This window comes from Bradyrhizobium sp. 172 (assembly GCF_023101065.1).
Lineage (GTDB): Bacteria > Pseudomonadota > Alphaproteobacteria > Rhizobiales > Xanthobacteraceae > Bradyrhizobium > Bradyrhizobium canariense_D.
On sequence record NZ_CP064701.1, the window covers coordinates 1022421 to 1133739 of the forward strand.

At 64.2% G+C, this 111319-nt stretch carries 106 protein-coding genes and 1 pseudogene (2 of these 107 only partly in view); 59 read left to right on the plus strand and 48 right to left on the minus strand.

Going from position 1 to position 111319, the window contains the following annotated elements; genetic code table 11:
- Positions 1-436: the 5' portion of an SDR family NAD(P)-dependent oxidoreductase gene (locus tag IVB07_RS04795; protein ID WP_018453373.1), read on the minus strand. The gene continues 410 nt to the left of window position 1, outside the view; 436 of the gene's 846 nt are visible here — the first part of the coding sequence; its start codon is at positions 434-436; the stop codon falls past the left edge of the window.
- Between the two features lie 194 nt (positions 437-630).
- On the opposite strand from IVB07_RS04795, the gene IVB07_RS04800 reads away from it, so the two are divergent.
- The 4 genes from IVB07_RS04800 (at position 631) to IVB07_RS04815 (ending at position 5862) form a co-directional block, all read left to right on the plus strand.
- Positions 631-2127 carry an aldehyde dehydrogenase family protein gene (locus IVB07_RS04800; protein ID WP_247299325.1) on the plus strand — a complete coding sequence of 499 codons (1497 nt, stop codon included), beginning with the start codon at positions 631-633 and terminating at the stop codon, positions 2125-2127.
- A gap of 119 nt (positions 2128-2246) precedes the next feature.
- On the plus strand, positions 2247-3374 hold the full coding sequence (locus IVB07_RS04805; protein ID WP_026232520.1) for an alkene reductase: 1128 nt from the start codon (positions 2247-2249) through the stop codon (positions 3372-3374).
- 217 nt (positions 3375-3591) lie between these two features.
- The gene (locus IVB07_RS04810; protein ID WP_018453376.1) at positions 3592-4095 is read left to right on the plus strand and encodes a GFA family protein; all 504 of its coding nucleotides are present in this window, start codon (positions 3592-3594) and stop codon (positions 4093-4095) included.
- Positions 4096-4200: 105 nt separating this feature from the next.
- Entirely contained in the window at positions 4201-5862 is a 1662-nt protein-coding gene (locus tag IVB07_RS04815) for a thiamine pyrophosphate-binding protein (RefSeq protein WP_018453377.1), read from the plus strand.
- A 160-nt stretch (positions 5863-6022) separates the two neighbouring features.
- On the opposite strand, the gene IVB07_RS04820 is transcribed toward IVB07_RS04815, so the two are convergent.
- On the minus strand, positions 6023-7402 hold the full coding sequence (locus tag IVB07_RS04820; protein ID WP_018453378.1) for an LLM class flavin-dependent oxidoreductase: 1380 nt from the start codon (positions 7400-7402) through the stop codon (positions 6023-6025).
- 241 nt (positions 7403-7643) lie between these two features.
- Here IVB07_RS04820 and IVB07_RS04825 point away from each other — a divergent pair, with 241 nt between their 5' ends.
- From IVB07_RS04825 to IVB07_RS04850, 6 genes are all read left to right on the plus strand, one after another.
- Complete coding sequence (locus tag IVB07_RS04825) at positions 7644-9053, plus strand: M20 family metallopeptidase (protein WP_018453379.1); 1410 nt, start codon at positions 7644-7646, stop codon at positions 9051-9053.
- Positions 9054-9152: 99 nt separating this feature from the next.
- Positions 9153-10064: an amino acid ABC transporter substrate-binding protein gene (locus tag IVB07_RS04830; protein ID WP_026232521.1), complete on the plus strand. Its 912-nt coding sequence runs from the start codon at positions 9153-9155 to the stop codon at positions 10062-10064.
- Between the two features lie 115 nt (positions 10065-10179).
- Positions 10180-10911 carry an amino acid ABC transporter permease gene (locus IVB07_RS04835; protein WP_026232522.1) on the plus strand — a complete coding sequence of 244 codons (732 nt, stop codon included), beginning with the start codon at positions 10180-10182 and terminating at the stop codon, positions 10909-10911.
- 4 nt (positions 10912-10915) lie between these two features.
- On the plus strand, positions 10916-11608 hold the full coding sequence (locus IVB07_RS04840) for an ABC transporter permease subunit (RefSeq protein WP_018453382.1): 693 nt from the start codon (positions 10916-10918) through the stop codon (positions 11606-11608).
- Between the two features lie 8 nt (positions 11609-11616).
- Positions 11617-12348, plus strand: coding sequence for an amino acid ABC transporter ATP-binding protein (locus IVB07_RS04845; protein WP_018453383.1), 732 nt, complete (start codon positions 11617-11619; stop codon positions 12346-12348).
- Between the two features lie 122 nt (positions 12349-12470).
- Entirely contained in the window at positions 12471-13331 is an 861-nt protein-coding gene (locus IVB07_RS04850) for a D-amino-acid transaminase (RefSeq protein ID WP_018453384.1), read from the plus strand.
- 158 nt (positions 13332-13489) lie between these two features.
- On the opposite strand, the gene IVB07_RS04855 is transcribed toward IVB07_RS04850, so the two are convergent.
- From IVB07_RS04855 to IVB07_RS04865, 3 genes are all read right to left on the minus strand, one after another.
- Positions 13490-13951: a carboxymuconolactone decarboxylase family protein gene (locus tag IVB07_RS04855; RefSeq protein ID WP_026232523.1), complete on the minus strand. Its 462-nt coding sequence runs from the start codon at positions 13949-13951 to the stop codon at positions 13490-13492.
- 29 nt (positions 13952-13980) lie between these two features.
- Positions 13981-15594 carry an MDR family MFS transporter gene (locus IVB07_RS04860; RefSeq protein ID WP_018453386.1) on the minus strand — a complete coding sequence of 538 codons (1614 nt, stop codon included), beginning with the start codon at positions 15592-15594 and terminating at the stop codon, positions 13981-13983.
- Between the two features lie 117 nt (positions 15595-15711).
- A complete protein-coding gene (locus IVB07_RS04865) occupies positions 15712-16893 on the minus strand; it encodes an HlyD family secretion protein (protein WP_247299327.1) in 1182 nt (393 codons plus the stop codon).
- 275 nt (positions 16894-17168) lie between these two features.
- Here IVB07_RS04865 and IVB07_RS04870 point away from each other — a divergent pair, with 275 nt between their 5' ends.
- Positions 17169-18080, plus strand: a complete 912-nt coding sequence (locus IVB07_RS04870; protein ID WP_018453388.1) for a LysR family transcriptional regulator — start codon at positions 17169-17171, stop codon at positions 18078-18080.
- Here IVB07_RS04870 and iaaH read toward each other — a convergent pair.
- Positions 18075-19499, minus strand: coding sequence for an indoleacetamide hydrolase (iaaH, locus tag IVB07_RS04875; protein ID WP_018453389.1), 1425 nt, complete (start codon positions 19497-19499; stop codon positions 18075-18077). The two genes, IVB07_RS04870 and iaaH, sit on opposite strands and share 6 nt — an antisense overlap.
- A 75-nt stretch (positions 19500-19574) precedes the next feature.
- Complete coding sequence (locus tag IVB07_RS04880; protein ID WP_018453390.1) at positions 19575-23024, minus strand: indolepyruvate ferredoxin oxidoreductase family protein; 3450 nt, start codon at positions 23022-23024, stop codon at positions 19575-19577.
- 153 nt (positions 23025-23177) lie between these two features.
- On the opposite strand from IVB07_RS04880, the gene IVB07_RS04885 reads away from it, so the two are divergent.
- Positions 23178-23633 carry an Lrp/AsnC family transcriptional regulator gene (locus tag IVB07_RS04885; RefSeq protein ID WP_018453391.1) on the plus strand — a complete coding sequence of 152 codons (456 nt, stop codon included), beginning with the start codon at positions 23178-23180 and terminating at the stop codon, positions 23631-23633.
- A gap of 103 nt (positions 23634-23736) precedes the next feature.
- Here IVB07_RS04885 and IVB07_RS04890 read toward each other — a convergent pair whose 3' ends face one another.
- The 4 genes from IVB07_RS04890 to IVB07_RS04905 form a co-directional block, all read right to left on the minus strand.
- Positions 23737-24522 (minus strand): fumarylacetoacetate hydrolase family protein, encoded by a 786-nt coding sequence (locus IVB07_RS04890; protein ID WP_018453392.1) that lies wholly within the window; start codon positions 24520-24522, stop codon positions 23737-23739.
- 15 nt (positions 24523-24537) lie between these two features.
- Positions 24538-25905 (minus strand): LLM class flavin-dependent oxidoreductase, encoded by a 1368-nt coding sequence (locus IVB07_RS04895; protein ID WP_247767501.1) that lies wholly within the window; start codon positions 25903-25905, stop codon positions 24538-24540.
- A gap of 36 nt (positions 25906-25941) precedes the next feature.
- The gene (locus tag IVB07_RS04900) at positions 25942-26994 is read right to left on the minus strand and encodes an Ldh family oxidoreductase (protein WP_018453394.1); all 1053 of its coding nucleotides are present in this window, start codon (positions 26992-26994) and stop codon (positions 25942-25944) included.
- A 72-nt stretch (positions 26995-27066) separates the two neighbouring features.
- On the minus strand, positions 27067-27243 hold the full coding sequence (locus IVB07_RS04905) for a hypothetical protein (protein ID WP_157642888.1): 177 nt from the start codon (positions 27241-27243) through the stop codon (positions 27067-27069).
- Between the two features lie 46 nt (positions 27244-27289).
- Between IVB07_RS04905 and IVB07_RS04910 the strand changes: the two genes are divergently transcribed.
- Positions 27290-31405 (plus strand): GAF domain-containing protein, encoded by a 4116-nt coding sequence (locus tag IVB07_RS04910; RefSeq protein WP_018453395.1) that lies wholly within the window; start codon positions 27290-27292, stop codon positions 31403-31405.
- Here IVB07_RS04910 and IVB07_RS04915 read toward each other — a convergent pair.
- From IVB07_RS04915 to IVB07_RS04930, 4 genes are all read right to left on the minus strand, one after another.
- Positions 31379-31720, minus strand: a complete 342-nt coding sequence (locus IVB07_RS04915) for a hypothetical protein (RefSeq protein ID WP_018453396.1) — start codon at positions 31718-31720, stop codon at positions 31379-31381. The two genes, IVB07_RS04910 and IVB07_RS04915, sit on opposite strands and share 27 nt — an antisense overlap.
- A gap of 283 nt (positions 31721-32003) precedes the next feature.
- Positions 32004-32813: a WecB/TagA/CpsF family glycosyltransferase gene (locus IVB07_RS04920; protein WP_018453397.1), complete on the minus strand. Its 810-nt coding sequence runs from the start codon at positions 32811-32813 to the stop codon at positions 32004-32006.
- A complete protein-coding gene (locus IVB07_RS04925; RefSeq protein ID WP_247360941.1) occupies positions 32806-35175 on the minus strand; it encodes a Wzz/FepE/Etk N-terminal domain-containing protein in 2370 nt (789 codons plus the stop codon). The genes IVB07_RS04920 and IVB07_RS04925 overlap by 8 nt, the downstream gene beginning before the upstream one ends.
- 291 nt (positions 35176-35466) lie before the next feature.
- The gene (locus IVB07_RS04930) at positions 35467-36267 is read right to left on the minus strand and encodes a methyltransferase (protein ID WP_018453399.1); all 801 of its coding nucleotides are present in this window, start codon (positions 36265-36267) and stop codon (positions 35467-35469) included.
- A 394-nt stretch (positions 36268-36661) separates the two neighbouring features.
- Here IVB07_RS04930 and IVB07_RS04935 point away from each other — a divergent pair, with 394 nt between their 5' ends.
- A complete protein-coding gene (locus tag IVB07_RS04935) occupies positions 36662-37690 on the plus strand; it encodes a glycosyltransferase (protein ID WP_018453400.1) in 1029 nt (342 codons plus the stop codon).
- A 15-nt stretch (positions 37691-37705) separates the two neighbouring features.
- On the opposite strand, the gene IVB07_RS04940 is transcribed toward IVB07_RS04935, so the two are convergent.
- Entirely contained in the window at positions 37706-38692 is a 987-nt protein-coding gene (locus tag IVB07_RS04940; protein ID WP_018453401.1) for a glycosyltransferase, read from the minus strand.
- Positions 38693-38938: 246 nt separating this feature from the next.
- Between IVB07_RS04940 and IVB07_RS04945 the strand changes: the two genes are divergently transcribed.
- The 4 genes from IVB07_RS04945 to IVB07_RS04960 all read left to right on the plus strand — a co-directional run bounded on the left by IVB07_RS04945 (position 38939) and on the right by IVB07_RS04960 (position 43619).
- The gene (locus IVB07_RS04945) at positions 38939-40006 is read left to right on the plus strand and encodes a glycosyltransferase (protein WP_018453402.1); all 1068 of its coding nucleotides are present in this window, start codon (positions 38939-38941) and stop codon (positions 40004-40006) included.
- Positions 40007-40047: 41 nt separating this feature from the next.
- Complete coding sequence (locus tag IVB07_RS04950; protein WP_018453403.1) at positions 40048-41448, plus strand: O-antigen ligase; 1401 nt, start codon at positions 40048-40050, stop codon at positions 41446-41448.
- Between the two features lie 65 nt (positions 41449-41513).
- Entirely contained in the window at positions 41514-42659 is a 1146-nt protein-coding gene (locus IVB07_RS04955) for a GNAT family N-acetyltransferase (protein WP_247299339.1), read from the plus strand.
- Between the two features lie 75 nt (positions 42660-42734).
- Positions 42735-43619 (plus strand): class I SAM-dependent methyltransferase, encoded by an 885-nt coding sequence (locus IVB07_RS04960; RefSeq protein WP_085350128.1) that lies wholly within the window; start codon positions 42735-42737, stop codon positions 43617-43619.
- Positions 43620-43622: 3 nt separating this feature from the next.
- Here the strand turns inward: IVB07_RS04960 and IVB07_RS04965 are convergent, their stop codons facing one another.
- The 4 genes from IVB07_RS04965 to IVB07_RS04980 form a co-directional block, all read right to left on the minus strand.
- Positions 43623-43850, minus strand: coding sequence for a hypothetical protein (locus IVB07_RS04965; RefSeq protein ID WP_157642889.1), 228 nt, complete (start codon positions 43848-43850; stop codon positions 43623-43625).
- Between the two features lie 31 nt (positions 43851-43881).
- Positions 43882-44481, minus strand: a complete 600-nt coding sequence (gene wrbA, locus IVB07_RS04970; RefSeq protein ID WP_247360946.1) for an NAD(P)H:quinone oxidoreductase — start codon at positions 44479-44481, stop codon at positions 43882-43884.
- A gap of 135 nt (positions 44482-44616) precedes the next feature.
- Complete coding sequence (locus tag IVB07_RS04975; RefSeq protein ID WP_018453407.1) at positions 44617-45315, minus strand: pirin family protein; 699 nt, start codon at positions 45313-45315, stop codon at positions 44617-44619.
- 36 nt (positions 45316-45351) lie between these two features.
- Positions 45352-46104 carry an SDR family oxidoreductase gene (locus tag IVB07_RS04980; RefSeq protein ID WP_018453408.1) on the minus strand — a complete coding sequence of 251 codons (753 nt, stop codon included), beginning with the start codon at positions 46102-46104 and terminating at the stop codon, positions 45352-45354.
- 117 nt (positions 46105-46221) lie between these two features.
- Between IVB07_RS04980 and IVB07_RS04985 the strand changes: the two genes are divergently transcribed.
- Positions 46222-47157, plus strand: coding sequence for a LysR family transcriptional regulator (locus IVB07_RS04985; protein ID WP_085350126.1), 936 nt, complete (start codon positions 46222-46224; stop codon positions 47155-47157).
- A gap of 129 nt (positions 47158-47286) precedes the next feature.
- Here the strand turns inward: IVB07_RS04985 and IVB07_RS04990 are convergent, their stop codons facing one another.
- A complete protein-coding gene (locus IVB07_RS04990) occupies positions 47287-47544 on the minus strand; it encodes a hypothetical protein (protein WP_026232525.1) in 258 nt (85 codons plus the stop codon).
- A gap of 162 nt (positions 47545-47706) precedes the next feature.
- On the opposite strand from IVB07_RS04990, the gene IVB07_RS04995 reads away from it, so the two are divergent.
- The 3 genes from IVB07_RS04995 to IVB07_RS05005 all read left to right on the plus strand — a co-directional run bounded on the left by IVB07_RS04995 (position 47707) and on the right by IVB07_RS05005 (position 50573).
- Positions 47707-48927, plus strand: a complete 1221-nt coding sequence (locus tag IVB07_RS04995) for an IS701 family transposase (RefSeq protein WP_247285483.1) — start codon at positions 47707-47709, stop codon at positions 48925-48927.
- Positions 48928-49137: 210 nt separating this feature from the next.
- Positions 49138-50121, plus strand: a complete 984-nt coding sequence (locus IVB07_RS05000) for a tripartite tricarboxylate transporter substrate binding protein (protein ID WP_018453411.1) — start codon at positions 49138-49140, stop codon at positions 50119-50121.
- Positions 50122-50216: 95 nt separating this feature from the next.
- Positions 50217-50573 (plus strand): hypothetical protein, encoded by a 357-nt coding sequence (locus IVB07_RS05005; protein WP_018453412.1) that lies wholly within the window; start codon positions 50217-50219, stop codon positions 50571-50573.
- A gap of 66 nt (positions 50574-50639) precedes the next feature.
- On the opposite strand, the gene IVB07_RS05010 is transcribed toward IVB07_RS05005, so the two are convergent.
- The 4 genes from IVB07_RS05010 to IVB07_RS05025 all read right to left on the minus strand — a co-directional run bounded on the left by IVB07_RS05010 (position 50640) and on the right by IVB07_RS05025 (position 53876).
- Positions 50640-51479 (minus strand): adenylate/guanylate cyclase domain-containing protein, encoded by an 840-nt coding sequence (locus IVB07_RS05010; protein ID WP_018453413.1) that lies wholly within the window; start codon positions 51477-51479, stop codon positions 50640-50642.
- A 55-nt stretch (positions 51480-51534) separates the two neighbouring features.
- Positions 51535-52002: a YbaK/EbsC family protein gene (locus IVB07_RS05015; RefSeq protein ID WP_018453414.1), complete on the minus strand. Its 468-nt coding sequence runs from the start codon at positions 52000-52002 to the stop codon at positions 51535-51537.
- Between the two features lie 21 nt (positions 52003-52023).
- On the minus strand, positions 52024-52773 hold the full coding sequence (locus IVB07_RS05020; RefSeq protein WP_018453415.1) for a haloacid dehalogenase type II: 750 nt from the start codon (positions 52771-52773) through the stop codon (positions 52024-52026).
- Positions 52774-52865: 92 nt separating this feature from the next.
- A complete protein-coding gene (locus tag IVB07_RS05025) occupies positions 52866-53876 on the minus strand; it encodes an NAD(P)-dependent alcohol dehydrogenase (RefSeq protein WP_026232526.1) in 1011 nt (336 codons plus the stop codon).
- Between the two features lie 84 nt (positions 53877-53960).
- Here IVB07_RS05025 and IVB07_RS05030 point away from each other — a divergent pair, with 84 nt between their 5' ends.
- Positions 53961-54308 (plus strand): MerR family transcriptional regulator, encoded by a 348-nt coding sequence (locus IVB07_RS05030; protein ID WP_018453417.1) that lies wholly within the window; start codon positions 53961-53963, stop codon positions 54306-54308.
- A 112-nt stretch (positions 54309-54420) separates the two neighbouring features.
- On the opposite strand, the gene IVB07_RS05035 is transcribed toward IVB07_RS05030, so the two are convergent.
- Complete coding sequence (locus IVB07_RS05035; protein ID WP_247299343.1) at positions 54421-55305, minus strand: amidohydrolase family protein; 885 nt, start codon at positions 55303-55305, stop codon at positions 54421-54423.
- A gap of 322 nt (positions 55306-55627) precedes the next feature.
- Between IVB07_RS05035 and ykgO the strand changes: the two genes are divergently transcribed.
- The 3 genes from ykgO (at position 55628) to IVB07_RS05050 (ending at position 56894) form a co-directional block, all read left to right on the plus strand.
- Positions 55628-55753, plus strand: a complete 126-nt coding sequence (gene ykgO, locus IVB07_RS05040) for a type B 50S ribosomal protein L36 (RefSeq protein ID WP_006611362.1) — start codon at positions 55628-55630, stop codon at positions 55751-55753.
- Positions 55754-55870: 117 nt separating this feature from the next.
- Positions 55871-56509, plus strand: coding sequence for a tetratricopeptide repeat protein (locus IVB07_RS05045; protein ID WP_026232527.1), 639 nt, complete (start codon positions 55871-55873; stop codon positions 56507-56509).
- Positions 56510-56633: 124 nt separating this feature from the next.
- A complete protein-coding gene (locus IVB07_RS05050; protein WP_018453420.1) occupies positions 56634-56894 on the plus strand; it encodes a hypothetical protein in 261 nt (86 codons plus the stop codon).
- 12 nt (positions 56895-56906) lie between these two features.
- Here IVB07_RS05050 and IVB07_RS05055 read toward each other — a convergent pair whose 3' ends face one another.
- Entirely contained in the window at positions 56907-57089 is a 183-nt protein-coding gene (locus IVB07_RS05055; protein ID WP_007596968.1) for a hypothetical protein, read from the minus strand.
- 325 nt (positions 57090-57414) lie between these two features.
- On the opposite strand from IVB07_RS05055, the gene IVB07_RS05060 reads away from it, so the two are divergent.
- A complete protein-coding gene (locus IVB07_RS05060) occupies positions 57415-58371 on the plus strand; it encodes an alpha/beta hydrolase (RefSeq protein ID WP_018453421.1) in 957 nt (318 codons plus the stop codon).
- Between the two features lie 108 nt (positions 58372-58479).
- Here the strand turns inward: IVB07_RS05060 and cycA are convergent, their stop codons facing one another.
- Positions 58480-58875: a cytochrome c-550 CycA gene (gene cycA, locus IVB07_RS05065; RefSeq protein ID WP_018453422.1), complete on the minus strand. Its 396-nt coding sequence runs from the start codon at positions 58873-58875 to the stop codon at positions 58480-58482.
- A 273-nt stretch (positions 58876-59148) separates the two neighbouring features.
- Between cycA and IVB07_RS05070 the strand changes: the two genes are divergently transcribed.
- Positions 59149-60642 (plus strand): FAD-linked oxidase C-terminal domain-containing protein, encoded by a 1494-nt coding sequence (locus IVB07_RS05070; RefSeq protein WP_018453423.1) that lies wholly within the window; start codon positions 59149-59151, stop codon positions 60640-60642.
- A 53-nt stretch (positions 60643-60695) separates the two neighbouring features.
- Here IVB07_RS05070 and IVB07_RS05075 read toward each other — a convergent pair whose 3' ends face one another.
- Positions 60696-61031: an antibiotic biosynthesis monooxygenase family protein gene (locus IVB07_RS05075; protein WP_026232528.1), complete on the minus strand. Its 336-nt coding sequence runs from the start codon at positions 61029-61031 to the stop codon at positions 60696-60698.
- A gap of 214 nt (positions 61032-61245) precedes the next feature.
- Between IVB07_RS05075 and IVB07_RS05080 the strand changes: the two genes are divergently transcribed.
- From IVB07_RS05080 to IVB07_RS05095, 4 genes are all read left to right on the plus strand, one after another.
- Complete coding sequence (locus tag IVB07_RS05080; protein WP_018453425.1) at positions 61246-62484, plus strand: FAD-binding protein; 1239 nt, start codon at positions 61246-61248, stop codon at positions 62482-62484.
- Positions 62481-63803 (plus strand): glycolate oxidase subunit GlcF, encoded by a 1323-nt coding sequence (gene glcF, locus IVB07_RS05085; RefSeq protein ID WP_018453426.1) that lies wholly within the window; start codon positions 62481-62483, stop codon positions 63801-63803. The genes IVB07_RS05080 and glcF overlap by 4 nt, the downstream gene beginning before the upstream one ends.
- A gap of 99 nt (positions 63804-63902) precedes the next feature.
- Positions 63903-64256 carry a histone gene (locus IVB07_RS05090; RefSeq protein ID WP_083926345.1) on the plus strand — a complete coding sequence of 118 codons (354 nt, stop codon included), beginning with the start codon at positions 63903-63905 and terminating at the stop codon, positions 64254-64256.
- A gap of 415 nt (positions 64257-64671) precedes the next feature.
- Positions 64672-65676, plus strand: a complete 1005-nt coding sequence (locus IVB07_RS05095) for a TorF family putative porin (RefSeq protein ID WP_026232529.1) — start codon at positions 64672-64674, stop codon at positions 65674-65676.
- A 243-nt stretch (positions 65677-65919) separates the two neighbouring features.
- Here the strand turns inward: IVB07_RS05095 and IVB07_RS05100 are convergent, their stop codons facing one another.
- The gene (locus IVB07_RS05100; protein ID WP_018453429.1) at positions 65920-67683 is read right to left on the minus strand and encodes an ABC transporter ATP-binding protein/permease; all 1764 of its coding nucleotides are present in this window, start codon (positions 67681-67683) and stop codon (positions 65920-65922) included.
- Positions 67684-67995: 312 nt separating this feature from the next.
- On the opposite strand from IVB07_RS05100, the gene IVB07_RS05105 reads away from it, so the two are divergent.
- Together IVB07_RS05105 and IVB07_RS05110 are read left to right on the plus strand one after the other, a co-directional pair.
- Complete coding sequence (locus IVB07_RS05105; protein ID WP_026232530.1) at positions 67996-69660, plus strand: L-lactate permease; 1665 nt, start codon at positions 67996-67998, stop codon at positions 69658-69660.
- A gap of 138 nt (positions 69661-69798) precedes the next feature.
- Positions 69799-70197 (plus strand): META domain-containing protein, encoded by a 399-nt coding sequence (locus tag IVB07_RS05110; protein ID WP_018453431.1) that lies wholly within the window; start codon positions 69799-69801, stop codon positions 70195-70197.
- A gap of 196 nt (positions 70198-70393) precedes the next feature.
- On the opposite strand, the gene IVB07_RS05115 is transcribed toward IVB07_RS05110, so the two are convergent.
- The 3 genes from IVB07_RS05115 to IVB07_RS05125 all read right to left on the minus strand — a co-directional run bounded on the left by IVB07_RS05115 (position 70394) and on the right by IVB07_RS05125 (position 73876).
- Positions 70394-71605 carry a hypothetical protein gene (locus IVB07_RS05115; protein ID WP_247299347.1) on the minus strand — a complete coding sequence of 404 codons (1212 nt, stop codon included), beginning with the start codon at positions 71603-71605 and terminating at the stop codon, positions 70394-70396.
- Positions 71606-71805: 200 nt separating this feature from the next.
- Entirely contained in the window at positions 71806-73437 is a 1632-nt protein-coding gene (gene groL, locus IVB07_RS05120; RefSeq protein ID WP_018453433.1) for a chaperonin GroEL, read from the minus strand.
- Positions 73438-73579: 142 nt separating this feature from the next.
- Positions 73580-73876, minus strand: a complete 297-nt coding sequence (locus tag IVB07_RS05125; protein WP_007596954.1) for a co-chaperone GroES — start codon at positions 73874-73876, stop codon at positions 73580-73582.
- A 313-nt stretch (positions 73877-74189) separates the two neighbouring features.
- On the opposite strand from IVB07_RS05125, the gene IVB07_RS05130 reads away from it, so the two are divergent.
- On the plus strand, positions 74190-74711 hold the full coding sequence (locus tag IVB07_RS05130) for a hypothetical protein (RefSeq protein WP_018453434.1): 522 nt from the start codon (positions 74190-74192) through the stop codon (positions 74709-74711).
- Positions 74712-74960: 249 nt separating this feature from the next.
- Here the strand turns inward: IVB07_RS05130 and IVB07_RS05135 are convergent, their stop codons facing one another.
- A complete protein-coding gene (locus IVB07_RS05135; RefSeq protein WP_018453435.1) occupies positions 74961-75740 on the minus strand; it encodes a protein phosphatase CheZ in 780 nt (259 codons plus the stop codon).
- A gap of 314 nt (positions 75741-76054) precedes the next feature.
- Between IVB07_RS05135 and IVB07_RS05140 the strand changes: the two genes are divergently transcribed.
- Entirely contained in the window at positions 76055-76855 is an 801-nt protein-coding gene (locus tag IVB07_RS05140) for a L,D-transpeptidase (protein WP_018453436.1), read from the plus strand.
- A gap of 73 nt (positions 76856-76928) precedes the next feature.
- On the opposite strand, the gene IVB07_RS05145 is transcribed toward IVB07_RS05140, so the two are convergent.
- From IVB07_RS05145 to IVB07_RS05165, 5 genes are all read right to left on the minus strand, one after another.
- Complete coding sequence (locus IVB07_RS05145; protein WP_018453437.1) at positions 76929-77741, minus strand: DUF2076 domain-containing protein; 813 nt, start codon at positions 77739-77741, stop codon at positions 76929-76931.
- Positions 77742-77877: 136 nt separating this feature from the next.
- Positions 77878-78723, minus strand: coding sequence for a ChbG/HpnK family deacetylase (locus IVB07_RS05150; protein WP_018453438.1), 846 nt, complete (start codon positions 78721-78723; stop codon positions 77878-77880).
- The gene (locus tag IVB07_RS05155; protein WP_018453439.1) at positions 78720-79781 is read right to left on the minus strand and encodes a glycosyltransferase family 2 protein; all 1062 of its coding nucleotides are present in this window, start codon (positions 79779-79781) and stop codon (positions 78720-78722) included. Before IVB07_RS05155 ends, IVB07_RS05150 begins: the two co-directional genes overlap by 4 nt.
- Positions 79782-79881: 100 nt before the next feature.
- Entirely contained in the window at positions 79882-80859 is a 978-nt protein-coding gene (hisG, locus tag IVB07_RS05160) for an ATP phosphoribosyltransferase (protein ID WP_018453440.1), read from the minus strand.
- A 3-nt stretch (positions 80860-80862) separates the two neighbouring features.
- Complete coding sequence (locus IVB07_RS05165) at positions 80863-82011, minus strand: ATP phosphoribosyltransferase regulatory subunit (RefSeq protein ID WP_247767502.1); 1149 nt, start codon at positions 82009-82011, stop codon at positions 80863-80865.
- Between the two features lie 734 nt (positions 82012-82745).
- On the opposite strand from IVB07_RS05165, the gene IVB07_RS05170 reads away from it, so the two are divergent.
- Complete coding sequence (locus tag IVB07_RS05170; protein WP_240543985.1) at positions 82746-83690, plus strand: helix-turn-helix domain-containing protein; 945 nt, start codon at positions 82746-82748, stop codon at positions 83688-83690.
- 9 nt (positions 83691-83699) lie between these two features.
- Here the strand turns inward: IVB07_RS05170 and IVB07_RS05175 are convergent, their stop codons facing one another.
- The gene (locus tag IVB07_RS05175; RefSeq protein WP_018453443.1) at positions 83700-84452 is read right to left on the minus strand and encodes a 16S rRNA (uracil(1498)-N(3))-methyltransferase; all 753 of its coding nucleotides are present in this window, start codon (positions 84450-84452) and stop codon (positions 83700-83702) included.
- A 209-nt stretch (positions 84453-84661) separates the two neighbouring features.
- Here IVB07_RS05175 and IVB07_RS05180 point away from each other — a divergent pair, with 209 nt between their 5' ends.
- Complete coding sequence (locus IVB07_RS05180) at positions 84662-85321, plus strand: hypothetical protein (protein ID WP_085350104.1); 660 nt, start codon at positions 84662-84664, stop codon at positions 85319-85321.
- Complete coding sequence (ubiA, locus tag IVB07_RS05185) at positions 85318-86250, plus strand: 4-hydroxybenzoate octaprenyltransferase (RefSeq protein ID WP_247360954.1); 933 nt, start codon at positions 85318-85320, stop codon at positions 86248-86250. Before IVB07_RS05180 ends, ubiA begins: the two co-directional genes overlap by 4 nt.
- Here the strand turns inward: ubiA and IVB07_RS05190 are convergent.
- Positions 86247-86765 carry a DUF6101 family protein gene (locus tag IVB07_RS05190; protein ID WP_018453446.1) on the minus strand — a complete coding sequence of 173 codons (519 nt, stop codon included), beginning with the start codon at positions 86763-86765 and terminating at the stop codon, positions 86247-86249. The two genes, ubiA and IVB07_RS05190, sit on opposite strands and share 4 nt — an antisense overlap.
- A gap of 264 nt (positions 86766-87029) precedes the next feature.
- Between IVB07_RS05190 and IVB07_RS05195 the strand changes: the two genes are divergently transcribed.
- From IVB07_RS05195 to IVB07_RS05225, 7 genes are all read left to right on the plus strand, one after another.
- Positions 87030-88433: a TldD/PmbA family protein gene (locus IVB07_RS05195; RefSeq protein WP_018453447.1), complete on the plus strand. Its 1404-nt coding sequence runs from the start codon at positions 87030-87032 to the stop codon at positions 88431-88433.
- Entirely contained in the window at positions 88420-89238 is an 819-nt protein-coding gene (locus IVB07_RS05200; RefSeq protein ID WP_247360957.1) for a 3'(2'),5'-bisphosphate nucleotidase CysQ, read from the plus strand. Before IVB07_RS05195 ends, IVB07_RS05200 begins: the two co-directional genes overlap by 14 nt.
- A gap of 60 nt (positions 89239-89298) precedes the next feature.
- Positions 89299-89541: a DUF4170 domain-containing protein gene (locus IVB07_RS05205; RefSeq protein WP_007596929.1), complete on the plus strand. Its 243-nt coding sequence runs from the start codon at positions 89299-89301 to the stop codon at positions 89539-89541.
- Positions 89538-90251: a lysophospholipid acyltransferase family protein gene (locus IVB07_RS05210; RefSeq protein WP_018453449.1), complete on the plus strand. Its 714-nt coding sequence runs from the start codon at positions 89538-89540 to the stop codon at positions 90249-90251. The genes IVB07_RS05205 and IVB07_RS05210 overlap by 4 nt, the downstream gene beginning before the upstream one ends.
- Positions 90214-91560 (plus strand): 3-deoxy-D-manno-octulosonic acid transferase, encoded by a 1347-nt coding sequence (locus IVB07_RS05215; RefSeq protein ID WP_018453450.1) that lies wholly within the window; start codon positions 90214-90216, stop codon positions 91558-91560. The genes IVB07_RS05210 and IVB07_RS05215 overlap by 38 nt, the downstream gene beginning before the upstream one ends.
- Positions 91553-92569 (plus strand): tetraacyldisaccharide 4'-kinase, encoded by a 1017-nt coding sequence (gene lpxK / locus IVB07_RS05220; RefSeq protein WP_018453451.1) that lies wholly within the window; start codon positions 91553-91555, stop codon positions 92567-92569. Before IVB07_RS05215 ends, lpxK begins: the two co-directional genes overlap by 8 nt.
- A 140-nt stretch (positions 92570-92709) precedes the next feature.
- Positions 92710-93150 (plus strand): GYD domain-containing protein, encoded by a 441-nt coding sequence (locus tag IVB07_RS05225; protein ID WP_247360959.1) that lies wholly within the window; start codon positions 92710-92712, stop codon positions 93148-93150.
- Positions 93151-93477: 327 nt separating this feature from the next.
- Here the strand turns inward: IVB07_RS05225 and IVB07_RS05230 are convergent, their stop codons facing one another.
- Positions 93478-93672, minus strand: a complete 195-nt coding sequence (locus tag IVB07_RS05230) for a hypothetical protein (RefSeq protein WP_083926320.1) — start codon at positions 93670-93672, stop codon at positions 93478-93480.
- Positions 93673-94164: 492 nt separating this feature from the next.
- Between IVB07_RS05230 and IVB07_RS05235 the strand changes: the two genes are divergently transcribed.
- Complete coding sequence (locus IVB07_RS05235; RefSeq protein ID WP_018453454.1) at positions 94165-94470, plus strand: hypothetical protein; 306 nt, start codon at positions 94165-94167, stop codon at positions 94468-94470.
- 16 nt (positions 94471-94486) lie between these two features.
- Here the strand turns inward: IVB07_RS05235 and IVB07_RS05240 are convergent, their stop codons facing one another.
- Positions 94487-94714 carry a DUF2093 domain-containing protein gene (locus IVB07_RS05240; protein WP_007596922.1) on the minus strand — a complete coding sequence of 76 codons (228 nt, stop codon included), beginning with the start codon at positions 94712-94714 and terminating at the stop codon, positions 94487-94489.
- 175 nt (positions 94715-94889) lie between these two features.
- Here IVB07_RS05240 and IVB07_RS05245 point away from each other — a divergent pair, with 175 nt between their 5' ends.
- Together IVB07_RS05245 and IVB07_RS05250 are read left to right on the plus strand one after the other, a co-directional pair.
- The gene (locus tag IVB07_RS05245; RefSeq protein WP_247360961.1) at positions 94890-95714 is read left to right on the plus strand and encodes a dienelactone hydrolase family protein; all 825 of its coding nucleotides are present in this window, start codon (positions 94890-94892) and stop codon (positions 95712-95714) included.
- Positions 95715-95973: 259 nt separating this feature from the next.
- Positions 95974-96144 (plus strand): hypothetical protein, encoded by a 171-nt coding sequence (locus IVB07_RS05250; protein ID WP_198293346.1) that lies wholly within the window; start codon positions 95974-95976, stop codon positions 96142-96144.
- A gap of 264 nt (positions 96145-96408) precedes the next feature.
- Here the strand turns inward: IVB07_RS05250 and xseA are convergent, their stop codons facing one another.
- Positions 96409-98031 carry an exodeoxyribonuclease VII large subunit gene (gene xseA, locus IVB07_RS05255; RefSeq protein ID WP_026232534.1) on the minus strand — a complete coding sequence of 541 codons (1623 nt, stop codon included), beginning with the start codon at positions 98029-98031 and terminating at the stop codon, positions 96409-96411.
- Positions 98032-98168: 137 nt separating this feature from the next.
- Here xseA and IVB07_RS05260 point away from each other — a divergent pair, with 137 nt between their 5' ends.
- The 6 genes from IVB07_RS05260 (at position 98169) to IVB07_RS05285 (ending at position 103313) form a co-directional block, all read left to right on the plus strand.
- Entirely contained in the window at positions 98169-99179 is a 1011-nt protein-coding gene (locus IVB07_RS05260; protein WP_026232535.1) for an alpha/beta fold hydrolase, read from the plus strand.
- Positions 99176-99730, plus strand: a complete 555-nt coding sequence (locus IVB07_RS05265) for a hypothetical protein (protein WP_247299349.1) — start codon at positions 99176-99178, stop codon at positions 99728-99730. The genes IVB07_RS05260 and IVB07_RS05265 overlap by 4 nt, the downstream gene beginning before the upstream one ends.
- Entirely contained in the window at positions 99730-100029 is a 300-nt protein-coding gene (locus IVB07_RS05270) for a transcriptional regulator (protein ID WP_018453460.1), read from the plus strand. Before IVB07_RS05265 ends, IVB07_RS05270 begins: the two co-directional genes overlap by 1 nt.
- 314 nt (positions 100030-100343) lie before the next feature.
- Complete coding sequence (locus tag IVB07_RS05275; RefSeq protein ID WP_018453462.1) at positions 100344-100523, plus strand: hypothetical protein; 180 nt, start codon at positions 100344-100346, stop codon at positions 100521-100523.
- 251 nt (positions 100524-100774) lie between these two features.
- Positions 100775-102955, plus strand: coding sequence for a PAS domain S-box protein (locus tag IVB07_RS05280; protein ID WP_247360962.1), 2181 nt, complete (start codon positions 100775-100777; stop codon positions 102953-102955).
- On the plus strand, positions 102948-103313 hold the full coding sequence (locus tag IVB07_RS05285; protein WP_018453464.1) for a response regulator: 366 nt from the start codon (positions 102948-102950) through the stop codon (positions 103311-103313). Before IVB07_RS05280 ends, IVB07_RS05285 begins: the two co-directional genes overlap by 8 nt.
- A gap of 168 nt (positions 103314-103481) precedes the next feature.
- Here IVB07_RS05285 and IVB07_RS05290 read toward each other — a convergent pair.
- Positions 103482-104017: pseudogene (locus tag IVB07_RS05290) on the minus strand (transposase).
- Positions 104018-104083: 66 nt separating this feature from the next.
- Entirely contained in the window at positions 104084-104713 is a 630-nt protein-coding gene (locus IVB07_RS05295) for a hypothetical protein (protein WP_018453465.1), read from the minus strand.
- A 152-nt stretch (positions 104714-104865) separates the two neighbouring features.
- On the opposite strand from IVB07_RS05295, the gene purD reads away from it, so the two are divergent.
- Both purD and IVB07_RS05305 read left to right on the plus strand, forming a co-directional pair.
- The gene (gene purD, locus IVB07_RS05300; RefSeq protein WP_018453466.1) at positions 104866-106149 is read left to right on the plus strand and encodes a phosphoribosylamine--glycine ligase; all 1284 of its coding nucleotides are present in this window, start codon (positions 104866-104868) and stop codon (positions 106147-106149) included.
- Between the two features lie 171 nt (positions 106150-106320).
- Complete coding sequence (locus IVB07_RS05305) at positions 106321-107226, plus strand: alpha/beta hydrolase (RefSeq protein WP_026232536.1); 906 nt, start codon at positions 106321-106323, stop codon at positions 107224-107226.
- On the opposite strand, the gene IVB07_RS05310 is transcribed toward IVB07_RS05305, so the two are convergent.
- Positions 107223-107681, minus strand: a complete 459-nt coding sequence (locus IVB07_RS05310) for a nucleoside deaminase (RefSeq protein ID WP_039798664.1) — start codon at positions 107679-107681, stop codon at positions 107223-107225. The genes IVB07_RS05305 and IVB07_RS05310 overlap by 4 nt on opposite strands.
- 120 nt (positions 107682-107801) lie before the next feature.
- Between IVB07_RS05310 and IVB07_RS05315 the strand changes: the two genes are divergently transcribed.
- Complete coding sequence (locus IVB07_RS05315; RefSeq protein ID WP_247767503.1) at positions 107802-109895, plus strand: pseudouridine synthase; 2094 nt, start codon at positions 107802-107804, stop codon at positions 109893-109895.
- 2 nt (positions 109896-109897) lie between these two features.
- Entirely contained in the window at positions 109898-110452 is a 555-nt protein-coding gene (rsmD, locus tag IVB07_RS05320) for a 16S rRNA (guanine(966)-N(2))-methyltransferase RsmD (RefSeq protein ID WP_018453470.1), read from the plus strand.
- Positions 110453-110461: 9 nt separating this feature from the next.
- On the opposite strand, the gene mutL is transcribed toward rsmD, so the two are convergent.
- Positions 110462-111319: the end of a DNA mismatch repair endonuclease MutL gene (mutL, locus tag IVB07_RS05325; protein ID WP_018453471.1), read on the minus strand. Its footprint extends 954 nt past the window's final position; only the last 858 of its 1812 coding nucleotides appear in the window; the start codon falls outside the window, past its right edge; its stop codon occupies positions 110462-110464.

The following is a 111319-nucleotide window of genomic DNA, read 5'->3' on the forward strand; positions in this document are numbered from 1 at the left end:
CGGTGTTGATGATGAGCCCCGCGCTGCCGCGCGCGATCATGTTGGGCGCGAAGGTGCGCGAGCCGTTGATGATGCCCCACATGTTGACGCCGATGATGCGCTGCCAGTTGTTGGGTTCGCCGAACAGCGTGCTGCCGGGCTGGATGCCCGCATTGTTCATGAGGATGTCGGTGCCGCCGAAGCGCTCGTGGACGGCGCGCTCCAGTTCCATCACGCTCTCGGCCTTGCTGACGTCAATCGCGAAGGTCATCACATGTGCGGCGGACGTGAGGGATGAGAGTCTTGTCGCGGCGTCCGCCAGCCGCGCCTGATCCACATCGGCGATACACACCTTCACGCCGTTTCGCGCGAAGGCTGCGGCGGCGGCGAATCCGATGCCGGACGCGCCACCGGTGATCACGGCAACATTGTCTTTGATGATCGCGGGATGTGGCATGGATCGGTCTCCGGGGAGGGGCTCGGTCGTGCTATAACATGGCACTCGCGCGACCCCGCACAAGTCGGCATGGGAGGTGTTCGTTCCGCGCCGACTCTACGCCTCTACTTTACGCCTGTCCGGCATCGCAGTATTCTATCGATCAACGATCCCACCCAGATCGAACCAATCAATCATTGACAGGGAGTTCAGCCATGGCTGTGTCGCAGGCTATTCCGATCACGCGCCATCCATTCGCCAACGGATCCTACAAGCAGATGCTGATCGACGGGAAGTGGGTCGATGCTGCCTCAGGCAAGCGCTTCGAGACCCACAACCCCGCGACCGGCGAACTGCTCGCAACAGTGGCCGAGGGCGACAAGGAAGATATCGATCGCGCAGTTGCTGCCGCTCGCCGCGCCTTCGAAGGGCCCTGGAGCAAGGTCAAGCCGTTCGAGCGGCAGAATCTGCTCCTGAAGCTTGCCGACCTCGTCGAGAAGAATTTCGACGAATTGTCGCAGCTCGACACGCTCGACATGGGCGCGCCGCTCAGCCGTACCCGTGCCTATCGCCTGCGCGCCGTCGGCATGCTGCGCTATTATGCCGGCCAGACCACCGCGATCCATGGCGAGACCATCGAGAACTCGCTGCCCGGCGAAATCTTCTCCTACACGCTGAAGGAGCCGATCGGCGTCGTCGGCGCCATCATTCCCTGGAATGGTCCGCTGACTGCGACGATCTGGAAGATCGGTCCGGCGATCGCGACCGGCTGCACCGTCGTGCTCAAACCGGCCGAAGAAGCGCCGCTGACCTCGCTGCGCATCGCCGAGCTGGCGATGGAAGCGGGCGTTCCGCCCGGCGTCATCAACGTCGTGCCTGGCTATGGCGAGACTGCGGGCGCGGCGCTTGCCGCACACCACGACGTCGACAAGGTTGCCTTCACCGGCTCGCATGTCACGGGCCAGTCGATCATCCGCGCCTCGGCCGGCAACCTCAAGCGCGTCTCGCTCGAGCTCGGCGGCAAGTCGCCGGACATCGTGTTCGCGGATGCCGATCTCGATGCGGCCGTGCCGGGCGCTGCGATGGCGGTGTTCGCCAATTCGGGACAGATCTGCAGCGCCGGCACCCGGCTTTTCGTCGAGCAGTCGATCTATGAGGAGTTCGTCGGCCGCGTGGCCGAGTTCGGCAAGAAACTGCAGGTCGGCAACGGCCTCGATCCCAACACCCAGATCGGACCGCTGGTGTCCGAGCAACAGCTCGAGCGCGTCACCAGCTATCTCGACATCGGCCAAAAGGAAGGCGCGCGGGCGCTTGCCGGCGGTGGCCGCGTCACCGAAGGCGCGCTTGCAAAAGGCTTCTTCGTCTCGCCGACAGTGTTCGCGGGCGTCCAGGACAATATGCGCATCGCGCAGGAGGAGATCTTTGGTCCCGTCATTTCGGCGATCGCGTTCAAGGACATGGACGAGCTGGTCAAGCGCGCCAACGCCACCACGTTCGGTCTCGGCTCGGGCCTGTGGACGCGGGACGTCAGCAAGGCGCATGCGGTCGCGAAGAGGCTCCGTGCCGGTTCGGTGTGGGTGAACTGCTACCAGGCGATGGACCCGGCCGTGCCCTTCGGCGGCTACAAGATGAGCGGCTACGGCCGCGAATCCGGCAAGCAGCACGTCGAGGAATATCTCAACGTGAAGGCGGTGTGGATCAAGACGGCGTAACACTGGTCTTTCCCGCGTTCCGCGGGAGGGAATATCTGCTTTTGCAGGGGCGGCGCCTTCTCTCGGTAGCCGCCCCTCGCTATATGATGCGCATCCTTCCTTCGCCATTCGAGGCCAGCATGAAATTCGAGGCGTTGTTTCAACCGTTGCAGGTCGGTCCGTACACGCTCGCGCATCGCGTCGCGATGGCGCCGTTGACGCGCATGAGGGCCGAGCGCGAGAGCTTTTCGCCGCGGCCGCTCAACGCCGAATATTACGGCCAGCGCGCCACCCAAGGCGGCCTGCTCATCGCCGAGGCCTCGCCCGTGCTCTCGCACGGCCGCGGTAATCCAGCGACGCCCGGCATCTATTCGGAGACGCAGATCGCGGGCTGGCGCAAGGTGGTCGACGCCGTGCACGCCAAGGGCGGCATCATCTTTCTCCAGCTCTGGCACGTCGGCCGCGTCTCGCATTCCTCCTTCCACGGCGGGGAGCTGCCGGTCTCGGCCTCCGCGATCCCGATCAAGGCCGAAGGCATGAAGGCGATGACTGCCGACGGCAAGATCTCCAACTATGAGACGCCGCGCGCGCTGGACACGGATGAAGTCAAGGGCATCGTCGAGGCCTTCAGGCAGGGTGCGAAGAACGCGCTGGCCGCCGGCTTCGACGGGGTCGAGATCCACGGCGCCAACGGCTATCTGCTCGAGCAATTCCTGCAATCACGCAGCAACCAGCGCACCGATCAATATGGCGGTTCGATCGAGAACCGCGCGCGGCTTCTGCTCGAAGTGACCGAGGCCGCGATCGACGTCTGGGGCGCGGGCCGCGTCGGCGTGCGGCTGTCGCCCCACGGCATCGCCAATGATTCCGGCGAGCCCGATCCGATGCCGCTCTACACGCACGTGGTCAACGCGCTCGACAAGCTCGGTCTTGCCTATCTGCATTTCATCGAACCGCGCTCCAGCGGCTCGGGGCGCGCCGAAGTCAACTGGCAGAACGTGCCGTCGGCGATGCTGCTGTTCCGCCCGCTCTACAGCGGCGTGCTGATGACCGCCGGCGGATTTACCGGCGAGACCGCGAACGCCGCCATTGCGGAGGGGCATGCTGACATCATCGCCTTCGGCCGCATCTTCATCTCCAACCCCGATCTGCCGCTCCGCCTGCAGCACGATTACCCTCTCACGCCGTATAACCGTGCGACGTTTTACGGTGGCGAGGAGAAGGGTTATACGGATTATCCCGCGTACGACGAACTGACGCCGGTCTGACACTGCTGTAGCCCGGATGAGCAAAGCGATATCCGGGGTTCACTCAAGCTCTGGTCTTCCCGGATGTCGCTTCGCTCATCCGGGCTACAGAGTTATTGTGTTGCCCCGACTGACACCACGAACTCCGTCATTGCGAGCGCAGCGAAGCAATCCAGACTGCCTCGGCGGCAAGACTCTGAATTGCTTCGCTGCGCTCGCAATGACGAGAGGAGAGACAATGGCCAAAGCCGCAGCCGCCGCAGGTATAGCCACCGGCCAGTGCCTCTGCGGCAGGGTTACCTTCGAGATCGACGTTCCCGCACGCTGGGCCTGGCACGATCACTCCGCCGCCAGCCGTCGCGCCCACGGCGCCGCCTATGCAACCTATGTCGGAAGCTGGAAGAAGCGGTTTCGCATCACCGCAGGTAAGACGGCGCTGACGCGCTACGAGGACAAGGCAACGAAGACCGCGCGCAGCTTCTGCGCGCATTGCGGCACGCCGATCGCATATGAGCGCCCGCGCGGGCCGCATATGGTCAACATCCCCCGTGCGCTGTTTAGGGAACGCACCGGCCGCCAGCCGCTCTATCACATCGCGATCGAAGAGCTGCAGGAATGGACCTATACCGGCGAGCCGCTGGTGCCGCTGAAAGGCTTTCCCGGTGTGGTCTGGCAGCGCTCGAAAAAAAAGAAGCGGGCGAGCGGCGAGGATCCGTTCGAGTTGGGGCGCGAGGAGATGTAGCGCTGTCCCACGCAACGCAGCCATGACCGCGCTTCCTTGCGCGCCTCCCGCGATTTCGGCCATCATGCTTTTTGCCTTGCGGCAACGTCCGCCTCTGGAGGAAACATGAAGAACAAGATCACCGGCCGCTCCGCCTTTCTCGCGTTGCTCAAGGACGAGGGCATCACGCATCTGTTCGGCAATCCCGGCACCACCGAGCTGCCGATCATGCATGCGCTGAAGGATCACCCTGACCTCGCCTATGTGATGGCGATGCAGGAGAGCCTGGTGGTGGCGATCGCGGATGGCTATAGCCGCGCCTCCGGAAAGCTGGTCGCCTGCAACGTCCATGTCGCGCCCGGCCTCGGCAACGCGATGGGCTCGCTCTACAACGCCCAGTTCACGGGCACGCCGATGATCCTGACCGCGGGCCAGCAGGAGCAGGGCCACGGACTGATGGAGCCGGTGCTGTATGGGCCGCTGGTGCGCATGGCCGAGCCGCTGGTGAAATGGGCGGTCGAGGTGACGCGGCTCGAGGATCTGCCGCGCATCGTGCGCCGCGCCGCAAAAGTCGCAACCACCCCGCCGACCGGGCCGGTGTTCATTTCATTGCCCGGCGATATCCTCAACAGCGAGGCAGGGATCGATCTCGGTCGCTCCACCCGCATTGACGCTCGCACAAGACCATCGGATGAGGCACTGAAGGCGTTCGCCGCCCGACTGCTCAGGGCCGAGCGTCCCGTGATCGTCACCATGGACGAAGTGGTCAAGAGCGATGCGCTGATGGAGGCCGCCGAACTCGCAGAACTACTCGGCGCGGCTGCCTACCAATCCTCGACGCCCTATGGCTCGCACTTCCTCTCGGAGAGCCCGAGCTTCGTCGGCACGCTGGCACGTGTCCAGAAAGTCGCGCGCGACACGCTTGCGCCCTTCGACCTCTTGATCGCGCTCGGCGGCGATCCCTTGCGGATGTCGGTCTACAGCGAGGTCGACGCGCTGCCGGAGGGCCTTGGCATCGTGCAGATCGGCCTCGGCGATTGGGAGATCGCCAAGAACTACGGGGCTGAGATCGCGCTGAAGGCGGATTTGAAGGAAACGCTGCGCGCGCTGATCCCGGTGTTGAAGGAGATGGGCGGCGCTGCCCTGGCGAGCCGCGCGAAGCAACGGCTGACCGAACTCGCGCCGAGGAACTGGACCGCGCGGCGCACCGCGCTGGTCGAGCAGATCGGCAAGGCCGCGGACCGCAGCCCCATCGATCCGGACTGGCTGGTGCTGCAAATGGTCGAGGCCATGCCCGCTAATGCCATCCTCGTGGACGAAGGCCTCACCTCGAGCCGCCAGATCACGGCCTTGCGTGCGCACCGCGATCGCTTCGGCTATCACGGCCTTGCCTCCGGCGGCATCGGCTGGGGCCTGCCGGCCTCCGTCGGCGCCAGCATCGCCAATCCCGATCGCCCGGTGGTCTGCTTCTCCGGCGACGGCAGCGCGATGTATTCGATCCAGTCGCTGTGGACAGCGGCGCATCACAAGCTGCCGCTCAATGTGGTCATTGCCAACAATGGCGGCTACCGCATCATCAAGCAGCGCCTGCTCGCCTTCCACGGCGACGACAATTACGTCGGCATGGATTTTGTCGATCCGCCGGTGGATTTCGCGGGCGTGGCTAAGGCGCTGGGATGTGAGGCAATCAAAGTCAGCGATCCCCGAGAGTTGAAGGCGACGCTGGCGTCGGCGTTTGGCCGGCCGGGGACGAAACTGATCGAGGTGATGGTGGACGGGAAGCTGTAGGGCAGCGTCACCTGCGGCATTGGTGCCGCCACATTATCAGTCGTGATCACCCGCGAAGGCGGCTGATCCAGTATTCCAGAGCCGGCGGTGATTGAGTCGAGACGCTGCGGCGTACTGGATGTCCCGGTCAAGCCGGGGCATGACAGCGTACCTAGCGGCGCTACCCCTTTCTCCCCACTCTGAACCCTGCCGCCGGATGCGGCGCACCTAGCCGCGCCCGCCCCTCGCCGAACAGCTTCTCGCGTAGCGTGCCCTGCGCGTACTCCGCCTTGTACCGCCCGCGTCGCGTCAGCTCCGGCACCAGCATGTCGGCGATGTCCTCGAAATCGCCGGGTGAGATCGCGAAGGCGACGTTGAGGCCGTCGACATCGGTCGCCTCGAACCACGCCTCGATCTTGTCCGCGACCATTTCCGGCGTGCCGACCACGACGGGACCTGCGCCGCCGACGCCGACATGCTCGATGACGTCGCGCACGGTCCAGACGCGATCGGGATCGGCGCGGGTGACGTTATCGAGTGCGCTGCGGCCGGCATCGTTCTGAACATGGCGCACCTGCTGATCGAGCTCGTAGCCGGAGAAGTCGATTCCGGTCCATCCCGACATCAGCGCCAGCGCGCCTTCCGGGCTGATGTGGCGGCGATAGTCGGCATATTTTTCGTTCGCTTCGGCTTCCGTCCGCCCGAGGATGATCGTCATCATCGAGAACATCAGGATTTCCGCCGGATTGCGGCCGAACGCGGCGGCCTCCTGACGGATCGCCGATACGCGCGGCGCGATCACCTTGGCTGACGGCCCCGACATGAACACGCATTCGGCGTGCCGTGCCGCGAACTGCCGTCCGCGCGGCGAGGTGCCGGCCTGATACAGCACGGGCGTCCGCTGCGGCGACGGTTCGCTCAGGTGGATGGTGTTGTTGATGCGGTAGTTCGCGCCCTCGTGGTTGACGCGATGGACCTTTGTGGGATCGGTGAAGATGCCGCGCGTGCGGTCGCGCAGCACGGCGTCGTCCTCCCAACTCCCTTCCCAGAGCTTGTAGACGACCTCCATATATTCGTCCGCGATCTCGTAGCGGTCGTCGTGCCCGATCTGCTTGTCCTTGCCGGCGCCGCGCGCGGCGCTGTCGAGATAGCCGGTGACGACGTTCCAGCCGATACGCCCCTCGGTGAGATGATCGAGCGTCGACATCCGCCGCGCGAACGGATAGGGCGGCTCGAAGGAGAGATTGCTGGTGACGCCGAAGCCGAGATTCTGCGTCACGGCGGCCATTGCCGACAGCAGCAGCAGCGGATCGTTCGAGGGCGACTGGGCTGCGTTGCGCAAGGCTGCGTCAGGACTGTTGCCGTAGACGTCATAGACGCCGAGCACGTCGGCCAGGAACAGTCCGTCGAAACGGCCGCGCTCCAGCGTTCTGGCAAGATCGATCCAATAGGGCAGGCGGTTATATTCGGCAGTGCGGTCGCGCGGATGGGTCCACAAGCCCGGTGATTGGTGCGCGACGCAATTCATCGCAAATGCATTGAGCCTGATCTGCTTGGCCATGATGGTCCCCCGGCGCCCTGTACCGGGCGCTCTTCGAATGATAGAGCTGCGCCCGAACTTGGCGAAGTTCTTGCATATAGCGCGACGTTGGCAAGGCCAAAATCAGCGGCGCTGCCGCGCTTGGCAAGCCAATCTCAAGAGAGCAAGAACGAAATCCCAAGACTATCGAAGTCCCCGCCACTTTCGGAGGCCTGCCCGTATCGGGTATGCTCCTTCGCCTCGCAACCTAAAAAAGAAAATAATGACCAGAGCCGATGCCATCGCCCGCGCCCGTGACGATTTTGAATCGGGCGCGTTCCTCGCCGAACTCGACCGCCGCGTCGCCTACCAGACCGAGAGCCAGAATCCGAACCGGAGCGTCGAGCTGCGCGCCTATCTGGAACAGGAGATGGTGCCCGCTTTTGCCGCGCTCGATTTCGAAAGCCGGATGATCGAATCTCCCAGCGGCAAGGCGCCGTTCCTGTTCGCCGAACGCCGCGAAAGTGAGACGGCGCCGACCGTGCTGATCTACGGCCATGGCGACGTCGTTGACGGGATGGAAGGCGAGTGGCGCGACGGCCGCGATCCCTGGCGCACCACGGTTTCGGGCACGCGTCTCTACGGTCGCGGCACCGCCGACAACAAGGGCCAGCACAGCATCAACATGGCGGCACTCCGCGCGGTGCGCGAGGCCCGCGGCGGCAAGCTCGGCTTCAACGCCAAGTTCATCCTCGAGATGGGCGAGGAGATCGGCTCGCCGGATCTCGGCAAGGTCTGCGATCTCAATCGCGATGCGCTCAAGGCCGATCTGTTCGTGGCCTCCGACGGGCCGCGCCTGTCCGCCGACCGTCCGACCCTATTCCTCGGCTGCCGTGGCGGCATCCGCATTCATCTCGATGTGAACCTTCGCGACGGCGGCCATCACTCCGGCAATTGGGGCGGTGTGCTCGCCAACCCAGCGACCATTCTGGTCAACGCGATCTCGACGCTGGTCGACGGCCACGGCCGCCTTCAGCTGGACGCGCTGAAGCCGCCGCGCCTCACCAACCAGATCCGCAGCTATCTTGCGGACGTGCAGGTGGTGCCGACCGAGGACGAGCCGGCGTTGGCCGAGAACTGGGGCGAGGAGGGTCTTTCGGCGGCCGAGCGGCTCTATGCCTGGAACACGCTCGAAGTGCTGGCGATGTCGTCGGGAAACATCGAGAAGCCGGCCAACGCCATTCCCGGCCACGCCAATGCCGTGCTGCAACTGCGCTTCGTGGTCGGCACCAAGGTCGACGGCCTGATCGAAGCCGTCCGTGCGCATCTGGTCGAAAGGGGTTTTCCGATGGTCGAAGTGCGGGCCGCACAGAGCTTCGCGGCATCGCGCACCGATTTCGACAGCCCCTGGATCGCATGGGCGGCGAATTCGGTGAAGGAGACCACCGGCAAAGTGCCGGCGGTGCTGCCGAATTTCGGCGGCTCGCTGCCCAATGACGTGTTTTCCGAGATATTGGGCCTGCCGACGATCTGGGTGCCGCACTCCTATCCCGGCTGCTCCCAGCATGCGCCCAATGAGCACATCCTGCTGCCATTGACCGAAGAGGCCTTGACGGTGATGGCCGGCCTGTTCTGGGATCTCGGGGAATTGCCAAGCCCGCTAACAAGCCCGCTAACGCGCCCGCCGGCCTGAGCCGTTAACCGGAGCCGCGATCCAGCCAAAAGTCACATTCTATTCCAACCCAATTTGTGCTTGCATCCCGCCGGCATCATCCTGAAAGGGGACCAAAACGTGAAACATTTCCGTAGCATCGGCCTCGCGCTCGCCGCGACCTTCGCCGTCGGCCAGGCCGGGGCCGAGGAGCTGACCGGCACGCTCAAGAACATCAAGGACACCGGCGCCATTACGCTCGGCTTCCGCGACTCCTCGATCCCGTTCTCTTATCTCGACGACAACCAGAAGCCCATCGGCTACGCGATGGACATCTGCTACAAGATCGTCGACGCCGTGAAGAAGGAGCTCAAGCTCGACAAGCTCGAGGTCAAGCTCAATCCGGTGACCTCGGCGACCCGGATCCCGCTGATGGCGAACGGCACCATCGATCTCGAATGCGGCTCGACCACCAACAATGCCGAGCGCCAGAAGCAGGTTGCCTTCACCAACACCCATTATTTGACCGCCAGCCGCTACGTCTTCAAGAAGTCGAGTGGCCTGAAGGCGATTGACGACCTCAAGGGAAAATCGGTGGTTTCCACTGCCGGCACCACCAACATCAAACAGCTCACCGAGGCCAATGTTGCAAAAAGCCTCGGCGCAAACATCATTCCGGCCAAGGACCACGCCGAGGCCTTCCTGATGGTCGAGACCGACCGTGCGGTCGCCTTCGTGATGGATGATATCCTGCTCGCGAGCCTCGTTGCCGGCTCGAAGTCGCCCGATGACTACGTCATCTCCAAGGACGCGTTCTCCAAGCCTGAGCCCTACGGCATCATGCTGCGCAAGGACGACGCGGCCTTCAAGAAGGTCGTCGACGCGGCGACCGCTGCGCTCTACACCTCCGGCGAGGGCCAGAAGATCTACGACAAGTGGTTCACGCAGAAGATCCCGCCGAAGGGCCTCAATCTCAACACGCCGATCTCGGCCGAGCTGAAGAACGAGTTTGCCAAGCCGACGGACTCGCCAAACCCGGACGATTATAAGTAAGCTATAACCTCGATCTTTCGATCGGGATCGTGTCCGGCCATCTTGACTCCAGGATGGCCGGACATTTGCATAGGCGCCAGGACATCGATGACTGGCGCGTTCGCGCGGGGGACACGTGAACTACAACTGGAACTGGGGAATCTTTTTCCAGCCGAACCCGATGGGGACCGGCACCTATCTCGACATGCTGTTGTCGGGCCTGGTGCTGACCCTCAAGACGGGTGCGCTCGCCTGGATCATCGCGCTGATCACCGGATCGATCGTCGGCGTGATGCGCACACTGCCGTCGAAGGGAGCGTACTGGTTCGGCTTTGCCTATGTTGAATTCTTCCGCAATATGCCGCTGCTGGTGCAGCTCTTCCTGTGGTTTTTCGTGCTGCCGGAAGTGTTGCCAAGGTCCGCGGGATTGTGGCTGAAACAACTGCCGAACGCGCCGTTCTGGACGGCCGCGATTGGCATCGGGTTCTTCATGTCGGCGCGCGTCGCCGTGCAGTTGCAGGCCGGCATCGGATCGCTGCCGCGCGGGCAGAAGATGGCGGCGACCGCACTCGGCCTGACGACCCTGCAGGCTTATCGCTACATCCTGCTGCCGATGGCTTTTCGCATCATCCTGCCGCCGCTGACGTCCGAGTTCCTCAACACCATCAAGAACACGGCTGTGGCCATCACCATTGGTTTGCTCGAACTGACCGGCCAGGCGCGCTCGATGCAGGAATTCTCGTTCCAGGTGTTCGAGGCCTTCACCGCTGCGACCATCCTCTATCTCCTCGTCAACGCCGTCGTCGTGACCGCGATGCGCTTCCTCGAGCGCTGGGTCGCGATCCCCGGCTACATCACGGGGAAGTAGCGCCATGTTCAGCAATTTTGATTTCGGGGTCATCATCCGCACGCTGCCCTATCTATTCTATGAGGGCATGACGTTCACGCTGATGCTGACCGGGCTTGCTGCACTCGGCGGCCTCGTCTTCGGCACGGCGATCGCGCTGATGCGGCTGTCCGGCTACAAGGTGCTGGGCCGCATCGCGGGCGTCTATGTCGACTTCATGCGCTCGCTGCCGCTGGTGCTGGTGATCTTCTGGTTCTACTTCCTGGTGCCCTATATCGGGCAATGGGTAACTGGCGCGTCGCGTCCGATCAGTGTCGGCGCGTTCGCGTCCTCGCTCATCACCTTCATCATGTTCGAGGCCGCGTACTTCTCCGAGATCATGCGTGCCGGCATCCAGTCGATCTCGCGCGGCCAGCCGGCCGCAGCCAACGCGCTCGGCCTGACCTACGCCCAGACCATGCGCTACGTCGTTCTGCCGCAGGCCTTCCGCAACATGCTGCCGGTCCTGATCACGCAGACCATCGTGCTGTTCCAGGACACCTCACTGGTCTATGTGCTGTCGATCACCGATTTCCTCGGTGCGGCTAGCAAGGTCGCGCAGCGCGACGGCCGTCTGGTCGAAATGTATCTATTCGCAGCGATCGTCTACTTCACCATCTCCTGTATCGCGTCCTTCGGCGTTCGCCGCCTGCAGGCGCGCATCGCCATCATTCGATAGAGTTTGCCATGATCGAGATCAGCCACGTCGACAAATGGTACAGCCCGGCCTTCCAGGTGCTGACCGACTGCACCACCAGCGTCGCCAAGGGCGAGGTGGTCGTGGTCTGCGGTCCGTCGGGATCAGGCAAGTCGACGCTGATAAAATGCGTCAACGCGCTGGAGCCATTCCAGAAAGGCGACATCAGCGTCGATGGCACTAAGGTCAACGACCCCAGGACCAATCTGCCCAAGCTGCGCGCGCGTGTCGGCATGGTTTTTCAGCACTTCGAGCTGTTTCCGCATCTGAAGATCATTGATAATCTCTGCCTCGCGCAGCAGAAGGTGCTCGACCGGTCGCGCGACAAGGCGGTGGCGAAAGGCATGCAGCTGCTGGAGCGGGTCGGCCTGAAGGAACAGGCGCAAAAATTTCCCGCGAACCTGTCCGGCGGCCAGCAGCAGCGCGTGGCGATCGCCCGCGCGCTCGCGATGGATCCCATCGTCATGCTGTTCGACGAGCCGACCTCGGCGCTCGACCCCGAAATGGTGAGCGAGGTGCTCGACGTCATGGTAGACCTCGCCCATGAGGGCATGACCATGATGGTCGTGACGCACGAGATGGGCTTTGCCCGCAAGGTCGCCAACCGCGTGATCTTCATGGACCGCGGCGAGATCGTCGAGGACGCCCCGAAGGACGATTTCTTCGGCAAGCCCCGCAGCGACCGCGCGCAGAAGTTCTTGTCGAAGATTCTGTCGCATTGATCCCACTGTCATTCCGCGACGTGCCTCCTGGCGCCGGTCGGGAATGACGGGTTGAGGGTTTCGTGGCACCGACAAATCCCTTATACCAGCGGGTAATCCCTATTCCCGCCAGGAGACCTGCCTTGGATCCGATCGCCTATGTCAACGGCTCATTCGTCCCGCTTTCGGACGCCAAAATTTCGGTCCTCGATCGCGGCTTCCTGTTCGCCGACGGCATCTATGAGGTCTCGGCCGTGCTCGACGGCAAGTTGGTCGACAATGCCTCGCATCTGGCGCGGCTGGAGCGCTCGGTCGGCGAGATCAAGCTGAGGCTCCCGGAGACGGTCGAGCGCATCACCGAGATCCAGCAGGAGCTGATTGCACGCAACAAGGTCGAGAACGGCCTCGTCTATCTCCAGGTCACCCGCGGCGCCGACAAGGGCCGCGACTTCGCCTTCCCCAAGGGCGACGTCAAGTCGAGCCTGGTGATGTTCACGTCGGAGAAGGACATCATCAACGCCGCCTCGGCCAAGACCGGCATCAATGTGATCACCGTGCCCGACATCCGCTGGGAGCGGCGTGACATCAAGAGCGTAGCATTGCTGGCGCAAGTGCTGGCAAAGCAGGCCGCGGCCGAAGCCGGTGCGGGCGAAGCCTGGATGCTGGAAGACGGTTACGTCACCGAAGGCGGTTCGTCTTCAGCGTTCATCCTGACCCAGGACGACGTCATCGTGACCCGCAAGAACTCCAACGCGATCCTGCCGGGCTGCACCCGCAAGGCGGTGGTGGCGCTGGCGGAAGAGCGTCAGCTCCGCGTCGAAGAGCGTTCCTTCACGGTCGCCGAGGCGCTCGCCGCCAAGGAAGCCTTCGCCACCTCGGCGTCGCTGTTCGTCCAGCCGGTGGTTGCGATCGACGGCAAGAAGGTCGGCGACGGCAAGCCCGGCCCGATCGCCATGCGGCTGCGCGAGATCTACGTGGAGTTCGCGAAGGCGACGGCGGTTTAAGCTACCTACCGCCGTCATCGCCCGGCTTGACCGGGCGATCCAGTACTCCGTGACGGGAGTGCTGGACTCGAGAAGCCGCGGCGTACTGGATGCCCCGGTTAAGCCGGGGCATGACAGGCGAATGTATTGAGGCAGTTTGGCCTCCACACATCAGCACCTCACGCCACCGATGCCTTCACCTTCACCGGATGAACCGCACGGAACGCGATCGCGATTCGGTTCCAGGCATTGATGGCGCCGATCAGCATGGTCAGGTTCACCGTCTCCGCGTCGGAGAATTGCGGGCGGACCTGCTCGTAGACGTCATCAGGCGCGTGCGTCTCGGAGATCAGCGTCACTGATTCCGTCCAGGCCAGCGCCGCGCGCTCGCGGTCGGTGTAGAGCGGTGATTCGCGCCAGGCGTTGAGCAGATAGATGCGCTGCTCGGTCTCGCCGCGCTTGCGGGCGTCCTCGGTGTGCATGTTGATGCAGAAGGCGCAGCCGTTGATCTGTGACGCCCGGATCTTGACGAGCTCGATCAACGATTTCTCAAGGCCCGTCGACTGGATCTGCTCTTCCAGTGCCATCAGCGCCTTCATCGTGTCGGGTGCGGCCTGGTAGAAATTCATGCGGGGTTTCATGGTCGTTCTCCTTGCTGGCTGGGTTGACGTCAGTGGGCGCCGCCGGCCGAGGCGTGGCCGGCCTTCTTCAGGAAGAGGGTGGCGATCAGCGCGACGATCAGGGCCACGCCGAGCAGATAAAAGGTGTCGCTGAAGGCGAGGATATAGGCCTGCTTCTGCACGATATGGCCGATCGCAACATAGGCGCGATGCAACGCGTCCGCCCGATCGAGAATGCCGTGATTGACGAAGTATTGGGTGAGCTGTTCCAGCCGCGTCCGCGTCGCCTGCTCGAACAGCGAGACTGACTGCATCAGCACGTTGGAGTGATACTGCTCGCGCTTGGTCAGCAGGGTCTGCAACAGCGCGATGCCGACGGCGCCGCCGAGGTTGCGCATCATGTTGAACAGGCCGGAGGCCGAGCCCGCGTTCTCCGGTTCGATGCCTGAGGTCGCCACCGCAGACAGCGGCGCCATTACCAGCGCCTGGCCGATCGCACGAACCACATTGGGCCAGAGCAATTGATCGGCGGCATAGTTGCCGGTCATGTAGATGTTCATAAAGTTGGAGGCCGCGAACAGGACGAAGCCGACGCCGATGATGAGCCGCGCATCGAGCTTCTGCATCAACCGCGGGACCAGCGGGATCAGCACCAGCTGCGGCAGGCCGGTCCAAGCCAGCACCATGCCGATCTGCTCGGCATTGTAGCCCTGGATGCGGGCCAGATATTGCGGCAGGATGAACACCGAGCCGTAGAGCGCGATTCCCAGCAGGAAATTCGCGAGCATGCCGAAGCCGAAATTGCGGCGGACCAGCAGACGCAGGTTCAGGAGCGGCTTCTTCACGGTGAGCTCGATGATCAGGAAGGCGCTCAGCGCCACGGCCGCGATGACGGACAGCTTGACGATGAAGGGCGAGCCGAACCAGTCGTCTTTGTTGCCTTCCTCGAGCACGGTCTGCAGCGCCGACAATCCGATCGCCATGGTGATGATGCCGGCCCAGTCGCCGTCGCGCAGCAACGACAGCTTCATGGGCTTTGCATCGAGCGCGTACCAGAGCATGCCGACCATGATCGTGCCGGGGACAACGTTGACATAGAAGATGTACTGCCAGCCAAAATTCTCGGTGAGATAGCCGCCGATGGTCGGGCCGATCGCGGGCGCGAACGTCGCCGACAGCGCGAACAGCGCAAGGCCCACGGGTTGCTTGGCGCGCGGCAGCAATGTGATGATGAGTGTGAACGCCATCGGAATCAGCACGCCGCCGGTAAACCCTTGCACCGCCCGCAGCACGATCATCTGCGGCAGGTCTTGCGCCAACGCACAGGCGGCTGACAGGACCAGGAACAGGACCGCATTGGTGAGGAGATAGATGCGGATCGAGAACACCTGCGCCAGCCAGCCGGACAGCGGGATCACCACGATCTCCGCGATCAGATAGGAGGTCGAGATCCAGCCGCCGTCATCAATGCCGGCGCCGATCGCGCCCTGGATATCGGCGAGTGAGGCATTGACGATCTGGATGTTCAGCACCGCCATGAAGGCGCCGAGCGTCGCGCCGATCACGGCGATCCAGGTCTTGGTCGAGACGGCGGGCGTTGCGGGGGCCGCGACGGGAGCGGGGATATCGGCCGTGGTATTAACGGTCGGTTGGAGCGTGCTCATGGAAGCCTCGTCTCGGTTACGGAGACAGGATGGATCAGGCAGTTCGTTTCGATAATCGACCAAGTTTGGGAAGGATCATCCGGTAGGAGTTGATAGTCCCGCCGGACCTTTCCGGCTTCAACCGCCGTTCGGACGGGCCGCGTTGTCGGCGAGATGCTTCGCCGTCTCACGCTCGGCCAGCACGGTCTGCTTGGTGTCGACGGTCGGCACCGCGGACATGCCGGGGCGCAGCAGGCCGGTCAGGCTGTGGTCGTCGAGCACGATCTTCACCGGCACCCGTTGCACGATCTTGGTGAAATTGCCGGTGGCGTTGTCGGGCGGCAGCAATGCGAATTCAAGGCCGCTCGCCGGCGACAGGCTGTCGACATGGCCGCGCAGGGTCTGGTTGCGGAAACTGTCGACGTGCAGCTCGACCGGCTGGCCGGCGCGGACATGTGTGAGCTGCGTCTCCTTGAAATTCGCCACGACATAGACCGCATCGAGCGGCACCACCGCCATCAATTGCGTGCCGGCCTGCACGAACTGTCCCACGCGCAGTGAGCGGGCGCCGACCGTTCCGTCGACCGGCGCGGTAATCTCGGTGTAGGAGAGATTGAGCGTCGCCTGCTCCGCGACCGCACGCGCATGTTCGAGCTGGGCAGTAGCCTGCGCGCGCTGGGTCGTGAGCACGTCGACCTTGCGTTGCGCGGCCACGAGGCCCGACCTGGCATGTTGCAGTTGCGCGTTGCTGGCGCGCAACGCGGCGTCAGTCTGTTGCGCGCGCTGAATCGTGCCGGAGCCCGACTTCATCAGGTCGTCGTAGCGGGCGCGCTCCTCCTGCGCAAATTTCAGATTCGCGTCCGCAGCAGCGACATCGGCTGTGCTCTGCTCGATGATCGGCTGCTGGAGTTCGAGCTGGGCGTCGAGGTTCCGCACTGCCGCTTCCGCCGCAGCGACATCGGCGCGGGCCTGATTGAGCGCCGCCTTGAAGTCGCGGTCGTCGATCTTCGCCAGCAGCTGGCCCGCTTTGACCTTTTCGTTGTCGCTGACCAGCACCTTGGCGATGTAGCCCGAGACCTTTGGCGCGATGATCGTGGAGTCGGCCTTCACATAGGCGTCGTCGGTTGTCTCGAGATAACGGCCGTTGACCCAGTAGTCGTGTCCGTAATGGACAACCGCAGCCGTGCCCGCAAGGAACGCGAGCGCCAGCGCCGCCCGCCGGACCGTATTCCGGGCGGGACCACGCACCGGCGCCGTCGGGGTAGCTTGCGGTATTTCAGTCGCTTGCTGAAAGTTTTTGGTGCGGGGCATCTCGGACATGGCAGTCTCCTTCGGCTGACCCAGACTATCGGTCTTCCTCGTCCGATCGATAATCAGCGAAATGCCAAAAGGATTATCCGCTGACAGTGGATAGTCCCGGGATCTCGCCTTGGCCCGTATGATCTATCGAGCCGGAGGTACGACTGCCCCAGAGCGATTGCCGCGCCTGTCGAGGGATTGCGGCTAACGCATCCGCGCTGCCCGCAGGAGCGGTTTGATGGATAATCGGACGGAATTCCTTGCGATTATCTCTCAAGAGCGGATAATCAGTCGGCATGGACCGATTGACCAGTCTCGAAGTCTTCAGCCGGGTGGTCGAGACCGGCGGCTTCTCTGCAGCAGCCCGCAAGCTCAACATGTCGACCACCATGGTGAGCAATCACGTCCAGGCGCTGGAAGACCGGCTCGGCGTGAGGCTGCTTCAGCGCACCACGCGCAAGGTCAGCCTCACCGACATCGGCAAGGCCTATTACGACCGCTGCATCCAGATACTCGCCGAAATCAAACAGGCCGACGATATCGCGAGCGAATTGCAGTCGGTGCCCCGCGGCACGCTACGGATCCACGTCGCCACGCACATGGTGCCGTTCGTTGCGCCCGTGGTGGCGAAGCTCCTGTCGACCTATCCGGAGCTCAAGATCGATCTGCGGATGGGCGAGGCCGAAATCGACCTCATCGAAGAAGGCTATGACGTTGCTCTGCGCATGACCGCGCCGCCGGATTCGAGCCTGATCGTTCGCAGCCTCGCAACCTGGCGGCACGTGCTGTGCTGCTCGCACGACTACCTCGAAAGGCACGGTCGCGTGCAGAAGCTCGATGAGCTCACCGCGCACAATTGCGCCCGTCACTTGAATTATCCGTTCGGCGAAGATTGGCGCTTCTTCGATCGCAAGGGCACGCCGGCATCGGTGCGCATCTCCGGCAGCTTTATCACCAACAGCGGTGAGGCCTTGCGAAAGGTGGCGCTGGAAGGCGCTGCCGTCTGCCTGATGGCCGGTTTTCTCGTCCAGGGCGATCTCGAAGCCGGTCATCTCGTTCGCCTTCTGCCCGAATATCGTCCCGTCGAGATGTCGATGAACGCGGTCTATCCGCACCGGCATCATCTGTCGGCGAAGGTCAGGACCTTTATCGACATGCTCGTGCATCACAGCGCCGAGCAGCAGAAGCTGATCAATCCCTATTCATGAGCGGGGTGGCGCCGGCAGCCGTCCGAACACTTTTTCAAGCGCCATGCCGAGCGCAAGCAGGCGGCGGTCGCTGCCTGCAGGGCCATCCAGCTCGAGTCCGATCGGAAGTTTGCTGACCGCGCCGAGCGCAATCGGGATCTGGATGCCGGGAATGCCGGCATTGCTGCCGGGATCGGTGTTCTGGATGAACAACCCGAAATTCTCGAGGCTGCTGGAATCCGGATTGGAGGCAATGGCGACGCGCGGCGTGGTCGGGAAGGCGATGGCATCGAGCCGGTTGTCGGCGAAAGTCCTGCTGTAAAGCACCTGGAGCGCGGGGCGTGCACTATTGATCGCGGCGTCATAGATCGGCTTGGCGTCAACCAGCGTGCCATCGGGGGCAGGCAGTTTGCGCGGGATCACCAGGCCATCATAGGTGCCCTTGACGTCGGCGCTGGAGATGTCCCTTGCCATCGCCTCGATGCTGAGGCCCGTGCCGGTGTGGTCCAGATAGGCGACCAGATCGTCATAGGCTTCGTACAGCGCGACCGGAAAGCTGACCTGGCCATTGAACTCGGCCAGTTGCGGCATTTCGATCTCGACCATCGTGACACCCTGCGCTTTCATCTTCGCCACTGCTGCCTGGAAAGCGGCGTTGGTGTCAGCGTCGAGATTTGTCAGCATCGACCTCACGATGCCGATTCGCATCTGCTTCAGATCGGCCGCCTGAACGGCTTCGCCACCTGCTATGACGCGGTCGAGGAGTTCGACATCCGCCGCGGTCGCCGCCATCGGGCCCGCGGTGTCGCGGGTGTGCGAGATCGGCGCGATGCCAGCTTGCGGATAGCGTCCGACCGTCGGACGCAGCGAGGCACATCCATTCAGTGCGGCGGGGACCCTGACCGATCCGCCAGTGTCGGTGCCGAGCCCGCCCGCGACGATCCGCGCGCCGATCGCGACGCCCGTTCCTGAGGAGGAGCCGCCCGCGATCAGGGTGCGGTCATAGGCGTTGCGCACGCCGAACTCCGCGCCGGTCTTGAATGCGGTGTTGTAGCCGGAGATGCCGAAAGCGAGCTCGTGCATGCTGGTCTTGCCGATGATGACCGCGCCCGCCGCGCGCAATTTTGCGACCACCGGCGCGTCGGCCCTCGGAACGTAATGCTTCAGCGCCGGCGTTCCTGCGCTGCAGGGGAGCCCCGTGACCTCGATATTGTCCTTGATCACGATGGGAACACCGCCGAGCGGCTTGTCCTTGTTGTCGTTCGCGTCGAATGCGGCCGCAGCCTTCAGAGCGCCGGCCTCGTCCAGGGTGACGAAGGCATTCAGATCGGCATTGGCCTTGGCGCGGGCGAGAGCTTCCGTCGTGAGCGCGGTGCTCGTGACTTTTCCGGCGCGGAGGTCGGCCACAGCCTGGGTCAGGGTCAACTGGTCGAAATCCATGAGGCGTCACCCGGTTGCAGGAGCGCCATCAGGGCGCCCCTCGGCTCCAGAGGCTGAAGTCTCGTCGGCGCTCCGTCAACCGTAGGCGCGCATCCTTGCAGGTGATGGCGCATTGAGCTCGGCGAACAGCCGTTCGACCTCGGCCTTCACCTTCCCGATCGCGGCGTCCTTAACCGGCCCGTAGCCCCGGATATCCATCGGCGCTTTTGCAATGGCGACCAGGCTTGGCAGTTGCGCCGCGTCGAGTCCGCCGAGCAGCCGTTTGATGACGCCATCGTACCAGGTGATGAGTTCCCGCTCGGCGCGCCGCTCCGCCGTGTAGCCGAACGGATCGAACGGCGTCCCGCGCAATCCCTTCACCCGCGCCAGCATGGCGAGCGGCATCTGGATCCACTGTCCGAAGGCGTGCTTGCGCGGACGTCCGCGGGCATCGCGCTTCGACGGCAGGAACGGCGGGGCAAGGTGATATTGGATGCTGAAGTCGCCTTCGAATTCGCCTTTCAACTCGTCGAGGAAGCCGGTCTGCATGTGCAGGCGCGCCACCTCGTACTCATCCTTGTAGGCCATCAGCTTGAACAGGGCGTGCGCGACCGCCTGGGTCAATGCCTCGCTATTCAGGCTGGCTTCGGCATGGCGAACACTTGCAACGCGCTCTCGATAGCGCGCTGCGTAGGCATCGTTCTGATAAGCCGTGAGGAAGTCGGCGCGGCGGTCGATCAGCTGGTCGAGCGTCTCGGCCTTCGGCGCTTCGTCCACCTTCGGCAAGAAGTCGGGATCGGCGGCTGCAATCCGGCCCCAGGCGAAAGCCTGCTTGTTGCTTTCGACCCCGACGCCGTTGAGCTCGATCGCGCGCAACAGCGCCGACAGCGAGACCGGCAGCAGCCCGCGCTGCCAGGCAAAGCCCAGCATGACGATATTGGCATAGACGGCATCGCCGAGCAGGCGCTCGGCCAGCGCATTGGCGTTGATGGTGTCGAGATTGCCGTCGCCGATCACCTGGCCGATCGCACGCAGGCGGGCGGGTGAGGCGAGATCGGCGTCACGGAAGCGGACGACGTCGCCGGTCGGCATCTCCGCGGTGTTGACCGCGGCGCGCGTACCTTTTCGATAGGTGCCGGACGCCTTCGGCGAGGAGCTGACGACGAGGTCGCAGCCGATCAGCGCATCGGCCGCGCCCTGGTCGATACGGACCTGGTGCAATGCGTCGGGGGATGCGGCCAACCGGATGTAGCTCAGCACCGGCCCGAATTTCTGCGCAAAGCCGGTAAAATCCAGCACCGAGACACCGTTTCCTTCGAGGTGGGCCGCCATGCCGATCAGCGCGCCGACCGTGATCACGCCGGTGCCGCCGACGCCGGTGACGAGCAGATCATAGGGACGGTCGAGCGTTGCGGGCGCGGGCAGGGGAAGCGTGGCCGCGTGGCCGACCGCGTCGATCCGACTCGCGCCCTTCTTCCGGCGCCTCGCGCCCTCGACGGTGACGAAGCTCGGGCAGAACCCGTTGAGACAGGAAAAGTCCTTGTTGCAGGATGAGAGGTTGATCCGGCGCTTCCGGCCGAACGGCGTCTCCTTGGGCTCGACGCTGAGGCAGTTGGATTCGACCGAGCAGTCGCCGCAGCCTTCGCAGACGAGATCGTTGATATAGGCGAAGCGTTTGGGATCGATCATCTGTCCACGCTTGCGGCGACGCCGTTTCTCTGTCGCGCAGGTCTGCTGATAGATCAGCACCGAGACGCCGGGAATATCGCGCAGCTCGCGCTGCACGCTGTCCATCTTCTCGCGCGGATGGAGGGACACGCCGACCGGAAGATCGCCTGGCGGAAATTGCGCCGGATCGTCCGACACCAGCGCGATGCGCGCAACGCCCTCGGCGCGGACGCTGTGCGCGATAGCGTGGACGCTGATTGGGCCGTCGACGGGTTGGCCGCCGGTCATCGCCACGGCATCGTTGAACAGGATCTTGTAGGTGATGTTGGCCTTGGCGGCGATCGCCTGCCGGATCGCCATCGAACCCGAATGATAATAGGTGCCTTCGCCCAGATTCTGGAACACGTGCTTGTTGCCGGTGAAGCGTGACGAGGCGGCCCAATTCACGCCTTCGCCTCCCATCTGGATCAGGGACGATGTCTCGCGGTCCATCCAGCTGGCCATGAAATGACAGCCGATGCCGGCCAGCGCCTTCGAACCCTCGGGCACTTTCGTCGATGTATTGTGCGGGCAGCCCGAGCAGAAATAGGGCGTACGCGTCGCACCGCTGACGTTGATCGTGCGCGAGGCCTCAGGCATCAAGCCGGCTGCGCGTGCGGCGAGATTGAGGCCTGGGAACATCGGATCGAGACGGCGTGCGAGCACCCCAGCGAGCGCACGCGGTGACAATTCGCCGATCCAGGAGATCAGCCGCGCCCCTTGCTCGTCATGCTTACCGACCATGCGCTCGGGTTTTTCGCCCGGATAATCGTAAAAATATTCCTTGAACTGGCTTTCGATGATGCCGCGCTTCTCCTCGACGACAAGGATCTCGCGCTTGCCCCTCACGAACGCCATCGCGTCATGCAGCGCCAGCGGCCAGACCATGCCGACCTTGTAGATGTCGATGCCGATGCTGCGGCAGTCCGCTTCGTCGAGACCCATCAGCCGCAGCGCTTCCATCAGATCGAGATGGGCCTTGCCCGTGGTGACGATGCCGTAGGTGGCGTCCGGGATGTCGTAGATGTGACGATCGATCGGATTAGCCTTTGCGAAGGCGTAGACCGCGTGCTTCTTCGCCTCCAGCCGCTCCTCGATCTGCGGGCCGGGCAGATCGGGCCAGCGATAGTGCAGGCCGCCGGGTGGCGGCGTGAAGTCTGGCGCGTGGAAGGCCCGCGGTGGGCGCAGCGCGACGGACGCGCCGGATTCCACGATCTCAGAGATCGCCTTGAAGCCGACCCACATGCCGGTGAAGCGGCTCAGCGCGTAGCCATATTCACCGAATTCGAGATATTCGCTGACGCTTGCGGGGTGGAGCGTCGGCATGAACCAGCTCATGAAGGCGACGTCGGACTGGTGCGGCATCGAGGACGAGACGCAGCCATGGTCGTCGCCGGCGACCACCAGAACGCCGCCATGCGGTGAGGAGCCGTAGGCGTTGCCGTGTTTCAGCGCATCGCCGGAGCGATCGACGCCGGGGCCCTTGCCGTACCAGAGAGCGAACACGCCATCGACCTCGCGGTCGGCTTGCGTCTCGACCTGTTGTGAGCCGAGCACGGCGGTCGCGGCAAGATCTTCGTTCACTGCGGGGAGGAATTCGATGCGGTCCCGCTTCAGTCGCTCGTGGATGCGCCACAGCTCGAGGTCGATCCCGCCGAGTGGCGAGCCGCGATAGCCTGAGATGAAGCCCGCCGTGTTCAGCCCCGCGGCACGGTCGCGCCGCACCTGGTCGAGCGCGATGCGGACGATGGCCTGCGTGCCGGTGAGGAAGACGCGGCCCCGTTCGCGATCGTAGCGGTCGGAAAGCTCGTAAGGATCGAGAGACGAAATGGCGGCCATGCGGACCTCCCCACGGCATCCTTGCCGGATGGGAGAAGGGTAAGCCTGGGCAACTGGTAGGTCTTACCTTTCTTTCCGAATGGCGTACCTATTATGGTAGAGTTATCCAAAACGATCTACGGGAAGGTAGATTAATCCATTTTGGTGGTTTCCATGATCGAAGACCAGGACGCGCGGATTCTCGCCTATCTTCAGAAGGACGGCCGCGCCACCAACCAGCAGCTCGCCGACGCAGTCGGCATGTCGACTTCGGCATGCTGGCGCCGGGTGCGCGCGCTGGAGGAGAGCGGTGCCATCCGGGGCTATGCGGCCCTGGTCGCGCGCGAGCAGGCCGGCTTTGCGATGTCCGCGATCCTCCACGTCTCGCTGGAACGGCACGACGCAAAATTCGTCGACGAGTTCGTCGCGCGGGTGACCACGCGGCGTGAGGTGCTGGAGTGCTTTGCGACCACGGGCGATGCCGATTACCATTTGCGTGTCGTCGTGCAGGATATGGCGGCGTACAACAGATTCCTCGACGACTTCATGTTCCGCATTCCCGGCATCCGCTATGTCAGAAGCAACGTGGTGCTGAAGGAGATCAAGACGGGCGTCGCGCTGCCGTTTTGAGCTTGTGCTGAGGAGGCCGCGTAGCGGCCGTCTCGAAGCGCGACGCCACAACCGGGCCTTCATCCTTCGAGACGCTTGCTTCGCAAGCTCCTCAGGATGAGGATCACCGCTCCTCCCGCACGAACCTGTTCCGCAGCGTGCCGATGCCGGTGATGTCGATCTCCACGACGTCGCCGTGCTTGATATCAGGCGAGGCACCATCCGTGCCCATCCAGATCACATCGCCCGGCCATAGCGTAAAATACTTGGTCAGCTCGACTAGGAACGGCACCACGCCAAAGATCATGTCGTTGGTGTGGAAGCGGTTGGTCTCCTTGCCGTTGACCCGGACGATCGTTTCCATCTTGTCGAGGTCGGCCTCGGTCTCGATCCACGGGCCCATCGGCTTGAACGTGTCGGCGTTCTTCGAGCGCCACAGGCTGCGGTCGGCCTTCTGCCAGCTGCGCTCGCTGACGTCGTTGCCGATGGTGTAGCCGAAGACGCAATCCATCGCATTCTGATTGGTGAGATGCTTCACCTTCTTGCCGATGACGACAACGAGTTCGCCTTCGTAGTGGATCTTGTCCGTCGCAAAGGACGGGATCGCGACGTCCTCGTCATGCGCAATCAGCGCGTTTTGCGCGCGATAGCCGATCTCGGGGCGGTCGGGGACAGCAGGCACTTCGCCGCGCTTGTCGGCGGCTTCCTTCAGATGCTTGAGGTAATTCAAGCCGACGCAGTAGAAGGTGCGCGGAATCAGCGGCAGTTCGATCTTGACCTGCGAGAGCTGATACGTGCGCGAGGTGCGTTGCCATTCTCCGAAGGGATCGCCCTCGATCGCGATGACCTGGTCACCCTCGACGATCCCCCAGGACGTCTTGTCCGCAGCGGTGAATTTCAGCCAGCGCATGCCGTGTCTCCGTTGTTATTCCGCGGCATCGCGCGGCTGCACTTTCCAGTCGCCGGCAGCCGGCCGCTTGAGCCCGAGATTTTCCCGCAGCGTCTTGCCGCGATATTCCTTCTGGAACAATCCGCGCCGCTGCAATTCCGGGACGATATGTTGCACGAAATCGGCATAGGAGCCGGGCACATAGGTCGCGGCGATGACAAAACCGTCGCAGCCGCGCTCAACGAACATTTCTTTGAGCTTGTCCGCGATCTCCTTGGGACCGCCGACCATCGCATCCTGGACCTGGCCGCGGCCGGAGAAGGTGACGAAGTCGCGCGCGCTCGGATTGCTTTTGCCGGAGTTCTTGAGCACGCCGTCGCGGATGCCCAGAATGCCCTGCATGCTCTTCAGCTCTGCAGTCGTCAGCGGCTCGTCGAGATCCTTGGAGGCGAAATCGTAGTTGAGCGCTTCGGCCAGCAGCGACAGCGCGTCGATCTGCAGCGGCAGCTTGTTGATCAGCGCCATCTTGTCTTCGGCCTCGGCTTTGGTCGCGGCGCAAACCGGTGTCGTCAGGTTGCAGAGGAACATCGCCTCCGGATCGCGGCCGGCTTTCGCGGCCTCGTTACGCACCGACGCATAGCCTTCCTTGGCGGCGGCGAGATTGCGTGCAGCGGTGAAGATCACCTCACCCCATCGTCCTGCAAAGCGCTGGCCGCGGCCGGACGCGCCGGCCTGGATGATCACGGGATGGCCCTGGTCGGAGCGGGGCACCGTGAAGGGACCGCGGGACTTGTAGAATGGGCCCTTGTGATCGAGCCGCTTCACCTTGGCCGGATCGGCAAAGCGGCCGCTCGTCTTGTCCATGATGAGCGCGCCGTCTTCCCAGGTGTCCCAATGGCCGAGAACGATCTCCATGAATTCGTCGGCGCGGTCATAGCGGGCGTCGTGCTCGGGATGAGAATCCCGGCCCATGTTGAAGGCCTCGCCGTCATTGAGCGAGGTCACGACGTTCCATCCGGCGCGTCCGCCCGACATCAGGTCGAGCGTTGCGAAGCGGCGGGCGATGTCGAAGGGCTCGAAATAAGTCGTCGAGCCGGTCGCACCCAACCCGAGCTTCTCCGTCACCATGCCCATCGTCGTCAGCACGATCAGCGGATCCATCTTCACGCAGCGGATGCCGTATTCGACGGTGTGGGCGTGATCGTTGCCGTAGCGGTCCGGCATCGCCAGCCGGTCGTCGAAGAAGGCCATGTGGAACTTGCCGGCTTCGAGGATTTTGGCGATCTCCTGATAATAGTCCGCCGACATCGAATCGTCGCGCGAGTCCGGATGTCGCCACGAGCTCGGCAAATTCGTGCAGTTCTGGGCCTGAAGGAAGCCGACCAGTACCATCTGCCGCGTCATGCTGCTGTTCTCCGAATTGCGTCAGGCCGAAATCCGTCAGGCCAGGTCGAGGACCGTGTCGAGCCTGTACTCGCGCGCCAGCGCGCGCAGTTTTTCCCAGGTCGCATCCTCGATCTCGATGCCGTCGCGCAGGCGCTGCTGCTCACGCAAGCCCTCGATCTCACCGGGATAGAACACGCCCTTGCTGCCCTCGGAGGGCGGGGTCGATTTGAGATAGTGTGCGAACTCGGCGACCTCGCGCTTGAAATCCTGCAGCGGGCGAAACGCGGCGACGTTGAACACGGCCATGAAGCAGCCGTCATTGTGCCGGCCCGTGGGCTCGACGCCGAAACCGAGGCCGGTGAGCAGGCCGCACAGGACCTCGACCATTGCGGCGAGGCCGCTGCCCTTGTAGCCCTCGGTGCCGCCGAGCGGCAGCAGCGCGCCGCCCTTGCGATACTGGGTTGGATCGGTAGTGTGCCGTCCCTCGGCATCGATGATCCACCCCGGCGGGATTTCCTCGCCGCGGGCGACCGCGAGCTGGATCTTGCCGGCCGCGACCGCAGAGGTCGCCATGTCCAGGTAGAACGGCGCATCGAGGTCGGACGGCACCGCGATCGAGATCGGATTGGTGCCGAGCCGTGCCTCCTTGCCGCCGAATGGCGCCACATGCTTCGGCGAACGGCCGGAATCCGCCGTTGCGATCCCGATCATGCCTTCGCGCATTGCCATCAGCGGATAGGCGGCGAGGCGGCCGACATGGCTTTGCCGGAACACGGTGCAGGCGGCGACATTCGCCGTCTTCGCTTTCTCGATCGTCAGCGCCATCGCCTTGGCGTTGACGTGGAAGCCAAAACCCCACTGGCCGTCGATCACGGTCGTCGTCGGCGATTCCTGCACGATGGTCCATCTGGCGCCGGGCACGATGTGGCCGGCCTTGATCCGGTCAACATAGGTGGGAATGGCGATCACGCCGTGGGAATCGTGGCCGGCGAGATTGGCGTTGACGCAGCCGTTTGCGACCGCGTCGGCCTCTTCCTCGGAAGCCCCGGCAACCCGAAGCAGCGCTGCGCTGATGCGCGTGAGGCGGTCGGCATGGACGATCGGCATGGCGCTTCCCCGGCATGGTGCCCTTAACAGGCTGCTTGTTGGGCGCCATGGTCTCAAAGCGCGGCTGCGATATCAATCTCCTGTAAACCAATACAGGGCTGCAAATTCGCAGCGAGCAGGGCCGTCGGGCGAAGATTCGTCCCGCGCGGTGGCATTTTCGACAGATTGGCGCAGGTCGTTCGCAGCTCGTTCACTTTGATCGATGGTTTGCAGCGCGCAATAACGACCACTTAGGCGATCGCCGGTCATAACGTCATCCGGGAAAAAAAGGCAGAAATGCCCGGGAGCTGAGATCGTGCCGACGACACTCGCGCGCACCTTTGCGGCGTTGAGCGCCATCAACGAAGCGATCCTCTACGCGAAATCGCCGGATGAGCTGTACCAGAAGGTCTGCGACGCCGGGTTTGCGAGTGGAGACTTCATGGCCGTGGCCGTGTTCCTTGTGGAGCCGGATGGCCATAAGCTTCGCTTTGCCGCTGGTCGCGGCGATGACGTGGCGCGGCTGAGCGCGATCGAGATCACCACGCAGGCTGGCACGCCGGAAGGCTTGGGCGTGGGCGGCGAGGCGTTCCGCAGCCAGAAGCTCTGCATCAGCAACGATTTCCTGAACGATCCGCGTTCGCTGGCATGGCGCAACGGCGCGGTGGCGGCGGGTGTCGGCGCGGCCGCGGCGCTACCCCTGGTCTGCATGGGACGCAGTATTGGGGTGTTGTATGTTACGCGGTCGGGCGCCGGCTCGCTCGACGAGGCGATGGTCTCGTTGTTCGAGCGGATGTCGGCCAATATCTCTCACGCGCTGGAGAGCTTCGCGACCGAGGGAGCCCGCCTGGATGGCGAGCGGGCAGTGCGGCGGCTCAACCGCATGTTCGGCGCGCTCAGTGCGACGAACGAAGCAATTCTGCAAGCCAGCACCGAGCTGGACTTGTACCAGCGGGTCTGCGACGCCGCTGTTTATAGCGGCAAATCGCTTGCCACTTTCGTTCTGCTGCACGAGCCGGATTCCGAATGGCTGACGCCGGTGGCAGCGACCGGACATAATCTGGATCTGATCAGACAGTCGCGCTACTCGATTGATCCGGAGAGTCCCTACGGCAAGGGCATCTCCGGCGAGGTGTTCCGGACCCAGCAAGCGATCGTCGAGGACGACCTCGTCAATCGCACCAAGGGGACCACCTGGGAGCAGGCCAACGTCAATGCCGGCGCCGTCGCCTGCGTGGCTGCTCCCTTGATCAAGCGTGGCACCAGCATCGGCGTGCTGTTTTTCTTCGTGAGCAAAGCTTGGGCGAAAGACGAAGGCATCGTCGCATTGTTGCTGCGCATGACCGAAAACGTGTGCTTTGCGCTCGAGAACTTCGACCGCGACAAGGAGAAGGCCCAGATCGCCTTGGAGGAGGATCGGCTGGCGCGTATGTACGCAGCGCTAAGCGCGACGAACGAAGCCATTCTGCGGGCAAGGTCGCGCAGCGAACTGTTGGATCTGGTTTGCGAAGCCACGGTGCACGGCGCCAAGTTCGCCTCGACCTCCATTGCATTGCTTGACCGCGATGCGGGACTGCTTCGTGTTGTTGCGTCCTTCGGACCGAACGCCGAGGAAGTGCGATCCTTCAGGCTGTCGGTCAGCGACAAGGAGCCGGAAGGACGAGGGCTGACCGGCACCGCGTTCCGGACGCGGCGGCCCTGTATCAGCAACGACGTCCTGGCAGACGCCCGCCTCAAGCCTTGGCACGCCAGCGCGCGTCGCAATGGCATTAGGTCCTCAACCGCGATGCCGCTATTCAACGGCGACAGCGTCGAAGGCGTATTCCTGTTCAATTCGCCCGAGTGCGGCACTTTCACGGACGAATTCGTCGAGCTATTGCGCAAGCTCCAGGCCAATGTCGCCTTCGCGTTGGAGAACTTCGACCGTGCCGACGAGAAGGCGAAGGCCGACAGGCAGCGTGACAGGTTGAGCGGCATGTTCGAGGCGCTGAGCGCGACGAACGAGGCAATCATGCGCGCCAAGACGCGCGAGGAGCTGTTCGAAGGGGCGTGCCAGGCAGCCGTGCTCGGCGGCGTATTCGCCTCGGCGACAATCGGCATTATGGACGACCAGCGTGAACTCGTTCGCGTGGTCGCCGTGAAGGGGCGCCTCCAGGAGCGGATGGTGGGACGCACCTGCTTTGTTTCCGCCGACCATCCTGAGGGTCGCGGAATCATAGGGATGTCGCTGCGGACCCGCGGGCCCAGCGTCATCAACGACTATCTCCACGACCTCCGAGCGGCGCATTGGCACTCTAAGGCGATCGAAGATGGAACGCGAGCGGCTGCCAGCTTCCCGCTGCTGCGCGCCGGCCAGGAGCCGATCGGCATTCTGCTTTTCCTCGCGCCGGAAGAGAATACGTTCACACCCGATATGGTCGAGTTGCTCGGGCGCCTCGCCGAGAACGTGTCATTTGCACTCGATAATTTCGATCGCGCCGAGGAAAAGGCCCGCAACGAGGCGCGGACGGAGCGTTTGGCTCGCATGTTCGCGGCGCTGAGCGCGACCAACGAGGCGATCATGCGGGCGAAGTCGCGCGCCGAACTGTTCGACCTCGTCTGTCTCGCCGCATCGAACGGCGCCAAGTTCACCTCGACCACCATTGCGCTGGCGAGGGTCGATAGCGATCAGCTGGAGATCGTGTCGAGCGCCGGACCGTCGTCTGACACCACGCGCAATGTCCGCCTATCAATCGACCCCGAGCGCCCCGAGGGGCGCGGAATGAGCGGCACGGCGTTCCGCACCCGCCAGCCCTGCATCAGCAACGACTATCTCAATGACGATCGCGTTCGCGCCTTTCATTCCATTGTCCGCAACGACGGCGCGCGGTCGGGCGCGGCTTTTCCCCTCGTCGCACACGATCGGGCCGTCGGCGTCATGATCTACATGTCGACCGAGCCCGGCACCTTCACGGCCGAGTTCGTCGAGCTGTTGCAGCGCCTCGCCGACAACGTCTCCTTCGCGATGGAGAATTTCGACCGGGCCGACGAGAAAAACCAGGCCGACGAGCGAATCGAATACCTCGCTTCGCACGACAGCCTGACCGACCTGCCGAACCGCGAGACCTTCAACGGGTTGCTGCATGAGGCGATCGACGAGGCGCAGCGCCACGATCAGCGCTTTGCGGTGCTGTTCATCGACCTCGATCGTTTCAAGGTCATCAATGATTCGCTGGGCCACGAGGCCGGCGACCTGCTCCTGCTCGAAGTGGCCAACCGGCTGCGTGGTGCCCTGCGCGCAAGCGACGTGGTGGCGCGGCTCGGCGGCGACGAGTTCGTAGTGATCCTCGATCAATGCGGCGAGGTCGACGACGTCCAGCGCATCGCGACCGGGCTGCTGACGGCGCTTGCCGAGCCCATGGAGCTAGCGGGGCACGAGTGCCACACCACGGCCTCGATCGGCATCGCGATGTATCCGACCAACGGCTCCGACGTTCAGATGCTAACAAAGAACGCCGACATGGCGATGTATCTCGCCAAGGAAGATGGCAAGAACGGCTATCGCTTCTTCTCCAAGGAAGTGAAGACGCAGTCGATCGAGCGGCTGTCGTTGGAGAGTGCGCTGCGCCGGGCGCTGGAGCGGAATCAGTTCACTTTGAACTACCAGCCCAAGGTGGACATGGAGACCGGCCAGATCACCGGCGTGGAAGCCCTGCTGCGCTGGAGGCATCCCGATCTCGGCAGCATCTCGCCGGCGCAGTTCATTCCGCTTGCGGAGGAGACCGGATTGATCGTGCCGATCGGCCGCTGGGTGGTGAAGGAGGCCTGCGCGCAAGCCATGGCCTGGCAGCGCCGCGGCCTTTTGCCGGTATCGATGGCGGTCAACCTGTCGCCGCGCCAGTTTGTCGACGAGCATCTCTTGCAGGACGTCGACGAGGCGCTCGCCGCAAGTGGAATGTCGCCGGTGCTGCTCCAGCTCGAAGTCACCGAGAGCATGATGATGCGCAACGTCGGGCGCGCGCTCAAGGTGCTCGACGCCATCCAGAGTCGCGGCATCCGTCTCGCCATCGACGATTTCGGCACCGGCTATTCGTCGATGTCTCTGATGAAGCATTTCCCGATCGACACCATCAAGATCGACCGCTCCTTCGTGCGCGACCTGCCGCAGGATTTGGAAGACCAGGCGATCGCGCAGGCGATCATCAGCATGGGCAAGGCGCTCGGCATGACCGTGGTGGCGGAAGGCGTCGAGAATGCCGAACAGGAGGCATTCCTGCGCGCCCATGGCTGCGACGAGATGCAGGGCTTCCTGATCTCCAAGCCGCTGCCGGCGCGGCAGATGGCCGAGCTGCTGCAGCCCATGGAGCTGCCCTACGCGCCGCCGCTCCAGCCGGAGCCGGACCATGCCGCCACCGCGGCCGCGGCGCTACGGTTGAAAAGCGCTGTCGTCTGACGGCTGCGGGTGCAGCTCGCGGGCGTCGTCTTCCTTGATTTCCGCCTTGCGCGGAAAATCATCCGGCCAGGTCGGCGAGGTTTGCTTGGCGAACAGGGCGAGCAGGGCGTGCGCGCCTTCGGCAAAGCTCGAGTCGTGGCTCAGACCGAGTTCAGAACACCACGCGTGTGGCATCGGCTCGTGCGCGTCGAGCACCGCCATTGCCGGACCCCACCACCAGGCCGGCGCTGGCGATCGTTCGCCCTCCGGTACGGCCTGCCAGAGGACGAGCTCGTCCATCATGCGCTCGAATTGCAGGTTTGCGGCCTGATGCATTCGTTCCGTGCTCCCTTGGGTCGCGCCTGAAAGCAGGCCGATGCGCGGACTCGATCGTGGCCTTCGCTGTGAAAAGCTGGCTCGCGCAATTGGCTGAGCCGATTGTGCCGCTTGTGTCGGCGGCCATACAAAACACGCGGCGGCCGGGAAAGTTGCCGACACCGACTGTGACAGTCTCTTTAGCCGCTTATGAGCCCGGCCCGCAAGGCGCAATACCGGCGCCGCTGGCGTTGAAATAGCGCAGGCGGGGCTGGCAACCGGCGGCGATCATGTCGTCGTCTACTCAGCGATTATTAAAGGGCCGATGGCGGCTGAACAGCAGATAGATTGCGCGTGGGTTGGTGGTTAAATAGCGCCAGAACAGGCGGCGGGGCTCGAGCAAGGTGCGCCAAGCCCATTCCAGCCCGATCTTCTGCATCCATCGCGGCGCGCGGGCGCGGCTTCCCGACAAGAAGTTGAACAGGCCGCCGGATGTCTTGATGACGCCGACATTGGTGAGATGCGGGGTGAATTCCTCGACGAACGCCTGCTCGTTTGGCACGCCCAGCGCAACCCAGAGATAATCCGGCGCAAGCGCGTTGATCTCGTCGACCTTCGCGCGCAGCGCGTCGCCACGGAGATAACCGTGGCTGTAGCCAACGATCTTGAGGTTTGGATACATCTTTCGGACGTTCTCGACCGCAAGGGCGTTCTCGTCCTCGCTGGCGCCGAACATGTAGAAGGTGCGGCCGACCGCTTCAGCCTTGCGCGCGACGACGTGAAACAGGTCCGTCGTGGCGACCCGCTCGGGCAACGGAAACCAGGATTGTAGCCTGGACGCCGCCACCAGCGGCTGGCCATCGGCGTTGATCAGGTCAGCGCTGCGGAACAGGCGCTCGGTCTCGGGTTCGGTCGAGCACCGCGCCAGCACCTCGCCATTGGCCGAGGTCAGGTGCAGCGGACGGCCGATGCGATGGCGCGGATCGGTCGCCTCGATCATGAAATTTGCGGTCGCTTCCAGATCGAGTGCGGCCATGCGAAGGCCGCCGATGGTGATCCGCGGCACGTCGGCGGTTGCGGCCCGGCCATCGAGATTGATGCGGCGCTCAAGCATATTGTCTGCCTCGTTGGCGAGCTTGGGCCATAGGGGTGAGTTCGTCGAGCACGACGCCGACGAGCTTGCGCTCCGCGCGGCCGAGTGTGCTCAAGATCTCCTCCAGGCCGTCGTTGATGTCGAGGCTGGTCGGCAGCACCGCCACCAGCGCGTCGGCATCATCGAGCAGCTTACGGCTGCCGGCCGTGAGTGGCGCCGCGGGGCCGTCAAGGATCACAAGGTCATAGCCGCCGGCGGAGCGCGCCTGCTCGATGGCCTTGCGGATGGCGTCAGTGGCCTTGCCGGCGTCGCGTTCGGCGGCCGGCAATATCGAGATGCCGTTGAGTGTCTTGATCTCGCGCGCGGCCTTGCTGCCGATCGAAAGCCATCCGACCTTGCTGGGCTCGCTCTTGACGGGACGGCTGACCTTGTTCGAGAGCGGGTGCGCCTGATGGTCGGCATCGATCATCAGGACCCGGGCGCCGTCGCGCGCGGCCGCGAGCGCGAAATTCAGCGCGGTCACGCTGCGCCCGGTGGTCTCACCGGCACCGACGAGCGCGATGACCGGCATTGTCTTTCCGCCGGCGCGCCGGGCCGCCGTAGCGCGCATGTCGCGCCAGGCGTTGAGCAGCGTCGTCAGTGGAAAGCAGGGGCGCAGCGTTGGCCAGCCGAGCCGGGTGAGGTCGATGCCGCCGCCGGTGGCGAGAATGGCACCGAGCGTGTGGATGACGTCGGCCTCCTGGAGGCGCGCGATCAGCGGCTTTTCGATCAGGGGCTTCTCGACCATCGAAGGTTGCAGCGGCGGGGCGGCGAGTTCCGGCAGTGCCTCCGCGACTTCCGGGGCTCGCGAGACCGGCTGGGACCGGGCAGTCTCCGGCGCCCGCGAAGGCTCTGGAGCTCGCGGAGCTTGCGGCAACGGAGTGCGATTGGGACGGGCCGGCGCCGGTGCGAACGCACCGGCCACCAGCAGCTCTGCCGCGACGAACCAGCTCGATGCAGCGATTGCGCCGAAGATGAAGCCGATCATGGCGAACAGGCTCATCGCCGGCGGGAACGAGCGCCGCTGCGGCACCGTCGCTTCGCCGATGATTCGGGCCGCCGAGGTGTTCAGCGTCTCCTGCTCCTCGGTCTCGCGCGAGCGCTTGAGGAAGGATTGATAGACGTCACGGCTGGCATCGGCTTCGCGCTCGAGTTCGCGCAGGCGCACGGCGGCCTGGCTGAGCTGGACGCTCTGCCGCTTCTGCGCCTCCAGCGCCCGGCTGAGCGAGGCTTCAAAGTCGCGGGCGCGCGTCAAATCGTTCTTGGCGGACTGGGCGAAGCGGTCGATCTCTTCGTTGATGGTGCGCTTGAGATCCTCGACCTGCTTTTCGGTCTGGCGCAGCGCTGGATGACGCGGGCCGAGTTCGCCGGCCTGCTCCGCATATTTCTTGCGCGCGTCGGCATATTGCGCGCGCAGGTTGGCGATGGTTGGCGATTGCAGCGCCTCGGAGTTCGCGCCTGCATCTGCCGTCGTGCGCCGGCTCGCCTCGATCTGGTCGAGGCGCGCCTGCGCGTCCATCGTCGCGGCGCGGGCGGCGGAAAGCCGCTGGTTGCTGGCGGAAAGCTGCTGGTCGCTGATCAGCGCGTCCTGGGTGCCGACGAAATTGTTCTGGGCCTTGTAGGTCGCGAGCACGGTCTCGGCGTTGCGCAGCCGCTCGCGCAGTTCCTTCAGGCGGCCGGAGAGATCGTTGGTGGCGCGCCGCGCGGCTGACGCCTGCGAGTTGCGGGACTCCGCGAGGTAGGCGCTGGTCAGCGTGTTGGCGAGCATTGCCGCTTTCGCCGGATCGGTCGACCAGACTTCGATATCGACGATGAAGCTCTTCTCGGTCTTGCGGATCGTGATGTGCCGGTTCAGCGCCTCGAGGGCGGCGAGCTGCACTTCCTTTTTCTCCGCGGCGGAGGGCGCGTGGGGCTGAAGGCGGATCAGGCCGAGCAGCGACGACATCACGCCTTTGCCGTCGGCGCCGCCGCCGAATTCGGGATCCTTGTCCAGATCAGCCTGCTGGATCACCTGGAGCAGCACGCTGTTGGAGGTGATCAGGCGCGCCTGGCTCTCGACCACCATCGACATGCCGGAGACGTCCTGCGCGCGGGGCGTTAGCTCGCGGTCGACGAGCTGAAGCTCGCGCGGGTCGACATAGAGCTGGGCGGTGGCGGTGTAGCGGGGCGTCAGGCTCTTGCCCACGGTGACGGCAAGCGTCGCACCGAGCAGCGCGGCAACGGCAATCGCGATCTTCCGCCGCCAGAGCAGATTGACCAGCTCCAGCACGTTGAAGCCGGCCTGAGGCCGGTGCTGCGGGGCCTCCGGTCTGGCCCGATCTATCGGCTGGTTATAGTCAAGCATGATCCCCAGCTTTCATTCCAAGTGCCGCGAGCTGAGGGGGTACTCTTCGCTCTACGCCACGCACCTCAGATATAGGTGCCCACTCAACGCAACAGGGAAAATTAACCATACTCATTGAGGGACTATTCACCGAAATGGCAAACAAAGCGTTTAAGCGCGTGCCTCTCTTCGACGCGTCGTCGTGACGCGTGCGATGGCGCGGTCCTTCAGAGATTAACGGTTCGTTACCCCGTGCGGCGTGGCCGCGAGGCTTCGCTGGTCTTGCGATCGGCCGCGCGCGCACCATGGCCGTCAGCTTTTCCGCAGGATGACGTGATAATCGCCGCGGCGGACGTCGGTCCCGCGCGGGAGCACGGCGTTGAGAACGGCGGCGCCGGCGTCGACCAGGGCTGCGAACAGCGGCTTGCGCCGGCGCATCTCGGGATAGCGCGGGCTCTCGACCTCACGGCGGTAGATCATCTCGAGGCCACTGGCGGCGGCGAACGCTTCGAGCCTCGGCAGCGACACCAGGGGATGGAAGAAGGTCGGGAACGGCGGCTCGCCCGGCAGGCCGGCATCCTTGATGCCTCGAATGTGCCGGTAGAACCAGACGTGGAACCAGTGCGGCGAGTATTTGGTGACGACCCCGGACAATGAGCGCGGATTGGGCGCGCCGATCAGAATCATCCCGCCGCGCTTGAGCGCATCGCGGAAATTCAAGAGTGCGGCGTCGACCTTGGGAAGATGTTCGATCACGTTGTAGCAGATCACCAGATCGAAGGTCTCGCGCCCGAAGCGGTAGGTCTGGACGTCGCCGAGGATCGCTTCGTCCGCGTAGCTGTTGTTGCGAACCTGGTCCTCGTCGATGTCGACGACGGTGACCTTGCTGCGGTTCAGCAATTCCGGTGGCAGGACGCTGCACGAGCCGCCTCCGGCTTCGTAGGTGGCGAGCTGGCCCCTTGGCAGTTCGCGGCGCAGTACGTCGTGAACGGCGAGCAGGCTGTCGCGGGCTTCACCGGGGACGAGATCGTGCAGCGCCTGAGTGTGTGCAATGGCCGCGGGAATTTGGACCGCCGTGGTTGTCGCGAAATCGATCGTGGCTGGCTTGTTCATTTTTTTCGGACCGCGCTTGTTCGACTTAAATTTACAGGAAAAATCTCGTGTGCCCGTAGAGCAAATCCGATGCCGCGACGCTTCACCCGCCGCGGTGCTTACGATGGGGTTAATGAGCATGTGCGTTAACTACGGCATCCTCCGCGCCAGCCACCGTCGGCACGGTGGACCGCGAATTGCAGTATCACGCGTGCAAGGTTTCGCGGCAGAAACACCCGAAAGCGGTTAAGTGCATGGATGGCGGAACATCGGCGGCCTTGGCGCCGTCGTCAGGCTCAAACCGGCCGTTCATTTTGGGACGCATCCGTCCCGGGGCGATGTGCCGTCGCGGGACGGCGCTGATCCCGGGATCGAAGCAGGGCTTTTTCAATCTATCTCGGACATCTAGAACGTCATGACATTGATCCCGACAGACCTGTCCGCCACGCGTATCTCGCATGCCGTGCGCGATCCCAACCGGGAGATCGCGGCCAGCTCCCGGATCATCGACCTGTCGGTTGGTATCGTCGTCTGCATCCCCTGCTTCCGCCGCCCGCAGCATCTGCGGTTGACACTGGACTCGCTCGCCAGCCAGCGCACCCCGCGCTCTTTCGCCGTCGTCATGGCCGAGAACGATGCGGTCCGGCGCGAAAGCGCGCCGGTGGCCGCGGAGTATCTCGCCGATGGCAGACTTCAGGGTGTCTGCCTGGTCGAGAAACGGCAAGGCAACGTCCAGGCGATCAACGCCGCCTTCGAGACGGCGCTGGCGCTGTTTCCCGCCGCGACCCGGTTCCTGATGATCGACGACGACGAGATTGCCTCGCCCGATTGGCTCGAGCTGATGGTCCGCACCGCGGAGGCGACCGGCGCCGATGTGGTCGGCGGGCCGGTGCTGCCGGTCTTCGAGGACCACCGCATGCCCTGGCTTTCGCGCCACCCCGTTTTCTGTCCCGCCTATGATTACAGCGGCGCTGTGCCCTTGATCTACGGCTGCGGCAATTGCCTGATCACGCGTGCGGCGTTCGAGAGCTTTGCCCGTCCCGCCTTCGACCCGCGCTTCAACTTCCTCGGGGGCGGCGACTGCGATTTCTTCGTGCGCTGCCGCGACGCCGGCATGACCTTCCACTGGACGGCGGAAGCAGTCATCACCGAGACCGTGCCGCAAAGCCGCACCAGTTTCGGCTGGATCGTGAAGCGAGGCCTGCGCATCGGCGCGATCAATTATCGTGTGCAGTCCAAGGCCGCGCAGGGCGCTGCGGCGCGAGTGTGGGTGTTTGCGCAGATGCTCGGGAGGTTGCCGCTGTCGCTGTTGCGCGCGGCCGCTCTGCTGAAATCGTCGAAAGCCGTCGTCGCGATGCATCCCGTGATGGTCGCGCTCGGCTCGGCGCTCGCCGCGTTCGGCATCGAGCCGAAGCCCTATGAGGCCTCGAAGATCGTGTCCTGACGCCGAGGCGGCGGGCTAAATACCGAAGCAGGCGAGGGCGACCCTGACCGCGGAACGCGGCAGCGATTTGAGCGAGCGGCGCCCGACTATCCCGAGATAGGCGAAGGCCTGGCGATATCTACCGAAGCGGACCGCTTGCATTGCCGAATACGTGACGAGATGAACCTCGGCGGCCTGGCGCAGCCCGGCCGCCATGCCCGCGGGCAATCGCGCCATGATCAGCCCGTCGTCGAACACCCGCGCGATCGCCGGAAAGAAATCCTGTGGCGTCCGCACCGCCGCGTTCATGGTGTTGGCCGTGTGAAGGCGGTAGTCGAGCAGAAGGTTCGGCGCAAATTCGAATTCGCCGATCGCGGCAAGGCGGCACCAGCAGTGCCAGTCCTCGCAATATCTGAGCGAGACGTCGAACCCGCCGATGGCGCGGAAGGCCTCTGCACGTGCGAGCGCAATGCCGCCATTGACGATGAAGTTGCCGGCGGCGAGCCGCGCCAGCACGTCGCCGGACGGTTTGCGGCGGCCCTTGAGCAGATCCCGACGGCCGATCTGCCGTCCCTCGCTGTCGATCGTATTGTAGTCGCCGTAGACCAGAACCGCTCGCGGCGCGCCACGCGCAGCCGCCAGCAGCGCCGCGACCGCGCCGGGCCGCAGGCGATCGTCGGCATCGAGGAAGAGCAGCCATTGGCCGTTCGCATGCTGCGCGCCGAGATTGCGCGCTGCCGATACGCCGGCGGCGCCGTTGGTCATCAGGCGCAGTCGAGGGTCACGAATGGCGCGGACGATGGCGGGGGTATCGTCGGTCGAGCCGTCGTCCACGACGATCACTTCGGTGACCTCGGTTTGTGCCAGTGCGCTGGCGAGGGTTTCGCCGACATAAGCCGCAACATTCTTGGCCGGAATGACGACGGACACCGACGTGGTTGAGCCGACCTGCAGCGGGACGCGCGCCGCTGGAACGACGCGCGATGTGGCAGGCAATTCGAGAATGTCTTCCGCGGTGATCAAGATACGGCTCGCCTTTAACGGTCTGTTAACCAGGGCGCATCTGCGCTTGGCAATGCGATCGATCGCAACCCTGGCCGCCCTCGATGATACTCGCATCGGGAAAAAAGCGTCGCCACGAAGGCTGCCGCAGCGTTGGTTTCGTCAATTAGCGTTAAGCCGCCGGCATTAAGCCTGTGGCAAATTAGGAAGAGTGCGACAGCCGGTCCCATGCGAGAATGCGCATCAGGCCGCCGCGGATGGACACCAGTGCCCGCAAAGACATTCGACTACGATCCCGACGATATGGTCCTCAACCTGTTCTACGAGGACAAGGATGATCGCTGGTTTCCCGGCGACCGGCATCTGCGGCGCATGGCGCGTCGCATGCTGCTTGGCGAGCCGCGCATGAGCGGGCAGCTGCGCGTGTTCCTCAATCTCTGTGCGGGGCTCGATCGGCTCGGTATCCGCTATCGCGTCAACGACTATGGCTACATCGCGCGGCATCCGGGCGAACTCGCCTGCATCATCGGCCGCACCTTCTTGCTCGACAAGTTCGCCTGGAAAAATCCGATCCTGCTCGGCGTCGCCGCCCACAATCATCCGCTCGACGATCCCGACCTGTTCAAGCGCCTGCCGGTGAAGAAGGTCGTGGTGCCCGGCCCGTGGTACGCCGACATGTATCGGCCGCATTGGCCCGACACGGAGGCCTGGCCGATCGGCATCGACACGGATCTCTGGGCACCGCCGGCGACGTCGCAGAAGAGCGTCGACGTCCTGATCTACGACAAGGTGCACTGGGACCGCGATCGCTACGCGGCGGAGCTGATCGAACCCGTCCGCGCCCGGCTCACGAGGGAAGGCCGCTCGTTCGCCGAGCTGCGTTACGGCAGCTACAAGGAAGAAGACTATCGGGCCGCGCTCGCGCAATCGCGTGCGATGATCTTCCTCTGCCAGAACGAGAGCCAGGGCATCGCCTATCAGCAGGCATTGTCTTGCGGCGTGCCGGTGCTGGCCTGGGATCCAGGCGGGCCGTGGCGAGACCCCGACTACTATCCGCATCGGGTCCAATTCGCGCCGGTGTCGTCGGTGCCGTACTGGGACGATCGTTGCGGCGCCAAGTTCGTCGACATCGCCGGGTTTGAGGCGGGCTGGGATGATTTCTGGGCCGGGTGCGCCGCCGATACGTTCGATCCCCGCGGTTTCGTGCTGGACAACCTGACGCTGGAACAGCGCGCGCTTCAATATTACGAGATCGCGCGGAGCATCGTGCGGCAGCAGGCGGTGCCGCAGCGCCCCGCTGGACTGGTTGACGGATGCTTAACAGGGATCGGCTAAGACTTCGAGCTTCCCCCGGGCTTCACCACCAGCCTTGAGCCATGGATCGCAGCGCCATTGACATGACCGACGTCGAGGCCCGATCGTTCGGCGGCGTCCTGCGCGATGGGCTTGCAGGGGTCGACGCCGTGCGGGCGGCGCGCTGCCTCGTCGCAGTCGCAGCGCTGCTCCTCGTGCTGGTGACGCTCGATCCGTTTCCCGACCTGCGCAGCGAGGATGTCACCACCGTCGTCGGCGGACGAATGGCGCTCACTTATGTCGCCTGGGGCCTGCTGGCCGCGCTCGCAGTCCTGTTGGTCGCCGCAACGGATGCGCCCGCGCTTAAGACGCTGGTGACGCCGCTGCATCTCTGCCTGGTCGGCTGGCTGTTGATCAGCATCGTCTTCTCCGAGAATCGCGGAGTCTCGATGCAGCGCTTCATGCTCGCAGCCAGCGTGATGTCGCTCGCGGTGCTGTTGCCGTTGCTGCCGCCGACGCAGCGCAGCTTCAACCTGTGCCTCGGCGGCGCCGCCCTCGTACTGCTTGCGCTCTGCTATCTCGGCGTCTTCGTGGCGCCGCAATACTCGATCCACACCGCACTCGACGTCACCGAGCCGCAGTTGGCCGGCGACTGGCGCGGCAGCTTTGGTCACAAGAACATCGCTTCGCCGGTGATGACCATCCTGATTTATGTCGGCATTTACCTGTCTGCCATTGGTTCGTTCTTGATGGGGCCGGCCATCGCCGCGCTGGCTGGAATCTTCCTGATCTTCACCGGCGGCAAGACGTCGTCGGTACTGTGCCTTGCGATTTATGCGCTCGCCTCGCTGGTCTGCGTGACGCCGGGCCTGTGGCTGAAGCGGATCATCTGCTTCGTGCCGCTGATCGCGATGAACCTGCTGACGGTCGGCAGCGTCATGAGCCCGGCGCTCGGAGCGATGACGCGGCTGCTTCCGCTCGATCCCACCTTCACCGGCCGTTCCGCCATCTGGGAGTTCGCGCTCGCAGCTGTCGCGGAGAAGCCGATCATCGGTCACGGCTACGCCGCGTTCTGGGACGACGTGACCGCGCGGCAGACCGCCCAGGGCGCCGAATGGGCGACGAGCGCGGCGCACAGCCACAACAGCTATCTCGACCTCGCGGTCACCATCGGCCTGCCGGGGCTGTTGCTGGTGATCCTCGTCTTCGTGCTCGCGCCGCTCGGCAATTTCCAGACGGCCCGAACTCACAACCGCAGCGGTGCGTTGGCAAAGCTGTTCCTGACCGTATGGCTGTTCGGCCTGTATTACGGGGCCACCGAGACCTTCTTGCTCGAACGGCAAAATCCGATCTGGTTCATGTTCACTGTTGCCGTGGCCGGCCTGCACTTCCTGGCCAGGTTCCAATGCGTCGCGGAAATGGAACCGGACGACTTGTCGCAGCCGGTGCCGCCGCAATGGCATCGGCTTAACGATAAGCTGTGAGCTCACTTGTGGCCGCGACAAAACATAATCTATCTGGAAACGCCCAGTAATCGTATGTCCCGCGGATGACGATCCTCAGCGTCGAGCAACCAGATGGTCTTGTGTCCAGCGCGTCGGCAATCGCGGTCGATTTCGTGCGTGATTGGCCGCGGGCCGCATCGCGCCTGAACGCAGGCCATCGCACTGCATTCCAGCATGGCTACTGGCTCGGCGCCTGGTACGAGGCGTTCCACGATCTCTCGCCGCTGATTGCATTGATCTCCGATGCCACGACCGGCAGGGACATCGCAATCGTGCCGATGATCAGCCACCTCAGGCGCGGCATCCGCATCGTCGAATTCGCCGATCTCGGCGTTTCCGACAACAACGCGCCGATCCTGGCGCTCGATGCCGCGTTGGACGCGGCGGCGGCGGATGCGATCGGCACGGCGCTGATCGACGCATTGCGCGCATTGCCGGACCGCTTCGATTTGCTGCGCCTGAAGAAGATGCCGGCCCAGATCGGCGGCAACCCGAACCCGCTGGTGTCGCTCGGCCGGATCGGGTCCTGCTCGCTCAACGGCAACCTCGTGCTGACCGGCGACGACTATGAAGATTACCAGGCCTCGATCAAGCGCATGCAGATGCCACGCTGCTGGCGCGTCTTCAACCGTCACGCCGGCGCGCGATTCGAGATCGCCACCGATGTCGCGCGTGCGCGCGAGCTGCTGGACGTGATGGATGCCCAGCAGCAGGCGCGCATGCGAAAGCTCGGCTCGCGCTTCGTCCTCAACGACGAAACCCATGCGCAGTTCTATCGCGAGGTCGCGCGTCGGGGCGTCGCGAACGGTTATGCCGTCATCTCGGCGCTGGTTTGCGACGAGGCCATTGTCGCCACCGCGCTCGGCGTCAGGTTCGGTGAGACCTATTTCCTGCTGCGCATCAGCCACACCGGCGATTCCTGGTCGAACTGCTCGCCGGGGCTGCTCGTGACCGAGCGCACTATGGCGGCGCTGCATGCGGAAGGCGTGCGCCGTTTCGACCTCAGCATCGGCAACCAGGACTACAAGCGCCGCTTCGGCGCCGAGCCGGTGCCGCTGACGGATGTCAGCGTCGCGCTGTCCTGGCGCGGCATGCCCTTCGCGTGGCGCGACCACGCCGCGCAGGGCCTGCGTCGTCACCCCAGGCTTGCCGCCTTTGCGGCGCAGGCGATGGGCAAGAGGACGCGCTGACGCGCCGCCCTGGATTGTAGGGTCACTCGATTATCGCAATCGTTGTGTTATCGTCGCCTGTTTCCCGGAGGCGACATGGAAGATCGTTCGGCAAAATATCGCGCATTCTATGCACAGTTGATCAGCGCCGCGGCGAGGGCCGCGGACCCCCGTATCGAAGAAGCGTTTCGCACCGTCAGGCGCGAGACGTTCGCCGGACCCGGGCCGTGGTCGATCTCGGTTGGCGGCCACCCCTATGTTGTCACACCCGATGATGATCCCGCTTTCCTCTATCAGAACACGCTGCTCGCGCTCGACAGCGCGCGGGGTCTCAATATCGGGATGCCCGGCGCGCACGCCTATTGGCTCAGCGGTTGCGCGGTGAAGGAAGGCGAGACTGTGATCCAGATCGGCGCGGGGAGCGGCTATTACACCGCAATCCTCGCGCATCTCGTCGGCCCCGGCGGCCGCGTCCATGCCTACGAGATCGACGAACGTCTGGCAGGCCTCGCGCGCGAGAATCTGAAGGACATCGCCCATACGGACGTGCGGGATCGATCGGGCATCGCGTCCGATCTTCCCAAAGCCGACGTGATCTATGTCTGCGCGGGTGCGGCGCAGCCGGCCACCGAATGGCTCGATGCCTTGCTGCCCGGTGGGCGGCTGGTGTTTCCACTCGCGCCCGAAGGCATGATCGGCGGCATGTTGATGATCACGCGCCCCGACGAGGGGGCGGTCTGGCCCGCCAAATTCCTCGGGCGTGCCCAATTCATCGGCTGCGCGGGATTGCAGAACGCGGATGCCGCCCGGCGACTGGCCGAGGCGTTCGCAAGGGGGTGGGAGGGCGTGCAGTCGTTGCGGAGAGAGGGCGCTCCCGACGAGACCTGCTGGTTCGCCGGTGAGGGCTGGTGGCTGTCGACAGCGCCGGCGCCTGTCGCGACTGCGCCCATTAAGCCCAACGCGGACATCACGCAGGCCTAGTGGCTAGAGCATCATGACTTCGCGCAGCCGGCACAGTGAAAGCGGCCGCGTGAGGCCTTGAACAGGCTCCGGCAATACCAGCGCCGCGCCAGCGCCTGAGCGGGCCTGCGGATCATCTGCGCGATCAACAAGAGTTCGAAAGCCATTCGTATCGCTTTTGGTGAAATATCCTGGCCACAGAGATGGGGCGGCATCTCCAGAAGAGAATGCCGCCCAGATCGCACCTGCCATGCAGTGGTTCGGACGTAAAGCTTAACCGCGCTCAGCCGTGCAGCTTCCTGGCTGTCTCCGCGATCTGGCGGCCCTGATAGCGTGCGCCGGCGAGCTCGTTGGCGCTGGGCTGCCGGCTGCCGTCGCCTCCGGTGATCGTGGTGGCGCCGTAAGGCGCGCCGCCGGTGACCTCGTCGAGCTTCATCTGGCCGGCAAAGCCGTAATTCAGGCCGACCACGACCATGCCGAAATGCAACAGGTTGGTGATGATCGAGAACAGCGTCGTCTCCTGACCACCATGCTGGGTCGCGGTCGCCGTGAAGGCGCCGCCGACTTTGCCGTGCAGCGCGCCCTTGGCCCAGAGACCGCCGGCCTGGTCGAGGAAGTTCGCCATCTGCGAGGCCATGCGGCCGAAGCGGGTGCCGGTGCCGACAATGATCGCGTCGTAATTGGCGAGGGCGTCGATCGTGGCGACGGGGGCGGCCTGGTCGAGCTTGTAATAGGACGCCTTGGCGACCTCGGCCGGCACCAGCTCGGGTACGCGCTTGATGTCGACGGTGGCACCGGCTTCGCGCGCGCCTTCGGCAACGGCATTGGCCATCGTTTCGATGTGGCCATAGGCGGAATAATACAGGACGAGAACTTTGGTCATGATGTCTCCGATGGGATTGAGTGAGTGCTTTTTTTGGGTCGTCATGCCCGGGCTCGTCCCGGGCATCCACGTTCTTGTTCGCTCGTCGCGGGGCGTGGATGGCCGGGACAAGCCCGGCCATGACAGAGAGAGCCGTTACGCCGCGTCGACGAGCACGATCTCGGAATCTTCGAGTGCCGTGATTTTCAGCCTGTCCTCGTCGCGGATCGCGGCGCCGTCGCGGGCGTTGACGCGCACGCCGTTAATTTGGACTGACCCCGCCGCGGGCACCAGATAAAGGTGCCGCGACTTGTGCGGCACGTACTCGGCGCTCTCACCGGCCTTCAGCGTGGTGGCGAGCACCCGCGCATCGGCGCGGATCGGCAGCGCGTCCGTGTCATGCTCGAAGCCGCTCGCGATGGTGACGAGCTTGCCCGAGCGGTCTCCTTTCGGAAACGGCTTCGAGCCCCAGGTCGGCTGCCCGCCGCGCGCGGTCGGCTCGATCCAGATCTGGAAGATGCGTGTCTTGGTCGACTCGAGATTGTACTCGGAGTGGCGGATGCCGCTGCCGGCGCTCATCACCTGCACGTCGCCCGCTTCGGTGCGGCCTTCGTTGCCGAGGCTGTCCTGATGGGTGATCGCGCCCTCGCGCACATAGGTGATGATTTCCATGTTGGCGTGGGGATGGGCGGGAAAGCCGGTGTTCGGCGCGATCTCGTCGTCGTTCCAAACCCGCAAGGCGCCGTGACCCATGTTGTCGGGGTCGTAATGGCTTGCGAAGGAGAAATGATGCTTGGCATTGAGCCAGCCGTGATCGGCGCCGCCGAGCTTTGCGAAGGGTCTGAGTTCGATCATCTGCGTAATTCCTTGTTTTGGCGGATGGCGCCTTGATCAGGCGCCAAAACCGCCGTCGACGTTGAGCACCGTGCCGGTGACGAAGGAGGCTTCCGGACTTGCGAGGAACACGACGCCAGCCGCGACTTCCTCGGGGCGGCCGAAGCGCTGCAACGCGTGCTGCTTGCGCTGGGTCTCGGCGAACTCGCCGCCGTCCTTCGGGTTCATGTCAGTGTCGATCGAGCCGGGCTGCACCACATTCACGGTGATGCCGCGTGGGCCGAGGTCGCGCGCTGCGCCCTTGGTGTAACCGACCACGGCGGCCTTGGTGGCGACGTAGTCCGCAAGACCCGGGAACGAGGCGCGATCGGCGAGCATCGAGCCGACGGTGACGATGCGGCCGCCTTCGCCCATCAATTGCGAAGCGGCGCGGATCGCAGCGATCACGCCATGCACGTTGATGGCATCCTGGCGGGCGAGCGCTTCGGTGTCGGCATTGGCGTCATCAATCGCACCGCCGCTCGCGACGCCGGCATTGTTGACGAGGATGTCGAGATGGCCGAACTCCTTCGCGACGTCGTTGACGAGCTGCGTCACGTCCTTGGCCGAGGCCTGGTCCGCCTTGAAGGCGCGGGCATTGACGCCTCGGGCCTTCAACTCGGTGACGACGGCTTCCGCCTTTTCGGGAGAGGCAACGTAGCTGATCGCGACATCCGCGCCTTCATCGGCGAGGGCGCGAGCAGAGGCCGCGCCGATACCGCGCGAGCCACCAGTGACGAGGGCAACCTTGCCTGAGAGCTTCTTGGTCATTGGATTTCTCCATTCCTGAATTTCTGATGACCCTTGGATAAGCCTCTGTTTGTGGTATAGAAATAGAAACTGTCGAAACACATTGTTTCCTTAAACATCCCAATTGGATCCGCTTTCATGGCCAAACTCCCCGATTTCGAGGCGCTCGCGATTTTCGCAAAAGTCGTGGAATTACGGTCGTTTGCGGGGGCCGCTGGTGAGCTCGCGATGTCCAAGGCAACGGTGTCCAAGGCGGTCACGCGCCTCGAAGAGCGGCTCGGCGCCCGGCTGTTCAACCGCACCTCACGCCGGCTCGCGCTGACCGATGCCGGGCATAAGCTCGCCGAGCGTGCGACGCGCCTGCTGTCCGACGGCGAGGCGGCGGAGAACGAGGCGCTGGCGCAATCGGTCGCACCGCGCGGCCTCGTGCGGCTCGCCGTGCCCATGACATTCGGGATCAAGGCGGTGGCGCCGCTGCTGCCGGAGTTCTTCGAGGCGTATCCGGAGGTCTCGGTCGATCTGCACTTGAGCGATGCGACCATCGATTTGATTGGCGAGGGCTTCGACATGGCGGTGCGGATCGCGCGGCTGCCGGATTCCTCGCTGATCGCCCGCCGGCTCTTCACCATGCCGCGTTTCACGGTGGCCGCGCCGTCATATCTCGAGCAACACGGGCGGCCGACGCATCCGATGCATCTGGCCGAGCACAAATGCTTCAGCTACGCCTATCTCTCCACGCCCAACGTCTGGCACTACACCAACTCGGCCGGCGAGCAGGCCAGCGTACGTCCGGGCGGACAGCTCCGCGTCAACAACGGCGAAGCGGTGATGCCGGCGCTGATCGCCGGCCTCGGCATCGCCGACCTTCCGGAATTCATCGTCGGTGACGCCATCTCCTCCGGCGAGGTCGAAGTGATCCTGAAGGACTGGAAGCAGGTCGAAGGCGCCGTGCATCTGGTGACGCCACCTGGCGGCCCGCGCCCCGCGCGCGTCGAGGCGCTCGGTGATTTTCTCGCGGCGAAGCTGCCGGGGACGTGCAAGCGGCGAGTGCGCGGAAAGGCAAAGCCCTCTTAGAAAAGCCGTCGTAGAGCGAGCGGCTTCATCGACCTCCATCATTGCGAGGAGTGAAGCGACGAAGCAATCCAGAATGTCTCCGCGGAGGTATTCTGGATTGTTTCGCTGCGCTCGCAATGACGGGTTGGACTAAGACACCTTCTCACCATTACGCACCACAATTCGCAAGCTCGGCTTCAACGTCTCCTCCAGTTGCGACTTCAAATCATGAACACGCGGATCGCGCGAACGCTTCGCGCAGACCGCGTATTGGTGCACGGATTGCGCCAAGGCGCGTCGCGCTTCCGGCGTTCGCGTCACGTCCGGCTTTGAAAGCCGCAAGACGATGGCGGCGAGATTCACCAGCATCTCGTCCAGCGCCACGTCAATGGTCTGAAGTCTATTCATCGCTCCACTCCCTGGGAGGCAACGGTGAGCCCAGGGGGGCGTTCCTGACCGGGCGGAACATGGATAATGCTTCGTTAATCCCGCCGCGCGGCTTGTTCTTGCGGACGGTCACGCTAGCATTACAGTTGCTTTTGTTGCGGGCTTCTGAATCCATGGGCAACCATGATTCGAATGTCGTGGGCGCGGGCCGCGTCGGTTGAGGCGACGCTTGCGTTGTGGGCGGCGTCGCTTCGAGAGATCAAGCAACGGATACGTCCGTTGTTCACGCAAGAGCGTGTTGCGACGAATGCAGGTCTGTTCCTGGAAGGTCTGCTCGGAGATGAGCAGCGCAAGACCGGTTGGATGCGCGCGGAGGCGGCTGGCGATCCCGGCCCATGGCGGCAGCAGGCGATTCTGGGTCGTGGAGACTGGGACGCTGATGCCCTGCGCGATATCGTGCACGACTATGTCATCGAGCATTTGGCGGATGACGATGCGGTGCTCGTGATCGACGAGACCGGTTTTCTCAAACAGGGCAAAGCGTCATGCGGAGTGGCGCGGCAATACACTGGTTCGGCAGGAAAGATCACGAACTGCCAGATCGGCGTCTTCGCTGCCTACGTTTCGCGTCATGGCCATGCGTTCATCGATCGCGCGTTGTATCTTCCGAAGGAATGGACCGACGATCCAGATCGTCTGGAAGCCACATATGTGCCTGCCGATGTCGGCTTTGCGACCAAACCAAAGCTTGCGACGAGAATGATCGCACGCGCGATAGCCGGGTCTGTACCATTCAAGTGGGTTGCCGGTGATACCGTCTACGGTGTTGGCAACATCGAACAGCAACTACGTCGGGCAGGCAAAGGCTACGTGCTTGGGGTCAGCAGCGCTCATGTGTTTCGATCCTGGGGCAAGCGACCGCCGGTCGCCGGTACGGCTGCAGACCTCGCCCGGACGCGGCGCTCATCCGACTGGAAGCGCCTGTCGGCGGGAGCCGGAACCAAAGGACCGCGGCTGCACGATTGGTGTTATCTCGAATTGGCGGATCTCGAGGCCGAGCAGTCCAACAGTGCAAATGACGGTTTGTGGACACGCGGTCTACTGATCCGTCGTCGCATTGCCGATGATGACCTCGCCTTCTTCACCACCTGGTGCCCAGCGGGAACAGCCATTGAAACGCTGGTCGCGGTCGAAGGCCATCGATGGGCGATCGAGGACAGCTTTGAAACGGCGAAAAACGAGTTCGGGCTCGATCACAACGAGAGCAGATCCTGGCATGGCTGGCACCGTCATGTGTCCTTGGTGATGCTCGCCTTCGCCATGATGGCCGCGATCCGACATCGCGCTAATCCGCCACCGCCCAAAAAAACGAAACGGCGCCCCCCGGCAAAAGCCAAAACATAACCACCCCACCACTGATCCGTTGGTCAATCCAGGAAATCCGCCGCATTGCTATCAGACTTGCGCGGAAGCGGATTCAACCCGCACACATCATCGCATGGTCCTTCTGGCGCAGAGCTCACCAGGCTGCCGCTCAACGCGCCCACTTCAAATCAAAAAAGCAACTGTAATGCTAGGCTGGCAGCGAAATAAGAAAACAGGGGGAAATCTGCCATGGATCGACGCGATGTCCTGCGCGCGGCTGCCGCATTGCCGTTGTTGCCTGTGTTGTCGAGCGCGGCTTTCGCGCAAGCCTATCCCTCTCGCAACGTCACCATGATCGTGCCGTTTCCGGCCGGCGGCCAGGCGGATCTTGCGGCGCGCCCCGTCGCACAGGCGCTGGAGCGAATCCTCGGCAAGGCGGTCATCGTCGACAACCGCGCCGGCGGTGGCGGTGGATCCGTCGGCAATGCCGCGGCGGCGCGCGCCGAGCCCGACGGCTACACGCTGCTGATGACGCTGTCCTCGCTCGCGGTGCTGCCCGAGGCCGACCGGCTGTTCGACCGTCCGGTCGCCTACGAGCTCTCGCAGTTCATGCCGATCGCGCGGGTGCTGGCCGATCCCACGCTGCTCGCGGTGCCCGCCTCGGCGCCATGGAAGACCGCGCAGGATTTCGTCGAGGATGCCAGGAAGCGTCCCGGCCAGATCACCTACGGCTCATCGGGGCCTTACGGCACGCTGCACGTGGCGATGGAGATGTTTGCGAGCAGCGCCGACATCAAGCTGCTGCATGTGCCGTTTCGCGGCGCCGGACCGGCGCTCACCGCGCTGCTCAGCGGCACCGTGCAGGCGATCGCCGCCGCACCGGGAACGCTGAAGCCGCAAGTGGAGGACGGCAAGCTGCGCGTGCTCGGCAATTGCGGCGCCAAGCGCGTCGCAAGCTTCCCCGATGTGCCGACCTTCCAGGAGCTCGGTTACAAGGACGTCGAGATGTACATCTGGGCCGGACTCTTTGCACAGAGTGCTCTTCCCGCGCCGATCGCGACTCGCCTGCGCGAGGCGATGGCGCAGGTGATGACGAGCCCCGACGTGCTCAAGGCCTTCGAAACGTCGGGCAGTCTCGTTGCCTATCAGGACGCGCCGGCGTTTGCCGAGTTCGTGGCGGTCGACAGCGCGCGGCTGATTGCTGCGGTGAAGAAGATCGGCAAGGTCGAATAGGTTCCTGGCCCATTTTCACAATTTTTTGTTGGTCCAGAACCTCTCCGCGTCTCATTGATTGAACAGAATTCGAGAGACTCGCGAAGGAATCGGACATGCGAACAGAGCGGATCGCGCTGGGTGTGGCGCTTGCAATCGGCGGCATCGTCGCGCAAGGCGCTGCATCCGCTGAAGAGTATCGCGGAACCATGGAGCAGCAGATGGCCTGCACGCCGGATGTGTGGCGGCTGTGCAGCGATCAGATCCCTGATGTGAGCCGCATTACGGCCTGCTTGCGGCAGAATACGCCCCAGCTCTCCAGCGGCTGTCGCGCGGTGTTCCAGTCCAACAACCAGATGCCGCCGCAGCAGCAGGTTCCGGGCAATCGCGCCGCGCCGGCGCCGCGGTACAACAATGTGCCGCCACCACCTCCGCAGGCGCAGCCGCGGCCTTATGACGATAGCGACGAGTAGTGCTGCCCAAGCATGATCGGGGCGCGCGCGCAGCAGTGGGCGCGAAGCGCGGTTGTGCCGCCTCGTTCAGCGCTCGCCCTTGCCGTCCGACTCAGGTCGATCCCGGAGCGCCGTCCGCATGATGGCGCCGAAGAGCAAAGCTGCCACCGGCCAATGGAACCAGATCTTGTGCATGCCGGTGAAAATATTGATCAGAATCAGAAAGGCCGACACCGTGAGGGCCGCCGCAACCGGGCGGGGCAGCTTCGCCAGTCCGTCTGAAACGAAGCCCATCCAATTGGATGACTCGGATCTGTCGCGGTGCGCGGCGTCAGTTTGCGAGCCCGCACTTGCGGTCTGAGATGTCAGGCGTTCGCCAGGCGGAAAGCTCCGTGCTTGAGCGGCTTGGCCGCTCATGGTCACACGATAGCTGGTCACGGGAGCAATGTTTTTCATTGGACGCTGGCCGAGGCAGTCGAAGCCAACAGATAATTTGTTGTGCACCTGATCATAGGCGGAGCTGGAGATCACGATACCACCGGGTTCGGCAAGTTCTTGCAGACGCGCCGCGATATTGACCCCGTCTCCATAGAGGTCGGAACCATCCACCATCACATCGCCGAGATTGATGCCGATGCGAAACCGCATCGGGGGAGGTGGGCCCGAATCCTGGTTGGAAATTTCCTGCTGAATCTCGACCGCACACTGCACGGCTTCCACGACGCTGGCGAATTCGGCGATGACGGCATCGCCCCAGGTATTCACGATCCGGCCGTCATGGCGCTCCACCAATCGCGCGATGGCCGTGCGATAGCGGCGGAGTGTCTCCAGCGTTCCCGCCTCGTCTGCTTCCATGAGACGAGAATAGCCGTGCACATCAGCGCATAGCACGGTGGTCAGCCGCCGTTTGACCTTATCATCGGGCATGGTCCGTACATTAGCGTCCCTGACCGGCAAATGCATCAGGCATCCCCCAGCTGCCTTACGGCCTGACTTCGCAGACATCGACCCATTCAGCCCGGGTCAGCTCCGCCATCCGCTCCGGCGTGATGCGCACGGCGCTGTGGGTCGAGCCGGCGGCCGGCACCACCACGTCGAACGCTTTCAGCGAGACGTCGCAATAGACCGGCAGCGGCGCCTTTAATCCGAACGGGCAGACGCCGCCGACCTCGTGGCCGGTGATCTCGGCGACCTCTTCCAGTCCCAGCATTTTCGGCTTGCCGCCGAACGCCGCCTTCACCTTCTTGTTGTCCATGCGCGAAGTGCCGGCCGCGACGATCAGGATCACGCGCTCGCCGATCCGCAACGACAGCGTCTTGGCAATCCGTCCGGGCTCGACGCCATAAGCCTCGGCGGCCAGCGGCACTGTCGCGGAGCTGATCGGGGATTCGATAACTGATATGTCGGGGGCTTTCTCGGCGAAGAAGGCGCGAACGGATTCCAGGCTCATTCAGGTCGGCTCATTCCAGACTTACCGTTGGGCGGCGATGCCTAAGCAACTTGGCAGTTCCGAGAGCGCCCGGACGCGATGATCCGGCGCAAAGCCGAGCTCGTCCATCTGGGTGCGGATCGCCTTAAACATCGTCAGCGGTGCCACGAGTTCGTTCTCGACGCAAGCCAGCGCCATCGCTTCCGGCGTCACCCGTTCGATCCAGGCAACGTTCAGTCCGAATGCTTTCGCGCCCGCGACATCCCAGGGATTGGAGGAGACGAACAGCACCTCGTCAGGCGCGGTGCCGAGCACCTCGCCGATCAGCTCATAGGCCTCCGGGCTCGGCTTGAAGATCTTCTTCTCGTCGACGCTGATCGTGGCGTCGAGCAGGGCGTCGAGGCCGGAGTTGCGCACGAGCGCATTCAGCATGTCCGGACTGCCGTTGGAGAGGATGGCGAGCTTTCGCGGTTTCAGAGCCGTGAGCGCCGCCGTCGCATCCGGATAGAGATCGAGATGAAGGTACTTCTCGACGACGCGCTCGAATGCCTCATTCTCGTAAGCGAGCCCGAGCACGCGCAGCGTATAGGCAAGCGAGTCGCGCGTGATGGCTGCAAAGTCCTGGTAGCGCCGCATCAGCGAGCGCAACCAGGTGTATTCGAGCTGCTTGATTCGCCAGATCTGCGTGATGATCTCACCGTAGCCCGGAAACGCATCCTCGGTGGTCTCGGCGACCGACTGGATATCGTAAAGCGTTCCGTAGGCATCGAAGACAACGGCTTTGAGACTCAATTGACCTGTCCTCCGGGATCGTTGCGGTCCACGGACTATACAAGGCGCCGCGGTATCGATCCAACACGGAAACGCGAACTGAGCCCTCGCTTTTAAAGCCTGATCACGATCTTGCCGAAGTGTGAGCCGGTCCGCAGGTGCGCATACGCTTCGGGAACGTCGTCGAAGTCGTAGACCCGATCCACGATCGGGTGGATCGCGTGTTCGGTCAGGAAGCGATTCATCGCGGCAAAGTGTTCGACCGATCCGACGGTGACACCAATGATGTCGGCATTCTCCCACTGCAGGCGCGCGAGGTCGGGCTTGGGACCGAACCCCGTCAAGACACCGATCTGGACGATCTTGCCACCCGAAGCGACCGATCGCAGCGATCGGTCATAAGTGCCGGGACCGCCGAGTTCGAGGATGTGACTGGCACCTGCGCCATTCGTCGCCTTCATGAGGACGACATCCCAGTCAGGGGTGTCGCGGTAGTTGATGAGGATCGAGCCGCCCAGCGCCTTGGCGCGGGCGAGTTTTTCATCCGAGGAGGATATCACGATCGCACGCGCCCCCAGCGCCGCTGCGAATTGAAGCCCGAACAGCGCGACGCCGCCTGTTCCCTGGACCAATAGCGTGTCGCCTTTGTGCATCCCGCCGCGTGCGATGAGGCCATGGAAAGCCGTGACGCCGGCACAGGGCAGGGTCGCTGCCTCCACCGCGGACAGATGGGCCGGCACTGAGACCAGCGCGGTCGCCGGCAGCACGACATACTCAGCCAGCATTCCGTCCATCGTGTTGCCACCGAGGGATGACGGAATATAGCTGGACTTGAACGGCCCCGAGATCCAATCGCGGAAGAACGACGCAGCGACGCGGTCTCCGAGTCGCCATTGCGCGACGCCGGCGCCGATGGCGTCAACGACACCCGCACCGTCGGAGAGTGGCACGCGGCCGTTGATCTCGCCTTGGCCTGCACGGTCGAGGATCAGGAGGTCGCGGTAATTCAGACTTGCCGCTTCGACCCGAATGCGGACCTCGCCATTGGCGGGTTCGGGTTTGCTGATTTCGGCGCGCGCAAGGCGGCCAGCACCAGCATGGCCATTCAAATGGTAGGCTTTCATCGTTGCTCCCTTCACAAGTGGCATTCACTTGGACGAGCAAAGTCTTTAGGGTCTGACAGTGCTGTCAGGGTCAAGGGGCTTCAGATGAAAATCGGCGAACTCTCCCGGCGGACGGGGGTCAGCGTCCGAATGCTGCGCTACTACGAAGGCGAAGGACTGCTCACGCCGCTGCGGACGAACTCCGGCTATCGCGACTATGGCTTGGCCGAAGAGGAAACCGTACGGCGCACCAAGATGCTCGGCGGCGCGGGAATGACGCTCGAAACCATCAAGCGGTTGCTCCCATGCGTGAGGAACAACGATCCAGCTTTCACGCCGTGCAACGAGCTGCGAAAAATACTCACTCAGCAGGTCGGCCTGATCGACGAACGTATCGAGACGCTCAGCCAAAGCCGGACAATCCTGGCCGGCTTCCTCGCAGGCGTGAACTGATCGCATAACATAGCCATCAGATTCACCGCGCCAAAGTCTTAGGCCCTCAGGGCCGGAGCATGAGGGCTTCGATAGCAGCGTCGAAGCCCTCGATGCGCTGACGAGTACGCGCCTAGATCCCCAGCAGCTTGCGCGCGTTGGCCTTCAGCACCTTCGGCCGGATCTCGTCGCGGATCTCGATCTTGGCGAAATCCGACAGCCAGCGGTCGGGCGTGATCACCGGCCAGTCCGAACCGAACAGCATCTTGTCCTGCAGGATCGAGTTGATGTAGCGCACCAGGATCGGCGGGAAATATTTCGGCGACCAGCCCGAGAGGTCGATGTAGACGTTGGGCTTGTGGGTCGCGACCGACAGCGCCTCTTCCTGCCAGGGGAAGGAGGGATGGGCGAGAATGATCTTGAGCTCGGGGAAATCGGCCGCGACGTCGTCCATGTACATCGGGTTGGAATATTTCAGCCGCATGCCCATGCCACCGGGCATGCCCGAGCCGACGCCGGTCTGGCCGGTGTGGAACAGCGCGATCGCGCCGCCATTGTTGATCTCTTCATAGAGCGGATAGGCCATGCGGTCGTTGGCGTAGAAGCCCTGCATGGTTGGGTGGAATTTGAAGCCGCGCACCCCGTATTCCTCGATCAGCTTGCGCGCCTCGCGCACACCGAGCTTGCCCTTGTGCGGGTCGATCGAGACGAAGGGGATGAGAACGTCGAGATGGTCGGAGGCGATCTCCAGCATCTCCTCATTCTTGTAGCGGCGGAAGCCGGTCTCGCGCTCGGCGTCGACCGGGAAGATCACCGCGGCGATGTTCTTGGACCGATAGTAGGCGGCGGTCTCCGGCACGGTCGGCGGATGCTTGTGCGGCGACTTGAAATAGTCCGCCATCTGCGCCTGGAAGTCGTCATAGCCGTCGTCGGGATGGGTGCCGCAGGGCTCCTCGGCGTGGGTGTGGATGTCGATGGCAACGACGTCGTCGATGTTCGGCAGCTTCAGCTTCGGCATGGGTTTCCTCCCGACGGGTTGTCGAATTGATTATATGATATAACGAATTTGGCAAGGCATTGTGGGGACAAGGCGTTGTGGGATCGGCGTCGTCCGAGATGATTGAGCCCGATCCGGCCGCTTCTACTTTGCATCGGGTTGTTTTCCTGAATTTGCTGGGTGCGATCGGGCCAGTTAACATTGACATCCGGTCCTCCCATGCCTTAAGAACCGCCCCGTCCCGGGCGGTCGGTCCGCCAGCGGGAAAATCTCATTTTGCCTCATTCGCGCGTGCCGAAACGGTAGTGCCGAACACGGCCTTTCGAACGTTCAGGATTCTGCCATGAAGGTCCGTAACTCGCTGAAATCGCTGCGCGGTCGCCATCGCGCCAACCGCCTGGTCCGCCGCAAGGGCCGGGTCTATGTGATCAACAAGGTGCAGCGCCGCTTCAAGGCTCGCCAGGGCTGATCTGGGCGGCTGATTTCGCCCTGCCTGACGCTCGCGCGCCCGCAAGACCACGGTCTCACACGAGTTTGACGCCGCCCCTGCTTTGCAAGGGCGGCTTTGCGCGTTTAGACTTCGACCATGGCAGTGAGATTCCTCTTCGCGCGCACCCTGTGTCTGGCTCTTGTGCTGGGAGCCGCCGGCCTCGCTCCGGCGCTGGCGCAGGCTGATCCGCCGGCTCCGCCCGGCAAGCAGAAGAAACTTCCGGAAGCGCCGGCCAAGCTGCCCAAGGTCGACCGCACCAAGAATCTCGATTTCCTGTTCGGCGCGCTGAAAGCTGCGCCCGACGAAGCCAGCGCCAAGCATGTCGAGGCGCGGATCTGGGCGATCTGGATCCAGACCCCGAGCGACACCGCGGCGCTGCTGATGGCGCGGGCCAAGACCGCCGTCGACGCAAAGAAGATCGAGGTTGCGATCAAGCTGCTGGATTCGGTCGTCAAGCTCAGGCCCGACTACATCGAGGCCTGGAATCGTCGTGCGACGCTCTACTACATGCAGAACGATTATGGCCGCTCGCTCGCCGACATCCGCGAGGTGTTGATCCGCGAGCCTCGTCATTTCGGCGCGCTCGCAGGCCTCGGCATGATCATGCAGGAGGTCGGCGACGAAAAGCGCGCGCTCGAAGCCTACCGCAAGGCGCTCGCCGTCAATCCGCACCTCGAGAAGATCCCCGACCAGGTCAAGGCGCTGACCGAGAAGGTCGAAGGCCGCGATATTTAGCGGACAAGTCGATCATTGCTCGAGCGAATGCGGCGCAGGCGGATTAACCACGATGACACGCGCCGCGTTACAAGGGGTGTGGATGGCACCGCCGCAGGCCTACCTTCATGGCGGGAGCACAGCCATGAAGCGTTTGATCTTTGCAGGTATGTTGCTGTTGGCGTCGGGCACGGCGAGCCTCGCCGACGGACTGTTCTGGGTGGTCGGCAATCGCGCCACCGGAAAATGCAACATCGTGACCAGCAATCCCGTGATCTTCGGCGACGTCTGGTTCGGTGACGGTCCTTACAAATCGAAGGCCGACGCCAAGCTTGCCCGTTCGACCATCCGCGCCTGTCCCGCACCCACGCCTGACGAGGAAAAGGACGAGGACAGCACGAACTAGGTCGACAGCAATCTAGTGCAAAACGCTGCCTTCGCGCTCGGCGAGGCCGCGATCGACCGCTGCGGCGTAGGCCTTTGCAAGCTCCGTCTCGAGGTGCTCGTTGATCAGCAGCAGCGCGCGCACGGCACCGCGCAGGTCACCGTGGCAGCTTGCCACGATCTCGTCGATCGCAGTATCTTTGGATCTCAGGCTCATCGAAATTCTCCGGTTCAAATCAGGATAAATCCTGCCGGTCTTCCCGCATCCCTGAGGGTTGCGAGCACGATCGGCGCCCACCTGCGTCTAAATGGCGGAACCGACCATGGCGATTATAAGGAAGCCGCGATGACGAGTGCATGAAGCTGTTTCGAAGCCTGCGTGCTCCGGGGAGCAGTATTGATTTCATTGCGTTTTTCTCGCTTGAATTATGCACATATCCACAGCCCCGGCATTTCAAGTGGAGCGCGGGGGCTCCCCGGGCGAAACTGCCGGCCGCAAGCCACGTAACTGCCCTGTGCCTTGGGTCGCCCGGATTCCGTCCATGATCGTGATGTCAGTCGTGACCGCGCTGGTTGTGCTGGCGCTGGTCACGCAGGCCGGCGTCCTCGCCGTGCAACGCGCCTTTCCACCGCAGGGCCGGATGATCGAGGTCGAGGGTGCCGTGCTTCACCTCGTCGATATCGGCCCGCGCGATTCGGGCCTGCCGATCGTGATGCTGCACGGCGCGAGCTCCAACCTCGAGGCAATGCGGCGGCCGCTCGGCGATCTCCTCGCCAGGAACCATCGCGTCATCCTGATCGACCGTCCCGGCCACGGCTGGAGCACGCGGGCGCGGCGGCAGGATTCGACGCCGGAGGTCCAGGCGCGAATGATCGATGAGGCGCTCGGCAAGCTCGGGATCGATCGCGCGGTGTTCGTGGTGCATTCCTGGAGCGGCGCGCTCGGCGCGCGGCTGGCGCTCGATCATCCCGGCCGCGTCGCGGGCCTTGTGATGCTCGCGCCCGTCACCCATCCTTGGCGCGGCGGCGTCGGCCGCTACAACGAGATCATCGCAACGCCCGTAATCGGCCCGCTGCTCGCCTACACCATAACCCTCCCGCTAGGCTATTTCCTGAGCGAGTCCGGCGCGCGCAACGTCTTCCTGCCGCAAACGATGCCGGACGGTTTCGTGCAGGACTCCGCGACGCCGTTGCTGCTGCGCCCGCGCGAGTTCATCGCCAATGCCTATGATCTGGTGTCGCTGAAGCAGGCGGTGGCTGCGCAAGCTCCGCGCTACGGCGAGATAACGGCGCCGGTCACGATCATCGCCGGCGAACCCGACAAGACGGTAAAGACCGCCATTCACGCCCGCCCGTTCGCCGCCACCGTGCAGAATGCCAAGCTGATCGTGCTGCCTGATCTCGGCCACATGGTGCAGAACGCGGTGCCCGATCTCGTGAAGACAGAGATCGAGACGATGATCGGGAAAATCGTCCCGGCGCAGGCGACCGCCGATTAGAGCGTTTTCGAGCGAAGTGGATGCCGGTTCGCGTGAAGAAAACGCGTCAAAACGAGAAGCTGGAGCTTCGGTTCAGAACCGAAGCTCCAGCGGCCGCCGTTCCCGCGCTTACTGCTTGATCTTTCCGTCTTTGTCGAACTGCGACACGTAGGCCCAGAGATTGTTGATCTCGGTCTCGTTCTTGATGCCGGCGAACGCCATCTTGGTGCCGGGGATCTTGGCCTTGGGGTCCTTGATGTATTCCTTGAACACGGCCTCGTTCCAGGTGATGCCGGAATTCTTGTTGGCGTCGGAGTAATTGTAGTCCGGCGCGGTGCCGGACTTGCGGCCGTCGAGGCCGTTGAGCTCGGGGCCGACCTTGTTCTTGGCGCCTTCGCCGATCGCGTGACAGGCCAGGCATTTGTTGAACGACGACTTGCCGGCCGCGACGTCCTGCGCCATCGCGGCGGGTGCGGTGGCAATCGCGGTGAGGATGGTCAATGCGCCAAAAATCAGTTTTGTCATCGGGTGCTCTTCGTCTCTTCCCTGGGGGCTGGTCAGTTGCATGCCTGATCGGCAACGGTCGGACCTGCCGGTTTTGGCAGGCCTGCTCGGATTGGACAAGCCGCCAAACCATGGCAGGTTTCACGATTTCCTACTTGTCCCAGAGCGAACTCGCGCAGGATCGTCGATCCGACTTTCGGACGGCCTACCCAAACCACCGCGGACGTGGTTGATTTACCGCGACAAATCGATCATGCGGCCTTGGCCGGAAGGATATGCCATGAAGGAAATGTTATGGCCATCATGATGCCCGCGAGCGACCAGGCCGTGCTCGCGCGCCGCGCCGAGATCGTGGCTGCATTGCGCGCAATCGTGCCGGGCGAAGGCGTGATCGACAGCGCCGCCGAGATGCGGGCCTATGAATCCGATGGGTTGACGGCCTATCGGCAGCCGCCGATGGTCGTTGTGCTGCCCGACACGACCGAGCAGGTTTCGCTGGTCCTGAAATATTGTGCAGGGCAGGGCATCAAGGTGGTGCCCCGCGGCTCCGGCACCTCGCTGTCCGGCGGCGCGCTGCCGCTGGAAGACGGCGTGCTTCTGGGCCTCGGCAAGTTCAAGCGCATCCGCGAGATCGATTTCGACAACCGCGCCGTCGTCACCGAACCCGGCGTCACCAACCTCGCGATCAGCCAGGCCGTCGCCCATGCTGGGTTCTACTACGCGCCGGATCCGTCATCGCAGATCGCCTGCTCGATCGGCGGCAATGTCGCGGAGAATTCCGGCGGCGTGCACTGCCTGAAATACGGCATGACCACCAACAACGTGCTCGGCTGCGAGATCGTGCTGATGAGCGGCGAGATCCTGCGCATCGGCGGCAAGTCGGCGGAAAACTCCGGCTACGATTTGATGGGCGTCATCACCGGCTCGGAAGGCCTGCTCGGTGTCATCACCGAGATCACGGTGCGCATCCTGCAAAAGCCGGAGACGGCGCGCGCGCTGATGGTCGGCTTCGCGCAAGTCGAGGCGGCCGGCGAATGCGTGGCGCGCATCATCGGCGCCGGCATCATTCCCGGCGGCATGGAGATGATGGACAAGCCCGCGATCCACGCCGCGGAGGCCTTCGTGCATGCCGGCTATCCGCTCGATGTCGAGGCCCTCCTCATCATCGAGCTCGACGGTCCCAAGATCGAGGTCGACGAGCTGATCACGCGGGTCGAGACGATTGCGAACGCTTGCGGCTCGACCACCTGCCAGATCTCGACCTCGGAAGCCGAGCGCAATCTGTTCTGGGCCGGCCGGAAAGCCGCCTTCCCCGCCGTCGGCCGCATTTCGCCCGACTATCTCTGCATGGACGGCACCATCCCCCGCGGTGCGCTGCCGAAGGCGCTGGCGCGCATCCGCGAGCTCTCGGAAAAGTACCAGCTTGGTTGCGCCAACGTGTTCCATGCCGGCGACGGCAATCTGCATCCGCTGATCCTCTACGATGCCAACAAGCCCGGCGAGATCGAGCGCGCCGAAGCCTTCGGCGCCGACATCCTGCGCGCCTGCGTCGAGTTCGGCGGCGTGCTCACCGGCGAGCACGGCGTCGGCATCGAGAAGCGCGATCTGATGCCGGAAATGTTCAGCGAGATCGACCTCAACCAGCAGCAGCGTCTGAAATGCGCCTTCGACGCGCAGGGCCTGCTCAATCCCGGAAAGGTGTTTCCGACCCTGCACCGCTGCGCCGAGCTCGGCCGCATGCACGTCCATGCCGGGAATCTGGCATTCCCGGACATCCCCCGGTTCTAGGCGCTTGCGCCGATGGAAGGGCTTGCGATGCACGCCTCTTTCCTCGGCAATGCCTACAGCAGTCCGTATTGCGCCCGCTCGCGCTTCGCCAGCAGCGGCAGGGCTTCGCCAGCGATCCAGGTCTTGAAATGCGCGCTCTCCTGGTGCGCCTTGAATGCCGCCTCGTCGCGGAACAGTTCGTAGAACAGGAACTGGGCCGGATTGTCCTTTGCGCGCGAGATCAAGAACAGCTTGACGCCGTCCTCGCGCTGGGCCTCCGGCAGGAAGCGGTCGAGGATCGCGGCGATCTTGTCGGCCTCGCCCGGCTTCGCTTCCCATTGCGCGACGACGAGCAGGCCGCCGCCGTCGACGGCGTCGCTGAGCGATTTCTGCGTGGCATAGTGGTTCATGATGTCGTCTCCGTCGGTTGGTCTCTCGGTGCAGATTTGTAGCGATCGGCTGTCGGCTTTGGTTCGCCGGTGATCGAAGTGTCGATGTCGTGAATGCTTCGATGAGGATCGAATCTTGGCCGTGGCTCCGAGGTCGAGCCGGATCGCGCGGCAATGGCCGCTGTCGTCACGCTGCATTTGATTTTGGCGGCGAATTTCGCTACCGCCTTTGCCCGTGGATACGCTCAAGGTACGAGACGCCAAAGACGTCGAAGAGGTGGTGCGCGCGGCGATTGCCAATGAGCAGCCGCTCGAGATCATCGGCCATGGCTCCAAGCGCGGCATCGGCCACGCGATGGCGACCAACGCCGTGCTCGACGTCTCCGCGCTGAATGCCATCACCGGCTACGAGCCCAACGAACTCATTGTCACGCTCCAGGCCGGGGCGCCGCTGGCCGACGTGCTGTCGCTGATCGATGCCAAGAACCAGCAATTCGCCTTCGAGCCGATGAACACCGCGCCGCTGCTCGGCACGCCCGCGCTCGGCACCATCGGCGGCATGATCGCGGCTGGCCTGGCCGGTCCGCGCCGGATCAAGGCGGGCGGCGCGCGCGACCATCTGCTCGGGGCGCATGCCGTCTCCGGTTTCGGCGACAGCTTCAAGACCGGCGGCAAGGTGGTGAAGAACGTCACCGGCTACGACCTCTGCAAGCTTCTCGCCGGTTCCTGGGGCACGCTGTCGGTCATGACCGAGGTCACGCTGAAAGTGATGCCCAAGCCGGAGGCCGAGCGGACGCTGTTGCTGCGCGGGCTCGACGATGCCGCCGCCAACAAGGCAATGACGGCGGCGCTCGGCTCGCCTTTCGATGTCTCCGGGGCCGCGCATCTGCCGACATCGGCGTTCCGGACCGAGATCGAAGGTCTCGGCGATATCGCAGGCCAGGGCGAGGCGCTGACCGTGCTGCGGCTCGAGGGCATTGCCGCCTCGGCCGCCCACCGTGCCGGCTCGCTGCGCGAATTGCTGGCGCCGTTCGGAACCGCAATTCTCGTCGAGGACACGGCGTCAGCGGCGCTGTGGACCACGATCCGCGACGTCCTGCCGTTCGCGGCCAGTGGCGCGCTGGGGGCCTGGCCGGTCTGGCGGATCGTCTGCCCGCCGGCGTCGGGCGCGGCGCTCGGGACCCTGCTGGCGCGCGAGACCGGTGGCGACGTGATCTACGATTGGGGTGGTGGACTGATCTGGGCGGCGGTGCCACCGAAGCCGGACGCGCATGCTCGGGCCGTGCGCGAACGTACGAATGCCGCCGGCGGGCACGCCACGCTGATCCGGGCGGCCGAGGACATCAGGCGCGCGATCGATGTATTCCACCCGCAAGCCCCTGGCCTTGCCGCGTTGAGCGAGCGGGTCCGCGCCAGTTTCGATCCGAAGACCATCCTCAACCGGGGGCGGCTGACGCGAGGCACTGCCGCATGAAGACCGAATTTTCACTCGCGCAGCTCGCCGATCCCGACATCGCGGAAGCCGACAAGATCCTGCGCGCCTGCGTCCATTGCGGCTTCTGCACCGCAACCTGTCCGACCTATGTGCTGCTTGGCGACGAGCTCGATAGCCCGCGCGGCCGCATCTATCTGATCAAGGAGATGCTGGAGAAGGACCAGACGCCGACGGCCGAAGTGGTCAAACATGTCGACCGCTGCCTGTCGTGCCTGGCCTGCATGACGACCTGCCCCTCGGGCGTGAATTACATGCATCTGGTCGATCAGGCCCGGGTCAGGATCGAGCAGCGTTACGAGCGGCCGCTCGCCGAGCGGCTGCTGCGCCGAGTGCTGGCCTTCGTCCTGCCGCACCCGCAGCGTTTCCGCGCCAGCATGTGGCTGGCGCGGCTGGCCCGCCCGCTGGCCGCGTTCCTGCCGACGCCGCGGCCGTCGGCGACGCCCGGCCTGGTTCTGCGCCTCAAGGCGATGCTGGCGCTGGCGCCGGACCGGCTGCCGCCGCCCGGGCCCGCCGCCGGCAGTGTGTTCGCGGCACTCGGCAAGAAGCGCGGCCGGGTCGCGCTGCTCCAGGGCTGCGCCCAGCAGGTGCTGGCGCCGCGCATCAACCAGGCCGCCATCAGTCTCCTCACGCGCCACGGCATCGAGGTCGTCCTTGTCAGGGACGAGCAGTGCTGCGGCGCCCTGACCCATCACCTCGGCGACGATCAGGACGCATTGGCACGGGCTCGCGCCAATGTCGCGGCGTGGCGCGCGGAAGCGGCCGGCGAGGGGCTCGACGCCATCCTGGTGACGGCGTCAGGCTGCGGCACCGTGATCAAGGACTACGGCTATCTTCTGCGCGAAGACGCTGCGTTTGCCGCCGATGCGGCGAAGGTCTCTGCGCTCGCCAAGGACATCACTGAATACGTCGCCGGCCTTGGACTCGCGGCCACGACGCGACAGGACAACATCGTCGTCGCTTATCACTCTGCGTGTTCGTTGCAGCACGGGCAGAAAATCACGGGCCTTCCGAAAGAATTGCTTTCCAATAACGGATTCGTGGTGAAAGATGTGCCGGAGAGCCATTTGTGTTGCGGTTCGGCGGGGACTTACAACATTCTCCAGCCCGAGCTTGCGGGCCGGTTGCGCGATCGCAAGGTCGCCAACATCGCGAGCGTCAAGCCGGACATGATTGCCGCAGGCAATATCGGCTGCATGGTGCAGATTGCCAGTGGCACGTCAGTTCCGGTCGTACACACGATTGAGCTTCTCGATTGGGCTACGGGCGGGTCGCAGCCGGCATTGAACGCGCAAGACTGAGCTTTCGAAGATTAAGCTTTCGAAGGCTGAGCTTTCGTCCGGAGATAACGGCTGAAGACACCCGATCGACCATTGTTCGGCGGCAACAGGAGGATCACGATGGCGAAAGCGAAGAAGAAAAAAAGCAAGAAGGCCAAAAAGGCCAAGAAGGCAGTAGCGGCGAAGAAGACCTCAAAGAAGGCAGCCAAGAAGTCCGCGAAGAAATCCGCGAAGAAGTCTGCCAAGAAGGCTCCAAAGAAATCTGCGAAGAAGGCCGCGCCAAAGAAGGCCGCTAAGAAGGCTGCGCCTAAGAAGGCCGCCAAGAAGGCTGCGAAGAAAGCGGCGCCGAAGAAGGCGAAGGCAGCTCCGAAGCCGTCAACGCCGGCAGCTCCGGCTCCCGAGCCTGCCGCCGAGACAAGCTGGGCGATGCCTTCGTCTTCTGCGGACACGACACCGGCCGAAGGACAAGGTTAGGCCCAAGGTCAGGCCAAAGGCTGGATCCAATCCGACGACCATGATCGGCAACAGGAAGGCCGCAGCCGGCGATGCTGCGGCCTTTTTGCATCGGCGCGTCGGCGCGCGGGGATGATCTCGTCGGGAAGCAGCCTGATTCGTGGCACGGGCAGCACGGTACCGCCGGACCCGTACTAACGCGGGCCTCCCAGTGCACTTTGGAATGCAAATAATGTGATCGAGAAGACACACGGGCTGACAACCTTTCGTGGAATCGTCAGAACGCCCAAAAAGTCGGCAGATGCCCGCGTTTTTTGCTTCACGGTTTGCCTCACCCCATCCAGATTGCCGCAGTTACGAAATTTGCAATCAGGTCGAGCGTTCCGGGGGCTTCCGGGATCCGGCTGGGGTCTTAGAACTGGTGATGGGGATCGAAATGAAAAAAGTGGCTTTGTTGGCAACGGCGCTGGCAATGGTGACGGGCTCGGCTTTCGCGGCAGACATGCGAGTGAAGGCACTGAAGGCCCCGCCGGTGGTCGCGTTTGATCCCTGGGATATCGCCTTCGGCGGCGCCATCATGAGCGACTACATCTTCCGCGGCGTCACGCAGTCGAACCACAAGCCGTCGGTCGCGGCCTATTTCGAGCCGCGCTACAACGTCAACAAGGACCTCCAGCTCTACGTCGGCGTGTCCGCCGAGAGCATCTCCTTCGCCAATCGCGCTGCTGCTGAAGTCGACATCTACGGCGGTATCCGCCCGACCTTCGGCGCCTTCGCCTTCGATATCGGTGTCTGGGGCTACCTGTATCCGGGCGGCAGCTGCGCCGACAACGTGCTCACCGGCGGCATTCCGGGCGGCAACGTCTGCGGCGTCAGCACGACCACTATCTTCCTCGCCGACGGCAACGTCATGAAGAAGGACGTCAGCTTCGTCGAAGTCTACGGCAAGGTGAACTACACCATCAACGACAGCTTCACGGTCGGCGCGACCGAGTACTACTCGCCGAACTTCCTGAACTCGGGTGCCTGGGGCAACTACGCTTCGTTGACCGCCAAGTACACGGCGCCCAGCACGGCCTTCGGTGCTTCCGGCATGGGCATGTACGTCTCGGGTGAGTTCGGCCGGCAGTGGTTTGGTACTTCGGACGCCTTCTACGGCACCGGCGTCGGCACCGTTTTCGCCAACGGTATCCCCTACAAGGACTACAACACCTGGAACATCGGCATCGGCTTCACCTACAAAGTGTTCACGCTGGACCTGCGTTACTCCGACACCGACCTGAACAAGGGTGATTGCAACGCCTTCACCAGCGCCTTCAACGCCACCGGCACCACCAACGTCACCGCGATCAATCCGGGCGGTGCTGGCTCCAACTGGTGCGGCGCGGCCGGCATTGCCAAGCTGTCGTTCGACCTGACGGCCATGAGCAACCTGAAGTAAGCTTCTTCCCGAAGCGACTTGATGAGGGCGGCAGGGCAACCTGCCGCCCTTTTGCTTTGGGGCTTTGGGGCGTAGGCCAGGGGCCCGCATGGTTCGAGACGGCCGCCTCCGGCGGGCTCCTCACCATGAGGGGTCACAGATCTCACCGCGAGGACAGACCTCATCCTGAAGGCCGAAAAAGGCGGGCGTCTCGAAGCGCGGCCGCAACCAAGGGCCATAGCCTCAGAGCTTCGTCGGGCCGTCTCAGCGTGCCGCGCTCGGCTCCTTCTCGACCGGCACACCACCGTCACCGAGGACGTGGATCGCGCCGTGCTTCACCATCGTCACCTTGCGGGTATGGAAGGCTTCCAGCGTCGAGCGGTGGCCGATCGAGACGAGGGTGGCCTGTGGCAGCTTCTCCGCCAGCAGCCGGTACAGGCGGGCCTCGGACGGCTCGTCCAGCGAGGCCGTGGCCTCGTCCAGGAACAGATAGTCCGGCGCGTGCAGCAGCGCGCGGGCGAGCCCGAGGCGCTGCTGCTCGCCCAGCGACAGCATCCGGTTCCAATGACCGTCCTCCTCAAGCCGCTCGGCGAGGTCGGGCAGGCCGACCGCGATCAGCGCGTCCCTGACGCGTGCAGTTTCAAATGCGCCCGGCGCGGCCGGATAGACCACCGCGTCGCGCAACACGCCGACCGGGAAATAGGGGCGCTGGGGCAGCATCATCAGCTTCGCTTTTTCCGGGACGAAGATGGTGCCGGTGCCGAACGGCCAGATGCCGGCGATGGCGCGGAACAGCGTCGACTTGCCGGAGCCCGACGGTCCGGTCACCAGCACGCGCTCCGGCGTCTGGACGGAGAAGGCGTCGGTGGCGACCAGCGGCGTGCCGCTCGGCAGGTTCACGCAGAGCTGTTCGAGGGTGATATTGCGATTGCCGCCGGCGGCCTTGAGGGCGATCGCAGGCTCGTGCGGCGGCAGGTGCGCGGCCGCATCGACCGACATCTCGAAGCCGTCGAGGCGGGCGACGATCGAGCGCCATTCCGCCAGCGATCGGTACGCCGTGACGAAGAACGACAATGCGCCCTGTACGCTCGAGAAGGCGGAGGCGGTCTGCATCATGTCGCCAAGCTGGATCTTCTTGGCGAAGAAGGCCGGCGCCACCAGCACGTAGGGAAAGATCACGGCGGCCTGCTGATAGCTCGCGGTGAACGCGGTGAGGCGCTTGGTGCGGCTCATGATGGCATACCAATTGCCGATCACGAAGCCGAAGCGGTCCAGCAGCCGGCCGCGCTCGGCGCCTTCGCCCTTGAGCAGCGCGATCTGCTCGGAATTCTCGCGGACGCGGACGAGGTTGAAGCGGAAGTCGGCCTCGAAGCGCTGCTGCTCGAAATTGAGATTGACCAGCGGGGCACCGATCCAGTGCGTCAGCGCGGTGCCGAAGATCGCGTAGACCAGCGCGCCCCAGCACAGATATCCGGGGATCATGAGGTCGGCGCCGAACAGGTGCAACGGCGCAGCGTTGGAAAGCCCCCAGAGGATGATCACGAAGGAGAACAGCGTCACGATCGACGAGAGCAGGCCGAGCCCGATGGTCAGGGTCTGCTCGACGAAGTTCTTGACGTCCTCGGTGATGCGCTGGTCCGGGTTGTCGGCCGCATCGCCCTTAAGCTGCATGCGGTAGTGGGTGGCGCCTTGCAGCCATTCGCCCAAATAGTGCCGGGTCAGCCATTGCCGCCAGCGGATCTGGAGCCACTGGTTCAGGTACAGCTTGTAGACCGCCAGCGCGATGAAGGCGGAGGCGAGGCCGATGAAGATCCAGATCTCCCTGACGAAGCTATCCCAGTCACTTGCCTGCAGTGAGCTGTAGAACCGGTTCTGCCATTGATTGACCAGGACGTCGATCGCGACCAGCGCCAGCTCCATCGCGATGACTGCGGCAAGCAGGCCGCGGCCGGCCCATTTGTCCTCCGACCGGAAATAGGGGGCGGCGATTCGCCAGACGATCGCGAGCGTGGCGCTGATGTTCTTCACAGAGCTCTGTCTCCTGAGGGATGTGCACAACTGCCCGGGGCCAAAGACTTGGGACGACGGCGGAAATCGGCGCGCTTAGACTAAAGTCGCAAGTCCTGCAATTTGCGTTGGCTTGTCGCAGCTTGCAACCCTAGCATGGGGCTCGACGGCGCGGGGTGGGGGCCTTCGGGATTTCGCGAGCTTGTGAGCGGACGGGAACCGCTGCATTCGCGAGGAATTCGCGTCCAGCTCGGGGGTTATCGCTTCAGCGTCAAGCAGGATCGGCTGTCCACGCGGGCCGCCTGCAGCACACATGCGTGGGGGAGGAAGATCATGTGGAATCAAGTTTATGACCCGTTGCACAGCCCCGTGCTGTCGACGATCGCGGCGGCAGTCCCTGTCGTCACATTGCTGGTCCTGATCGCGAGCGGACGGGTCCAGGCTCATATCGCAGCGGTCATCGCTGTGATCGTGGCCAATTTGATCACGATCTTCGTCTTCACCATGCCGGCGAACATGTCGATCCGCGCCTCGGTGCTGGGCATCGTCACCGGGTTCTTCCCGATCGGCTGGATCGTTCTCAACGTCATCTTCCTCTACCAGGTGACGGTGAGCACCGGGCGCTTCGAATTGCTCAAGCGCGCGGTCGGCGGCGTCACCGAGGACCGGCGGCTGCAATTGCTGCTGATCGCGTTCTCGTTCGGCGCCTTCTTCGAAGGCGCCTCGGGCTTCGGCACGCCGGTCGCGATCACGGGCGCCGTCCTGATCGGCCTCGGCTTCTCGCCGCTTGCAGCAAGCGGCCTGTCGCTGATCGCCAACACCGCGCCGGTCGCTTATGGGGCGCTGGGCACGCCGATCCAAGGCCTTGCCTCGGTGACCGGGCTTGATCCCTACATCCTCGGCGCGATGGTCGGCCGGCAATTGCCGTTCTTCTCGCTGATCGTGCCGTTCTGGGTGGTGTGGGCGTTCGCGGGCTGGAAGGGCATGAAGGACGTCTGGCCGGCGATCCTGGTCACCGGCGTGTCGTTCGCGGTCCCGCAATTCGTGATCTCGAACTACGTCAATCCCTGGATCGTCGACATCGGGGCGTCGCTGATCTCGATGGGGGCGCTGATCCTGTTCCTGAAGGTCTGGCAGCCCAGGCAGCTCTGGCTGTCGCCGGCGCTGCGCGGCCGCGATGAATCGGCCGCCACCATGGCCGCGGCAAAACCGATGGACAAGACGCCGCTGACGCAGAGCGAGCTGTTCAGCGCGCTGCTGCCGTGGATCATCGTCTGCATCGTGATGCTGATCTGGGGCAATGGTGGATTCAAGACCTGGGCGAACTCGATCTTCACCTGGAACTATCCCGTTCCCGAGCTGCATCAGATGATCAACAAGATGCCGCCGGTCGCGCCGGGGCCGACGAAAGAGAGCGCGGTGTTCGGCTTCACCTATCTCTCGTTCACCGGCACCGGCATGCTGATTGCGGCGATCATCTCAGGCTTCCTGATGGGCGTCGGTCCTGGCCGGCTCTTGACGGAATACGGGCGCACCATCCGGCTTTGCGCGATCTCGCTGATCACGATCTCGGCGATGCTCGCGATTGGCACGCTGACGCGGCTCTCCGGCGTGGACGCGACGCTCGGTCTCGCCTTTGCTGCAACCGGCGTGCTCTATCCCTTCTTCGGCACGCTGCTCGGCTGGTTGGGCGTGGCGCTAACGGGATCGGATACCGCTTCCAACGTTCTGTTCGGAAATCTTCAGAAGATCACCTCCGAGCAGCTTGGTCTGTCGCCGATCCTGATGGCTGCGGCGAACTCGTCCGGCGGCGTGATGGGCAAGATGATCGACGCCCAGTCGATCGTGGTCGCGTCCACCGCGACGAATTGGTACGGGCACGAGGGCACGATCCTGCGCTTCGTGTTCTGGCACTCGATCGTGCTGGCCTCGTTGGTCGGCGTGTTCGTGACGCTGCAGGCCTATGTCTGGCCGTTCACGGCGATGGTCCTGAAGTAGCAGGCCACGCCCGGCTTTAAGCCAAATCCCCGCGAGGTTGCTCCTCGCGGGGATTTTTGCGTGGCCCATGGGCGAACCTTCTCAACGGCGCCGCCGTCTTATAGAAGGTGCCGCAAATCACGTCGGTCGAGAGGTCTCATGGTTTCGTTCAGGCAGATGGTGTGTGCGGCGGTTGCAACGCTCGCGATGTCCACGCTCGCGCGTGCGGAGGACGGTTTTCCGTTCGGCACCGAGATGACGCTGGAGGCGCTGCCGCAGCCGGGCTCGAAGCGGATTCCGAACATCGAGATCGGCGACAATGGCGAAGTCGTGCTGGAGCTCTGGTGCAAGGGCGGCAAGGGCCAGTTCTCGGTTGCCGGCAACACCGTGATCTTCGTCCCCGGCCAGATCCAGGACCGCTCCTGCCCGCCGGCAAGGGCCCAGGCCGACGACGATCTCGTTGCAGCCCTGGGCAGTGTCGAGACCTGGAAGCGCCAGGGTGACGTGCTCACGCTCGTCGGCCCCAAGCCGCTGCGCTTTCGCGTCAACGGCAATTAGCCCCCGCTGTCATTCCCCGCGACCCGGCTACGCCAAGGCTTCGCCGGGGTTGAGGTCCAGGGGCGCCGAAGCTTTAGCACAGGCGGCAGGCGGGGAATCCAGTACGCCGCGGCTTCTCGATTCATCAAAACCTTCTCGGAGTACTGGATCGCCCGGTCAAGCCGGGCGACGACCGAGAGTTGATATGCGGGCTACATCACTTCCACACCGACTTGTCGGCGTCCCAGCGCTGGCCTTTCAGCTCCTTGGTGAGCGCCTCGACCGAACCGTTGTCGTCGGGCTGATCGCCTTCCTCGTCCGCGGTCGCTTCGTCCGAGAGATTGAGCTTGGCGCCGCTGCTCTCGTCAGTGGTCGTGGTCGCGGGACTCCCGATCCAGAGCATGAGCTTGTCGGTCGTGCCGGGCTTGTCGGGCGAGACGAGGCCCGCGACCTCGATCGTGTCGGTGAGCTCGAGCGCGGGAAAATCCTGGTTCGGTCGCTTGAACACCAGCTTGAGCTTGCCGGTCGCCGGGTTGAAGCTTTGCGAGACCGGCTTTGCCGCGAGCGTCCTGCTCAGCACGCCAGCCACCGCGGCCGCGAGCTTGTCGCGGTTGATCTTGTCGCCCTCGCGCCAATCGGCGGCGGCAATGCGGATGGTGCGGTCCATCTCGGTCATGCCCGCGGTCCAGCCCGCGGCGGTGACGCCGGGCGTCGCCTTGAATTTCGCCAGCAGCGCGCCGGCGCGCTCCGGATCGACCGACATGTTGATGGTCTGCTCGCCCGCGCGCAGCGCGTCGCAGCCGACGGTGAGACTCGCCAGCGTCACCTCGACGTCCTGGCCCTTCAGGCTCTTCAGGAACTCGGTCGCGGCATCCAGCTTGACCTTGACCGCGATCGCTTCCGGCGAGACGTCGGTGAAGTCCTTCGGCTGCGGCGTGATGCCGTCGTCGGAGGTCTGGTTGTCGAGGAATTCCTTCTCGCTGAGATCGGAATTGTCGGGCGAGGTGACCTCGGTCACGGTCTGGCCAATGCTGATCTGGCCGCGGAATTCGAACGTGTCTCCGGCCTGTTTGCGCAGCAGCTTGACTGTGACCGGCGCCTTCGCGCCGAGGCTCTGCGTCGTACCCGTCAGGTTCTGGCCCGCGACCTGGAGATTGACGACGAAGCGGTCCTTGCGGTCGGAATTCTTCGCGACGGGATAGCAGACGTCGAGCACGGCTGCGGTGACGGTCTTGCCCTGGCGTGTCTCTTTCAAGATCACGTCGGCATTGCCGTCCATCAGCCCGTCGATCGAGGTGAAATAGCGCGTCTCGACGCCGCCGGGCGCCGTGGCCTTCGGCGCCAGCTTCATCTGGGCGGATGCGACCTCTGGCGAACCTGCAAGCAGAGCCGCCAGAACGGCCGTGGAGCAAAACACAAGCGCGCGCATCGACGAAATCCCCGGGCAAAGTGGGCATGATCCGGAAAGTGTGAAGCGGTTTTCCGACGAGATCAGGCCCAAACAATTCGAATCGGCCGTCACCGTAGTGGGTTTTGGCCGCCGGTTGAATTGGAAAGCACGGGCCATGATCGGCAAAAAGAAGGCCGCCCGGAGGCGGCCTTCGCAGCACTGTCAGGCGAGGTTCGGCCTTAGAAGCCGCCCATACCGCCACCGGCCGGCATGCCGGAGGCGGCTTCCTTCTTCGGCGACTCCGCGACCATGGCCTCGGTGGTCACCAGCAGACCGGCGATCGATGCGGCGTCCTGGAGCGCGGTACGCACCACCTTGGCGGGGTCGATGATGCCCTTCTCGACCATGTCGACATACTCCTCGGTCTGGGCGTCGAAGCCGAAGGTCTCGGACTTGTTCTCCAGGATCTTGCCGACGACGATCGAGCCTTCCACGCCCGCGTTCTCGGAGATTTGGCGGATCGGGGCTTCCAGTGCCTTCAGCACGATGTTGATGCCGGCCTGGACGTCGGCATTGGCGTTGGTCAGACGGCCGACCGCCTTCTTGGCGCGGAGCAGCGCGACGCCGCCGCCGGGGACGATGCCTTCCTGCACCGCGGCGCGAGTGGCGTTGAGCGCATCCTCGACGCGGTCCTTCTTCTCCTTGACCTCGATCTCGGTGGCACCGCCGACGCGGATCACCGCGACGCCGCCTGCGAGCTTGGCGAGGCGCTCCTGGAGCTTCTCACGGTCGTAATCCGAGGTGGTTTCCTCGATCTGGGCCTTGATCTGGCCGACGCGGGCCTCGATCTCCGGCTTCCTGCCGGCGCCCTTGACGATCGTGGTGTTCTCCTTGTCGATCACAACCTTGCCCGCGCGCCCAAGCATCTTCACCGTCACGCTCTCGAGCTTCATGCCGAGGTCTTCGGAGATCAGCTGGCCGCCGGTGAGGATCGCGAGGTCCTCGAGCATGGCCTTGCGGCGGTCGCCGAAGCCCGGCGCCTTGACGGCGGCGACCTTCAGGCCGCCACGGAGGCGGTTGACGACCAGGGTGGCCAGCGCCTCGCCCTCGACGTCCTCGGCGATGATGACGAGCGGCTTGCCCGACTGCACCACGGCTTCCAGCACGGGCAGCATGGCCTGCAGGCCGGACAGCTTCTTCTCGTGCAGGAGGATGTAAGCGTCCTCGAGCTCGGCCGTCATCTTCTCGGGGTTGGTGACGAAGTAGGGGCTGAGATAGCCGCGGTCGAACTTCATGCCCTCGACGATGTCCACCTCGGTGTCGAGTGACTTGTTCTCCTCGACGGTGATGACGCCCTCGTTGCCGACCTTCTGCATCGCCTGCGCGATCATCTTGCCGATGGCGGCATCGCCGTTGGCCGAAATGGTGCCGACCTGGGCGACCTCGGAGGAGGCGGCGACCGGCTTGGCGCGCTTCTCGATGTCCTTGACGACGGCCGCGACCGCGATGTCGATGCCGCGCTTGAGGTCCATCGGGTTCATGCCGGCGGCAACCGACTTGGCGCCTTCGCGGACGATGGACTGGGCCAGCACGGTCGCGGTGGTGGTGCCGTCGCCGGCGAGGTCGTTGGTCTTGGAGGCGACCTCACGCACCATCTGGGCGCCCATGTTCTCGAACTTGTCCTCGAGCTCGATCTCCTTGGCGACGGTGACGCCGTCCTTGGTGATGCGGGGCGCGCCGAACGACTTCTCGATGAGCACGTTGCGGCCTTTCGGGCCGAGCGTCACCTTGACGGCGTTGGCGAGAATATCGACGCCGCGCAGCATGCGTTCGCGCGCGTCTCCGGAAAACTTGACGTCTTTGGCAGCCATGGTCTGCAATTCCTCTTCTTCGTGATGTGTCTTGCTAATTGGGTCGCCTCATTCCGGGGTCCGCGATCGAACCCGGCGGAATGATGCATGCCCGGATCGAGTGACCCGGGCATGCATTCAGCGGCCGTTCAGGCGTCTGGCCTTAGGCCATCACGCCCATAATGTCCGACTCCTTCATGATCAGGAGCTCATCGTTGTCGATCTTGACCTCGGTGCCCGACCACTTGCCAAACAGCACACGGTCGCCGACCTTGAGGTCGATCGGGATCAGCTTGCCGGCCTCGTCGCGACCACCGGGGCCGACGGCGACGACTTCGCCCTGGGACGGCTTTTCCTTGGCCGTGTCCGGAATGATGATGCCGCCCTTGGTCTTTGACTCGGCGTCGATACGTTTGACCACGACACGGTCATGCAGCGGACGAAATTTGGATTTAGTCATGACGTTTCCCTTTGGAGGCTCGCTTCGGAAGGAGAGGAAGTGGGCGGGCGGCGCTTCCGTCCACCCTTCCCGAGGATCGATCGGCGCGCGTTAGCAATCCATCTTTCAGAGTGCTAATGGTGCGCCCGGGAATATGGCTTGGCCGCGATCCTGTCAAGCAAAGGTGGTTAAGCGATTGGTGAGACGGATATAGGATGGTGACATTGGAAACTTGTTCGGGGTGCCGGCGTATTAAAGGACGTCATTGCTCCGGCAGCGGTTTTGCGCTTGGCTGCGTAAGGGGTGCGGCCATGGTTTTGTCCGGGGGAATGCCATGATCAGTTCAGCTCACGCGCGCACGGTCGCCAATCTGGCGGCGGCTTCTTGCCTGGCGCTGCTGCTTGGTGCCTGCGGCGGCGGCATGAGCCTGCCGTCCTTTTCTTCGTCCTCACCGCCCCCCGAGGCCGAGCCCGGCACCGGTCCGGAAATGCCCGCGTCGATCCGCGCCGACGAGATCGTCGGGCGCTGGGGCCTGGCCTCGTTCCAGAACCCGGCCGACCGCGCCCGCACCGAGGCTGCCGCCCGGGCCCAATGCAAAAATCCTTACGTGATCACGGCCGGCTCCTCCGGCGGCGTGATCATGCATCTGGCCGACCAGGCAACACCGCAGGAGCTGCGCCTGAAGGGCTCGCCGAGCGGCAAGAACTATATCGGGCCGGCAGGTCCGACGCCCGGCGACCAGGACCGCGAGATCGTCTCCTTCGACGGCCGCGTCCTCATCACCCGCTTCATCGACAAGGACGCCGCCACCCGCTACGGCAACATGGTCTACGTCCGCTGCGCGCCGAGGGCGTAGTCTCTATCCTTCGTCATGCCCCGCGACCCGGCTACGCCAAGGCTTCGCCGGGGTTGAGGTCCAGGGGCGCCGAAGCTTTAGCGTAGGCGGCAGGCGGACATCCAGTACGCCGCGGCTTCTCGGCTCAATCATTGCCGTCTCTGGAATACTGGATCGTCCGCCTGCGCGGACGATGACAGCGGGGGACGATAGACAACAAAAAAACGCCGGCTTGCGCCGGCGTTTCGTTATTCAGAGCGTCGCGTCCGTTCAGTCGAACAGCGCGTCGATGTCGTCCTGCGAGGCGTGGCCGACGTCGCCTGCGAGCTTCGGGCCGTTGAGAAGCTTGTCGTCATCGCTGCGGGTGTCGACCTGCGGCACGACGTGGGACTTGATCGCGTCGACGCCGCCCCAGATTTCCATCATGGAATTGATGTGCTGCTCGATGAACTTCATCGTGCTCATGACCTTGCTGATGCGCTGACCAGTCAGGTCCTGGAAGTTGCAGGCTTCGAAGATCGAGATGACGCGTTCCTGGATATCGTCGGCGAGCCGCTTCTGCTGATCGGCCGATTGCACCTTGGCCATCGCGCTGGCCGCCTGGTCGATCGACTCGGCGGCTTCGAGGATCTGCTGGGTCGCCTGTTCGGTACCGCCGACGACCGCGCCGAGCTCGCCATTGACCTTGGCCATTTCGCCGCCGTCGAAGCTCTTGCCATGCAGTGTCGCGATCTCGCGCTTGGTGCGGTCGATGGCGTCGTGGATGAGGTCGAGCTCGACCTTCAGCTTCTCGCACTGCTCGATCTGCGCTCGGTAAGTATCGAGCATGGTACGGGCTTCCGAGAGCTCGTGGGCGGTGGAGGCGTCGATCGCCGCCATGGCGGCGCTGCCGGACAACGGCGCGGTGCCCTTCGCCATCTGCGTGCGGATCGCACGCAACTCGGCCATGATCTCGCTATGCATCGGCGCAGCCTCCTCAATCATTTCGGGGCTGGGCATCTCGCCGACAATAGCCTCCTCGACACGAAAACGTTTGCGGTGAATAGCCATCAAGAACTCCCCCCACCTCACTCACGCGTCTTTGTAGGCAGAAGCGATTTAACACGAAGTTCACAGCCGGAACTGTCGTACGGCTGTGCGCGACGGCTTGCAAACGAGCGATTAACCATGCGTGCGCGGCGTTCATCGAAAATAAACGCTGATCGCCAAATTGCGCCGCTGCCGACGACGTGGTGAATCGAAATGGCGTTTCCGTTTACCAAACAAAACGGCTTTTGCTCTTTATTGACCACGTCGCGGGTGCGGATCAGCCATCACCTCGCCACGACGCATGTGATCTAGACGAAACAGTACAGAGTACGTCGATGTTCAAGAAAATGTCCGTTGCGCTGCTTGGCAGCGCTTGCACCTTCCTTGCCGGCGTCAACAGCGCCAGCGCCTTCGACAATAGCGTGCCGAACGATCCGCCCGCGGTGCTGTACCAGCCGCAGGTGCCGCCTGCGCCGGTTCGCGTCGCGTCCAATTCGAACATGGGCGGCGGCTTCATCGAGTTCATCTTCGGTGACGGGCCCGGTCGCGGTCCGGCCTACGCTCCGCAGCAGCCGGTGTATCAGCAGCAGCCGGGTTATTATGACCAGCGCCGCCTGCCGCCGATGGGCGAACCGCAGATGCAGGACGCAGGTCTCCAGCAGGAGGCGGTCGACCCGCGGCAGCGTCAGTTCGATCCGAAATTCGAGAAACAACTCGTTGACTATAGCGGCAACGAAAGCGCCGGCACGATCGTGGTCGATACGCCGAACAAATTCCTCTACCTCGTCGAGGGCAACGGCCGCGCGATGCGCTACGGCATCGGCGTCGGCCGCCCCGGCTTCACCTGGTCCGGCGTGAAGTCGATCACGGCCAAGCGCGAATGGCCGGCCTGGACGCCGCCGGCGGAAATGATCGCGCGCCGTCCTGACCTGCCGAGGCATATGGAAGGCGGCCCCGAAAATCCGCTCGGTGCGCGCGCGATGTATCTCGGCTCGACGCTCTACCGTATCCACGGCTCCAACGAGCCTTGGACCATCGGTACCAACGTCTCCTCGGGCTGCATTCGCATGCGCAACGAGGACGTCATCGATCTCTACGGCCGCGTCAACGTCGGCACCAAGGTCGTGGTGATGTAGGCGCATAGCGCTCGGAACCAAAAACGGCCGCCTCATCGGCGGCCGTTCTCGTTTGGAGCAAGGATAAGAAGCGTCAGGCGTAATCGCTGCCGCCATCATCTCCGCCGCCGAAATCGCCGTCGTCGGCGAGGTCGACATTGCCGCCGTCATTGTCGTTCTGATCGTTGTAATTCTGGTCGTCGTTCGAAGCGTGGTCGGCGAAGCCCTGCCGGGAAGCATCGCCGCGGTTCGAGCCGATGTCGTCGAGGCCGGCATCGCGCGCGAGCGAGCCGCCGGACTGATCGCTGCCGGTCCAGGGGCTGCGATCGCCCAGGGCATTGGTGTCGCCGAAGGCCTGCTGATGCGATCCGCCCATCATGCCGCGGATGCTGGAGAGCAGCAGCGAGCCGCCGACGACGCCGGCCGCGGCGGCCGCCGCCGTGCCGAGGAACGAGCCACCGCCACCGCCGATCGGCGGCGCACCATAGCCCTGACCCGGTCCTTGGCCGTAGGCCTGCCCGTACGGTGGTTGGCCATAGCCCGGCTGGGGCTGCTGCATCGCCTGGCCGCTGTTCCATACCGGCCGCGAGTCACGCGGCGGCACGTTCGGAACCGAGCCGCGCGACGGGCCCCCGCCGAATAGCGTGTCGCGCATGGTGTCCAGGAAACCGCCGGACTGCGCCTGCTCGGGCGCCTGCGCCGCCTCCAGCTCTTGGATGCGGTTGTGAGCACGCTTCAGCGCCTCGTCCTGCAACAGCACGGTCTGCACCAGCGCATAGATGGCGCCGGGCGCCTTGCGCAGGCCGTCGGAGATCGCGGCGATCGCGTCGGGATCGCGCGGTGCATTTTCCAGTTTCGAAAGCCGGTCGAAAAGCTCGTCGACGAGCTGGCGTTCCTGCGGCGTCATGGTCAGTCTCCCTCGCGCAAAACAAGCGCGAGGCAGATGTAGGGTTCCATTGTGGCCCCAACAGTGCCGGCTGGATTAAATTTCGGTATGCGACAAGCTGCCCCGCGGGGCGGCTTTCTCGCAAACTTCGCCGGTTTTACCCCAGCGTGACGCCGCTGTCCGTCAGCAGGCGCGCAAAGGCATCGCCGGCGAGATAGGAGTGCTCGCGTTCGCGGACATCCGTCATCGGGTCGAGCCCGGTGAGAATTTCGTCGACGAAGCCGGGATGACACATCACGAGGCCGCCATCCGGCAGGCCTTCGAGAAATTGCCGCATCAGCTCGCCGAAATCGGCCGCCCGCGTGAAATCATAGGCGCCGGCGAAGCCGGGATTGAAGCTGAGGCCCGCGCTGACGGCACGGCGGCGGAATTGCGCGCTGAGAATGTCGAGCACCATGGCTTTCGGTGAGGCCAGCCGCTGCATCAGCGGCAGGTCGCGGCCGCCCTGGCGCACCCAGGCTTTTGGCGCGACTTCGCTCACCGCATCGACAAAGCCGTCGCGCACCTGCGGGTAGAGCTGCACATGCTGATGGCCGTCGACGAAGTCAGGCGCGCGTCCGAACGCTTTCGCGAAGGCTGCCAGCTGCGCCTTGACCTCGTTGCGAAAGAACTCGCGGTCGAGCCTTCGCGCAAGACCCGCGCGCAGCAGCTTCGGAAACGGGAGAAACATGTCGCCGTCGAGCGGACGGAAATGCATGGTGAGCGGCCGGAACGGTGCCGACAACGTCACGTGCAATCCGATCGCGCAGCGTGGGCTCGCTTGCGCTGCCGCCTGGAGCGCTTCGATCTCGCTGCGCTCGACCGCAGGTCCCACCATCATCACCGAGGTAGCGTTGAGACGGCCGCGTTCGATCAGGTCGCGGATGGCGCGATTGACGCCCGGGCTGATGCCGTAATCGTCGGCGCAGAGCCAGATCCGCCGCAGCGGCGCGGCCGCGCTCATTCGGCCGCCGTCCTCTTCGAGGCGTCCAGGCTTGAAGCGTCCTGGGCCTTCTCGGTTTCGAAATGCTTTTCACTGTGCTCGGCGACGAAGTAGATCGGGCGCGCCTTCAGCTCGGAGAGGATCTTGCCGATATATTCGCCGACGATGCCGATCATGATGAGCTGCACGCCGCCGATCGTCATCAGGCCGATCACGAGTGAGGGATAGCCGGGCACCTGCTTGCCGGTGGTCAAGACCTCCCAGAGGATCGACAGACCGAACAGGAACGCTCCGCCGGCGAGGATCACGCCGAGCAGGCTGGCGAAGCGCAGCGGCGCCACCGAGAACGAGGTGACGCCTTCGATCGAAAGACCAAGCAGGCGTGCGGCGCTGAAGGTCGTCACGCCATGGGTGCGCGGCGCGGGCTCGTAATCGACGCGGATCTGGCGGAAGCCGATCCAGCTCGCGAGGCCCTTGAAGAAGCGGTTGCGCTCGGGCAGCTGCCTCAGTGCTGCGACCGCGCGCGGCGACAGCAGGCGGAAGTCGCCGGCGTCTTCGGGAATCTTCTGGCGCGCGCCCCAATTGATCAGCGCATAGAAGCCGCGCCCGGCGAGCCGCCGCAGGAAGGGCTCGTTGTCGCGATGCGCCTTGGCGGTATAGACGACGTCGTAGCCGTCCTCGATCCAGTGCCGCACCAGTCGCTCGACCAGCGACGGCGGATGCTGGCCGTCGCCGTCCATGAACAGCACCGCGCCGAGCCGGGCATGGTCGAGGCCAGCCATCAGCGCGGCCTCCTTGCCGAAATTGCGCGACAGCGACACCACCTGGACGTCGACCGCGTCGGCCGGCAGCGAGCGGGCGATCGACAGCGTCGCGTCCGCGCTACCGTCGTCGACATAGACGACCTCGCAAGCCAAGCGATAGCGCTGCCGCAAGGTCTTTGCGAGATCGCAGATGCGCTGGTGTAGGGCGGCGAGGCCCGCGGCTTCGTTGTAGAGCGGGACGACAATCGACAGCCCCTTCGCGGCGGCGCTTGCCGCGTTGGTCGTCATGCCGGAAACGTCAGAGCCCAGCGTCATCGATCAAGGTTCCAGAGGCGTTCAAGGTCATCTCAACAGCATATGGTAGCTGCCGTTTGCTGTCGCTACGCTGAACGGAATTGCTCAACAAACTTTGGGCTCACTGCCGCAGGAACGCCTCGAGCCTGGCGAACAGCGGGTTCTCCCGGTCGAACACGTAATCCAGCGAAACCACCGAGACGGTCTCGGCGCCATGCCCGCGCAGGAAGCTCGCGAGTGCATAGAGCTGGCCCGGCGGGCAGTGCAGCGTGAGCATGCCTGACGAGGTCGGTCCGCCGAACGGGGCTTCGACGCCGAAGCGCTCATGGGCCTCGGTGAGCATGGCCGCGTCGCACTGGCGGAAGCGGGTGCGGACTTCGCGGTATTTGTTGGCCCGCGCCCGCGCCGCGATGTGATCGAGGATGATTCGCGCGGTCTCCCGCGCTTGCGGCGACCAATCGGCGTCCCTTGAGGCGACCAGATTGGCCTGGCTGCGCAGGATCACGCCGTCGTCGAGCACCCGCAATCCGTTGGCGGCGAGCGTCGCGCCGGTCGTGGTGATATCGACGATCAACTCGGCGCTGCCGGCGGCCGGTGCGCCTTCGGTCGCGCCCGTGCTTTCGACGATGCGGTAATCGGTGATGCCTTGGCTCTGGAAGAAGGCGCGGGTGAGATTGATGAACTTGGTTGCGACCCGCATCCGCATGTGATGCTGCTCGCGGAAGCCGGTGGTGACGTCGTCGAGGTCGGCCATGGTGCGGACGTCGATCCACGCCTGCGGCACCGCGACGACGACGTCGGCATAGCCGAAGCCGAGGCCTTCGATCAGGGAGACGCGCTTGTCGGCGTCCGCGATGGTCTCCCGCACCAGATCCTCGCCAGTGACGCCGAGATGCGCCGAGCCGCGGGACAGTTGCGAGGCGATTTCGCTCGCCGAGAGATAGGCGACCTCGACATTGTCGAGGCCAGCGAGCGTGCCGCGATAGTCGCGGGCGCCGCCCGCCTTCGACAGCTTCAGCCCGGCGCGGGCGAAGAAGGCCTCGGTATTTTCCTGAAGGCGGCCCTTGGAGGGAACGGCCAGAACGAATGGCGCGCTCATGACTTAAGCTCCCACCTTGCGGCCGATCCGGGTCAGCGCATCCACCCAGACCGAGAAACCGACCGCGGGGATCGGCTCGGCCGATCCAAGCTGGGTCATCAATCCGTCATAGCGGCCGCCGGCAACCAGCGGCTCGGCGCCGTTGCCGCGGTGATGCAGCTCGAATTCGAAGCCGGTGTAGTAGTCGAGCCCGCGCCCGAACGCGGTGGAAAAGCGCGTCGCCTTCACATCGATGCCGCGCGCGGCCATGAAGCCGACCCGGCTTTCGAACTGGTCGATCGCAGCACTGAGGTCGAGCTTCGCATCATTGGTGAGCGCGCGCAGCTCGGCCACGGCGTCATCGGGGCTACCCGATATCGACAGGAAACGTTTGAGCACGGCGATGGCCTCGCGCGGCAGCGCGCCGCCCTTCAGCGTCGACTGCTCGAGGAAGCGGTCGGCAATCTCGGCGGTGGTGCGGCCGCCGACATTGGTGGTGCCGGCGATCGACATGAGGTCGGTTACGAAAGCGAGCGCTGCCTTGCGGTCGGAGCCGGCGAGCGCCGCGAGCACGCCCTCATATTCGCTGCGGGTCGCGGTGGTCGCGGCTGCCAGCCGCTCGAGATCTTGCTCCAGGCTGATCTTGCGGTTGAAATCCTTGACCAGGCGGCGGCGCCAGACCGGATAGAGGTCGAGCGCGTCGAGCAGCGCGTTGAACAGCGCCACGTCGCCGGTGCGGATCTCGACGTCGCGAACGCCGAAGGCGGCGGTCGCCTCCAGCGCCAGCGCCAGCATTTCGGCATCGGCCGCGGCGCGGTCCTGGCGGCCGAACGACTCGATGCCGGCCTGCAGGAATTCGCTGCTCTGGCCGCTGCGGTAGCGGAACACCGGGCCGAGATAACTGAACCCGGCCGGCTGGCCGGCACGGCCAGAGCTGAGGTAATCGCGGGCCACCGGTATGGTCAGGTCCGGGCGCAGGCAGAGCTCATCGCCGGATAGGTCCGTGGTCAGGTACAGGCTCTTGCGGATGTCCTCGCCGGAGAGATCCAGGAACGGTTCGGCCGGCTGCAGGATGGCGGGCTCGGCCCTGACATAGCCGGCCTGCGCGAACGACAGCAGCAGCGTGTCCGCCCAGGCGGAGCCGGCAGCATTTGAGGTGGCAGTCGCGGTCATCTCGGGGTCCATCGTCCCGGTGGAACCGGGCAGGGCAAGCAGGGAACGAATTGCCGCAGGCCTTAGCATGGCCCGGAAGCGGTTTCGACCTCCAAAGGATCAATCGCTTAACAGCGCCGGAGCGACGCACCGTCAGCAGAGGATGCGAAGCCCAATTCAGGCGTCGTCGCCAAGCTAGGTAATATAATACCTAATCGCGCTGCGGCCGATCGAGTTAGGTTGGACGCCTCACCCTCATTCATTCGGCCAGCGAGCTCTCCGGGCCGCTTCCACGAAGGAATGGCCGCCTGGCCGGAATGCTCGCTGCCTCACATGTAACCTCATCCGCGAGCTGCTTGGCCCGGTTGAGGGTGTCCACTGGTCGCATGCTCAATTTGGGTAGGGCGGACGGTCCGTTCGCAGAGCCTTCGTTTACAATGCGAAAGTTGGTTTCCGATTCATGCGGCAACGCACAGACGTTATCGGAACGGTCGCGCGACACACGCTGGCCTATATGCTGTTTTGATTAGCGAGATGTTCCGGCACTACGACTTAGATCCACTCGACCTTCTGATCGTTCGTGCCATTCTCAACGCCCCGCGACCTGCGGCGCGCCGGGGCCAGAGCGCCGGGTGGTTTGCGCCGCGCTAAAGTCGCCGTCTCTACGAAGAACGTCAGGTAAGCAGCAGAACATGGATCAAAGCCGTCTAGTCCCTGCTCGCGAGGCAATGCAAAAGATAGCGGCGGATCGCTTGATGTCGTTCCAGGATCTCAAGCCGTCCTCGGCGCTCGAGCTCAAATCGTATGACATCGATCATTTCGGTGAGACCGAGAAATACGCCGGCGCATCGAGCATGCCGTTGTCTGTCGGGACGACCGCGATCATGCGTGCCCGGCTCACCTTGCCGACCCTGACCCTGTCGCTGTTGAAAACCTTCCCCCGGATCATTCGCGGCTATCAGCTCACCAATGCTGCCGCAGTGGTGGTACCGATGGATCACGTGACCTCTGCCCGCATAAACGGGCAATCGACCGGCGGTTCTGTTGTCATTCTAAAAGGCGGTTCAGATTGCTTGGTGCATGAGCCGGAGGGGCGTCTGCTGGCGGTGGTCTACTTCAGTCCATCCGGGCGGGAGCCATTGCCTGAATTGAGCGATGGATGCCATTTGCTGAATCCGGCGCCGGACGTGCTTGCCTCGCTGCGCCGTCTGATCTCGATCTCGCTTGAAACCGCGGCAAATGACCCGGACTTCCTGAATGAGCCGGCTTCGCAAACGATTGTCGAACGGTCACTGCTCAGCACGATGGATGCGGCGATCTGGTCCAGTGTCGCAAGCGCACCTGCGTCGTCCACCACCGAGCATTATCGGCGGATCGTGGCTGATATGGAAAAACTGATTCGGCGCGATCTGATGATCTGGCACAAGACCACCGAACTGGCGGAACAGGCGGGCGTGTCGGTCCGGACTCTCCAGAGTGCGACACGGGCCATCTGCGGCATGAGCCCACATCGCTATAGCCGGGTCTTGCGCCTCTGGTCGGTACGCAAGCAACTGCGCACCGGCCGAGCAGGCCGGAGTGTGAAGTCCTGCGCGCTTGCGCATGGTTTCTGGCATCTCAGCGAATTCGCAGCGAGCTACAGAGAGGCTTTCGGAGAGTTGCCTTCGGAGACCCTGAACCGATCGCTACGAGGCGAATAGCAACGTGCCTTAGCCGCGTTCGCCACCCCAGTCGCCCAGCACCGCCTGCACCAGCGCCAGCGCGGCCACCGCGGCGGTGTCGGCCCGCATGATGCGGGGTCCGAGCGCCAGCCGCAGGATTTTCGGCTGCCGCAGCAGCAGGACCCGCTCTTCCTCGGCAAAGCCGCCTTCGGGTCCGATCAGCACGTCGATTCCCTCCCCGGCGCGTGCGGCTTGCAAGCTCCGAATGGGGTTTTCGAGCTCCGCCGCCTCGTCGCAGAAGATCAGCAGCCTGCCAGCGGCGCGCTGGGTCAAGAAGCGCTCCAGCGGCACCGGCTCGGCAACGGTGGCGATGCTGAGAATGCCGCATTGCTCGGCCGCCTCGACGACATTGGCGCGCATCCGCTCGGTATTGACGCGTGAGGCCTGGGTGAATCGGGTCAGAACCGGCTGCAGGCTGGCGGCGCCCATCTCGATGGCCTTCTGCACCATGTAGTCGAGCCGGGCATGCTTGAGCGGAGCGAAGATGTAGGCGAGGTCGGGCAGCCGGTCCTGCGGCCGGGTCTGCTGGAGGATGACGAGACCGTCCGGCCGCTTGCGGCCTTCAATGGCGGCCTGCCACTCGCCGTCGCGGCCGTTGAACGCCAAAACCTCGGCCCCGGCGGCAAGCCGCAGCACATTGCCGAGATAATTGCTCTGGTCGCGGTCGAGCTCGACCCTGCCGTCCTGGGCAAGCGGGGCGTCGACGAACAGGCGGGGGCCGCGGAAATCGTGGGAAGGCATCGTCAAAGGTCCGATTTGCCGCCGTTCTTAACCGAAAGCAGTCCTTTCGGGGTAAATTTTGCCAAAATGGTGCGTCGGCGCGCCGCGCTCCCGCCCTATTCAACGGGTTGTTAAGGGCCGGCGGGAATCGTAAAATCGCGAGCACGCCGGTTGCGCTTCAATTGGGAAGACGCCGAACCCCGCAAGCTCCTGCCGGAGAGACTGCCTTGATGATCCGTCATTTGATGGTTCCGATCACTGCCGCCATGGTCACGATGGGCGCCGTTGGTGCCTATGCGCAGGGCTTCCCCGCGCCGCTGCCGGGCCAAGCCCCAACCAGTTCCGCCTTCCCGCCCGTCAATGGCTCGGCGCCCGTCGCCTCCGTCGGCGGCGCGCCGCAATCCTCCTTCCCCGTGAATGGCGCCGCTCCTGTCGGTGGCGCCGGCGCCTTCAGCGCGGCCCCGCCGACGCAAGCCGGTCCCGGCGAGGACTGCATGAAGGCGTTCATGCCTCTGCGCGAAGATGCCGAAAAACGCGGCAAGCTGATCAAGGCCGCGAGCGACCGTCACGCCCCGCCTGACGAGGCCTGCAAGCTGATCCGCAACTTCAGCCAGGCTGAGACCAAGATGATCAAGTACATCGAGGCCAATGCCTCGAAGTGCGGGATTCCGGCGCAGGTCGGCGCGCAGATGAAGGACGGCCACAAGAACACCGAGGCCATGGCGGCGAAGGTCTGCAATGTTGCGCAGCAGATGCAGAACCAGCCGCGCGGACCGGCCGGTCCGTCGCTGAGCGAAGTGCTGGGTTCGGGCTCGCCGCCCGAGGCCAATGCCGGTAAGAAGGGCGGCAGCACCTTCGACACACTCAACGGCAACGTCCTGACGCGATGAGCGACACGTCAGCCCGAGTTGCCGATTCCACCGGCAACTGGGTCGATACGCGTGCGCCGCAATGGGCGCGGCCTTATCTGCGCTTGTCCCGCTTCGATCGTCCGATCGGCTCCTGGCTCCTGTTGATGCCGTGCTGGTGGTCGGCGGCGCTCGCCGCCGGCATGGCCCATGACGTCCGCGGCCTGCCGCTCACCATCGTCCTGTTCTTCATCGGCGCCTTCGTCATGCGGGGGGCAGGCTGTACCTGGAACGACATCACCGACCGTGACCTCGACGACAAGGTCGAGCGCACCCGCTCGCGGCCGCTGCCCTCCGGCCAGGTGAGCGCGAAGCAGGCGCTGGCGTTCATGGTCGCGCAGGCGCTGATCGGGCTCGTGGTGTTGCTGCACTTCAACCGCTTCGCGATCGTGACCGGCATTGCCTCGCTGCTGATCGTCGCGATCTACCCGTTCATGAAGCGCATCACCTGGTGGCCGCAGATCGTGCTCGGGCTCGCGTTCTCCTGGGGCGCCCTGATGGGATTTGCCGTCACCTTCGGGCGGATCGATGTCACCGCGCTCGTGCTCTATGCCGGCGCGATCTCCTGGGTGATCGGCTACGACACGATCTACGCGCATCAGGACGCCGAGGACGATGCGCTGATCGGCATCAAGTCCACCGCGCGCCTGTTCGGTGCGCATACGCACCAGGCGCTGATACTGTTCTACGGCCTCGCGGTGCTGCTGATCGGCGTGGCGCTGGCGTCGGGCGATGCGCGCTGGCCGGCCTGGCTCGGACTTGGGGCCTTCGCCGTGCATCTGGCCTCGCAGATCGGGCGGCTGAATATCAGCGATGGCGATCTCTGCAAGCGCCTGTTCTACTCGAACCGCGACGCTGGGCTGTTGTTGTTTGCGGGTTTGCTGGCCGACGCGGTGATGCGGACGGCTTAACTCCGGGCGATGATCTCGCGCTCATCGCGATGCACCGACAACTCCCGTGCGACACCGGTGCGGCGGCGCATCAGAAATTTCGGACGGCGGTCGCGAATCGGGTTGGCGCGGCGACGGCGCGGCGCGGGCTGGCGTGCGCCTTCGTCGAGCTGCGGAAGTGCGAACAGCTCGCTCCAGATTGCCCAGGCCTCAACGAGTTCGTCGCCGTCGGCGCTGACCAGCAGCGGAATGGAGAGCGAGGGATCGCGATGAACGAGGACGAGGGTCTGGGCCTCGTCGTTGCCGCGCAGCGCGACGCCGGTGAAGTCGCTGACGCGAACATTGATTGCCATCCGCATGCCGCGGACGGCACGGTGCAGCACGACACGTTCGCGATGAAGCTCGATCTGCCGTACATATCCGTCGGCGCGCGGATCATGCGCATCGAAGCGGACCGGAAGGGAAAGGGGGTCGAGCCGCAGGGAGCGGCTCGACCCGGCGGGAGCGATCCCGCTTGTTGCTGTTTGACGCCTCACGGCTTTAGTTCTCCCCGCCAGGATTATGTTCCCGGTCGATGCGAGGACCTTAGCGCGAGCCTTTCCGAAACCGCTTAAAAAGGCTGGTTAATCCAACCTCACCGCCGCGCATGATTGACAAGACCTTGGCGCGCATGATTGACGAGACGTTGCGCGCAAGGTGCGAATCTGAGCTTTTGGTGGGCTGAAAATGCTTGAAGTCCGCGCGATCAGGGCACATCTGTGGGTTCCGGTCCCGCAGCCCGCCCCAACAGGATTTCGTTTGTGAACCCTTCACCAAGCTCGACGCTTTCGCCCAAGGATTCGTCCACAGCCAGCCGCGACCTGTTCGACCAGTCTGCGCTCTCCGATCTCGCGCAGCGGCTGGTGGAGGCTGCAAGGCGCGCCGGCGCGGATGCGGCCGATGCAGTCGCCGTGCGTGGCGTCTCGCAAGGCGTCGAGGTCCGCGACGGCCGCGTCGAGGAATCCGAACGGTCCGAGGGCGACGATGTCGGCCTGCGCGTGCTGGTCGGCCGCCGTCAGGCGGTGGTCTCGACCAATGATACCAGCGGCGATGCCGTGACCAAGCTTGCCGAGCGAGCGGTTGCGATGGCGCGCGTCGCGCCCGACGACAAATATGTCGGCCTTGCCGATCCGGCACTGCTCGCGCGCGACTTCCCCGATCTCGATCTGCTCGACCCTGACGTGCCCGCGACCTCGGAACTCGAGCGTCGCGCGCTCGAAGCCGAGGCTGCGGCGCTTGGTGTGAAGGGCGTGACCAAATCCGGCGGCGCCTCGGCCTCCGCCGGCATGGGCGGCATGGTGCTCGTCACCAGCACCGGCTTCCACGGTTCTTATCTGCGGTCCAGCCAGGGCATCTCCGCCACCGCCATTGTCGGTGACGGCACCGGCATGGAGCGCGACTACGACTTCACCTCGGCGCCGCATGGTGTAGACCTCTTGTCACCGGAGATCGTCGGCCGTTCCGCGGGCGAGCGCACCGTGGCGCGCTTCAATCCGCGCAAGGTCGAGACCTGCAAGGTGCCTGTGGTGTTCGATCCGCGCGTCGCGGGCTCGCTGGTCGGTCACGTCGTCGGCGCCATCAATGGCGCTTCGATCGCGCGCAAGACCAGCTTCCTGAAGGACACGCTCGGCCAGCAGCTGTTCGCCAACAACATCCGCATCATCGACGATCCGCTGCGCAAACGCGGCCTGCGCTCGCAGACGTTCGACGCCGAAGGCGTCGCCGTGAAGAAGATCGCGCTGATCGACGAAGGCGTGCTGACGACCTGGCTGCTCGATTGCGCGACCGCGCGTGAGCTCGGCCTCACCACCACCGGCCATGCCCACCGCGGCGTGTCCTCCTCGCCGTCACCCGGCCCGTACAATCTGCATCTTGAACCCGGCACGCCGACGCCGGCCGAGCTGATCTCCGACATCAAGCAGGGGTTCTACGTCACCGATTTGATCGGCTCGGGCGTCAACGGCGTCACCGGCGATTACAGCCGCGGCGCCTCCGGCTTCTGGATTGAGAACGGCGAACTCACTTATCCCGTGAGCGAGGTGACGATCGCCGGCCATCTGTTCGAGATCTTCAGGTCGATGCAGCCGGCGAACAATCTCGAGTTCCGCTACGGCGTCAATGCGCCGACGGTGCGCATCGAGGGTTTGACGCTTGGCGGACGTTGACGCGAACGCAACCGGTGAAGCCATCCTGACGCGCGACGCGGCGCTGCTGCAAGAGACGGTGCGGGAGGCGGGCGCACTCGCGCAGTCGATGTTCCGCACCGAGCTGAAGAAGTGGACCAAGGGCGCGTCCTCGCCGGTCTCGGAAGCCGACATTGCCGTCAACGATCTCCTGGAAGCGCGCCTGCGCGCGGCGACGCCCGACTATGGCTGGCTGTCGGAGGAGAGCGCCGACGACGAGGTGCGGCTGTCGCGGCGGATGACCTGGATCGTCGATCCCATCGACGGCACCCGCAACTATCTCAATGGCCATGACGAATGGTGCGTCAGCGTGGCGCTGGTCGAGGATGCCTCGCCAGTGCTGGCCGCGGTGTTCGCGCCGACGAGCGAAGAGTTCTTTTTCGCCGGCCGCGGCCAGGGCACGACCCTCAACGAGGTGCCGGTGCGGGCGACGTCGGGATCCGAGCTTGACTTCTCGCGGGTCGCGGGTCCGAAGCCCCTGGTCGAGCGCCTGAAGCCGTCACTGGGCGAGATCAAGCTGCATCCGCGAATCGGTTCGCTCGCGCTGCGTCTGTGCCGGGTCGCTCATGGCGCGCTGGATGCGGCTTTTGCGGGCGGCAACAGTCATGATTGGGACCTTGCGGCGGCGGATTTGATCGTGCAGGAAGCCGATGGTAGGATGAGCGATCTCTCCGGAGATCCCATCCTCTATAACCGCCGGCAAGTCACGCATGGGGTGCTGGTGGCAGCGGGTCGCGATCGTCATGCGAACATTGTCTCGCATTTTCGAAACCGCCCCTTGCCGTGAAGCGCTTTCTCGTGCTTGTCGAACACTGCTTTGCCGGGCAGCCCGTTAGGAACAGAACCGATGCCAGATAGTGCCCCGCAACAACTGCTCCACCTCGTCGTCGGCGGCGAGCTCGTCGATCTCGAGCACAACACCTTCAAGAACCTCGACGACGTTGAGATCGTTGGCCTCTATCCGAACTATGCGACCGCGCACGCCGCCTGGCGCGCCAAGGCGCAGAGCACGGTCGACAACGCGCAGATGCGCTATTTCATCGTCCATCTCCACCGGCTGCTCGACCCGAATCAAGAACCGGCGCGTTGAAAAAGCTGCTTCGCAATACGCTGAGGAGCAGCTTCGTTCAGCGTGCCGTCGGAATCCTGGCGGCCGAATATCTGCGTCTGGTCTGGCGGACGAACACATTCACGTTCGATCCGCCTGACGTCTATGACCGCGTCGAACCGCAGATCCCGGCGATCTTCGCCTTTTGGCACGGCCAGCATTTCCTCACCCCCTTCATCAAGAACAAGGACTGGTACAAGGCCAGGGTCCTGATCTCCCGTCACCGCGACGGCGAGTTCAACGCGATTGCCGCCGAGCGGCTCGGCATCGGCACCATCCGCGGCTCCGGCGACCATGGCGGCGCGTTTCACCGCAAAGGCGGGGTCGGTGCCTTCAAGGAAATGGTGCGGACGCTCGAGGACGGTTGTAATGTCGCGCTGACCGCTGACGTCCCCAAGCGCTCGCGCGTGGCTGGGCTCGGCATCATCATGCTGGCACGGGAATCGGGGCGGCCGATCATGCCTTTTGCGATGGCGACCAGCCGCTTCGTCCGGCTCAAGAACTGGGACCGCACCACCATCAACCTGCCGTTCGGGCGGGGCGCGTTGGTCGGCATCAAGGAAATCCACGTTCCGCCGGATGCGGACGCCGCCACCATGGAAGCGCTGCGGCTCGAGCTGGAGGAGACCTTGAACGAGGCGACCCGCCGCGCCTATGCGCAACTCGGCCGGCCGGGACCTGCAGATGCCTAAATCGCTACCGGGCTCGCTGCCGTTGACGCTGCGGATGTACCGGCGCCTGGCGCGCGGCCTGGTGCCGCTCGCGCCTGTGCTGATCAAGCGGCGCCTGAAGCAGGGCAAGGAAGATCCCGCGCGCGTCGGCGAACGGCGGGGCCTGTCCCGGGACGTGCGACCGCACGGTCCGCTGGTCTGGATTCACGGCGCCAGCGTCGGCGAGGTCCTCGCCGCGGCGGCCCTGATCGAGCGCTTGCGCGATCTGAACCTGCGCATTCTGCTCACCTCGGGCACCGTCACGTCGGCTGCTATTGTCGCAAAGCGCTTTCCGCCCGACGTCATCCATCAATACGTGCCGTATGATTCCCCGCGCTACGTCGCGCGCTTCCTCGACCATTGGAAGCCGTCGCTGGCGCTGTTCATCGAATCCGATCTCTGGCCGAACCTGATCCTGGCAGGCGCTGCGCGTCGCGTGCCGATGGTGCTGATCAACGGGCGGATGTCGCCGCGCTCCTTCCCGCGCTGGCGCCGCATGCAGGGCACCATCTCGGCGCTGCTGTCGCGTTTCGACATTTGTCTGGCGCAGTCGAAGACCGATGCCGAGCGCTTCTCGGCGCTCGGCGGCCGGGACGTCGTCACCACGGGCAATCTCAAGCTCGACGTGCCGGCGCCGCCGGCCGATCCTGCCAAGCTCGAACGGCTGATGGCGATGACGCGCGGGCGTCCGATCATCGTCGCGGCCTCGACCCATCCGGGCGAGGAGGAGATGCTGGTGGCGGCGCATCGCAGCCTCAGCGGTTTCTTCCCGCAGCTCCTGACCGTGATCGTGCCGCGCCATCCGGATCGCGGCTCCTCGATCACAGGCCTGATCACGGCGTCCGGCCTGAAGCCGGCTCTGCGCTCGCGCGACGAGCTGCCGACGGCGACCACCGACGTTTATATCGCCGACACCATGGGCGAGCTCGGCCTGTTCTATCGCCTCTCGGACATCGTGTTCATGGGCGGATCGCTGATCCGCCATGGTGGCCAGAATCCGATCGAAGCGATCAAGCTCGGCGCGGCCATCGTCCATGGTCCGCACGTCTTCAATTTCGCCGACGTCTACGAGGCGCTCGATCACAGCGGCGGTGCGCGCCAGGCCGACACGCAGGAGCTGCTGATCAAGCAGCTCGGCCAGCTGCTCGCCGATCCTGCCGTGCGTCACAAGATCCAGCAATCGGGCGCCGGCGTGGTCGAGGATCTCGGCGGCGCGCTCAACCGCACCATGACCGCGCTCGAGCCTTATCTTCTGCAGTTGCGGATCGAGATGGGGGCCGCCAATGCGTGAGCCGGCCTTCTGGTACCGGCCACGTTCGCTCGAATCGTACGCATTGGGGCCGCTGGGTGCGCTCTACGGCGCGATCACCGAACGGCGGATGCTGCGCGCGGGCGTCGACGCCGGCATCCCCGTGATCTGCGTCGGCAACTACCATGTCGGCGGCGCCGGCAAGACGCCGACCGTGCTGGCGCTGACGAAGCTCCTGCGCGAGCTCGGCGAGACGCCGGTGGTGCTCAGCCGCGGCTATGGCGGTAGCCTCAGGGGCCCGGTAATGGTCGACCGCATGCGTCACACCGCGTCCGACGTCGGCGACGAGCCGCTGATGATGGCGCGCGACGTTCCCGTCACGGTCGCGCGCGACCGTCTCGACGGCGTCGTGCTGGCGAAGTCGCAAGGCGCCACCGTGATCCTGATGGACGACGGTTTCCAGAACCCGCGTCTTCTCAAGGACACCTCGCTGATCGTGATCGACAGTGAGCGCGGCCTCGGCAATGGCAAGGTGTTTCCGGCCGGTCCGCTGCGTGCGCCGCTGAAGGCGCAGCTCGCGCGCACCGACGCGCTGGTCGTGATCGGCGGCGGCCGCGCCGCCGACGATGTCGCGGCCGAGCTAGCCAGGCGCAACAAGCCGGAACTGCGCGCGCGGCTGAAACCCGACGCCGAGGCGGTCGCAAGACTGTTGGGCAAGCCGGTGTTCGCGTTCGCCGGCATCGGCGATCCCGAACGGTTCTTCCGTACGTTGCGCGCCCGCGGCATCGACCTCGCGCGCACGCGCGCCTTTGCCGATCATCACATGTTCTCGAACGAGGAGATCGCAGCCATCGCTGCGGAGGCGGGGCGCGAGCAGCAAACATTGGTAACGACGGAAAAGGATCTTGCTCGCCTGCACGGCCGTGAAGGCGTGCCGGATGACATCGTGCCTTTCGCGGTGCAGCTCGAGTTCGATGACCCGGTTGCGCTTCGGCAATTGATCAGCGATCATCTCTACAAGGCGCGCGAGCGGCGGTTTTCCAGGCGATGATCTCGTAAGGTGGGCGAGATCTGATCGGGACGACATGTCGCACTGATGAATTTCCTTCCGCACGTTCGGGAGTTGATGTAGCCTCGCATGAGAGCCGTCACCGGGACGTGCCGAACTCCCGGAAATCATCGACGGCGTTTATGCCCACGGCGGGCAGTACCTTCATCATTTCAGATGCAGCGGCCGTAACGACGAGTTCGGAACGGCAGGGAAAGTCATTGCCAAAAACCCAGAGGAGAACATGCCATGCATTTTTGCCTCACCGGACAATACACACCCCGCGCTCTCAATGCCATTTTGGAGAACCCAAGACCGATCGTCAGGAGGCGGCAAGAAAACTCATCGAAGCGGCCGGCGGAAAGCTGATTTCGATGTTCAGCGTTGCGGCCGACGGCCCAGGCGTGTTGGTGATTTTCGATGTGCCTGATCCGGGTGCGGCTCCGGCCATCTCCGGCCTGACCGTCACGGCGGGCACCCTGCAGAACGTGAAACTGACGCGGCTGTTCACGCAGGACGAGATCAAGCAGGTCCGCCAGAACGCGGCGAAGCTGCGTTCTTCGTATACTCCGCCCGGAAGCTGACATCCGGATCTAAAGCGAAGCCGCCGCAGTCGAAGGAAGCGGCGGCAACGCTCACCTCACAGCAAGAAGCACGTCTGCAACCGAGGCAAGGCGAAGGCCTTCCAGCCTGCGTTGACGAACCATGCTGTCCGGTGCGTGCTGCGTCCGCGGCGTTCAGCAGTCAATCATGCTCACCACGCCCCAACGGCCATCAATCCGATAATGGTCAGGCACGAGACGCAGGCCACCATGGCGGTATAGTACTCGGGTGTATTCATTGCTGCCTCCCAAACTGTTGCCAACTGCTTGGTCACTGCTACGGGGAGAGATCGCCGGTCTCGGGCCGCTTCAATTCGGCGCGCGGCGACCGGTCTTGCGTTGTGCGTCCGTCCTCTCATCGTCACCCTGATCCGGATGATGATGCGCGTCGAGAGCTTCAAAGCGTTCAGCTGCGATCAGAAGCTGTTTCCGCATTTCAGCGAGGCGGGCGCGGCAATATTCACGATAGAGCAGGTCTAATATGGTGGGCATGATCACCCCCATCGTTGATTTTCGATTACAGATATTCCACCGCAAATTTTCGAGGTGATCGTAGCCCGACAGATGGCTCTTCGATATGAGCCCGTTCACAGACTGCGCCAATTCCAGAGCTCAGTGGCCGCTTGGCTGACTTGATTGTCTGTGCGATAAAAAGAGCAGGGCCAGTTACCTAAGATGAAGCATAGCGGCGCTTTGTTTCACCAAGACTTCGTCAAACAACCTAAGAGCGCCAATCGCAACAAAGAATCCAGCCACAACGCGAAATAACTAACCATGGAGTGCAAGCACTCTTCGATGCAACGCGGATTGGCATAACGGAAATCATCTCGGCTGTGAGAGCAGCATTTCTGATGCGTCCGAACATGCCTCGTGAAAAAGCTGCACCGCTCGTGCTATGCCGGCAGGGCAGCTGCGCTTTGCCCATCGACAGCAGCCTGCCATTCAGGCGCCATTCATCGCAAGCTCCTATCGTTTTCAGACGCTCAGGAGAATGCGATGAAGTTGCCGTCCGCCGCCGTTGCCGCCAGTCTTGTGGGTCTGATCATTGCGCCGGTGTTTGCACAGACGGCACCGCCGGCGGCGTCCACCGCCACAGTGCCGGTCCCCGCGACCAAGCGCGTGACGTGTCTTTCCACGACGGCAAGCCTGAAGGGACAGGACAAGCGCGACCAGATGCAGCTCTGCATGGCGCAGGCGCGGCTCGATTGCCTGAAGCAGGCGATCGATCAGAAGATCGTCGGCGAGACCAGGAAGAGTTTCATCAAGACCTGCGTGGGCGCGGATGGCGCGGAGCAGCGATAGACGCGCGGCTGCGGCCTCACGCCTGCGGCTTGGGCGCGCCCGGGTAATGCCGCTCGAGCACGGCGGCGGGCGTGGCGTAGGCTTCCTGCAGGTCCACGCTCCAGTATTTCAACTCGTCGAGCGGAATGCGCGTATCGGTGATCGCGCAGCGCACGAAGGTCCCCGGCGAGATCACGCGGAAATCGCCGTCGAGATACTGCACCTGCGCTTCGCCATGGCCCGAAGGGCCGAACTTGTTCAGCACGGTCGAAAGTCTCCGTGGAAGGCCGCTCCGGGATCACCTGGGAGGGCACGATGTGTTGGACGGGATGTAGCACAGATAGGGTGGCTTGTCCGCCCGGTAAACCCACCGGTTTGTGATGTTTTGGCGGCGTTTCCGCATGATAGTGCTTGAGCGAAGGATCCAACGGCAAAGTTCGATGCGCCTTCCGTTCACCGCCCTGTTCCTGACCTTCCTGCTCTCGGCCGCGCACGGCTCGCCGGCACCGCAGCCGGTCGAGATTCCGCTGGCGTCCGGCGTGCTGCATGCGCAGCTCTACAAGCCCGAGGGCACCGGGCCGTTTCCGACCGTGATCGCGCTCCACGGCTGCGGCGGCCTCGGTGGCCATTCCGATTCCGTCCTGCCGCGCTATCGCGAATGGGCCGAGCGGCTGCTCAAATCCGGCAGCGCCGTGCTGCTCCCTGACAGCTACGGCTCGCGCGAGCTCGGGCCGCAATGCCGCGTCAAGGAGATCCACGTCAAGGCGCGGCGCGAACGCGTCACCGATATCGCGGCGTCGCGCGCCTGGCTGATGAAGCAGAGCTGGGTTGCGCGCGACCGTGTCAGCCTGATGGGCTGGGCCAACGGCGCCAGCGCGCTGCTCTGGGCCGTGCGTCCGCAAAACCTTGCGCGCGAGACGGGTCCGGATTTCCGCGCCGCGATCGCGTTCTATCCGGACTGCAGGATTTCCGCCGGCCTCGGGTGGAGCACACGGGTGCCGACGCTGGTGCTGATCGGCGGCAATGACGACGTCTCGTCGCCGCCGGCCTGCCGCCAGATGGTCGAGGGCGCGCATGGCCGCAGCGCGCTCGCGCGCATCGTGGTCTATCCCGGCGCCTATCACGACTTCGACCGCGCCAACACGCCGCTGCACGCAGCGAGCGGCAGCACCGACGCCGCCGCGCCCGAGCACGGCCATCTCGGCACCGATGCGGCAGCGCGCGCGGAGTCGCAGAAGGAAGTGGCGGAGTGGCTGGCGCGGTGATGGCAGTGCCGTAGCCCGGATGAGCGTAGCGATATCCGGGTAGGCCTGTCCCGCATGTCGCTGCGCTCATGCGGGCTACATGTGGCGAGCGGGCTCGCCGCGCCGTAGCTCGTGAGAAGCGAAGGCGGGGCCGCCGAAGGGAACAACAGCGGACAGCCCCGCATCGACCACCGCCCTGCACGGAAAATGGCCGACCGTGACTCTACGGATCGCGCGCCGTTGTGGTTTCAGCCCGTGACGACGCCATCATTCGACCACGATGTCGATTAAACGCAATCCCATGCGCAACCGCTTCGTCCTGTTCTCCTCCGCCCTGATCGTCTTCACCGTCGCGGTCTTCCTGTTTGAAGCCCATGCCGGCGCGCCGCAACGCGCGCCGGAACATTGCGGCTTCTGGACCACGATCGACGCGGGATTGTCCTGCCGCTGAGACGCGCAGTCTTGTAGCCCGGATGAGCGTAGCGATATCCGGGGCCGCTACTCCCGCATGTCGCTACGCTCATGCGGGCTACGACAGCGAGTTCGTGACACGCGTCCCACACACTCACTGTCATCGCCCGGCTTGACCGGGCGATCCAGTACGCCGAGGCGGTTGTGATGGATCGAGAAGCCGCGGCGTACTGGATTCCCCGCTCCTGTGCGCAATTGCGCACAAGGCGGGGAATGACAGCCAGGGTGGAACGCCGCCCTCCGCCTAAAACAAATTCCCCTGATCCACCGGCTTGCCCACGCGCTTCGGCGCAGGCTTGGCGTCCTGCGCGGCTGGCTTCGCTTGCGCCGGCGCGCGCTTCGCTGCAGCCGCGGGCCGATCCGCATCCGCGGTCGCACCGACACGGCCATCCGCAAACTCGATCTCGACCCGTGCGCCGGGACCGATCTCATTCGCCGAATGCAGCGGATGGCCGGCCTCGTCCCGCACCAGGGCAAAGCCGCGCGCGAGCACGCCGCGATAGGACAAGGCGGAGAGCAGCTTGCCGCTGTTCTCGACGCGGGCATCCAGCCGCTGCAACAGCGTCACCAGCGCGCGGCCCGCGCGCTCGGCAAGGCGATGCGTGCGCTCGCGCTGGCGGTGAATCGCGTTGCGCTGCGCCTGCGCATTGGACAGTTTTGAGGCGCGCAAGCGCACCTCCAGCCCGGCAAAGCGGTCGCGCCGCCGCCGCAAGAGCGAGCGTGCGGATAGGCCGAGCCGTTCGCCGCACACGGTGAGGCGATGATCAGCCTGCGCGATCTGGCCGTGCAGCACCCGCAGCGTCAGCTTGGCGCCTGCGGCGGTGAACCTTCGGAAATGCGCGTGGGTGTTGGCCTTGAGGCAGCGGGGCAGGGACGCACCCGCCGAATCCAGCCGCTGCCGCGGGATCGCCAGCAAATCGCCGGCGGCCGGCAGCGCGCGCGCGGCGGCACGCAGCTCGCTGCGGCGGCTCTCATGGCCGCGCTGCCAGCAGGACCGGGTACGTCGCCCGAGATCGCCGACCTCGACAAAGAGATCGCTGCGCACCGGCACGGCCATCTCGGCCGCCGCCGTCGGCGTCGGTGCGCGCTTGTCGGCGACGAAATCGATCAGCGTGATGTCGGTCTCGTGCCCCACGGCCGAGATCAGCGGGATCATGCTCTCGGCCGCGGCGCGGACCACGATCTCCTCGTTGAACGACCACAGGTCCTCCAGCGAGCCGCCGCCGCGCGCGACGATCAGCACGTCGGGGCGCGGAATCCTGCCGCCCTCCGGCAGCGCATTGAAGCCGCGGATCGCGGCCGCGACCTGCTCGGCCGAGCCTTCGCCCTGCACCTTGACCGGCCACACCAGCACATGGCGGGGAAAGCGGTCCTCCAGCCGATGCAGGATGTCGCGGATCACGGCGCCGGTCGGCGAGGTCACCACGCCGATCACCTCCGGCAGCCACGGCAGAAGCTGCTTGCGCGCCTCGTCGAACAGGCCTTCGGCGGCGAGCTTCCGCTTGCGCTCCTCCATCAGCGCCATCAGCGCGCCGATGCCGGCCGGCTCCAGCGCCTCGATCACGATCTGGTATTTCGAGGAGCCCGGATAGGTCGTGAGCTTGCCGGTGGCGATGACCTCGAGCCCCTCCTGGGGCTTGAAGCGCATGCGCCCGTGCACGCCCTTCCAGATCACCGCCTCGATCTTGGCGCTCTCGTCCTTGAGCGCGAAATAGCAATGGCCGGACGAATGAGCCCCGCGGAAGCCGGAGATCTCGCCGCGGACCCGGACATGGCCATAGGTGTCCTCGACCGTCCGTTTCAGGGACTGGGAGAGCTCCGAGACGGTGAATTCGGGAGTGTTGAGCAGGGGTTCCGCTGAAGGCATCGGCAAACGATTCGGCATGTGGGGATCAGACCCGACGTTAAGGATTTTTGCAGCGCCGCGCCAATCCGGGTATTGACCAAAAGAGTACTCTGCAATATAGAGTTCTCTATAGCTGAATAGGCTGAGAGGAGTAGATCATGGCAATTCGAGTGCTGCGCGGGGTTGTGAACGGGCTGAAATGGGCCCTGTGTGCGGTCGGCTGTGTGGCGCTGATCCTGGCTGCCATGATCGCAACGCCGCTGGAGCGGCCGCCGGAGATGAAGTCGGTCTCCGACTCATCGAAGGGGATAGACTGGTCCACGCTGCCTCCGCTCGAGCGCTTCCAGGCCCGCGACGGCACCTGGATCGGTTTCCGCCACTACGCTGCCAATGGTCTTGCAACCGGCCGTGGCGCGATCTTCATCCACGGCTCGTCCGGCTCCAGCGGCACCGTCAATCATGCCCTGACCCATGCCATCGCCGCGCGCGGCGTGGAGACCTGGGCGCTCGACATCCGCGGCCATGGTGGCTCCGGCACGCGCGGCGATATCGGCTATGTCGGCCAGCTCGAGGACGACCTCGTCGACTTCGTCGCTCAAATCCGCAAGACCGCGCCGGAGCTGCCGCTCACCTTGATCGGCCATTCCGCCGGCGCCGGCTTCTCGCTGCGCGTCGCCGCGACGCCGATCATGCAGGACATGTTCGTGCGCACCGTGCTGCTCGCACCCTATCTCGGCTATGACGCGCCGACCAACAAGCCGCATGCCGGCGGCTGGGCCAATGTCGACCTGCCGCGCTTCTTCGCGCTGGCCACGCTGCGCAAGATCGGCATCGACTGCTGTTCGCAGCTTCCGGTGCTCGCGCTCGCCGTGCCGGCGAGTTCGGCAAAATATCTCGTCGCCACCTATTCGGACCGCCTGACGCGCAATTTCGCGACGCGCGGCTATCGCCTCGATCTTCCGGCGGCGACACGTCCGGTCACGATCTTCGGCGGCGCCGAGGACGAGATGATGATCTCGGATAAATATGCAGAAACCGTGCAGGCGGTGAAGCCATCGGTCGACGTCAAGATCATCGACGGCATCAACCACATGGGCATCGTCACCAACCCGAAGGCGATCTCGGTCATCGCCGACGATGTGGCGACGCGCGGGACAGGGCAGTCATGATCGACAGCAAGGAAGCCTCCGCGGCGCTGGCCGATATCGACGACATCGTCCAGCGCGTGAAGCAATCGCAGCTCTACGAGCTGGCGAGCCACGCCGCCGTCTGGTGGGGCGCATTGGTGTTCGCGGGCAATCTCGTGACCTGGCTTTGGCCGGTCTATGCGGGCTACGCCTGGGTTGCCGTGGACGTTTTGGGCGCCGGCGGTCTGGTGGTGCTGCGCATTCTCAATCCGCCGCATCACCCCCATGGCGCCGCCTTCAACATCAGACTGCTTCTGGTGTTCGCGCTGTTCTTCGCCTTCGGTTATCTCTGCACCAACGTGATCGGTCATTTCGGTCCGCGCCAGCTGGGCACGTTCTGGCCGCTCTACTTCATGCTGTTCTATTCGCTGGCGGGTCTCTGGTTCGGCTATGCCTTCATGGCGATCGGTCTCGGTATCTCCGCGCTGACGCTGATCGGCTATTTCTACATCGGCGAGGCGTTCCCGCTCTGGATGGCCTTCGTCAATGGCGGAGGCCTGATCCTCGGCGGCCTCTGGATGCGGCGGATCTGATGGCCGAGCTCGACGACATCATCCACCAGCCGTTGCGGCTGAAGATCATGGCGGCACTGAACGCGCTGCCGGCCACCGCAGGATTGGAATTTTCCCGGCTGAAAAAGCTCACCGGCGCCACCGACGGCAATCTCGGTGCGCATATCGAGACGCTGGCCAAGGCGGGCTACGTGTCGGTGGAGAAAGCCTTCGTCGGCAAGAAGCCGCAGACCACGGTGACCGCGACCGCTGCGGGGCGCGGAGCGTTCGCGCGGCATGTGGCGACGCTGCAGGAGATTATTGCGGGGAAGCAGGGGTAGGACGTACTCATAAATGTCGGCTTACCAACGCAAAGCGGAAGTCTCCCACCTCGGGCATGATCGATGGCTTGTGACCCGAAGCTGACCTGCGAGGCTCGCCCGTACAACGATAGTCCATATCAATTGGGGATTGCCGGCATTGCGATGGCCGATTGCTGCGGGTCCAAAGCTATCTCGATACACGCTCCTTCAAAACTGTCCGCACCTTCAAGTGCCAGAAGCTCATTGCGACGATTGAGGGCACCCACGACATCGATTAATCTATGTTAAGGCCGCGCCCGGAGGTAAAATGTTCCCAACGGGGAAGGCGTGCGATGGACTACCGCGCTTATATCATGGGCGAGGACGGGCGGATCAGCGGCGTTCATGAGATCGATTGCGCCAACGACGACGAGGCCACAGCCAAAGCGAGACAGCTGCTCGACGGCCACGATTTAGAAGTGTGGCACAGAGATCGGCGCGTCACTGTTCTCAAGCACCACACAAGACAGTAAGGCCGCTCAGTGGCGGTCGCGGCCATGCAATGTCCCCGGTCAGGCGGCCCTTAGCGGACATGCTCATCAGCTTGTCCTGACGCCGATAACCGCCATTAGCGGACCCTCGCGAACCCGTACCTACGGGGGGAACCAAGGGGCCCGTGATGCGTTAAGAGCAGTTCGGCGGGCCGGAGGGGCGTCCGCCCATTGCACGAACGACGCTCGTATCGGGTCGTCGTTCCTCTCGCCCCCGAGAGCCGGGCACCCGCATGTCGAACGTAGAAGAATTCCCACTCTCCGCCCGGCACCGCCCCACGGAGTTCGAGGCCCTGGTTGCGGCCGGCGCTGCCGCGCTCGATGCCATTCCGGGCGCAGTCTATCTCTGTGACGCGGAGGGGCTGCTGGTCGCCTATAACGCGGAGGCTGTGGTGCTGTGGGGGCGCACACCTGATGTTGGGAGGGAGCGCTTCTGCGGTTCACACCAGCTCTACCTGCTGGATGGAACTCCCCTCGCGCATGCCGACTGCCCCATGGCCACCGCCGTTCGCGCGGGAACGCCGACGCGCAATGCCGAAGTGATAATGGCGCGGCCGGATGGCTCTCGCTTCACGGCCATGGTCAACATCCGGGCGTTGCGCGACTTTTCTGGTCGCATCCAGGGCGCCATCAATTGCTTCCAGGACATCACCGGACGCAAGCAGGTCGAGGAGGAAGTCCGCCGCACGACGCAGGATCTGCAGGACTTTTTCGACAACGGCGCGGTGGGCCTTCACATCGTCAGTGGCGAGGGAATTATCATTCGCGCCAATAAGGCCGAATTGGATCTGCTTGGGTACCGGCCCGAGGAGTATATCGGGCGTCATGTCGCCGAGTTCCACGCCGACGCTCCCGTGATTGGCGATATTCTCCAGCGTCTTTCATGCGGTGAGCCGCTGCAGCGCTACCCTGCCCGGCTGCGCGCCCGCGACGGCACGATCAAGCATGTCCTGATTACCTCGAACAGCCGCATTGTGGACGGCAAGTTTGTCAACACGCGCTGCTTCACGACCGACGTCACCGAACTGCATGCTGCCGAAGAGGCACGGCAAGCAAGTGAGGCGCGGCTTGCGGCGACTTATGAGGCCGCCAGCGTCGGCATTTCGGAGACCGACGAGAACGGTCGCTTCTTGCGGGTGAATGATTCCCTCTGCCGCATCACCGCGCGCAAACGCGACGAACTGTTGGGGATGACCTTCCTCGACTACACCGATTCCAACGATCAGACCGAAGATGCCGAATTGTACGCGCGGCAAGTCCGCGGCGACATCGAGAACTACACGGTTCGCAAGCGTGTACTACGGCCTGACGGGTCCGTTCGCCATCTGGATATCTTCAGTTCGTCGGTGCGGGATTCGGAAGGCTGCTTCCTTTATGGCGTGCGGGTCGCTCAGGATGTCACCACCACCAAGCAACTGGAGGATCGCTTGCGTGAAGGCGAGCAGCGCATGCGCGATCTCCTCGAGGCGTTGCCAGCAGCCATCTACACGACGGACGCCAAGGGGCGCATTAATTTCTTCAATCGGGCTGCCGTCGAGATGGCGGGCAGAACGCCGCAGCCAGGCGACGAATGGTGTGTGACCTGGAAGCTCTATTGGCCCGACGGCTCGCCGCTGCCGCACAATGAATGCCCGATGGCTGTTGCGCTGCGCGAAAACCGGCCGGTTCGCGGTGCCGAAGCGGTGGCCGAACGTCCAGACGGCAGACGCGTGCCGTTTATTCCTTTTCCAACGCCGCTGCGCGACGCGGACGGCAATCTTGTCGGCGCCATCAACATGCTCGTCGACATTAGCGAGCGGAAGAACGCCGAGAACGCTCAAAAGGCTCTCATCGACGAACTAAACCACCGTGTGAAAAACACCCTGGCCACGGTGCAATCTCTGGCGAACCAGACCGCCCGTCACGCCGCCGATCTGCAGGAATTTCTGCCGACCTTCACGGGACGGCTGCTTGCGCTCGCCCGCGGACATGACCTGCTGACGAAGCGAAACTGGCAGGATACGCCTTTCGAAAAGCTCGTCCACGATATGGTCGCTCCGATGTCGGGCGGACGGGTGCTGACTAGCGGGCCGCACGTTGAACTAGACGCCCGCATGGCACTTAGCATCACCATGGTGCTCAACGAGCTTCTGACCAATGCGGCGAAGTACGGCGCACTCTCAGTGCCGAATGGATCAGTTTCGCTCACTTGGCGGATCAGCGCCGGCGAGCGCTCGCAAGCCGTGCTGGATTGCGAATGGCACGAACGTGGCGGACCACCTGTTACGCCTCCAAAGCGGCGCGGCTTCGGCACGCGGTTGATGGAACGTTGCGTCGAGCATGATCTCGCAGGTGAGTTCGATCTGGTATTCGAGCCGGAGGGCACTCGCTGCCGCATGGTGTTTCCCATTATGCCTGCAGCGTCCAATGGTTGAGCTGTCCGGCGCCAAGGTTCTCCTGGTCGAAGATGAGGGCCTTGTGGCCCTCATGCTCGAAGATATGCTTGAGGAACTGGGCTTGAAGGTCGTTGCCTCAGCAGCCCACGTACAAAAGGCGTGCGAACTCGCGACGACGGCATCGTTCGATTTGGCGCTCCTTGATGTGAACCTGGCTGGCGAACTTGTTTTTCCGGTAGCTCGCATCTTGCGGGAGCGAAGGATTCCCTTCCTGTTCAGCACGGGTTACGGCGGACCTCCGCTCGAGGAGGAGTTCAACAGTTCGCCCGCGATAGGCAAGCCGTTTTCTATCGATCAGTTGAACGAGAAATTGCGGGCGATTCTGGCGCTCCCATAGCAGGACGGCTTCGCGCGTTTCCTTGCGTCGGATGCCGATCCGGGCGCCGTGTGCAGGTGCCGAAAGCGAGTACGATTCTCCGGGGTCCGAGGCATCAAGGGGCCAACGCTGCTTTACTGGTACAAAGCTCGTAGGATGGGTTGAGCCCTTGCGAAACCCATCGCTTCTCTATCCCCGTTCTCCGAAATCGCGGCCGTCATCCGACTGATCGCCGGCCCAATCGGCCGGGTAATTGCCGAACTTTATGTGGCGATGAAACGAGGAGGGCGCCCAGTCACGGACTCTGTCGACGAGCCCGTGCTTGACCGGATTGATATGAACATAGTCTACATGCCGCGCGAAATCAGCTTCGTCGCGAATGGTATGCTCCCAATATCTGCTTGCCAGATGCCCCGTTCACCTTTGGCCGCGCGGCTTGGGGATATCCTCTCGTTGCGCGCCAAGCCGCGCGAAAAGGTGGATTTGATCAACTGCCAGCGCATTGCAAAATCGGCACCACCTTCTGGCAACGTCCACACCGTGTGAAGGTGATCAGGCAGCACCACGATGGCATCGATCGTGAATGGATGGCGTCGGTGCGTTTCACGAAACGCCGTGCGCAACAACCCGATATGATCCGTCAGCAACGCTAGCTTCCGCTCCGCCAGGTTGACCGTGAAGAAGAAGCACCCACCCGGAAGAAAGTTGCGGCGGTACGCGGTCATGACGGGACGTTACCACGAAACAAGTGCGATGGGTTTCGCAAGGGCTCAACCCATCCTACGGGCTGCTTACGGTACAAGGTGAGCGTAAAATGGGTCCGTTAGAGCGACTGCGTGGATGGTTTTCAACTGGGTTACTGCCACCGGCGCAATGCCCGCGTTCCGAAGGAGCGAGAGGAGCATCAAAAACTTTGCGTGCGAAATGCGATTTGGAAGTGAAGTGTTGTGAGCAACGATGAACTTTCTGATGGCTGTGAAGCCAGCAACGGTATTAGCAAGCTCGCGGTGAAGCTGCGTTACACTTGAGGTAGCAAAGCCCCCTGCCTTGCGAAGTATTGCCTCAAACTTTGATTGAAGCGGAGAGCCAACAAATCTGGAAAACATTCCTGCGACTAATCGAGTGAGATGCTCGTTGCTTCCCCACATGGAGGCCTTCGTGTCAATTATTGCCATGAGTTCATCGTTCGATGAGTACTTCGAAGCAAGCCAGATTTGGGCATACAAGCTCCATATAGACGAAGAACCGAGACCACTTAGCGTTTGTTTGATGTGTCCACGTACCCAACTATTGTCCGGCAAACGTGCCGCCACAATGGCACTGGCGATTTCGACAAGGGACGCGTCATCTACGAGATGGCCATCTTGAAGGATTTGGGTAAGCAAGTTGAGCTTGAGAGCAGGAGAGCCGGTCAATCCCATCGCTGGTCGTCTGCGTATGGTCCCGATGAATTCGGGCTCGCGCCTCAGCGGCGAGCGCTGGAATGACGGGGAGTTCGGGCGCCGCCCCCTTGAGCCCGGCCCCGATTCGTGCGACCTCCGCCCCCAGCAAATCCCTCATTTCTGAGCCCTCGATGCACATTCTCCTGCTTGGTTCCGGCGGTCGCGAACATGCCCTGGCGTGGAAGATCGCGGCCTCTCCCCTGGTGACCAAATTCTGGTGCGCGCCGGGCAATGCCGGGATCGCGCGCGAGGCGGAATGCGTGGCGCTCGATGTCGCCGACCATGCCGCCGTGATCGACTTCTGCAAGACGAATGCGGTCGAGCTCGTGGTGGTCGGCCCGGAGACGCCGCTGGCGGCCGGTATCGTCGATGACCTCACCGCCGCCGGCATCAAGGCGTTCGGGCCGGACAGGATCCCCGCCCAGCTCGAAAGCTCGAAGGGCTTCACCAAGGCGCTGTGCACCGAGTTCGGCATTCCGACCGGCGCCTACAAGCGATTCACCAACGCCGCCGATGCGCGTGCCTACGTCCAGAGCCAGGGCGCGCCGATCGTGGTCAAGGCCGACGGTCTTGCCGCCGGCAAGGGCGTCGTCGTCGCCAAGTCGGTGCGCGAGGCGGAGGACGCCATCGCCATGATGTTCGACGGCACCTTTGGCGAGGCCGGCGCCGAGGTCGTGATCGAGGAGTTCTTGCCGGGCCGCGAGATCAGCTTCTTCGCGCTGTGCGACGGCGAGACCGCCATTCCGCTGGCCTCCGCGCAGGACCACAAGCGCGTGTTCGACCATGACGTCGGCCCGAACACCGGCGGCATGGGCGCCTATTCGCCGACGCCGCTGGTCACGCCGGCGATCCATGACGCGATCATGGCCAAGATCATTCTGCCGACGGTATCAGGCATGAAGCAGCGCGGCACGCCGTTTCGCGGCATTCTCTACGCCGGGATCATGCTGACGACGCAAGGGCCAAAACTGTTCGAGTTCAACGTCCGCTTCGGCGATCCCGAGTGCCAGGTGCTGATGCTCAGGATGATGTCGGACATCGTGCCGGCCTTCCTCGCCGCCTGCGACGGGCAGCTGAAGAACTTTGACCTGCGCTGGCATCCGGAGGCCGCGCTCACGGTGGTGATGGCGGCAAAGGGATATCCCGGCGATTACCAGAAAGGCACGCGGATCGAGGGGCTCGATGACGCCGCCAAGGTCGAGACCGCCGAGATCTTCCACGCCGGCACGGTCGAGAAGGACGGCGCCATCCTCGCCAATGGCGGCCGCGTCCTCAATGTCTGCGCGCTCGGCAAGACCGTGACGGAAGCGCAGGTGCGCGCCTACCAGGCCGTCGACCGCATCAATTGGCCGGAAGGCTTCTGCCGCCGCGACATCGGCTGGCAGGCCGTGGACGCCGAGAAGTCCAAGGGCTGACACGCTTTTTTCGCACGCGCGCGCAATTTCCGCCGTGCCCGTCGGCACTCCGAATTTGTGTAGGCGGCTGTTGGACTTAGCTACTGTGCATGGGGTTGTTTTTCGACTTTTTTGTTTTGGGGCATTCTCAAGACCGAGCAGATCCCACGCTGACAGATAAGGATGCAGAAGATGTCCGATCTCGCCGACCTCTATCCCGGCTTCGCCTCCGAATGGATCAACACCTCCTTCGGCCGCATCTTCGCCCGCGTCGGCGGCAAGGGACCGCCGCTGTTGCTGCTGCACGGCTTCTCCGAGACCAACGTGATGTGGCACCGCGTGGCGCCGCAGCTGGCCGACCGGTTCACGCTGATCATCGCCGATCTGCCCGGCTATGGCTGGTCCGACATGCCCGAGAGCGACGCGCTGCACATGCCCTACAGCAAGCGCGCGATGGCCAAGGCCATGGTCGAGGCGATGGAGCGCCTCGGCCACGTGCACTTCGCGCTCGCCGGCCATGATCGCGGCGGCCGCGTCTCGTATCGGCTGGCGCTCGATCATCCCGGCCGGCTGTCGAAGCTTGCGGTGCTCGATATCCTGCCGACCTACAATTACTGGGAGCGGATGAACCGCGCCTATGCGCTGAAGATCTATCACTGGACTTTTCTGGCGCAGCCCTATCCGCTGCCGGAGACGCTGGTCGCGAGCAATGGCGAGTTCTTCCTGCGCTTCAAGATGGCGAGCCAGACCAAATCGAAGACGCTCGATGCGATCGACAAGCGCGCGCTCGAACACTACATCGCCCCGTTCCGCGATCCCGCCCGCGTCCACGCGATGTGCGAGGATTATCGCGCCGGCGCCTATTTCGACTACGATCTCGACAAGGCCGATTTCGAGGCCGGCAAGAAGATCACCATTCCGATGCTGGCGCTGTGGGGCAATGCCGGCGTGGCGCAAGCCGCCGCCACCCCGCTCGACATCTGGAAGCAATGGGCGACCAACGTGGACGGCATGCCGGTGGATTCCGGCCACTTCCTCACCGAGGAAAATCCCGGCGTCACCGCGAAGGCGCTGCGCGAGTTCTTTGCCGCGCCTTAGCGCCGCTCGCGAAAGAAGTCCTTCAGCATCCGCGCCGACTCGCTTTCGCCGACCCCGGAATAGACATCCGGGACGTGATGGCAGGTCGGCGAGGTGAAGAACCGCACACCTGATTCAACCGCGCCGCCCTTGGGGTCGGCGGCGCCGTAATACAGGCGCCTCACCCTTGCAAACGAGATCGCGCCCGCACACATGGTGCACGGCTCCAGCGTCACGTAGAGGTCGCAGTCGACCAGACGCTCGCTGCCGATCTTTTTGGCCGCCTCGCGCAGCGCAACGATCTCGGCATGGGCCGTGGGGTCGTAATCGGTTAACGTCCGGTTCGCCGCGGTGGCGATGACCTCGTAATTGCGGACCACGACACATCCGATCGGAACTTCGCCCGCCTTTCCGGCGTTTTCGGCCGTTTTGAGCGCCAAATCCATGAAAGAGGGGGCTTTCAAGCCTCGTATCATCGCGAGAAACCTGCTAGTAGCTGCGCCTTCAGCAGAAGTGCTTGACCGAATTTGCCTGAGCATGCGGCTCGAGACGAGCGCGCACAATGCTTTCTGGCCATCCCCTGAGTGAGATTATTCATGCCTCGCGACAGCGACAAAGACAACGATTCCCGCGGCCGGCGTGATCGCGGCCCGGCCAAGGGAGGCCCGGCCAAGGGCCGGTCCGGCAAACCACGCGGGCCCGACAAGAAGTTCGCCAAGCGCGGCCCTCCCGGGGACAAAGGCGACGCCCGCCCGCCCCGCGGCGACCGCGACAGCCGTCCATCATTCCGCCGCCGCGAGGAGGGCGATGCCCCGCGCCGCGACTTCAGCGACCGCCCGAAGTTCAATCGCCAAGACCGGCCGCGTGAAGACCGGCCGCGCGGCGAGGATCGTGGCGAGCGCAGCTTCAAGCCGCGTGGCGATCGTCCCTTCAAGCCGCGTGAAGACCGTCCGTTTTCCGATCGTCCGTCGCGCGACGGCGAGAAGCGCCCGTTCAAGCCCCGTGGTGACCGCCCATTTTCTGATCGCCCCTCGCGCGATGGCGACAAGTGGCCGTTCAAGCCGCGCGGTGATCGCCCGTCCTATGGGCGTGATGACCGTCCGCCGCGCAGGGATCGCGACGATTCCCGTCCGGCCGGCCGAACCGGTGACGCGAAGTTTGGCGACAAGCGACCTTATGCGCCGCGTGGCGACCGTCCGGAACGCAAGTTCGACGGCGAGCGGAAGTTTTCGCGCGGCGCACCGGACCGCAATCGCAGCGAGCGCAGCGATTCAAAACCCTGGCAGAAGCGCGATGCGGCGCCTCGCGGCGACCGGCCGCCGCGCAAGGACTTCAGCAAGGGTCCGCGCAAGGATTTTGGCGGCAGCGACCGCGGTGGGGACAAGCCCTGGCAGAAGCGCGACGATCGTCCATCGGGTGATCGTCCGTTCCGCGAGCGCCCCAAATTCGATCGTCCTCGCGATGATCGTCCGAGGTTCGATCGCGGCGGCGATCGCCCGAAATTCGATCGTCCGCGCGAGCGTTCCGAGGGCCGTTCCGACTGGCACGAGCATCCCCGCAGCGAAGCGCGTTCCGGCGATCGTCCACGCCGCGAAAACGAGGACGAGAGCAGGATCTTCGAGAAGCGTCCGGCCTTCGGCGGTCGCGGCGCCTATCGCGAGCGCGATCGTGATTCCGAGCGGCGGCCGCGCCGCGAGGAAGAGACCAAGCCGAAGAAGGCCGGCGAGCGTATCGCCAAGGTGCTGTCGCGCGCGGGCCTCGCCTCGCGCCGCCATGCCGAGGAGATGGTCACGCAGGGCCGCGTCAGCGTCAACGGCCGTGTCATCAATTCGCCGGCGCTCGACATCACCTCGAACGATGTCGTCACTGTCGACGGCAAGCCGTTGCCGGAGCGCGAGCGCACGCGGCTGTTCCTCTATCACAAGCCCCGCGGCCTCATGACGACGCATGACGATCCCGAGGGCCGTCCGACCGTGTTCGACAATCTGCCCGAAGGTCTGCCGCGGCTGATCAGCGTCGGCCGGCTCGACTTCAACACCGAGGGCCTGCTGCTGCTCACCAATGATGGCGGGCTCGCGCGCACGCTCGAGCTGCCGGACACCGGCTGGCTGCGCCGCTACCGTGTCCGCGCCCATGGCGACGTCACGCAGGCGCAGCTCGACGAGCTGAAGAACGGCATCGAGATCGAGGGCATCAAATACGGTCCGATCGACGCCACGCTGGAGCGTGACCAGGGCGCGAATGTCTGGCTGGTTTTCGCGATCCGCGAGGGCAAGAACCGCGAAGTGCGCAACGTCTGCGCTCATCTCGGGCTCGAGGTGAACCGGCTGATCCGGGTCTCCTACGGCCCGTTCCAGCTCGGCGAAGTCCCCGAGGGCCAGGTCGACGAGATCAAGTCCCGCGTGCTGCGCGACCAGCTCGGCGAAAAGATCATCGAGAAATCGGGTGCGCAGTTCGACGTGCCGCAGAAATCTGCCTCGCATGAGGGCGACGACGTGCCGCGCGCGAAGAAGCCGGCGACCAAGCGCGGCGTGATCAACGACCGCAAGGGCCGCCGCGTGCTGGTGCAACGCACCGGCAGCGAGGAAGCGCGCGAGCGCAACGAGGCTGAGGCGAGCGGCTACGGCCCGCCGCGCCGTCCCAAGCGCGGCTATCACGGCAAGCGCGATCTGGCGCCGAAGGAGGACTGACGTTGCGCGTCGTCGGCGGTCGATTGAAGGGGCGCAATCTGGCCTCACCGTCCTCGCGCGACATCCGCCCCACGGCGGACCGCCTGCGTGAGTCCGTGTTCAACATCCTCGTGCACGCCTATGACGATCCGATTGCGGATGCGCGCGTGCTCGATCTCTTCGCCGGCACCGGTGCGCTGGGAATCGAAGCGTCTTCACGCGGCGCGAAGTTCACGCTGTTCGTCGACAACGGCGCGGAAGCGCGCGCCCTGCTGCGGAATAATGTCGAGACGCTGGGCCTGGGTGGCGTGACAAAAGTCTATCGCCGTGATGCCACCGATCTCGGGCCTGCGCATCCGGTCGAGCCGTTCTCGCTGGTGTTCCTCGATCCGCCCTATGGCAAAGGGTTTGCGGAGAAGGCGCTTGCGAGCTTGCGCGACGGGGGCTGGCTCACGCCGGGCGCGCTGCTCGTGGTGGAAGAGGCGAAGGCTGCGCAGTTCGTCACGCCGGAAGGCTTCGAGGAATTGGAGCGGCGCGCTTATGACGACACGGAGTTCGTGTTTTTGAAGCGGCCGTAATTTCGAACGTTACCGTCGCCCGAACAGCTTCTCGACATCCGACAGCTTCAGCTCGACATAGGTCGGCCGGCCGTGATTGCACTGGCCGGAGTTCGGGGTGTCCTCCATCTCGCGGAGCAGGGCATTCATCTCCTCCGGTCGCAGCCTGCGGCCGGCGCGCACCGAGCCGTGGCAGGCCATGGTGGCGGCGACGTGCATCAGGCGGCGCTCCAGAGGCAGCGCCTCGTCCCACTCGGCCATGTGCTCGGAAAGATCGCGCAACAGGCCGCCGGCGTTGGTCTTGCCGAGCAGCGACGGCGTCTCGCGCACCGCAACCGCGCCGGGGCCGAAGGATTCGATCGCAAGGCCGAACGACGCCAGCTCCTCGCTGCGCTCGAGCAGGCGCTCCACCGTGGCCTCGTCCATCTCGACGATCTCGGGGATCAGCAGGATCTGCCGCTGCACGCCGTTGGCCGCCAGCGAGGCCTTCAGCCGTTCATAGACGATGCGTTCATGCGCGGCGTGCTGGTCGACGATGATCAGGCCGTCGCGGGTCTGCGAGACGATATAGGTCTCGTGGATCTGGGTGCGCGCAGCGCCGAGCGGGCGGTCGACCAGGTCACTGACTGGCTGGGATTCGATCCGCACGTCCGCGCTGGGTGCGCCGACATCGAACGCGGCCTGTGCGCGCTCGGCGAAGGCCGGCACGGCGGCACCGTCGAATGACGGCATCGGCGCGACCGGGGCGGATGGCGACTGGCGCCAGTCCCAGCTTGCCGGGCGCGGCGTGAATGCGGGGCGGAACGAGGACAGCGCGCTTTCGCCGCTGTTGGCGGCGGTGCGCCGGCCCTCCCGCGCAAGCCCGTCCTTCAATCCGTGCACGATCAG

Bases quoted from the DNA above. Each gene is read 5' to 3' on its own strand.
- IVB07_RS05095 (WP_026232529.1), top strand. From the start codon at position 64,672: ATGAAAAAAGTGGCTTTGTTGGCAACGGCGCTGGCAATGGTGACGGGC.
- IVB07_RS05305 (WP_026232536.1), top strand. From the start codon at position 106,321: ATGTCCGATCTCGCCGACCTCTATCCCGGCTTCGCCTCCGAATGGATC.
- IVB07_RS05215 (WP_018453450.1), top strand. From the start codon at position 90,214: ATGCGCAACTCGGCCGGCCGGGACCTGCAGATGCCTAAATCGCTACCG.
- IVB07_RS05125 (WP_007596954.1), bottom strand. From the start codon at position 73,876: ATGACTAAATCCAAATTTCGTCCGCTGCATGACCGTGTCGTGGTCAAA.
- IVB07_RS05265 (WP_247299349.1), top strand. From the start codon at position 99,176: ATGATCGACAGCAAGGAAGCCTCCGCGGCGCTGGCCGATATCGACGAC.
- IVB07_RS05000 (WP_018453411.1), top strand. From the start codon at position 49,138: ATGGATCGACGCGATGTCCTGCGCGCGGCTGCCGCATTGCCGTTGTTG.
- IVB07_RS04870 (WP_018453388.1), top strand. From the start codon at position 17,169: ATGGACCGATTGACCAGTCTCGAAGTCTTCAGCCGGGTGGTCGAGACC.
- IVB07_RS04800 (WP_247299325.1), top strand. From the start codon at position 631: ATGGCTGTGTCGCAGGCTATTCCGATCACGCGCCATCCATTCGCCAAC.
- groL (WP_018453433.1), bottom strand. From the start codon at position 73,437: ATGGCTGCCAAAGACGTCAAGTTTTCCGGAGACGCGCGCGAACGCATG.
- IVB07_RS04815 (WP_018453377.1), top strand. From the start codon at position 4,201: ATGAAGAACAAGATCACCGGCCGCTCCGCCTTTCTCGCGTTGCTCAAG.
- IVB07_RS05165 (WP_247767502.1), bottom strand. From the start codon at position 82,011: ATGACCGCGACTGCCACCTCAAATGCTGCCGGCTCCGCCTGGGCGGAC.
- IVB07_RS04810 (WP_018453376.1), top strand. From the start codon at position 3,592: ATGGCCAAAGCCGCAGCCGCCGCAGGTATAGCCACCGGCCAGTGCCTC.
- IVB07_RS04950 (WP_018453403.1), top strand. From the start codon at position 40,048: ATGGATCGCAGCGCCATTGACATGACCGACGTCGAGGCCCGATCGTTC.
- IVB07_RS04975 (WP_018453407.1), bottom strand. From the start codon at position 45,315: ATGATCGAACTCAGACCCTTCGCAAAGCTCGGCGGCGCCGATCACGGC.
- IVB07_RS05260 (WP_026232535.1), top strand. From the start codon at position 98,169: ATGGCAATTCGAGTGCTGCGCGGGGTTGTGAACGGGCTGAAATGGGCC.
- IVB07_RS05180 (WP_085350104.1), top strand. From the start codon at position 84,662: ATGATCCGTCATTTGATGGTTCCGATCACTGCCGCCATGGTCACGATG.
- IVB07_RS05075 (WP_026232528.1), bottom strand. From the start codon at position 61,031: ATGAACCACTATGCCACGCAGAAATCGCTCAGCGACGCCGTCGACGGC.
- IVB07_RS04995 (WP_247285483.1), top strand. From the start codon at position 47,707: ATGATTCGAATGTCGTGGGCGCGGGCCGCGTCGGTTGAGGCGACGCTT.
- wrbA (WP_247360946.1), bottom strand. From the start codon at position 44,481: ATGACCAAAGTTCTCGTCCTGTATTATTCCGCCTATGGCCACATCGAA.
- IVB07_RS04845 (WP_018453383.1), top strand. From the start codon at position 11,617: ATGATCGAGATCAGCCACGTCGACAAATGGTACAGCCCGGCCTTCCAG.
- IVB07_RS05030 (WP_018453417.1), top strand. From the start codon at position 53,961: ATGAAAATCGGCGAACTCTCCCGGCGGACGGGGGTCAGCGTCCGAATG.
- IVB07_RS04840 (WP_018453382.1), top strand. From the start codon at position 10,916: ATGTTCAGCAATTTTGATTTCGGGGTCATCATCCGCACGCTGCCCTAT.
- IVB07_RS05150 (WP_018453438.1), bottom strand. From the start codon at position 78,723: ATGAGCGCGGCCGCGCCGCTGCGGCGGATCTGGCTCTGCGCCGACGAT.
- IVB07_RS05295 (WP_018453465.1), bottom strand. From the start codon at position 104,713: ATGGGATTGACCGGCTCTCCTGCTCTCAAGCTCAACTTGCTTACCCAA.
- IVB07_RS05230 (WP_083926320.1), bottom strand. From the start codon at position 93,672: ATGGGGGTGATCATGCCCACCATATTAGACCTGCTCTATCGTGAATAT.
- IVB07_RS05275 (WP_018453462.1), top strand. From the start codon at position 100,344: ATGGACTACCGCGCTTATATCATGGGCGAGGACGGGCGGATCAGCGGC.
- IVB07_RS04925 (WP_247360941.1), bottom strand. From the start codon at position 35,175: ATGCTTGACTATAACCAGCCGATAGATCGGGCCAGACCGGAGGCCCCG.
- IVB07_RS05245 (WP_247360961.1), top strand. From the start codon at position 94,890: ATGCGCCTTCCGTTCACCGCCCTGTTCCTGACCTTCCTGCTCTCGGCC.
- IVB07_RS05130 (WP_018453434.1), top strand. From the start codon at position 74,190: ATGATCAGTTCAGCTCACGCGCGCACGGTCGCCAATCTGGCGGCGGCT.
- IVB07_RS05155 (WP_018453439.1), bottom strand. From the start codon at position 79,781: ATGACGCTGGGCTCTGACGTTTCCGGCATGACGACCAACGCGGCAAGC.
- IVB07_RS04905 (WP_157642888.1), bottom strand. From the start codon at position 27,243: ATGACCGGCGATCGCCTAAGTGGTCGTTATTGCGCGCTGCAAACCATC.
- IVB07_RS05250 (WP_198293346.1), top strand. From the start codon at position 95,974: ATGTCGATTAAACGCAATCCCATGCGCAACCGCTTCGTCCTGTTCTCC.
- IVB07_RS05015 (WP_018453414.1), bottom strand. From the start codon at position 52,002: ATGAGCCTGGAATCCGTTCGCGCCTTCTTCGCCGAGAAAGCCCCCGAC.
- IVB07_RS04855 (WP_026232523.1), bottom strand. From the start codon at position 13,951: ATGAAACCCCGCATGAATTTCTACCAGGCCGCACCCGACACGATGAAG.
- IVB07_RS04915 (WP_018453396.1), bottom strand. From the start codon at position 31,720: ATGCATCAGGCCGCAAACCTGCAATTCGAGCGCATGATGGACGAGCTC.
- iaaH (WP_018453389.1), bottom strand. From the start codon at position 19,499: ATGGATTTCGACCAGTTGACCCTGACCCAGGCTGTGGCCGACCTCCGC.
- IVB07_RS05145 (WP_018453437.1), bottom strand. From the start codon at position 77,741: ATGACGCCGCAGGAACGCCAGCTCGTCGACGAGCTTTTCGACCGGCTT.
- IVB07_RS05070 (WP_018453423.1), top strand. From the start codon at position 59,149: ATGGCCATCATGATGCCCGCGAGCGACCAGGCCGTGCTCGCGCGCCGC.
- IVB07_RS04890 (WP_018453392.1), bottom strand. From the start codon at position 24,522: ATGCGCTGGCTGAAATTCACCGCTGCGGACAAGACGTCCTGGGGGATC.
- glcF (WP_018453426.1), top strand. From the start codon at position 62,481: ATGAAGACCGAATTTTCACTCGCGCAGCTCGCCGATCCCGACATCGCG.
- IVB07_RS05110 (WP_018453431.1), top strand. From the start codon at position 69,799: ATGGTTTCGTTCAGGCAGATGGTGTGTGCGGCGGTTGCAACGCTCGCG.
- IVB07_RS04960 (WP_085350128.1), top strand. From the start codon at position 42,735: ATGGAAGATCGTTCGGCAAAATATCGCGCATTCTATGCACAGTTGATC.
- IVB07_RS05140 (WP_018453436.1), top strand. From the start codon at position 76,055: ATGTTCAAGAAAATGTCCGTTGCGCTGCTTGGCAGCGCTTGCACCTTC.
- IVB07_RS04980 (WP_018453408.1), bottom strand. From the start codon at position 46,104: ATGACCAAGAAGCTCTCAGGCAAGGTTGCCCTCGTCACTGGTGGCTCG.
- IVB07_RS04825 (WP_018453379.1), top strand. From the start codon at position 7,644: ATGACCAGAGCCGATGCCATCGCCCGCGCCCGTGACGATTTTGAATCG.
- IVB07_RS04885 (WP_018453391.1), top strand. From the start codon at position 23,178: ATGATCGAAGACCAGGACGCGCGGATTCTCGCCTATCTTCAGAAGGAC.
- IVB07_RS04930 (WP_018453399.1), bottom strand. From the start codon at position 36,267: ATGAACAAGCCAGCCACGATCGATTTCGCGACAACCACGGCGGTCCAA.
- IVB07_RS05235 (WP_018453454.1), top strand. From the start codon at position 94,165: ATGAAGTTGCCGTCCGCCGCCGTTGCCGCCAGTCTTGTGGGTCTGATC.
- IVB07_RS05005 (WP_018453412.1), top strand. From the start codon at position 50,217: ATGCGAACAGAGCGGATCGCGCTGGGTGTGGCGCTTGCAATCGGCGGC.
- IVB07_RS05010 (WP_018453413.1), bottom strand. From the start codon at position 51,479: ATGCCCGATGATAAGGTCAAACGGCGGCTGACCACCGTGCTATGCGCT.
- IVB07_RS04935 (WP_018453400.1), top strand. From the start codon at position 36,662: ATGACATTGATCCCGACAGACCTGTCCGCCACGCGTATCTCGCATGCC.
- IVB07_RS05115 (WP_247299347.1), bottom strand. From the start codon at position 71,605: ATGCGCGCGCTTGTGTTTTGCTCCACGGCCGTTCTGGCGGCTCTGCTT.
- IVB07_RS05205 (WP_007596929.1), top strand. From the start codon at position 89,299: ATGCCAGATAGTGCCCCGCAACAACTGCTCCACCTCGTCGTCGGCGGC.
- IVB07_RS05315 (WP_247767503.1), top strand. From the start codon at position 107,802: ATGCCTCGCGACAGCGACAAAGACAACGATTCCCGCGGCCGGCGTGAT.
- ubiA (WP_247360954.1), top strand. From the start codon at position 85,318: ATGAGCGACACGTCAGCCCGAGTTGCCGATTCCACCGGCAACTGGGTC.
- IVB07_RS05050 (WP_018453420.1), top strand. From the start codon at position 56,634: ATGAAGCGTTTGATCTTTGCAGGTATGTTGCTGTTGGCGTCGGGCACG.
- ykgO (WP_006611362.1), top strand. From the start codon at position 55,628: ATGAAGGTCCGTAACTCGCTGAAATCGCTGCGCGGTCGCCATCGCGCC.
- IVB07_RS04820 (WP_018453378.1), bottom strand. From the start codon at position 7,402: ATGGCCAAGCAGATCAGGCTCAATGCATTTGCGATGAATTGCGTCGCG.
- IVB07_RS05225 (WP_247360959.1), top strand. From the start codon at position 92,710: ATGCCCACGGCGGGCAGTACCTTCATCATTTCAGATGCAGCGGCCGTA.
- IVB07_RS04955 (WP_247299339.1), top strand. From the start codon at position 41,514: ATGACGATCCTCAGCGTCGAGCAACCAGATGGTCTTGTGTCCAGCGCG.
- IVB07_RS04880 (WP_018453390.1), bottom strand. From the start codon at position 23,024: ATGGCCGCCATTTCGTCTCTCGATCCTTACGAGCTTTCCGACCGCTAC.
- purD (WP_018453466.1), top strand. From the start codon at position 104,866: ATGCACATTCTCCTGCTTGGTTCCGGCGGTCGCGAACATGCCCTGGCG.
- IVB07_RS05035 (WP_247299343.1), bottom strand. From the start codon at position 55,305: ATGCCGAAGCTGAAGCTGCCGAACATCGACGACGTCGTTGCCATCGAC.
- IVB07_RS05135 (WP_018453435.1), bottom strand. From the start codon at position 75,740: ATGGCTATTCACCGCAAACGTTTTCGTGTCGAGGAGGCTATTGTCGGC.
- IVB07_RS04865 (WP_247299327.1), bottom strand. From the start codon at position 16,893: ATGTCCGAGATGCCCCGCACCAAAAACTTTCAGCAAGCGACTGAAATA.
- IVB07_RS05025 (WP_026232526.1), bottom strand. From the start codon at position 53,876: ATGAAAGCCTACCATTTGAATGGCCATGCTGGTGCTGGCCGCCTTGCG.
- IVB07_RS04985 (WP_085350126.1), top strand. From the start codon at position 46,222: ATGGCCAAACTCCCCGATTTCGAGGCGCTCGCGATTTTCGCAAAAGTC.
- IVB07_RS05285 (WP_018453464.1), top strand. From the start codon at position 102,948: ATGGTTGAGCTGTCCGGCGCCAAGGTTCTCCTGGTCGAAGATGAGGGC.
- IVB07_RS04900 (WP_018453394.1), bottom strand. From the start codon at position 26,994: ATGCCGATCGTCCATGCCGACCGCCTCACGCGCATCAGCGCAGCGCTG.
- IVB07_RS05045 (WP_026232527.1), top strand. From the start codon at position 55,871: ATGGCAGTGAGATTCCTCTTCGCGCGCACCCTGTGTCTGGCTCTTGTG.
- IVB07_RS04920 (WP_018453397.1), bottom strand. From the start codon at position 32,813: ATGCTTGAGCGCCGCATCAATCTCGATGGCCGGGCCGCAACCGCCGAC.
- IVB07_RS05105 (WP_026232530.1), top strand. From the start codon at position 67,996: ATGTGGAATCAAGTTTATGACCCGTTGCACAGCCCCGTGCTGTCGACG.
- IVB07_RS05280 (WP_247360962.1), top strand. From the start codon at position 100,775: ATGTCGAACGTAGAAGAATTCCCACTCTCCGCCCGGCACCGCCCCACG.
- IVB07_RS05090 (WP_083926345.1), top strand. From the start codon at position 63,903: ATGGCGAAAGCGAAGAAGAAAAAAAGCAAGAAGGCCAAAAAGGCCAAG.
- IVB07_RS04990 (WP_026232525.1), bottom strand. From the start codon at position 47,544: ATGAATAGACTTCAGACCATTGACGTGGCGCTGGACGAGATGCTGGTG.
- IVB07_RS05055 (WP_007596968.1), bottom strand. From the start codon at position 57,089: ATGAGCCTGAGATCCAAAGATACTGCGATCGACGAGATCGTGGCAAGC.
- hisG (WP_018453440.1), bottom strand. From the start codon at position 80,859: ATGAGCGCGCCATTCGTTCTGGCCGTTCCCTCCAAGGGCCGCCTTCAG.
- IVB07_RS04805 (WP_026232520.1), top strand. From the start codon at position 2,247: ATGAAATTCGAGGCGTTGTTTCAACCGTTGCAGGTCGGTCCGTACACG.
- IVB07_RS04860 (WP_018453386.1), bottom strand. From the start codon at position 15,594: ATGAGCACGCTCCAACCGACCGTTAATACCACGGCCGATATCCCCGCT.
- IVB07_RS04965 (WP_157642889.1), bottom strand. From the start codon at position 43,850: ATGGCAGGTGCGATCTGGGCGGCATTCTCTTCTGGAGATGCCGCCCCA.
- IVB07_RS05170 (WP_240543985.1), top strand. From the start codon at position 82,746: ATGTCGTTCCAGGATCTCAAGCCGTCCTCGGCGCTCGAGCTCAAATCG.
- IVB07_RS04895 (WP_247767501.1), bottom strand. From the start codon at position 25,905: ATGACGCGGCAGATGGTACTGGTCGGCTTCCTTCAGGCCCAGAACTGC.
- IVB07_RS05310 (WP_039798664.1), bottom strand. From the start codon at position 107,681: ATGATACGAGGCTTGAAAGCCCCCTCTTTCATGGATTTGGCGCTCAAA.
- IVB07_RS05175 (WP_018453443.1), bottom strand. From the start codon at position 84,452: ATGCCTTCCCACGATTTCCGCGGCCCCCGCCTGTTCGTCGACGCCCCG.
- xseA (WP_026232534.1), bottom strand. From the start codon at position 98,031: ATGCCTTCAGCGGAACCCCTGCTCAACACTCCCGAATTCACCGTCTCG.
- IVB07_RS05060 (WP_018453421.1), top strand. From the start codon at position 57,415: ATGATCGTGATGTCAGTCGTGACCGCGCTGGTTGTGCTGGCGCTGGTC.
- lpxK (WP_018453451.1), top strand. From the start codon at position 91,553: ATGCGTGAGCCGGCCTTCTGGTACCGGCCACGTTCGCTCGAATCGTAC.
- IVB07_RS05270 (WP_018453460.1), top strand. From the start codon at position 99,730: ATGGCCGAGCTCGACGACATCATCCACCAGCCGTTGCGGCTGAAGATC.
- cycA (WP_018453422.1), bottom strand. From the start codon at position 58,875: ATGACAAAACTGATTTTTGGCGCATTGACCATCCTCACCGCGATTGCC.